This is a genomic window from Streptomyces sp. NPDC040718 (genome assembly GCF_055593565.1).
In genome coordinates this window covers 115,037-227,403 of sequence record NZ_JBVIXO010000007.1, presented here as the reverse complement: position 1 = coordinate 227,403, position 112,367 = coordinate 115,037, and the positions used below count along the sequence as shown (strand labels likewise).

The 112,367-nt window shown below is 72.5% G+C and carries 103 protein-coding genes, 1 tRNA gene, 3 pseudogenes and 1 riboswitch (2 of these 108 running past the window's edge); of the genes and pseudogenes, 75 read left to right on the top strand and 32 right to left on the bottom strand.

Annotated elements, in window-relative coordinates; genetic code table 11:
* Window positions 1–679 carry the 3' portion of a citrate synthase/methylcitrate synthase gene (locus ACZ597_RS20250; RefSeq protein ID WP_471331842.1) on the top strand. Its footprint begins 488 nt before the window's first position, so the window shows 679 of its 1,167 coding nt (coding positions 489–1,167); the start codon falls outside the window, past its left edge; the stop codon is at window positions 677–679.
* Between the two features lie 14 nt (window positions 680–693).
* A complete protein-coding gene (locus ACZ597_RS20245) occupies window positions 694–1,821 on the top strand; it encodes a CobW family GTP-binding protein (RefSeq protein ID WP_471331839.1) in 1,128 nt (375 codons plus the stop codon).
* Between the two features lie 33 nt (window positions 1,822–1,854).
* Here the strand turns inward: ACZ597_RS20245 and ACZ597_RS20240 are convergent, their stop codons facing one another.
* Window positions 1,855–3,969 (bottom strand): restriction endonuclease, encoded by a 2,115-nt coding sequence (locus tag ACZ597_RS20240; RefSeq protein WP_471331836.1) that lies wholly within the window; start codon window positions 3,967–3,969, stop codon window positions 1,855–1,857.
* 121 nt (window positions 3,970–4,090) lie between these two features.
* A complete protein-coding gene (locus ACZ597_RS20235; protein WP_471331834.1) occupies window positions 4,091–6,547 on the bottom strand; it encodes a DNA gyrase/topoisomerase IV subunit A in 2,457 nt (818 codons plus the stop codon).
* 228 nt (window positions 6,548–6,775) lie between these two features.
* Between ACZ597_RS20235 and ACZ597_RS20230 the strand changes: the two genes are divergently transcribed.
* The 4 genes from ACZ597_RS20230 (at window position 6,776) to ACZ597_RS20215 (ending at window position 11,543) form a co-directional block, all read left to right on the top strand.
* Window positions 6,776–8,128 (top strand): M16 family metallopeptidase, encoded by a 1,353-nt coding sequence (locus tag ACZ597_RS20230; RefSeq protein ID WP_471331831.1) that lies wholly within the window; start codon window positions 6,776–6,778, stop codon window positions 8,126–8,128.
* Between the two features lie 20 nt (window positions 8,129–8,148).
* On the top strand, window positions 8,149–9,516 hold the full coding sequence (locus ACZ597_RS20225; RefSeq protein ID WP_471332038.1) for a M16 family metallopeptidase: 1,368 nt from the start codon (window positions 8,149–8,151) through the stop codon (window positions 9,514–9,516).
* A gap of 217 nt (window positions 9,517–9,733) precedes the next feature.
* Window positions 9,734–9,893: riboswitch (cyclic di-AMP (ydaO/yuaA leader) on the top strand.
* Window positions 9,894–9,905: 12 nt separating this feature from the next.
* Window positions 9,906–10,709 (top strand): M23 family metallopeptidase, encoded by an 804-nt coding sequence (locus ACZ597_RS20220; RefSeq protein WP_471331828.1) that lies wholly within the window; start codon window positions 9,906–9,908, stop codon window positions 10,707–10,709.
* Between the two features lie 168 nt (window positions 10,710–10,877).
* Entirely contained in the window at window positions 10,878–11,543 is a 666-nt protein-coding gene (locus ACZ597_RS20215; protein ID WP_471331825.1) for a GntR family transcriptional regulator, read from the top strand.
* Between the two features lie 228 nt (window positions 11,544–11,771).
* Here the strand turns inward: ACZ597_RS20215 and ACZ597_RS20210 are convergent, their stop codons facing one another.
* Window positions 11,772–12,053 (bottom strand): HPr family phosphocarrier protein, encoded by a 282-nt coding sequence (locus ACZ597_RS20210; protein ID WP_007267025.1) that lies wholly within the window; start codon window positions 12,051–12,053, stop codon window positions 11,772–11,774.
* A 210-nt stretch (window positions 12,054–12,263) separates the two neighbouring features.
* Here ACZ597_RS20210 and ACZ597_RS20205 point away from each other — a divergent pair, with 210 nt between their 5' ends.
* Genes ACZ597_RS20205 through ACZ597_RS20190 form a run of 4 tightly spaced genes read left to right on the top strand, consistent with a single transcriptional unit; the run spans window position 12,264 to window position 17,669 of the window.
* Complete coding sequence (locus ACZ597_RS20205; RefSeq protein ID WP_471331821.1) at window positions 12,264–15,113, top strand: bifunctional acetate--CoA ligase family protein/GNAT family N-acetyltransferase; 2,850 nt, start codon at window positions 12,264–12,266, stop codon at window positions 15,111–15,113.
* Between the two features lie 47 nt (window positions 15,114–15,160).
* Entirely contained in the window at window positions 15,161–15,757 is a 597-nt protein-coding gene (locus tag ACZ597_RS20200) for a DUF5998 family protein (protein WP_471331818.1), read from the top strand.
* The gene (locus ACZ597_RS20195; RefSeq protein WP_471331815.1) at window positions 15,757–16,962 is read left to right on the top strand and encodes an alkaline phosphatase family protein; all 1,206 of its coding nucleotides are present in this window, start codon (window positions 15,757–15,759) and stop codon (window positions 16,960–16,962) included. The genes ACZ597_RS20200 and ACZ597_RS20195 overlap by 1 nt, the downstream gene beginning before the upstream one ends.
* A 56-nt stretch (window positions 16,963–17,018) precedes the next feature.
* Complete coding sequence (locus ACZ597_RS20190; protein ID WP_471331813.1) at window positions 17,019–17,669, top strand: thymidine kinase; 651 nt, start codon at window positions 17,019–17,021, stop codon at window positions 17,667–17,669.
* 4 nt (window positions 17,670–17,673) lie between these two features.
* Here the strand turns inward: ACZ597_RS20190 and ACZ597_RS20185 are convergent, their stop codons facing one another.
* The 4 genes from ACZ597_RS20185 to ACZ597_RS20170 all read right to left on the bottom strand — a co-directional run bounded on the left by ACZ597_RS20185 (window position 17,674) and on the right by ACZ597_RS20170 (window position 19,974).
* Window positions 17,674–18,420: a VOC family protein gene (locus ACZ597_RS20185; RefSeq protein ID WP_471332035.1), complete on the bottom strand. Its 747-nt coding sequence runs from the start codon at window positions 18,418–18,420 to the stop codon at window positions 17,674–17,676.
* A gap of 214 nt (window positions 18,421–18,634) precedes the next feature.
* The gene (locus ACZ597_RS20180; RefSeq protein WP_471331811.1) at window positions 18,635–18,967 is read right to left on the bottom strand and encodes a winged helix-turn-helix domain-containing protein; all 333 of its coding nucleotides are present in this window, start codon (window positions 18,965–18,967) and stop codon (window positions 18,635–18,637) included.
* Entirely contained in the window at window positions 18,964–19,380 is a 417-nt protein-coding gene (locus ACZ597_RS20175; RefSeq protein WP_471331808.1) for a hypothetical protein, read from the bottom strand. Before ACZ597_RS20175 ends, ACZ597_RS20180 begins: the two co-directional genes overlap by 4 nt.
* A 126-nt stretch (window positions 19,381–19,506) precedes the next feature.
* Window positions 19,507–19,974 carry a nuclear transport factor 2 family protein gene (locus tag ACZ597_RS20170; RefSeq protein ID WP_471331805.1) on the bottom strand — a complete coding sequence of 156 codons (468 nt, stop codon included), beginning with the start codon at window positions 19,972–19,974 and terminating at the stop codon, window positions 19,507–19,509.
* Between the two features lie 98 nt (window positions 19,975–20,072).
* Between ACZ597_RS20170 and ACZ597_RS20165 the strand changes: the two genes are divergently transcribed.
* The gene (locus ACZ597_RS20165) at window positions 20,073–20,645 is read left to right on the top strand and encodes a PadR family transcriptional regulator (protein ID WP_471331803.1); all 573 of its coding nucleotides are present in this window, start codon (window positions 20,073–20,075) and stop codon (window positions 20,643–20,645) included.
* Window positions 20,632–21,402 (top strand): SGNH/GDSL hydrolase family protein, encoded by a 771-nt coding sequence (locus ACZ597_RS20160; RefSeq protein WP_471331800.1) that lies wholly within the window; start codon window positions 20,632–20,634, stop codon window positions 21,400–21,402. Before ACZ597_RS20165 ends, ACZ597_RS20160 begins: the two co-directional genes overlap by 14 nt.
* Here ACZ597_RS20160 and ACZ597_RS20155 read toward each other — a convergent pair.
* The gene (locus ACZ597_RS20155) at window positions 21,399–22,199 is read right to left on the bottom strand and encodes a VOC family protein (protein WP_471331798.1); all 801 of its coding nucleotides are present in this window, start codon (window positions 22,197–22,199) and stop codon (window positions 21,399–21,401) included. The two genes, ACZ597_RS20160 and ACZ597_RS20155, sit on opposite strands and share 4 nt — an antisense overlap.
* 177 nt (window positions 22,200–22,376) lie before the next feature.
* Between ACZ597_RS20155 and ACZ597_RS20150 the strand changes: the two genes are divergently transcribed.
* Entirely contained in the window at window positions 22,377–23,210 is an 834-nt protein-coding gene (locus ACZ597_RS20150; RefSeq protein WP_471331795.1) for a sulfurtransferase, read from the top strand.
* Window positions 23,211–23,254: 44 nt separating this feature from the next.
* Here the strand turns inward: ACZ597_RS20150 and sepH are convergent, their stop codons facing one another.
* Window positions 23,255–24,283 (bottom strand): septation protein SepH, encoded by a 1,029-nt coding sequence (gene sepH, locus ACZ597_RS20145; RefSeq protein ID WP_471331793.1) that lies wholly within the window; start codon window positions 24,281–24,283, stop codon window positions 23,255–23,257.
* A 538-nt stretch (window positions 24,284–24,821) separates the two neighbouring features.
* On the opposite strand from sepH, the gene ACZ597_RS20140 reads away from it, so the two are divergent.
* Window positions 24,822–25,703 (top strand): hypothetical protein, encoded by an 882-nt coding sequence (locus ACZ597_RS20140; RefSeq protein WP_471331790.1) that lies wholly within the window; start codon window positions 24,822–24,824, stop codon window positions 25,701–25,703.
* Between the two features lie 7 nt (window positions 25,704–25,710).
* On the opposite strand, the gene ACZ597_RS20135 is transcribed toward ACZ597_RS20140, so the two are convergent.
* Entirely contained in the window at window positions 25,711–27,045 is a 1,335-nt protein-coding gene (locus tag ACZ597_RS20135) for a D-arabinono-1,4-lactone oxidase (protein ID WP_471331787.1), read from the bottom strand.
* Window positions 26,990–28,252, bottom strand: a complete 1,263-nt coding sequence (locus tag ACZ597_RS20130) for an MFS transporter (protein WP_471331784.1) — start codon at window positions 28,250–28,252, stop codon at window positions 26,990–26,992. The genes ACZ597_RS20135 and ACZ597_RS20130 overlap by 56 nt, the downstream gene beginning before the upstream one ends.
* A gap of 168 nt (window positions 28,253–28,420) precedes the next feature.
* On the opposite strand from ACZ597_RS20130, the gene ACZ597_RS20125 reads away from it, so the two are divergent.
* Both ACZ597_RS20125 and ACZ597_RS20120 read left to right on the top strand, forming a co-directional pair.
* Window positions 28,421–29,587 carry a ferrochelatase gene (locus ACZ597_RS20125; RefSeq protein WP_471331781.1) on the top strand — a complete coding sequence of 389 codons (1,167 nt, stop codon included), beginning with the start codon at window positions 28,421–28,423 and terminating at the stop codon, window positions 29,585–29,587.
* 8 nt (window positions 29,588–29,595) lie between these two features.
* Entirely contained in the window at window positions 29,596–30,399 is an 804-nt protein-coding gene (locus tag ACZ597_RS20120) for an inositol monophosphatase family protein (RefSeq protein WP_471331778.1), read from the top strand.
* Between the two features lie 107 nt (window positions 30,400–30,506).
* Here the strand turns inward: ACZ597_RS20120 and ACZ597_RS20115 are convergent, their stop codons facing one another.
* Window positions 30,507–30,674 (bottom strand): hypothetical protein, encoded by a 168-nt coding sequence (locus tag ACZ597_RS20115; protein ID WP_164720975.1) that lies wholly within the window; start codon window positions 30,672–30,674, stop codon window positions 30,507–30,509.
* Between the two features lie 284 nt (window positions 30,675–30,958).
* Between ACZ597_RS20115 and ACZ597_RS20110 the strand changes: the two genes are divergently transcribed.
* From ACZ597_RS20110 to ACZ597_RS20095, 4 genes are all read left to right on the top strand, one after another.
* The gene (locus ACZ597_RS20110; protein WP_007267046.1) at window positions 30,959–31,612 is read left to right on the top strand and encodes a response regulator transcription factor; all 654 of its coding nucleotides are present in this window, start codon (window positions 30,959–30,961) and stop codon (window positions 31,610–31,612) included.
* Between the two features lie 4 nt (window positions 31,613–31,616).
* Window positions 31,617–32,861: a sensor histidine kinase gene (locus tag ACZ597_RS20105; protein WP_471331775.1), complete on the top strand. Its 1,245-nt coding sequence runs from the start codon at window positions 31,617–31,619 to the stop codon at window positions 32,859–32,861.
* A gap of 384 nt (window positions 32,862–33,245) precedes the next feature.
* Window positions 33,246–33,542: a DUF4193 domain-containing protein gene (locus ACZ597_RS20100; protein ID WP_007267048.1), complete on the top strand. Its 297-nt coding sequence runs from the start codon at window positions 33,246–33,248 to the stop codon at window positions 33,540–33,542.
* An 8-nt stretch (window positions 33,543–33,550) separates the two neighbouring features.
* Window positions 33,551–34,486 carry a hypothetical protein gene (locus tag ACZ597_RS20095; RefSeq protein ID WP_471331773.1) on the top strand — a complete coding sequence of 312 codons (936 nt, stop codon included), beginning with the start codon at window positions 33,551–33,553 and terminating at the stop codon, window positions 34,484–34,486.
* Between the two features lie 19 nt (window positions 34,487–34,505).
* Here the strand turns inward: ACZ597_RS20095 and ACZ597_RS20090 are convergent, their stop codons facing one another.
* Entirely contained in the window at window positions 34,506–34,976 is a 471-nt protein-coding gene (locus ACZ597_RS20090) for a DUF3093 domain-containing protein (protein ID WP_471331770.1), read from the bottom strand.
* 58 nt (window positions 34,977–35,034) lie between these two features.
* On the opposite strand from ACZ597_RS20090, the gene ACZ597_RS20085 reads away from it, so the two are divergent.
* The 7 genes from ACZ597_RS20085 to ACZ597_RS20055 all read left to right on the top strand — a co-directional run bounded on the left by ACZ597_RS20085 (window position 35,035) and on the right by ACZ597_RS20055 (window position 41,596).
* Window positions 35,035–35,619, top strand: a complete 585-nt coding sequence (locus tag ACZ597_RS20085; RefSeq protein WP_285343141.1) for a PaaI family thioesterase — start codon at window positions 35,035–35,037, stop codon at window positions 35,617–35,619.
* Window positions 35,619–36,158: a dUTP diphosphatase gene (gene dut, locus ACZ597_RS20080; RefSeq protein ID WP_469114681.1), complete on the top strand. Its 540-nt coding sequence runs from the start codon at window positions 35,619–35,621 to the stop codon at window positions 36,156–36,158. The genes ACZ597_RS20085 and dut overlap by 1 nt, the downstream gene beginning before the upstream one ends.
* A gap of 1 nt (window position 36,159) precedes the next feature.
* A complete protein-coding gene (locus ACZ597_RS20075) occupies window positions 36,160–36,936 on the top strand; it encodes a DUF3710 domain-containing protein (RefSeq protein ID WP_471331766.1) in 777 nt (258 codons plus the stop codon).
* Between the two features lie 175 nt (window positions 36,937–37,111).
* Complete coding sequence (locus ACZ597_RS20070; protein ID WP_471331764.1) at window positions 37,112–39,694, top strand: DUF4118 domain-containing protein; 2,583 nt, start codon at window positions 37,112–37,114, stop codon at window positions 39,692–39,694.
* Window positions 39,691–40,377, top strand: a complete 687-nt coding sequence (locus ACZ597_RS20065; RefSeq protein WP_007267056.1) for a response regulator — start codon at window positions 39,691–39,693, stop codon at window positions 40,375–40,377. Before ACZ597_RS20070 ends, ACZ597_RS20065 begins: the two co-directional genes overlap by 4 nt.
* A gap of 43 nt (window positions 40,378–40,420) precedes the next feature.
* Complete coding sequence (locus ACZ597_RS20060; RefSeq protein WP_125816976.1) at window positions 40,421–40,840, top strand: OB-fold nucleic acid binding domain-containing protein; 420 nt, start codon at window positions 40,421–40,423, stop codon at window positions 40,838–40,840.
* 3 nt (window positions 40,841–40,843) lie between these two features.
* Window positions 40,844–41,596, top strand: a complete 753-nt coding sequence (locus ACZ597_RS20055; protein ID WP_471331761.1) for a DUF3159 domain-containing protein — start codon at window positions 40,844–40,846, stop codon at window positions 41,594–41,596.
* Between the two features lie 58 nt (window positions 41,597–41,654).
* Here the strand turns inward: ACZ597_RS20055 and ACZ597_RS20050 are convergent, their stop codons facing one another.
* Window positions 41,655–42,317: a potassium channel family protein gene (locus ACZ597_RS20050; protein ID WP_471331758.1), complete on the bottom strand. Its 663-nt coding sequence runs from the start codon at window positions 42,315–42,317 to the stop codon at window positions 41,655–41,657.
* Window positions 42,314–42,982, bottom strand: a complete 669-nt coding sequence (locus ACZ597_RS20045) for a potassium channel family protein (RefSeq protein WP_471331756.1) — start codon at window positions 42,980–42,982, stop codon at window positions 42,314–42,316. The genes ACZ597_RS20050 and ACZ597_RS20045 overlap by 4 nt, the downstream gene beginning before the upstream one ends.
* Before the next feature lie 210 nt (window positions 42,983–43,192).
* Between ACZ597_RS20045 and ACZ597_RS20040 the strand changes: the two genes are divergently transcribed.
* The 3 genes and pseudogenes from ACZ597_RS20040 to trpD all read left to right on the top strand — a co-directional run.
* On the top strand, window positions 43,193–45,247 hold the full coding sequence (locus ACZ597_RS20040; protein WP_471331754.1) for an APC family permease: 2,055 nt from the start codon (window positions 43,193–43,195) through the stop codon (window positions 45,245–45,247).
* 107 nt (window positions 45,248–45,354) lie between these two features.
* The gene (locus ACZ597_RS20035) at window positions 45,355–46,686 is read left to right on the top strand and encodes a class I SAM-dependent RNA methyltransferase (RefSeq protein ID WP_471331752.1); all 1,332 of its coding nucleotides are present in this window, start codon (window positions 45,355–45,357) and stop codon (window positions 46,684–46,686) included.
* 813 nt (window positions 46,687–47,499) lie between these two features.
* Window positions 47,500–47,994, top strand: a pseudogene (gene trpD / locus ACZ597_RS20030) (anthranilate phosphoribosyltransferase); the annotation flags it as partial.
* Between the two features lie 89 nt (window positions 47,995–48,083).
* On the opposite strand, the gene ACZ597_RS20025 reads toward trpD, so the two are convergent.
* Both ACZ597_RS20025 and ACZ597_RS20020 read right to left on the bottom strand, forming a co-directional pair.
* Window positions 48,084–48,239: a DUF6875 domain-containing protein gene (locus ACZ597_RS20025; RefSeq protein WP_471332033.1), complete on the bottom strand. Its 156-nt coding sequence runs from the start codon at window positions 48,237–48,239 to the stop codon at window positions 48,084–48,086.
* A 111-nt stretch (window positions 48,240–48,350) separates the two neighbouring features.
* The gene (locus ACZ597_RS20020) at window positions 48,351–48,800 is read right to left on the bottom strand and encodes an Lrp/AsnC family transcriptional regulator (RefSeq protein WP_467894350.1); all 450 of its coding nucleotides are present in this window, start codon (window positions 48,798–48,800) and stop codon (window positions 48,351–48,353) included.
* A gap of 114 nt (window positions 48,801–48,914) precedes the next feature.
* Between ACZ597_RS20020 and ACZ597_RS20015 the strand changes: the two genes are divergently transcribed.
* Entirely contained in the window at window positions 48,915–49,916 is a 1,002-nt protein-coding gene (locus tag ACZ597_RS20015) for an asparaginase (RefSeq protein WP_471331748.1), read from the top strand.
* Window positions 49,917–50,025: 109 nt separating this feature from the next.
* Here ACZ597_RS20015 and meaB read toward each other — a convergent pair whose 3' ends face one another.
* The 3 genes from meaB to ACZ597_RS20000 are packed head-to-tail and all read right to left on the bottom strand — an operon-like array spanning window position 50,026 to window position 55,105.
* The gene (meaB, locus tag ACZ597_RS20010; RefSeq protein WP_471331745.1) at window positions 50,026–51,012 is read right to left on the bottom strand and encodes a methylmalonyl Co-A mutase-associated GTPase MeaB; all 987 of its coding nucleotides are present in this window, start codon (window positions 51,010–51,012) and stop codon (window positions 50,026–50,028) included.
* A gap of 12 nt (window positions 51,013–51,024) precedes the next feature.
* The gene (scpA, locus tag ACZ597_RS20005; protein ID WP_471331743.1) at window positions 51,025–53,244 is read right to left on the bottom strand and encodes a methylmalonyl-CoA mutase; all 2,220 of its coding nucleotides are present in this window, start codon (window positions 53,242–53,244) and stop codon (window positions 51,025–51,027) included.
* Entirely contained in the window at window positions 53,234–55,105 is a 1,872-nt protein-coding gene (locus tag ACZ597_RS20000; RefSeq protein ID WP_471331740.1) for a methylmalonyl-CoA mutase family protein, read from the bottom strand. Before ACZ597_RS20000 ends, scpA begins: the two co-directional genes overlap by 11 nt.
* 1,698 nt (window positions 55,106–56,803) lie before the next feature.
* Between ACZ597_RS20000 and ACZ597_RS19995 the strand changes: the two genes are divergently transcribed.
* The 6 genes from ACZ597_RS19995 to ACZ597_RS19970 are packed head-to-tail and all read left to right on the top strand — an operon-like array spanning window position 56,804 to window position 62,531.
* A complete protein-coding gene (locus tag ACZ597_RS19995; RefSeq protein ID WP_471331737.1) occupies window positions 56,804–57,757 on the top strand; it encodes a TauD/TfdA dioxygenase family protein in 954 nt (317 codons plus the stop codon).
* A gap of 26 nt (window positions 57,758–57,783) precedes the next feature.
* On the top strand, window positions 57,784–58,326 hold the full coding sequence (ssuE, locus tag ACZ597_RS19990; RefSeq protein WP_471331734.1) for an NADPH-dependent FMN reductase: 543 nt from the start codon (window positions 57,784–57,786) through the stop codon (window positions 58,324–58,326).
* 14 nt (window positions 58,327–58,340) lie between these two features.
* A complete protein-coding gene (locus ACZ597_RS19985) occupies window positions 58,341–59,387 on the top strand; it encodes an ABC transporter substrate-binding protein (RefSeq protein ID WP_471331733.1) in 1,047 nt (348 codons plus the stop codon).
* Between the two features lie 6 nt (window positions 59,388–59,393).
* The gene (locus ACZ597_RS19980; RefSeq protein ID WP_471331731.1) at window positions 59,394–60,215 is read left to right on the top strand and encodes an ABC transporter ATP-binding protein; all 822 of its coding nucleotides are present in this window, start codon (window positions 59,394–59,396) and stop codon (window positions 60,213–60,215) included.
* Window positions 60,212–61,156, top strand: a complete 945-nt coding sequence (locus ACZ597_RS19975; protein ID WP_471331728.1) for an ABC transporter permease — start codon at window positions 60,212–60,214, stop codon at window positions 61,154–61,156. The genes ACZ597_RS19980 and ACZ597_RS19975 overlap by 4 nt, the downstream gene beginning before the upstream one ends.
* Window positions 61,157–61,208: 52 nt before the next feature.
* Window positions 61,209–62,531, top strand: coding sequence for an LLM class flavin-dependent oxidoreductase (locus ACZ597_RS19970; RefSeq protein ID WP_471331725.1), 1,323 nt, complete (start codon window positions 61,209–61,211; stop codon window positions 62,529–62,531).
* 115 nt (window positions 62,532–62,646) lie between these two features.
* Here ACZ597_RS19970 and ACZ597_RS19965 read toward each other — a convergent pair whose 3' ends face one another.
* Genes ACZ597_RS19965 through ACZ597_RS19955 form a run of 3 tightly spaced genes read right to left on the bottom strand, consistent with a single transcriptional unit; the run spans window position 62,647 to window position 65,056 of the window.
* Window positions 62,647–63,567, bottom strand: a complete 921-nt coding sequence (locus tag ACZ597_RS19965) for an NADP-dependent oxidoreductase (protein WP_471331722.1) — start codon at window positions 63,565–63,567, stop codon at window positions 62,647–62,649.
* Window positions 63,568–63,609: 42 nt separating this feature from the next.
* Window positions 63,610–64,347, bottom strand: a complete 738-nt coding sequence (locus tag ACZ597_RS19960) for a DUF2470 domain-containing protein (protein ID WP_471331719.1) — start codon at window positions 64,345–64,347, stop codon at window positions 63,610–63,612.
* Window positions 64,348–64,390: 43 nt separating this feature from the next.
* On the bottom strand, window positions 64,391–65,056 hold the full coding sequence (locus tag ACZ597_RS19955) for a TetR/AcrR family transcriptional regulator (RefSeq protein WP_471331717.1): 666 nt from the start codon (window positions 65,054–65,056) through the stop codon (window positions 64,391–64,393).
* A 98-nt stretch (window positions 65,057–65,154) separates the two neighbouring features.
* Here ACZ597_RS19955 and ACZ597_RS19950 point away from each other — a divergent pair, with 98 nt between their 5' ends.
* The 4 genes from ACZ597_RS19950 (at window position 65,155) to ACZ597_RS19935 (ending at window position 67,837) form a co-directional block, all read left to right on the top strand.
* On the top strand, window positions 65,155–65,550 hold the full coding sequence (locus ACZ597_RS19950) for a cell division protein SepF (protein ID WP_125606022.1): 396 nt from the start codon (window positions 65,155–65,157) through the stop codon (window positions 65,548–65,550).
* A gap of 66 nt (window positions 65,551–65,616) precedes the next feature.
* Window positions 65,617–66,834, top strand: a complete 1,218-nt coding sequence (locus ACZ597_RS19945) for an AAA family ATPase (protein ID WP_471331714.1) — start codon at window positions 65,617–65,619, stop codon at window positions 66,832–66,834.
* The gene (locus ACZ597_RS19940) at window positions 66,831–67,226 is read left to right on the top strand and encodes a nucleotide pyrophosphohydrolase (protein ID WP_471331712.1); all 396 of its coding nucleotides are present in this window, start codon (window positions 66,831–66,833) and stop codon (window positions 67,224–67,226) included. Before ACZ597_RS19945 ends, ACZ597_RS19940 begins: the two co-directional genes overlap by 4 nt.
* A 122-nt stretch (window positions 67,227–67,348) precedes the next feature.
* Window positions 67,349–67,837 (top strand): DUF6099 family protein, encoded by a 489-nt coding sequence (locus ACZ597_RS19935; protein WP_471331710.1) that lies wholly within the window; start codon window positions 67,349–67,351, stop codon window positions 67,835–67,837.
* 136 nt (window positions 67,838–67,973) lie between these two features.
* Here ACZ597_RS19935 and ACZ597_RS19930 read toward each other — a convergent pair whose 3' ends face one another.
* Window positions 67,974–68,255, bottom strand: a complete 282-nt coding sequence (locus tag ACZ597_RS19930) for a hypothetical protein (protein WP_471331707.1) — start codon at window positions 68,253–68,255, stop codon at window positions 67,974–67,976.
* Window positions 68,256–68,714: 459 nt separating this feature from the next.
* On the opposite strand from ACZ597_RS19930, the gene ACZ597_RS19925 reads away from it, so the two are divergent.
* The gene (locus ACZ597_RS19925; RefSeq protein WP_471331705.1) at window positions 68,715–69,326 is read left to right on the top strand and encodes a hypothetical protein; all 612 of its coding nucleotides are present in this window, start codon (window positions 68,715–68,717) and stop codon (window positions 69,324–69,326) included.
* Between the two features lie 442 nt (window positions 69,327–69,768).
* On the opposite strand, the gene ACZ597_RS19920 is transcribed toward ACZ597_RS19925, so the two are convergent.
* Window positions 69,769–69,924: a hypothetical protein gene (locus ACZ597_RS19920; RefSeq protein ID WP_471331703.1), complete on the bottom strand. Its 156-nt coding sequence runs from the start codon at window positions 69,922–69,924 to the stop codon at window positions 69,769–69,771.
* 666 nt (window positions 69,925–70,590) lie between these two features.
* Between ACZ597_RS19920 and ACZ597_RS19915 the strand changes: the two genes are divergently transcribed.
* A tRNA-Pro gene (locus ACZ597_RS19915) sits at window positions 70,591–70,662 on the top strand.
* A 239-nt stretch (window positions 70,663–70,901) separates the two neighbouring features.
* Here ACZ597_RS19915 and ACZ597_RS19910 read toward each other — a convergent pair.
* Window positions 70,902–71,150, bottom strand: a complete 249-nt coding sequence (locus tag ACZ597_RS19910) for a hypothetical protein (protein ID WP_471331701.1) — start codon at window positions 71,148–71,150, stop codon at window positions 70,902–70,904.
* An 867-nt stretch (window positions 71,151–72,017) separates the two neighbouring features.
* Between ACZ597_RS19910 and ACZ597_RS19905 the strand changes: the two are divergent.
* From ACZ597_RS19905 to ACZ597_RS19865, 9 genes and pseudogenes are all read left to right on the top strand, one after another.
* Window positions 72,018–72,815, top strand: a pseudogene (locus ACZ597_RS19905) (TIGR03560 family F420-dependent LLM class oxidoreductase); the annotation flags it as partial.
* Window positions 72,816–72,826: 11 nt separating this feature from the next.
* Window positions 72,827–73,693, top strand: coding sequence for a homocysteine S-methyltransferase (gene mmuM / locus ACZ597_RS19900; RefSeq protein WP_471331698.1), 867 nt, complete (start codon window positions 72,827–72,829; stop codon window positions 73,691–73,693).
* A gap of 90 nt (window positions 73,694–73,783) precedes the next feature.
* Window positions 73,784–74,014, top strand: coding sequence for a hypothetical protein (locus tag ACZ597_RS19895; RefSeq protein WP_401241913.1), 231 nt, complete (start codon window positions 73,784–73,786; stop codon window positions 74,012–74,014).
* Window positions 74,015–74,093: 79 nt separating this feature from the next.
* Window positions 74,094–75,608 carry a 3' terminal RNA ribose 2'-O-methyltransferase Hen1 gene (locus ACZ597_RS19890; RefSeq protein ID WP_471332030.1) on the top strand — a complete coding sequence of 505 codons (1,515 nt, stop codon included), beginning with the start codon at window positions 74,094–74,096 and terminating at the stop codon, window positions 75,606–75,608.
* Window positions 75,605–75,958 (top strand): annotated as a pseudogene (locus ACZ597_RS19885) (AAA family ATPase); the annotation flags it as partial. The gene ACZ597_RS19890 and the pseudogene ACZ597_RS19885, both read left to right, overlap by 4 nt.
* Complete coding sequence (locus ACZ597_RS19880; protein WP_471331695.1) at window positions 75,942–77,474, top strand: site-specific integrase; 1,533 nt, start codon at window positions 75,942–75,944, stop codon at window positions 77,472–77,474. The pseudogene ACZ597_RS19885 and the gene ACZ597_RS19880, both read left to right, overlap by 17 nt.
* A complete protein-coding gene (locus ACZ597_RS19875; protein ID WP_471331692.1) occupies window positions 77,471–79,204 on the top strand; it encodes a hypothetical protein in 1,734 nt (577 codons plus the stop codon). Before ACZ597_RS19880 ends, ACZ597_RS19875 begins: the two co-directional genes overlap by 4 nt.
* Entirely contained in the window at window positions 79,201–81,348 is a 2,148-nt protein-coding gene (locus tag ACZ597_RS19870) for an integrase (protein WP_471331689.1), read from the top strand. The genes ACZ597_RS19875 and ACZ597_RS19870 overlap by 4 nt, the downstream gene beginning before the upstream one ends.
* Window positions 81,345–81,755 (top strand): hypothetical protein, encoded by a 411-nt coding sequence (locus ACZ597_RS19865; RefSeq protein ID WP_471331687.1) that lies wholly within the window; start codon window positions 81,345–81,347, stop codon window positions 81,753–81,755. The genes ACZ597_RS19870 and ACZ597_RS19865 overlap by 4 nt, the downstream gene beginning before the upstream one ends.
* 148 nt (window positions 81,756–81,903) lie before the next feature.
* Here ACZ597_RS19865 and ACZ597_RS19860 read toward each other — a convergent pair whose 3' ends face one another.
* Window positions 81,904–82,314 carry an Imm10 family immunity protein gene (locus ACZ597_RS19860; protein WP_431516350.1) on the bottom strand — a complete coding sequence of 137 codons (411 nt, stop codon included), beginning with the start codon at window positions 82,312–82,314 and terminating at the stop codon, window positions 81,904–81,906.
* Window positions 82,315–82,524: 210 nt separating this feature from the next.
* Here ACZ597_RS19860 and ACZ597_RS19855 point away from each other — a divergent pair, with 210 nt between their 5' ends.
* The 6 genes from ACZ597_RS19855 (at window position 82,525) to argF (ending at window position 88,796) form a co-directional block, all read left to right on the top strand.
* Window positions 82,525–82,869, top strand: a complete 345-nt coding sequence (locus tag ACZ597_RS19855) for a hypothetical protein (RefSeq protein WP_471331684.1) — start codon at window positions 82,525–82,527, stop codon at window positions 82,867–82,869.
* A complete protein-coding gene (locus tag ACZ597_RS19850) occupies window positions 82,869–83,192 on the top strand; it encodes a hypothetical protein (protein ID WP_471331681.1) in 324 nt (107 codons plus the stop codon). Before ACZ597_RS19855 ends, ACZ597_RS19850 begins: the two co-directional genes overlap by 1 nt.
* A gap of 151 nt (window positions 83,193–83,343) precedes the next feature.
* Window positions 83,344–85,653 (top strand): polynucleotide kinase-phosphatase, encoded by a 2,310-nt coding sequence (locus ACZ597_RS19845; protein WP_471331678.1) that lies wholly within the window; start codon window positions 83,344–83,346, stop codon window positions 85,651–85,653.
* A 246-nt stretch (window positions 85,654–85,899) separates the two neighbouring features.
* Window positions 85,900–86,367, top strand: a complete 468-nt coding sequence (locus ACZ597_RS19840) for a hypothetical protein (RefSeq protein WP_471331676.1) — start codon at window positions 85,900–85,902, stop codon at window positions 86,365–86,367.
* A gap of 55 nt (window positions 86,368–86,422) precedes the next feature.
* Window positions 86,423–87,649, top strand: coding sequence for an arginine deiminase (locus ACZ597_RS19835; protein ID WP_471331673.1), 1,227 nt, complete (start codon window positions 86,423–86,425; stop codon window positions 87,647–87,649).
* A 136-nt stretch (window positions 87,650–87,785) separates the two neighbouring features.
* Window positions 87,786–88,796 carry an ornithine carbamoyltransferase gene (gene argF / locus ACZ597_RS19830; RefSeq protein WP_471331670.1) on the top strand — a complete coding sequence of 337 codons (1,011 nt, stop codon included), beginning with the start codon at window positions 87,786–87,788 and terminating at the stop codon, window positions 88,794–88,796.
* Between the two features lie 57 nt (window positions 88,797–88,853).
* On the opposite strand, the gene ACZ597_RS19825 is transcribed toward argF, so the two are convergent.
* Window positions 88,854–89,324, bottom strand: a complete 471-nt coding sequence (locus ACZ597_RS19825) for an ATP-binding protein (protein ID WP_471331668.1) — start codon at window positions 89,322–89,324, stop codon at window positions 88,854–88,856.
* A 194-nt stretch (window positions 89,325–89,518) separates the two neighbouring features.
* Here ACZ597_RS19825 and ACZ597_RS19820 point away from each other — a divergent pair, with 194 nt between their 5' ends.
* On the top strand, window positions 89,519–90,346 hold the full coding sequence (locus tag ACZ597_RS19820) for an enoyl-CoA hydratase family protein (protein WP_471331665.1): 828 nt from the start codon (window positions 89,519–89,521) through the stop codon (window positions 90,344–90,346).
* Window positions 90,347–90,350: 4 nt separating this feature from the next.
* On the top strand, window positions 90,351–92,612 hold the full coding sequence (locus ACZ597_RS19815) for a bifunctional salicylyl-CoA 5-hydroxylase/oxidoreductase (RefSeq protein WP_471331662.1): 2,262 nt from the start codon (window positions 90,351–90,353) through the stop codon (window positions 92,610–92,612).
* A gap of 86 nt (window positions 92,613–92,698) precedes the next feature.
* Here the strand turns inward: ACZ597_RS19815 and ACZ597_RS19810 are convergent, their stop codons facing one another.
* On the bottom strand, window positions 92,699–93,505 hold the full coding sequence (locus tag ACZ597_RS19810; protein ID WP_471331659.1) for a PaaX family transcriptional regulator: 807 nt from the start codon (window positions 93,503–93,505) through the stop codon (window positions 92,699–92,701).
* Window positions 93,506–93,509: 4 nt separating this feature from the next.
* Complete coding sequence (locus tag ACZ597_RS19805) at window positions 93,510–95,129, bottom strand: AMP-binding protein (protein WP_471331657.1); 1,620 nt, start codon at window positions 95,127–95,129, stop codon at window positions 93,510–93,512.
* Between the two features lie 134 nt (window positions 95,130–95,263).
* Here ACZ597_RS19805 and ACZ597_RS19800 point away from each other — a divergent pair, with 134 nt between their 5' ends.
* Both ACZ597_RS19800 and ACZ597_RS19795 read left to right on the top strand, forming a co-directional pair.
* The gene (locus ACZ597_RS19800) at window positions 95,264–96,388 is read left to right on the top strand and encodes an acyl-CoA dehydrogenase family protein (RefSeq protein WP_471331654.1); all 1,125 of its coding nucleotides are present in this window, start codon (window positions 95,264–95,266) and stop codon (window positions 96,386–96,388) included.
* Entirely contained in the window at window positions 96,385–96,783 is a 399-nt protein-coding gene (locus ACZ597_RS19795; RefSeq protein ID WP_471331651.1) for a RidA family protein, read from the top strand. Before ACZ597_RS19800 ends, ACZ597_RS19795 begins: the two co-directional genes overlap by 4 nt.
* 6 nt (window positions 96,784–96,789) lie before the next feature.
* Here the strand turns inward: ACZ597_RS19795 and ACZ597_RS19790 are convergent, their stop codons facing one another.
* Together ACZ597_RS19790 and ACZ597_RS19785 are read right to left on the bottom strand one after the other, a co-directional pair.
* Complete coding sequence (locus ACZ597_RS19790) at window positions 96,790–96,999, bottom strand: tautomerase family protein (RefSeq protein WP_386270637.1); 210 nt, start codon at window positions 96,997–96,999, stop codon at window positions 96,790–96,792.
* A 32-nt stretch (window positions 97,000–97,031) separates the two neighbouring features.
* Entirely contained in the window at window positions 97,032–97,778 is a 747-nt protein-coding gene (locus tag ACZ597_RS19785) for an SDR family NAD(P)-dependent oxidoreductase (protein ID WP_471331648.1), read from the bottom strand.
* A 102-nt stretch (window positions 97,779–97,880) separates the two neighbouring features.
* Here ACZ597_RS19785 and ACZ597_RS19780 point away from each other — a divergent pair, with 102 nt between their 5' ends.
* The 13 genes from ACZ597_RS19780 to ACZ597_RS19720 form a co-directional block, all read left to right on the top strand.
* Complete coding sequence (locus tag ACZ597_RS19780; protein ID WP_471331645.1) at window positions 97,881–98,783, top strand: LysR family transcriptional regulator; 903 nt, start codon at window positions 97,881–97,883, stop codon at window positions 98,781–98,783.
* A 176-nt stretch (window positions 98,784–98,959) separates the two neighbouring features.
* Window positions 98,960–101,350 (top strand): collagenase, encoded by a 2,391-nt coding sequence (locus ACZ597_RS19775; protein ID WP_471331642.1) that lies wholly within the window; start codon window positions 98,960–98,962, stop codon window positions 101,348–101,350.
* A gap of 92 nt (window positions 101,351–101,442) precedes the next feature.
* Window positions 101,443–102,597, top strand: coding sequence for an NAD(P)/FAD-dependent oxidoreductase (locus tag ACZ597_RS19770; RefSeq protein ID WP_471331639.1), 1,155 nt, complete (start codon window positions 101,443–101,445; stop codon window positions 102,595–102,597).
* A 202-nt stretch (window positions 102,598–102,799) separates the two neighbouring features.
* Entirely contained in the window at window positions 102,800–103,111 is a 312-nt protein-coding gene (locus ACZ597_RS19765) for a (2Fe-2S)-binding protein (RefSeq protein WP_471331636.1), read from the top strand.
* Window positions 103,092–104,618 (top strand): FAD/NAD(P)-dependent oxidoreductase, encoded by a 1,527-nt coding sequence (locus tag ACZ597_RS19760; RefSeq protein ID WP_471331634.1) that lies wholly within the window; start codon window positions 103,092–103,094, stop codon window positions 104,616–104,618. Before ACZ597_RS19765 ends, ACZ597_RS19760 begins: the two co-directional genes overlap by 20 nt.
* 76 nt (window positions 104,619–104,694) lie before the next feature.
* The gene (locus tag ACZ597_RS19755; protein ID WP_471331631.1) at window positions 104,695–105,621 is read left to right on the top strand and encodes a dihydrodipicolinate synthase family protein; all 927 of its coding nucleotides are present in this window, start codon (window positions 104,695–104,697) and stop codon (window positions 105,619–105,621) included.
* Between the two features lie 18 nt (window positions 105,622–105,639).
* Entirely contained in the window at window positions 105,640–106,644 is a 1,005-nt protein-coding gene (locus tag ACZ597_RS19750; RefSeq protein WP_471331628.1) for a proline racemase family protein, read from the top strand.
* Window positions 106,641–107,660, top strand: a complete 1,020-nt coding sequence (locus ACZ597_RS19745; protein ID WP_471331625.1) for a proline racemase family protein — start codon at window positions 106,641–106,643, stop codon at window positions 107,658–107,660. Before ACZ597_RS19750 ends, ACZ597_RS19745 begins: the two co-directional genes overlap by 4 nt.
* The gene (locus ACZ597_RS19740) at window positions 107,657–108,622 is read left to right on the top strand and encodes an ornithine cyclodeaminase family protein (protein ID WP_471331624.1); all 966 of its coding nucleotides are present in this window, start codon (window positions 107,657–107,659) and stop codon (window positions 108,620–108,622) included. The genes ACZ597_RS19745 and ACZ597_RS19740 overlap by 4 nt, the downstream gene beginning before the upstream one ends.
* Before the next feature lie 56 nt (window positions 108,623–108,678).
* Window positions 108,679–109,389, top strand: coding sequence for a GntR family transcriptional regulator (locus tag ACZ597_RS19735; protein WP_470970975.1), 711 nt, complete (start codon window positions 108,679–108,681; stop codon window positions 109,387–109,389).
* A gap of 215 nt (window positions 109,390–109,604) precedes the next feature.
* Entirely contained in the window at window positions 109,605–111,347 is a 1,743-nt protein-coding gene (locus tag ACZ597_RS19730; protein ID WP_471331621.1) for an ABC transporter substrate-binding protein, read from the top strand.
* A gap of 22 nt (window positions 111,348–111,369) precedes the next feature.
* Complete coding sequence (locus ACZ597_RS19725; protein WP_471331618.1) at window positions 111,370–112,335, top strand: ABC transporter permease; 966 nt, start codon at window positions 111,370–111,372, stop codon at window positions 112,333–112,335.
* Window positions 112,332–112,367 carry the beginning of an ABC transporter permease gene (locus tag ACZ597_RS19720; RefSeq protein ID WP_471331616.1) on the top strand. Its footprint extends 951 nt past the window's final position, so only the first 36 of its 987 coding nucleotides appear in the window; it begins with the start codon at window positions 112,332–112,334; its stop codon lies beyond the right edge, outside the window. Before ACZ597_RS19725 ends, ACZ597_RS19720 begins: the two co-directional genes overlap by 4 nt.

Below are 112,367 nucleotides of genomic sequence, written 5' to 3'. Positions count from 1 at the left end.
CGACGACCTGCCGTACGCCGCCAACTACCTGTGGATGCTGACCGGCGAGGAGCCCGACCCCGTCAAGGCCCGCGCCGTCGAGCGGTACCTGATCTCCACCGTCGACCACGGCTTCAACGCCTCCACCTTCACCGCCCGTGTCATCGCCTCCACCGGCGCCGACGTCGCGGCCTGCCTCACCGGGGCGATCGGCGCGCTCTCCGGCCCCCTGCACGGCGGGGCACCCAGCCGGGCCCTGGACACCCTGGACGCCATCGGCACGGTGGAGCGGATCGGGCCGTGGATCCGGGAGCGGGTCCTGGCCGGGGACCGGATCATGGGCTTCGGGCACCCCGTCTACCGCACCGAGGACCCGCGTTCGAGGATGCTGCGGGACATCGCCCGGCAGTTCGGCGGGCCGCTCGTGGACTTCGCCGTCGAGGTCGAACGGCAGGTGGAGGAGATCCTCGCCGAGCTGAAGCCGGGCCGCGAGCTGCACACGAACGTGGAGTTCTACGCGGGCGTGGTCATGGAGCTGTGCGGGCTGCCGCGCGAGATGTTCACCCCGACCTTCTGTGCGGCCAGGGTGGTGGGCTGGAGCGCGAACGTCCTGGAGCAGGCCGCCGACTCGAAGATCATCCGCCCGGCCGCGCGCTACAGCGGCCCCACCCCGCCGCAGGCGGTGCCCGTCGCGGGCTGACTACGATCGTCCGGGTGAACAGCGTCCAGTCCATTCCCGTCGTGGTCCTCGCCGGATTCCTCGGCTCCGGCAAGACCACGCTCCTGAACCATCTCCTCGGCAACCGGGGCGGCACCCGGATCGGCGTCGTCGTCAACGACTTCGGCTCGATCGAGATCGACGCGATGTCGGTGGCCGGACAGGTCGGCGACTCGATGGTCTCCCTCGGCGGGGGCTGCCTGTGCTGCGCCGTCGACGGCAGCGAGCTGGACGCGTACCTGGACAGGCTCGCCGCCCCCGTCCACCGGATCGACGTGATCGTCATCGAGGCCAGCGGGCTCGCCGAGCCCCAGGAGATGGTCCGGATGCTGGTGGCCAACGAGAATCCCGCGATCCGCTACGGCGGTCTGGTACAGGTCGTCGACGCGGCGGAGTTCGACCGGACGCGGGCCGCGCACCCGGAGACCGACCGCCACCTGGCCGTCGCCGACCTGGTGGTGCTCAACAAGACCGACCGGGTCGACCCCGCCGAACGCGCCCGGATCGAGGGGGAGATCGCGGCGCTCTGCGCCCCGGGGACGCCTCTGGTGGGCGCGGACCACGGTCGGATCGACCCGGAACTGCTCTTCGACCGCCGGCCGTGGACCGAGACGCGGGGGCAGCTGTCGTTCGAGGACCTGATCGCGGAGGCCGCCGGCCACGACGGGCCCGCGGACCACGACGCACACGCGGACCACGCCCACGCCCGCTACGAGAGCGTCGAGTTCACCTCCGACCAGGCCCTGTCCCCGCGCCGCTTCATCGACTTCCTCGACCGGCGCCCGGCCGGCCTCTACCGGATCAAGGGGTTCGTCTGGTTCGGCGTGCCCGGCCACCAGGAACGGTACGAGGTCCACGCGGTCGGCCGCTTCCTGAGGTTCGGCCCCGGCCCCTGGGGGCGGGGCGAGCCCCGCCGCACGCAGCTCGTCCTGATCGGCTCCGGCACGGACGGGCCGGCCCTGCTGCGCGAGCTGGACGCCTGCCGCGAGGAGTTCCCCGAACGGACCCCGCCGGAGGGCATGTGGGGCGTCCTGCGGTACGTCGCGCCGGCGGACCGCGGGGACGACCCCTCGGCGGAGGGCGACGACACCCCGCCCGGGGAAGGGCCGCAGGGCCCGGCCTAGGCCGGGCCCTCCGGATCAGGCCGGAGCCCCGGCCTAGGCCACCTCGACGCCGAAGTCGCCCAGCAGGGCCTCCAGGCCGCCGCGGTAGCCCTTGCCGCCGACCACGAAGTCCCAGTCCCCGTTCGCCCGCCGCCGGAACGAGCCCAGCACCAGGGCCGTTTCGCCGGCGCGGCCGTCGGAGACCTCCAGACGGCCCAGCTCCCCGCCCGCCGCGTCCAGCAGCCGGATGCCGGCGTCGGTGAAGCCCGACAGGTCCGCGTCCGGGTTGACCTCCGGGTCCACGGCGGCCACCAGCACCAGCCGGTCGGCTTCCGGCGGCAGGGCGTCGAACGCCACCTCGACCGCCGCCTTGTCCGGGGCGGAGTGCGGGCGGGAGCGGACCGAGCCGTCGGGGGTGCGCGGGTTGTTGAAGAAGACGAAGTGGTCCTCGCTCAGCACCCGGCCGCCCGTGCAGACCAGCGCGCACACGTCGAGGGCCACCGACCCCGACCAGTACATGCCCAGCACGTTGTGGTCGGCGGGGGCGGGAGACGGATCGGCCAGGGTGGGTGTGGCGGCCGCAGCCGCCTCCCCGGAGGTCCGCTGGGCCGGCACGGGGCCGCCGCCCAGACGGCCCCGAAGCCCGTACCGGTGCAGCAGCTCGACCAGCTCGGCCCCGGGAACCAACTCCAGCGGCTTGCCGTTGGCAAAGGTGTACGACCCGGGCCCGAAGGACGACGTGGTGACCAGCACCCCCTTGTTCGCCCCCGCGTCCTGGACCGTGCCGTACAGGTCCCGTACCGCCGTCGGCGGCACGGTGTTGCGATAGCGCTTGACCTGCACGACGATCCGCCCGCCCCGGATCGGAGCCGGGTCCAGCGCCTCGACGTCCACGCCGCCGTCGCCCGACCGCTGCGTGGTCACCGCCTCCATGCCCATCGCCCGGAAGAGCTCCGCGACCAGGTTCTCGAAGGCGATCGGGTCCATCTGGAAGAGGTCGGGCTCGTCCTCGCCGCCAGCGGCGTGCCCGCCGTGGCTGACGACGTCCCCGCCGACCTCGTCCGGCCGGCGGCCCGCCCGAACCGCCGTCAGCTGGTCCGGGCGCGCCGACAACTGCCCCCGGAGCCCCTCGACCAGGCAGTCCACCGCGCTCACCTGCTCCAGCCGCAGCCCGGAGAAGGCTCCGCGCGCCGCCTGCACGGTCGCCAGCACGAGCTGCGCCTCACGGCCCGTCACCGGATCGTGGTCGTCCACGAACCCGTTGACGACCACCGAGTCCAGGGCGCCGAACTCGTCCGACGCGAACAGCTCGCGCAGCACCAGCAGCAGGCACTGGGCGAGCAGGTCCCGGTACAGCGCCCGGCGCTGCGTGGCCGGCCGCGCCGTCTCCCTGTCCTGGTCCGTGCTCGGCATGTACCGCACGGCCTTCACCTCCGGCACCACCTCGTACCGGGGCAGCTCCCAGTCCAGTACGAGCTGGCGCGCCGCGGGGTCGTACGCCGCCGACACCTGCCGGGGCAGCTCCCCGGGCCAGGCCGTGGAGGCGTACAGCGCCGCCGAGAAGTACTCGACCACCGCGTCCGGCTCGCCGGCGCGCAGGGAGTCGGCCAGATCGGTGAGGCCGCTGTTGTGCCGACGGATCCCGGCGAGCTGCTCCACCGCCCACTGGTCGTACTGCTGCCGGTACGCCGCCAGCTGTCGCAGCCGCTCCTGCTCGGCGGTGTGCGCGGCCTGCCAGGCCTGGGTGTACCGGTCGTGGGCCTCCCGCTCCGCCCGGCCGCGCGAGCCGAGGGCCCAGCCGCCGCCCTGCTGATGGAACTGCGCCAGCTGCGGCATGGGAACGGGATGCCCGAGGCCGCCGGGGTCGAACGGCTGGAGCTGCTCGGACCGCACCAGGGCGGCCATCCGGAACGCCGGCGCCCGGCAGCCCGAGGCCAGCAGTCCCTGGAGGGCCGCCACCTGCGCGTCGAGCTGCTCCGTAAGGCGCCGCGCCTCGGCCTCGCGGTGCTGTTTGTACGCCGCCTGCTGCTCGCGCCGGTCCCGGGCGGCCTCGCGCTCGTACGCCCGCTCCCGGCGCTCCGCCTCGCGCATCTGGATCACCTGCGTCTGCTGCTGCTGTCGCTGGGCCTCCGCCCAGACGCCGATCAAACCGCTGGACCGACGAGTCATCAGCTCTGTTCTCCCCCCACCCGCGTGTACCGGGAAAACAGTAGTGGGCGGGCGGGGCGGGCTGCCCGGAGAACGCATCCGTCCACCCGGCCCACCCGCTCCGCCCGCCCCTGTCAGACGGCTACAGCGCGGCTCCCGCCAGCGCCTCGACGGCGGCCGGCAGCGCGGCGCCCGAGCCGTCGCGGCGCGGGTCCGGGGCCGGCAGGGCGGCCGGGGAGCCGTTCTTCGCAGCCGCGCGGACCGGGGCGTTCCCCGCCCAGGCCAGCGTCAGCGTGTCCTCGCCCTTCAGGAACCGCTGGCAGCGCACGCCGCCGGTGGCCCGGCCCTTGCGCGGGTACTGGTCGAACGGGGTCAGCTTGCCGGAGCGCACCGAATCGTCCAGCGTGCCGTGGGAGCCGGCCACCGTGAACACCACGGCGTCCCGGGCCGGGTCCACCGCCGAGAAGTGGATCACCTTGGCGTTCTCGGCGAGCTTGATGCCCGCCATACCGCCCGCCGGGCGGCCCTGGGGGCGCACCTGGCCGGCCGGGTAGCGCAGCAGCTGGGCGTCGTCGGTGATGAAGACCAGGTCCTCCTCGCCCGTGCGGAGCTCGACCGCGCCGACGATCCGGTCGCCCTCCTTGAGGGTGATGACCTCCAGCTCGTCCTTGTTGGCCGGGTAGTCCGGCACGACCCGCTTGACCACGCCCTGCTCGGTGCCCAGGGCCAGGCCCTGCGAGGACTCGTCGAGCGAGAGCAGGCAGACCACCGTCTCGTCGGCCTCCAGGCCGGAGAGGAACTCCGAGACCGGGGCGCCGCCCGCCAGGTTCGGCGCGGCGGCCGTGTCCGGCAGCTGCGGCAGGTCGATCACCGCGAGCCGCAGCAGGCGGCCGTACGAGGTGACCGCGCCGACGTCGGCCCGGGCGGTCGCCGCGACCTGCGAGACGATCACGTCGTGCTTCGCGCGGCCGCCGCCCTCCTCCACGGGGAGCGGTTCGGCGTTCGCCGTACGGGCCAGCAGACCGGTGGAGGACAGCAGCACCCGGCACGGGTCGTCGGCGACCTCCAGCGGAACGGCCGCCACCGAGGTGCCCGCCGACTCCAGCAGGACGGTGCGGCGCGGGGTGGAGAACTTCTTGGCGACCGCGGCCAGTTCCGAGGAGACCAGCTTGCGCAGCTCCGAGTCGGACTCCAGGATCCCGGTCAGCTCGTCGATCTCGCCGGTGAGCCGGTCGCGCTCGGACTCCAGCTCGATCCGGTCGAAGCGGGTGAGGCGGCGCAGCGGGGTGTCCAGGATGTACTGGGTCTGGACCTCGCTCAGCGAGAAGCGCTCCATCAGGCGCTCCTTGGCCTGCGCGGAGTTGTCGCTGTCGCGGATGATCCGGATGACCTCGTCGATGTCGAGCAGGGCCACGAGCAGGCCCTCGACCAGGTGCAGCCGGTCGCGGCGCTTGCCCCGGCGGAACTCGCTGCGCCGGCGCACGACCTCGAAGCGGTGGTCGAGGTAGACCTCCAGCAGCTCCTTGAGGCCCAGCGTCAGCGGCTGCCCGTCGACCAGCGCGACGTTGTTGATGCCGAAGGACTCCTCCATCGGCGTCAGCTTGTACAGCTGTTCCAGGACGGCCTCGGGGTGGAAGCCGTTCTTGATCTCGATGACCAGGCGAAGGCCGTGCGAGCGGTCGGTGAGGTCCTTGACGTCGGCGATGCCCTGGAGCTTCTTCGAGCCGACCAGGTCCTTGATCTTCGCGATGACCTTCTCGGGACCCACCGTGAAGGGCAGTTCGGTGACGACCAGGCCCTTGCGGCGCGCGGTGACGTCCTCCACGGAGACCGTCGCGCGGATCTTGAAGGTGCCGCGGCCGTTCTCGTACGCGTCCTTGATCCCGGACAGGCCGACGATCCGGCCGCCGGTCGGCAGGTCGGGGCCCGGCACGAAGCGCATCAGCGCCTCCAGGTCCGCCTCCGGGTAGCGGATCAGGTGGCGGGCGGCCGCGATGACCTCGCCCAGGTTGTGCGGGGCCATGTTGGTGGCCATGCCGACGGCGATGCCGGAGGCGCCGTTGACGAGGAGGTTGGGGTAGGCCGCCGGCAGGGCGACGGGCTCGCGCTCCTGGCCGTCGTAGTTGGCGGTGAAGTCGACGGTGTCCTCGTCGATCGACTCCGTCATCAGCGACGTGGCGTCGGCCATCCGGCACTCGGTGTAGCGCATCGCGGCCGGCGGGTCGTCGTTGCCGAGCGAGCCGAAGTTGCCGTGGCCGTCGACCAGCGGCAGCCGCATCGAGAAGGGCTGGGCCATGCGCACGAGGGCGTCGTAGATCGACGCGTCGCCGTGCGGGTGCAGCTTGCCCATGACCTCGCCGACGACACGGGCGCACTTGACGTACCCCCGGTCGGGCCGCAGGCCCATCTCGTTCATCTGGTAGACGATGCGCCGGTGCACCGGCTTCATGCCGTCGCGGGCGTCGGGCAGGGCGCGGGAGTAGATCACCGAGTACGCGTACTCGAGGAAGGAGCCCTGCATTTCGTCGACGACGTCGATGTCGAGGATCTTCTCCTCGAAATCCTCCGGCGGCGGGGTCTTCGTGCTGCGGCGGGCCATCGCTGCGCGGCTCCTTAACCAAGGTTCGGGATGTACTGGGGCGGATCTGGCGTGGTTGACGCGGACCATTGTGGCCCGAGGCACCGACAACGCGGACTCCGACCCCGGGGGTCCCCCGTACGGAGTCGGGGGGAGTGACCCGGGAACTTATCCGGCCGTCGGTGCGCTTGCATACAGTGGCAGGTCTGACAGAAATCTCTGCATCGCGATCGAAGGGACCACATGCCCATGGGTCACACGGCCACAGCTCAGGCCGGCTCCGGCGGCCTGACAGCGACCGAGCACCGGCTGGCCAACGGCCTGCGCGTGGTGCTGTCCGAGGACCACCTCACTCCGGTCGCCGCCGTCTGCCTCTGGTACGACGTCGGCTCGCGCCACGAAGTCAAGGGGCGGACCGGTCTGGCTCACCTCTTCGAGCACCTGATGTTCCAGGGTTCGGCGAGCGTACCGGGCAACGGGCACTTCGAGCTCGTCCAGGGCGCCGGCGGCTCGCTGAACGGCACCACCAGCTTCGAGCGCACCAACTACTTCGAGACGATGCCGGCGCACCAGCTGGAGCTCGCCCTGTGGCTGGAGGCGGACCGCATGGGCTCGCTGCTGGCCGCCCTGGACGACGAGTCCATGGAGAACCAGCGCGACGTCGTCAAGAACGAGCGCCGCCAGCGGTACGACAACGTCCCCTACGGCACCGCGTTCGAGAAGCTGACCGCCCTCGCCTACCCGGAGGGCCACCCGTACCACCACACCCCGATCGGCTCGATGGCCGACCTGGACGCCGCCTCCCTGGAGGACGCGCGCAACTTCTTCCGTACGTACTACGCGCCCAACAACGCCGTGCTGTCGGTCGTGGGCGACATCGACCCGGAGCGGACCCTCGCCTGGATCGAGAAGTACTTCGGCTCCATCCCGGCGCACGACGGCAAGCAGCCGCCGCGCGACGGCTCGCTCCCCGAGATCATGGGCGCGCAGCTGCGCGAGGAGATCGTCGAGGAGGTCCCGGCGCGCGCGCTGATGGCCGCCTACCGCCTGCCGCACGACGGCACCCGCGAGTGCGACGCCGCCGACGTGGCACTGACCGTGCTGGGCGGCGGCGAGTCCTCCCGCCTGCACAACCGCCTGGTCCGCCGTGACCAGACGGCCGTGGCGGCCGGGTTCGGCATGCTGCGCCTGGCGGGCGCGCCCTCGCTGGGCTGGCTGGACGTCAAGACCTCCAGCGGCGTCGAGGTGCCCGCCATCGAGGCGGCCGTCGACGAGGAGCTCGCGCGGTTCGCCGCGGAGGGTCCGACGGCCGAGGAGATGGAGCGCGCGCAGGCGCAGCTGGAGCGCGAGTGGCTGGACCGGCTCGGCACCGTGGCCGGCCGCGCCGACGAACTGTGCCGCTTCGCGGTGCTGTTCGGCGACCCGCAGCTCGCCCTGACCGCCGTCCAGCGGGTCCTGGACGTCACCGCCGAGGAGGTGCAGGCCGTGGCCGCCGCCCGGCTGCGCCCCGACAACCGCGCGGTACTGGTCTACGAGCCGCTGGCCGGCGCCGAGGCCCACGAGACCGAGCAGCACGACGAGAACGAGGGGGCGGAGCAGTGAGCGACACCGCAGCCGTCACGATGACCTTCCACCCGCGGCCGCAGGCCGGCGAGGCGAAGCCGTGGGCCTTCCCGGCCCCGGAGCGCTCCACGCTCCCCAACGGCCTGACCCTGCTGCGCTGCCACCGCCCCGGCCAGCAGGTGGTGGCGGTCGAGGTCAACCTCGCGGCCCCGCTGGACGCCGAGCCGGAGGGCCTCGACGGGGTGGCCACCATCATGGCCCGCGCCCTGTCGGAGGGCACCGACAAGCACTCCGCCGAGGAGTTCGCCGCCGAGCTGGAGCGCTGCGGTGCCACGCTCGACGCGCACGCCGACCACCCCGGCCTGCGGGTCTCCCTGGAGGTCCCGGCCTCCCGGCTGCCCAAGGCGCTCGCCCTGCTCGCCGAGGCCCTGAGCGCGCCCGCCTTCGCCGACAGCGAGGTCGACCGCCTGGTGCGCAACCGGCTCGACGAGATCCCGCACGAGCTGGCCAACCCGCAGCGCCGCGCCGCCAAGGAACTCTCCAAGGAGCTGTTCCCGGCGACGCTGCGCATGTCCCGCCCGCGCCAGGGCACCGAGGAGACGGTCGCGCGGATCGACTCCGGGGCCGTGCGCGCCTTCTACGAGGCCCACGTACGCCCCTCCACCGCCACCGCGGTGGTCGTCGGCGACCTGACCGGCATCGACCTGGACGCCCTGCTGGCGGACACCCTGGGCGCCTGGACCGGCAACACCGCCGCGCCCCGCCCCGTCCAGCCGGTGACGGCCGACGACACGGGCCGCGTGATCATCGTGGACCGGCCGGGAGCCGTCCAGACGCAGCTGCTGATCGGCCGGATCGGGCCGGACCGGCACGACATCGTCTGGGCCCCGCAGGTGCTCGGCACCTACTGCCTCGGCGGCACCCTCACCTCACGCCTGGACAAGGTGCTGCGCGAGGAGAAGGGCTACACCTACGGCGTGCGCGCCTTCGGGCAGGTGCTGCGCTCGACGGCCGACGGCAAGGGCGCCTCGATGCTCGCCATCAGCGGCTCGGTGGACACCCCCAACACGGGTCCGGCGCTGGAGGACCTGTGGAAGGTGCTGCGGACCCTCGCGGAGGGCGGACTGACCGACGCCGAGCGGGACGTGGCGGTGCAGAACCTGGTGGGCGTGGCCCCGCTGAAGTTCGAGACGGCCGCCTCGGTCGCAGGCACGCTCGCCGACCAGGTCGAGCAGGAGCTGCCGGACGACTACCAGGCGCGGCTGTACGCGCGGCTGGCCGAAACCGGTACGGCGGAGGCCACTTCGGCCGTCGTGAACGCCTTCCCGGTGGACCGACTGGTCACCGTCCTGGTGGGCGACGCGGCCCAGATCGAGGAGCCCGTACTGGCCCTCGGGATCGGTGAGGTCACCGTCGTCGCCAACTGAGCGGCGCGAGGCCCGAGACGGGCCGGAATCCGGCCCGTTTCCAGGGGGCTCCGGTGGAACATCCACCGGAGCCCCCTTTGTCCGTTTGGTGGCGTGGTTGCAGGTATGCGGTGTGGCGTACGCAACAAAAGCGCTCGTCTGTTTGGCGATTGACTGATGATCCGCCTAGCGTCGGCCGTGCTGTTCGTCAGTTCGTACCCGCCGCACCCGCGGCACCGGACAGCGATCGCCGAGTCCCCGTCAGGCGCGAGCCTGGGGAGCCGGGGACCCACATGCGTCCCTGGGGTGAATCGGACCCCCTCGCAAGAGGAGGCCCGTAGGAGACCTTCCTGCTCCGAACCCGTCAGCTAACCCGGTAGGCGAGAGGGAAGGAAAGGATCACCCCCTTCATGGCGTTTGGCAGTCGTGCCGCCGGTTCTGGTAAGCACCGTGGTTCCAGCCGTCTGAGCCGCAAGACCGCCGGCTACGCCGGCATCGCCGCCCTCGCCACCACGGGCGTGGTCGGCACCCTGGCCGCTCCGGCCTTCGCGGCGGACAACAGCAGCGCTCCGTCCATGGAGGACACCGGTCAGAACGCGATCGTCGTCGCCGACGGTCTGCAGGACGACATCGAGGTCCAGGCCGCGACCCAGCAGAGCGCCGCCGAGGCCGTCGCCGCGCAGGCGCAGGCCGAGTCCGAGGCGAAGACGCGGGCCGCCGAGGCCAAGCGCGCCGCCGAGGCCAAGGAGAAGGCCGAGCGCGAGGCCGCCGAGAAGGCCGCGAAGGAAGAGGCCCGCAAGCGCCTCAACACCTTCGTCGCCCCCATCGACGGCTCGTACGTCAGCACCTCGTACGGCGCGGGCGGCGGCATGTGGTCCTCCGGCAGCCACACGGGCATCGACTTCCACGCCGACTCCGGCACCTCCGTCCACGCCGTGGGCGCGGGCACCGTCGTCGAGGCCGGCTGGGGCGGCGCCTACGGCAACAACGTCGTCATCCGCCACAACGACGGCACCTACACCCAGTACGGGCACCTGGACTCGCTGAGCGTCTCCGCGGGCGAAACGGTTACCCCGGGCCAGCAGATCGGCCTGTCGGGCTCCACCGGCAACTCCAGCGGCCCGCACCTGCACTTCGAGGCCCGCACCGGCGCCACGTACGGCACGGACATCAACCCGCTGGCCTACCTGCGCAGCCACGGCGTGGGCATCTGACCCGCACCCGCACGGCGCTTCACCGAAGAAGGCCCCGGCTCTTTGAGCCGGGGCCTTCTTCGTATTTCTCATCGCATTTCCGCTCCCCGCTCGGAAATTTGTCGCGTGTTGCAATAGAGTCGCAGCACGGCCACGATAAACCGAACCGAAACCAGCGGAGGTCCGGCCTTGCGTATTCCGGCGCACGCGGTGTGCACAGCGATTCGCGACGACATCGTCTCCGGATTCTTCGGGCCGGGCGGCCGGCTGACCGAGGAGGTGCTCGCACGCCGCTACGGGGTCTCGCGCGTCCCGGTCCGCGAGGCGCTGCGGACCCTGGAGTCCGAGGGCTTCGTGACCACGCGGCGGCACGCGGGCGCCTGCGTGGCCGAGCCGACCGAGCAGGAGGCGGCCGACCTCCTGGAGCTGCGGATGCTGCTGGAGCCGCTCGCCGCCTCCCGCGCCGCCCGCCGGCGCACCGACGGCCACCTGAAGGTGCTGCGCGGACTGGTCAGGCTGGGCCGGGAGCGGGCCGGCCGGGCGCAGGGGGAGGACCTGCGCTCCCTGGGGGGCTGGTTCCACGAGACGCTGGCCCAGGCCTCGGGGAGCCCGGGGCTGATCGCCCTGCTGACCCAGACCCGGCACAAGATCGCCTGGATGTACGTGGTCGAGGCCCCCGCGCAGCCCGCGGAGTGCTGGGCCGAGCACGCCGCGATCGTGGACGCCGTCGCCCGCGGGGACGCGGAGCGGGCCAGGACCCTGACCGCGCAGCACGCGCAGCGGTCGGCGGCGGCGCACCGCCCGAGGGTGAGGAATCCGCAACCTGCCGTAAACACGGCGAGCGCTCCTGATTAACAAATCCCGTATACAACGGAGGGATATCCGGGTGCTCCCGTATGTCGGCGGAATTCGCGCGGCTTCCGGGTTCCCGCTTTTGTGCATCCACTTTTGTGCATCCGCTTTTGCGTGTCTGTGGCTCGATTCCGTCGCGCAGAATTCGCGGACTCCCCGAAGGGGAAACACGGAAGCCGCGGCCCCCGGGGTGGCGGGGACTGCGGCTTCCGGGCTACCGGACCCGAAGGGTCAGACGGTCTCGGGGAGCTCCTCGAGACCCTCGGCGACCAGCTTCGCGAGGCGGTCGAGCGCGGCGTCCGCGCCCTCGGCGTCGGAAGCCAGGACGATCTCCTCGCCGCCCTGGGCGCCGAGGCCCAGGACCGCCAGCATCGACGCGGCGTTGACGGGGTCGCCGCCGGCCTTCGCGATGGTCACCGGAACTCCGGAGGCGGTCGTCGCCCGGACGAAGATCGAGGCGGGACGAGCGTGCAGGCCCTCGGCCCAGCCGACGTTGACGCGGCGCTCTGCCATGGTGATGCCCTTCAGGTTCTACGGGTTGTCTAGACCAGTCTCTCACGCCGTCCGGAATGCTCGGACCGACCTTCGGCCCGCATCCACCGCCGTTCGACCCTCCCCAGCTTGCACCGGTTCGCCCCGGTCCGCCGTAATCGCCGCGCACTCGCCGAGCGGGCCGCCCACCGCACCCGCACACCTGGCCGGACCGCCCCTTAAGGTGGCCCCATGACCACCGCGTCGGACCCCTCGTACCCGGCCCACTGGGAAGCGGACGTCGTGCTGCGCGACGGCGGCACCGCCCGGATCCGCCCCATCACCACCGAGGACGCGGGCCGCCTGGTCAGCTTCTACGAACAGGTCTCGGACGAGTCGAAGTACTACCGCTTCTTCGCGCCCTACCCCCGCCTCTCGGACCGCGACGTCCGCCGCTTCACGCACCACGACTACGTCGACCGCGTCGGCCTCGCCGCGACCATCGGCGGGGAGTTCATCGGCACGGTGCGCTTCGACCGCATCGGCCCCGACGGACGGCCCGCCTCCGCCCCCGCCGACGAGGCCGAGGTCGCCTTCCTCGTCCAGGACGCCCACCAGGGCCGCGGAGTCGCCTCCGCCCTGCTGGAGCACATCGGCGCGGTGGCCCGGGAGCGCGGGATCCGCAGGTTCGCGGCCGAGGTGCTGCCCGCCAACACCAAGATGATCAAGGTGTTCACGGACGTCGGCTACCAGCAGAAGCGCAGCTTCGAGGACGGCTCCGTCCACCTCACCCTCGACCTCGAACCCACCGCCGAGTCCCTCGCCGTCCAGCGCGCCCGCGAACAGCGCGCGGAGGCCCGCTCCGTGCAGCGCCTCCTCGCCCCCGGCTCCGTCGCGGTGATCGGCGCCAGCCGCTCCGGCGCCGGCGTCGGCGCCACCGCCCTGCGCAACCTGCGCGACGGGGGATTCCGCGGACACCTCTACGCCGTCAACGAGGCCCGCGCCCCCGGCATGGAGGGCGACCTCCTCGAAGGCGTACGGGCCTACCGCGGCCTCGCCGACATCGGCGCCCCCGTCGACCTCGCCGTGATCGCCGTCCCCGCCGACCGCGTCCCGGACGCCGTGGCCGCCTGCGGCGAGCACGGGGTGCAGGGGCTGGTGGTCCTGTCCGCCGGATACGGCGAGAGCGGCCCGGCCGGACTCGCCCGCCAGCGCGAACTGGTACGGCAGGTCCGCTCGTACGGGATGCGCCTCATCGGGCCGAACGCCTTCGGGGTGATCAACACCGCGCCGGAGGTGGAGCTGAACGCCTGCCTCGCCCCGGCCCCCGCCTCCGCGCGCGGCCGGATCGGCCTGTTCACCCAGTCCGGTGCGATCGGCATCGCCCTGCTGTCCGCCCTGCTGCGCCGCGGCGAGGGACTGTCGTCCTTCGTGTCGGCCGGGAACCGGGCCGACGTCTCCGGCAACGACATCCTCCAGTACTGGTACGAGGACGAGGCCACCGACGTCGCCCTGATGTACCTGGAAACCCTCGGCAACCCGCGCAAGTTCACCCGCCTCGCCCGCCGCACGGCCGCCGCCAAGCCCGTGGTCGTCGCCCGGGGCGGCCGCCACACCCCGGCCGGACACGTCGTCCCCGGCACCCGGCTCCCCGAGGCCACCGTCTCCGAGCTGCTGCGCCAGGCCGGCGTCATCCGCGTCGACACCGTCACCGAGCTGGTCGACGTCGGCCTGCTGCTGGCCGGGCAGCCGCTGCCGGCCGGGCCCAGGGTGGCGATCCTCGGCAACTCGGAGTCCCTCGGCGTGCTCACCTACGACGCCTGCCTGACCGAGGGGCTGCGCCCGCTGCCCCCGCTGGACCTGACGACCGCCGCCGGCCCGGCCGACTTCCGCGCGGCCCTGACCGCCGCGCTCGCCTCCGACGACTGCGACGCCGTCGTCGTCACCGCCATCCCGTCCGTGAGCGACCGCGAGCTGGCCGACGACCTCGCGCAGGCGCTGCGGGAGGCCGTCGCCGGGGTCCCGGGCAAGCCCGTGGCCGTCGTGCACGTGGAACTCGGCGACCTCGTCGAAGCCCTGGCCGCCGCGGCCGGCGACACGCCCCCCACCGCGTCCCCGCCGCCCGCCGAGGCCCCTGCCGACGGCGCCGCGCCCGGCCTCGACGGCGCCGCGCCCGGCCTCGACGGCGCCGCGCCCGGCCTCGACGGCGCCGCGCCCGGCCTCGACGGCGCCGGCCGGATCCCCGCCTACCCGGCCGCCGAGCGCGCCGTGAAGGCCGTCGCCGAAGCCGTGCGGTACGCCCGGTGGCGCCGGGACAACACGGAGACCGGACAGGTCCCCGAGTACGAGGACATCGACGAGCCGGGCGCCGCCGCCCGGCTCGCCGCCCTGCTGGCCGGCGTCGAGGAGGACGCCGCGCTGACCCTGGACGAGGCCGACGCCCGCGAGCTGCTCGGCCGCTACGGGATCCGGGTGCTGCCCACCCTCCCCGCCCCCAGCCCCGACGCCGCCGTCCGCGCGGCCCGGGTGCTCGGCTACCCGGTCGCCCTCAAGACCACCGCTCCGCACCTGCGCCACCGCGCCGACCTGGGCGGCGTACGCCTCGACCTCACCACCGAGGCCGAGCTCAGGCGCTCGTACGAGGAGCTCACCGAGGCCCTCGGCAAGCCGGCCGAGCTGCAGCCGGTGGTGCAGACCATGGCCCCCCGCGGGGTCGACACCGTCGTCCGCGCCACCGTCGACCCCGCCGCCGGAGCCGTCCTCTCCTTCGGGCTCGCCGGGGTCCCTTCCGAACTGCTCGGCGACACCGCCCACGGCCTGGTCCCCGCCACCGACCGGGACACCGCCGCCCTGATCCGCTCCATCCGCGCCGCCCCGCTCCTCTTCGGCTGGCGCGGCAGCGACCCCGTCGACACCCCGGCCCTGGAGGAGCTGCTGCTGCGGCTGTCCCGGCTGGTGGACGACCACCCGGAAGTGACCGGGGTCTCGCTGGAGCCGGTCGTCGTCGCCACCGAAGGCCTCTCCGTGCTCAGCGCCACCGTCCGCGTGGCCCACCCGCCCGCCCGGACCGACGTCGGCCCCCGCACGCTGCCGAGCTACTGAGCGCACGGCAGGCAGGGGGAGGCCGTACGGGCCTTAGGATGGACCTCATGGCGAAATCCGGTACGACGACCCAGGGACTGCGCACGGCCATCGAGCGCAGCGGCTACTACCCGGCCCTCGTGGCCGAGGCGGTGGAGGCCGCGGTGGGCGGCGAGCCGATCTCGTCGTACCTGGTCCACCAGGAGACCACCTTCGACTCCAACGAGGTGCGCCGGCACGTCACCGTGCTGGTCCTGACCGGCAACCGGTTCATCGTCAGCCACACCGACGAGCAGGCCGCCGACGCCGGGTCGCCGTCCCCGTACGCGACCACCTCCACCGAGTCGGTCAAGCTCTCCAGCATCTCCTCCGTGGTGCTCAGCCGCGTCGTGGCCAACCCGGAGTCGTACACGCCCGGCCAGCTGCCCCGCGAGGTCGTCCTGACCATCGGCTGGGGCGCGGTCTCGCGCATCGACCTGGAGCCCGCCGCCTGCGGCGACCCCAACTGCGACTCCGACCACGGCTACACCGGCAACTCCACCGCGGACGACCTCAGCCTGCGCGTTAGCGAGGCCGGCGACGGCCCCGAGACGGTGCGCCAGGCGCTGGTCTTCGCGCAGGCACTCAGCGAGGCGACGGCGGCAACCTCCGGTCCCGCCCGCTGATGTCGTACTCCGTACCGTCGAACTGGCAGGACGAACCGGAGCTGCTGGACCTCGCGGGCGCCCCGGTCCCGCAGTACGGCTCCGGCTCGCTCGCCGACCTGCTGCCGACCCTCGCGGCCGGCCAGGGCGTACCCGGCCTCACCGCCGGGATCGCCGAGCTGGCCCCGGCCGACCGGAACTGCGTGTTCCTGGTCGACGGCATGGGCTGGGAGCAGATCAAGGCCCACCCGGACGAGGCCCCGTTCCTCACCTCCCTCCTCGCGAGCTCGCGCGGCGGCACCGGCCGGCCGATCACCTCCGGCTTCCCGGCGACCACCGCCACCTCCCTGGCCTCCGTCGGCACCGGCCTGCCGCCCGCCCGGCACGGCCTGCCCGGCTACGCCGTGCGCAACCCGGCCACCGGCGCGCTGATGAACCAGCTCCGCTGGCACCCGTGGACCCCGCCGAAGCCCTGGCAGCCGTACCCGACGGTCTTCCAGCTCGCGGACGCGGCCGGGGTGCACACCGCCCAGGTGTCCGCGCCGAACTTCCAGACCACCCCGCTCACCCAGATCGCGCTCAGCGGCGGCACCTTCCACGGCCGGATGACCGGCGAGGAGCGGATGGACCTCGCGGCGATCCAGCTCGCGGGCGGCGAGCGCTCGCTCGTGTACACGTACTTCAGCGAACTCGACGGAGCCGGACACCGGCACGGCGTGGACTCCGACGCCTGGCGCGGCCAGCTCATGTACGTCGACCGGCTCGTGCAGCGCCTCGCCGAACAGCTGCCGCCGCGCACAGCCCTGTACGTCACCTCCGACCACGGCATGGTCGACGTGCCCTTCGACGAGGACTCCCGGATCGACTTCGACGAGGACTGGGAGCTGGGCGCGGGCGTGGCCCTGCTGGGCGGCGAGGGCCGGGCCCGGCACGTCTACGCGGTGCCGGGGGCCGAGGCCGACGTACTGACCGTGTGGCGCGAGGTGCTCGGCGACCGGTTCTGGGTCGCGAGCCGCCAAGAGGCCCTGGAGCTGGGTTGGTTCGGGGCGCCGGGGGAGTGCGACGAGCGGGTCCTCGGGCGGATCGGCGACGTGATCGCCGCGGCCCAGGCCGACGTCGCGATCACCGCCTCCCGCAACGAGCCCAACGAGTCGGCGCTCACCGGGATGCACGGCTCCCTGACCGCGGCCGAGCAGCTGGTCCCGCTGCTCGAAATCCGCACCTGACCGCTCCCGCCCGCGTCCTCCCCTCCCACCCAGACCCGAAAGGTCCCGTACTTCCCATGCCCGAGCTGGTGTTCTTCTCCGGAACGATGGACTGCGGAAAGAGCACGCTGGCTCTGCAAATCACGCACAACCGCTCCGCGCGGGGCCTGGTCGGCGTGATCTTCACCCGCCAGGACCGGGCGGGCGAGGGGAAGCTGTCCTCGCGCCTGGGCCTGGTGACGGACGCCGTCGAGGTCACCGACGCCATGGACGTCTACGCGTACCTCGTGCGGGAGCTCTCGGCGGGCGGCAAGGCCGACTACGTGATCGTCGACGAGGCCCAGTTCCTCGCGCCCGAGCAGATCGACCAGCTGGCGCGCGTCGTGGACGACCTGCACATGGACGTCTTCGCCTTCGGCATCACCACCGACTTCCGCACCAAGCTCTTCCCGGGCTCGCAGCGGCTGATCGAGCTGGCCGACCGGATCGAGCAGCTCCAGGTCGAGGCCCTGTGCTGGTGCGGTGCCCGCGCCACGCACAACGCCCGTACGGTGGGCGGGCAGATGGTGGTCGAGGGCGCGCAGGTGGTGGTCGGCGACGTGAACCGCCCGGCGGAGGAGATCGGCTACGAGGTCCTGTGCCGCCGCCACCACCGCCGCCTGATGACCTCGGCCTCCGCCCACGCGGGCAGCCTCTCCCCGGACGTCCTCCCGGTCAACAACGCCTAGCGGCTCAGAAGCGGCCGGGCGCGGTCGGGCCGACGATGCTGAACACGGCGCCGTCGCGGTCCCGCAGGGTGCGCTCGTGGGGGAAGGCGCCGGAGTCCGCGGCGGGGACGGCGCTGCCGCCGAGGGCGGTGGCTGCCTCCACGGCCGTGTCGAGGTCGGGGACCCGGAAGTGGGCGCGCCAGCGCGGCCTCAGGTGCGGGTCGGGGGCCTCCGCGAGCGTCCCGCCGTGCAGGCGGGCCACGATCCGGCCCGCGCGGCGGAGCAGGATGCGGTCGTCCTCCTCCACGTAGGCGACCTCGCAGCAGCCGGTGTGGTCGCAGGCCCACTCCAGGACCTCGCCGTAGAAGATGGCCGCGTCGAAGGCGTTCCGGGTGTGCAGCTCCAGCCAGGCCGGCGCCGCGTCGCCGCCCATGCCCCAGTCCGGGATGGCCTCGCCCTGCCAGATCCCGAAGACCGCCCCGTCCCGGTCGGAGGCGAGCGCCGCCCGGCCGGTGCCGAAGGACAGGGGGCCGACGGCGACGGTCCCGCTGCGCTCCCTGATGCGCGCCGCCGTGACGTCGGCGTCGTCCACGGCGAAGTACGGGGTCCAGGCGACGGGGATGGAGAGCGTCGGGGGCAGCGCGCCGATCCCGGCCACCGGGACCCCGGAGGCGAAGCCGACGGCGAAGGCCTCGCCGAGGTGGGCGGGGCCGAATGCCCATCCGAGGACCGCGCTGTAGAACTCCTTCGCCGCGTCGAGGTCGCGGGCCATGAGGCTGACCCAGCAGGGCGCGCCGAACGTTTCGTGACTCGATGTCGACACGGTGAACCCCATCCGCCGGTGCGCCCCCGGGAGCCCTTCCACAGTACTCGTGGGCGACTCCCCGGGGCGGTGCGTAGCCGCGTGGGCGCGGTCCGTCAGGTGCGGAAACGCCGGCCACATCCTCGTACCGCGGCGGTGCCGGCCGGACGGCGACACGCCGGGGTCAGCGCGGCGGGCCCGCGATGGCGGTGAGGGCGGCGACGTGCCGCCGGTAGCCGGCCAGGCCCTCCCCGGTCAGGAGCAGCCAGGTCCGCGGCATGCGCCCGACCCGCCCCTTCTCGACCGTGATCCAGCCGGCCTCCTCCAGGCGCGCGACCTGCTTCGACAGCGCGGAGTCGGTGATCTCCACGAGGTCCCGTACGTAGCCGAACTCGGCCTTCTCCACGGGCGCGAGCGCCGCCACGACCGACAGGCGCACGGCCGAGGAGAGCAGCGGGGCGAGCGCGTGGCGCGGGTGCGGGGCCCGGTCGGCCGGGTTCCCGAGGGGCGGTGTCATGCCGCGCGGACCTCCCGCCAGGCCGCCGCGGCGGGCGGCAGCGCGCACAGCAGGGCGGCGGCGGCCGCGAAGGCGGTGCTGTCCGCGAAGACGGTGAGACCCAGCGCGAGGGACAGCACGTACGCGGCGGCCCACGCGCCGATCGCGCGGAGGTGGCGGCGGCCGTGGCCCCGGGGGACCACCGGCTGCCGCATGGTGAACGCGGACAGCCCCATCACCACGACCGCGTTGGCGAGCGAGCTGACGAGCGTGCCCGTCCGTCCGTGCCACAGCAGCACGGCGGGGACGAGGGCGAGCTGCCAGCAAGCGAAGACCCACAGGTAGCCGGTGAGCCACCGGCTCCGCTGCCGTGCGCCGGCCTCCATCCGTGCGATCCCCTTCAACGCCGCTGCGGCGGCGGCCTGTTCGCTCATGGCGGTTCCCCCCGTTCGGTGCCCGGGCGGCTCCGTGCGCGATCACCCGGCAAGTACTTGCCAATGTAGCAAGTACTTGTCGGGCGACGGCTACGGGCCCGCTGGAGCCGCGGTGTTGACCTGCCGTCAGGCCTCCGGGGCGAGGCCGTCGGCGATCAGGCCGGCCAGGACCGCCTGGCCCAGGGCCTGGACGGCGGACTGGGGGCGGACCATCACCGTGAACTCCTTCACCCGGCCCGCGTCGTCGAACTGGAGCTGGTCGATGCCGTGGATCTGCTTGCCCGCCACCAGCGCGCGGAAGGGCAGGATCACCGTAGGGGCCTCCCCGTCGCCCGAGGTGGTCTCGGCCTCGCCGTCCAGCCGGCCCAGGTAGCGGAGGTCCTCGAAGGTGCGCAGCAGGACGCCGAAGAGGCCCAGGACGGCGGCCTTGCCTTCGAACGGGTTGAACTTCACCGGGCTGTAGAGCCGGATGTCCTCCGCGAACAGGTCGTCCAGCGCGGCGAGATCGCGCTTCTCCACGGCGGCGCGGAAGCGTTCGGCGCCCTCTGTGGTCTTCCCGGTCTCTGTGGTCTTCCCGGTCTCCGCGGTCCCCATGTGGCCCCTCCTCCTGTCGGCGATTACTCAAGAATGCGAGTAGTCAGATTTTTGAGTATGGTGCCGCTGCGGACACGAAAAGGGAAGAGGGAGCGGCCATGGCCCTGCGGCACGCGGTACTGGCGGCGCTGCTCGACGGCGAGTACAGCGGCTACCAGCTGGCGAAGGCCTTCGACATCAGCGTCGCCAACTTCTGGCACGCCCTGCCGCAGCAGCTCTACGCCGAACTGGCGAGGCTGGAGGCGGACGGGCTGGTCGCGGGCCGGGAGGTGGTGCAGGAGTCCCGGCCGAACAAGCGGCTGTTCCGGGTCACCGACACCGGCCGGGCCGAACTGGAGCGGTTCGCGGCGACGCCCTCCAAGCCGTCCTCGATCCGCGACGACCTCCTCGTGAAGGTCCAGAGCGCCGACCGCATCGGTACGGCCCCGGTCATCGCGCAGCTCGCGGAGCGGGCCGCCGCCGCCGAGGCCAAGATCGAGCTGCTCCACAAGCTGCTGCGGAACATGCGCGGAGAGCTGGACGAGGACGAGTTCCTGCTCCGGGGCGAGCGGATCGGCGGCTACCTGACCTGTCTGCGCGGGGTGGCCTTCGAGGAGGGCCACCGGGACTGGTGCCTGCGCACCGCCGACGTGCTGGGGAAGAGGGAGGGGACCACCCGTGCGGAAGACTGAGTACCTGCGTTACGTCGCCCTGGGCGACAGCCAGACCGAAGGGCTGGGGGACGGTGACGACACGGTGGGCCTGCGGGGCTTCGCCGACCGCCTCGCCGGTCACCTCGCGGCCTCCGCCCCCGGGCTGCGGTACGCCAACCTCGCGGTCCGCGGCCGGCTCGCCGGCCAGGTCCGCGCCGAACAGCTCGGGCCCGCCCTGGAGCTGCGGCCGGACGTCGCGACCGTCGTCGCCGGGGTCAACGACGTGCTCCGGCCGCGCTTCGACGCCGCCGAGGTGGCCGGTGAGCTGGAGGCGATGTTCGCCGCGCTCACCGGCGCCGGGGCCAGGGTGGCCACCGTGACCTTCCCCGACGTGGCGCGCATCGCGCCCCTGGCCCGGCCGCTGAGCCCCCGCGTGCGCGAGCTCAACAGCCACATCCGGGCGGCGGCCGCACGCCACGGGGTCGTGGTCGCCGAGACCGGCCGGGAGGCCGTCGCCGCCGACCCCCGCCTGTGGAGCGCCGACCGGCTGCACGCAGGCCCCCTCGGCCACGCCCGGATCGCCGCGGCCCTGGCCGAGGCCCTGGAGCTGCCGGGCAGCTGCGGTGCCTGGAAGGAGCCGCTGCCTCCCCGGCCGCCCCGCCCGCTCGCCGGGGCCGTCGCCGCCGAGGCGGCCTGGCTGGCCGGGTTCCTCGGCCCCTGGCTCGGCCGCCGGCTGCGCGGCACCTCCTCCGGCGACGGCCGCACCGCCAAGCGCCCCCGGCTGCTGCCGCTCTAGGGGGCGTCCGCAGAGCCGGCCGTCCGGACCAGCGCGAAGACCGCCCCCTCCGGGTCCGCGACCACGGCCAGCCGGCCCGTGATCCGCTCCCGGGGCGGGGCGACGACCCGGCCGCCCAGCTCGGTGACCCGGGCGGCGGCCGCGTCGGGGTCCGCCACCTCGAAGTACGTCATCCAGTGCGGCCCCCGGTCGTGCGGCAGCGACCGGCCGACCCCGTGGACGGCGGCGACCGGACGGCCGTCCAGCCGCAGGGTCAGGTAGTCGAAGTCGGCCGAGAGGTCCGGGTGCCGCTCGGCCTCGTGGCCGAAGACGTGCTCGTAGAACTTGCCGACCGTCGAGGACTCCTGGGTGAGCAGCTCGTTCCACACCGGGGTGCCGGCCGCCCCCGCCCGGCGGGCACCGGGGTGCCCGTCGGTCTGCCAGACCCCGAAGATCGCGCCCAGCGGGTCGGCGCAGATCGCCATCCGCCCCGCCGCCCCCACGTCGAGCGGGCCCACCGCGACCGTGCCGCCGCAGGACCGGATGGACTCGGCGGTGCAGTCGGCGTCGTTCGTGGCGAAGTACGTGGTCCACGCCACCGGAAGATGGCGGTCCGGCGGCATCTCGCCGATCCCGGCGACCTCCTCGCCGTCGAGGAAGGCCCGGACGCTCGGGCCGAACTGGGTGGGGCCGGGCTCGTACTCCCAGCCGAAGAGGTCGGCGTAGAAGTCCTCCGTGCTCCCGAGGCCGTGCACCATCAGGCTCACCCAGCACGGTGTGCCGGGTGTGCGCCGCGAAGCCCCCGATGCCTCCGTCATGTCAGCCGTCTCCCGCCGTCGTGTCCCTGTTCCCCCGCAGATGCTTGCACTCCGCGGCACCCCGTGCCCCCCGACCGGCCGCGTGAACCGGGCGCGGAACAGAGATGTCCGAATCACTGCGGCCCGTCGATGTCGGGCTTGTTACACGGGTTCGAGGGCGGGGAGGAAGATGGGCCCATGACTGCGATTCTCTCGGCCTCCGAACTGCGGGGCGAGCTCGCCGGCTCACGCCCGCCGGTACTCCTGGACGTCCGCTGGCAGCTGGGCGGCCCCGACCAGCGTCCCGCCTACGAAGCCGGGCACCTCCCCGGCGCCGCGTACGTCGACCTCGACCGCGAACTGGCAGGTCCGCCGGGGGCGGGCGGTCGCCACCCGCTCCCGGATCCGGAGGACTTCGGCGCCGCGATGCGCCGGGCCGGGGTGCGCGCCGACGATCCGGTGGTCGTGTACGACGGCGGTCTCGGCTGGGCGGCCGCCCGCGCCTGGTGGCTGTTGCGCTGGACGGGTCACCGGAACGTGCGAGTCCTGGACGGGGGCCTGGCCGCGTGGACGGCGGCGGGCGGTGCACTGACGACCGACACGCCTACACCCGCCGTGGGCGATTTCAAGCCAAACCCGGGGGCGTTCGGACTGCTGGAGGCCGACGACGCGGCCGCGCTGGCCCGCACGGGCCTCCTGCTGGACGCCCGGGCGGGGGAGCGCTACCGCGGCGAGGTCGAGCCGATCGACCGGGTCGGCGGGCACATCCCGGGCGCGGTGTCGGCCCCGACCACCGAGAACGTCGGCCCGGACGGGCGGTTCCTGTCGGCCGGGGAGCTGCGCGCCCGGTTCGCGGCGCTCGGCGCCGCGGGGGACACCGCGGTGGGCGTGTACTGCGGTTCCGGCGTGTCGGGGGCGCACGAGGTCCTCGCGCTGGAGGTGGCGGGGATCCCGGCCAGTCTGTACGCGGGCAGCTGGTCGCAGTGGTCCTCGGACCCCGGGCGGCCCGTGGCCACCGGCCCCAACCCCTGATGCCCGCCGTCGGCGGCACCCCCTCGGGGGCGCCGCCGCGCGGGCTACTCCTGCTTCTTGCGCCGGGTCCCGAAGACGATCTCGTCCCAGCTGGGCACGGCCGCCCGGCGCCCCGGCCGGACCCCGTCGGCCTCGGCCTGCCGGTCGGTGGTTCCGGTCAGCCGCTCGCGGTGGCCGGCCACCGTACGCGGCATCAGTACGTCCGCGTACGCGGCTCCGGCGCCCGCCGACGCCGCGGCCGGGGGCTCCTCGGACTCCGGCTCCTCGGCGGGAGCCTCCGTACGGTCCGGCACCACCAGGTCGCCCCGGAAGCTCGGGACCGCCTCCAGCAGGCTGGTCAGCGTGTCCCGCTCCTCCTCCGGCTCCGGCGCGGGCGGCGGGGCGGGCCGGCTCTCGGGCCGTTCCAGCTGCCGGTCGAGCGCGCGGTCCAGCGGCCGGTCCCGGGGCAGCCGGGCGATCCTCGGCACGAACGGGAAGCTCGGCTCCGGGGTGGAGGGCAGGTCGTCGGCCTCGCCGATCAGCGACCGGGCCTCGTCGTCCACGGCGACGACCAGCCGGCGCGGCGGGTCGTAGGACCAGCTCGCCGAGTGCGGTTCGCCCGCCACCCGGTAGACCAGCAGCACCTCCCAGGTGCCGTCGTCGCGGCGCCAGGAGTCCCACAGCACGGAGTCCTTGTCGGCCCCGCGCAGCGTCAGGCGCTCCTGCACGGCCTCGCCGAGCTGCGGTCCGGTGTTCTCGCCGGGGCGGCGTACGGGGGTCTTGCGGGCCCGCTCGGCCATGAAGGCGCGCTCGGCCAGCACCGGACCCTCGAAGCGGCGTACCCGGTCGACGGGGATGCCGGCGAGCTGGGCGACCTCCTCAGCGGAGGCACCGGCCCGTATGCGGGCCTGGATGTCGCGGGGGCGGAGGTGGCTCTCCACCTCGATCTCGATCTGGTTCAGGCGCGCGCGGTCATTGCGCACGGCAGCCCGCAGCCGCTCGTCGATCGGAAGCGTGTACTCCGTGCTGTCCGCAGCCTTGAGCACCAGTCGTGTTCCGTCATTTGAGACGGCCACGACACGCAGTTCGGGCATGGGGACCTCCCGGGTGGTGCCTGCCGACGTCACGTGCGTCGCTGCTTCCGCTAGTCGAGTGTGGCCTGCCCGGGTGCAGCCTGCCACAACCTTGCCGAGTTAAACCGGCGTGTCGGGCATGCGCCCTTGATCGACGTTATGGCACGGTTACCTGTTGGGCACGCACAGTGACCAAGTGGTTACTGTGCGCAGCAGGAGCCCGTGCGATACCGCGGCATCACCGGTCTTGAGTGCCGCTTCTCCATCAGCCGGCCCCCTCTCCCGGGTCCGGACATCCGTAAGGAAGGACGGCCCCAGGGCTCGCCACAGTACTCCATTCGGGCCACCCGGGTGGACCGCCGCGCCGCCGAACTTGTCGCGGGCGGCGGGAGTTGGCCTGCCCGGAATCGGGTCCGCATCCGGGTCCACCTGCGGGCGCGGCCGTTTTCGGGTGTCCTGCTTCACAGAATCCGCAGAAACGGAACTTTCCGTTTCGCTCAGGGGTCGGTAACTGCAGGAAGAGGAGAGGCGCGAGAGGCGGGACACACAGGGGATGGCGATGGGTCGGAAGACGGAGCACCACACGTGGGCGGACCACCCGGCGGACCGGCGGGAACCACACGGCCCGGCCGACCTGGCGGGCGCGGCGGACCCGTCGGGCGCGGCGGAACAGGGGCGCAGGAAGCTCGATCTGAGCGTGGCCCAGGTCGCGGGCAGCTCCCTCGCCACCGTCGCCGCGGCCCTGCTCGCCTCGCAGATGGGCGTCTACGGGACCATCCTCGGCGCCGGCGTGGTCAGCGTGGTCGCCACCGCCGGCGGGCCCGTCATCCAGCACGTGTTCCGCCGCACCGGCGACCAGCTGCGCGGGAGCGCCCGCCCCAGGGCCCGTCAGGTCCCGCCGCCCGACGGGGAACCGGGCCCCGCGGCCCCGCCCCCGGGGGAGTTCGGGGAGGCCACCGTGCACGGCACCCGCGTACGGGGCTGGAAGCGCACGGCGGTGGCCTCCGGGGCCGCCTTCGCCCTCGCCCTCGGCGGCCTCGGGACGTACGAGGCCTTCGCGGGCACCTCGGTCAGCAGCGACGGCCGCACCCTCCTGTCGGGCGGCTCCCGCACCGCCCCCGACCACAAGCCCGCCCGGCCGGAGCGGGACCCGGAGGGGGACGGCAAGGGCGGGACGGGCCGCCGGGGCGGGCCCGGCGGCGAGGAGGGCAGGGCCGGGGAGGGGGCGGACGGGAAGACCCCGGGACCCGGGACCTCCCCGAGCCCCTCCCGCCCGCACGGCGGCCAGGGCCCGACCCCGGGCCCCACCCCCTCCGGGCCGACGGGGCCGACGCCGGACCCGTCCCCCTCGAACTCCTCGAAGCAGACCCCCGGGCCCGGACCGGTCCAGGGCTCCGGCGGCGCGGGAGGCGGCCCTGAGCCGTCACCCGGCGCCCCTTGAGCGGGGGTCAGTCCCCGAGGACCCGCCTCAGGTAGTCGTTGCCGAACAGCCGGTCCGGGTCCAGCCGGTCCCGCAGCGCGGTGAACTCGGCGAACCGCGGGTAGACCGCGGCGAGCTGCTCCGCGTCCCGGGTGTGCACCTTGCCCCAGTGCGGCCGGCCCCCGTGGGCGGTGAAGATCCGTTCGGCCGCCGTGAAGTAGGCCTGGTACGGGGTGCCCCGGTACATGTGGACCGCGATGTACGCCGTCTCCCGCCCCGAGGCGGTGGACAGGGTGATGTCGTCCGCCGGAGCCGTGCGCACCTCCACCGGGAAGCTGATCCGCAGGCCTGAGCGGTCCACCATGGTCTTGAGCTCCCGCAGCGCCTCGACCGCCCGCTCGCGCGGAAGGGCGTACTCCATCTCCACGAACCGCACCCGGCGCGGGCTGGTGAACACCTTGTAGGGGATGTCCGTGTAGGTGCGCGCCGACAGGGCGCGGCTGGCGACGCGGGCGATCGAGGGGATGGCCGCCGGGACGGCGCGGCCCAGGGAGTTGACGGCCTGGAAGAGGCCGTTGGAGAGCAGTTCGTCCTCGATCCAGGCGCTGACCGCCCCGGGCGGGGCGGCGGGGCCCTGGCTGCGGTTGTTGCGCTTGGTGTTGCAGTTGCCGGTGTGCGGGAACCAGTAGAACTCGAAGTGCTCGTTCTCCGCGACGTGCTGGTCGAACTCGGAGGCCACCCGGTCGAAGCGCATCGGCTCCTCACGGGCGGTCAGGAAGAAGAGCGGCTCCACCGCGAAGGTGATCGAGGTGATGACGCCCAGGGCACCGATGCCGATCCGGGCGGCAGCGAAGACCTCGGGGTTCTCCTTCTCCGAACAGGTCATCAGCCTGCCGTCGGCCGTGACCAGTTCCAGCGCGCGGATCTGGGCGGATATGGAGGCCGAGTCGCGGCCGGTGCCGTGGGTGCCGGTGCTGGTGGCGCCGGAGACCGTCTGCTCCATGATGTCGCCCATGTTGGCGAGCGAGAGGCCCTGCCGGGCCAGGTCCCGGTTGAGGTCCTTGAGGGCGGTGCCCGCCGCCACGGTGACGGTGCCGGCCGCCCGGTCGACCGACAGGATCCCGGTGAGCGCCTGCGGCCGTACGAGCACCCCGTCGGTCGCGGCCGCCGCGGTGAAGGAGTGGCCGGTGCCGACCGCCTTCACCCGCAGCCCTTCCTCGGCGGCCCGGCGGACCGCCTCCTGGAGCTCCCCGGCCGAGGCCGGAGTCACCACGCGCGCGGGCGTGGCGCGGACGTTGCCCGCCCAGTTACGCCACGCGGCCGGTGCGTTCTTCGCTGTTGCTGCTGTCCCCGACGTCGCCATCGCTGGCAGGCTCCTCCCCTTGCGCCGGCCTCGTCAGCCGGCGGTAACCCGCGAACGCCACCGCCGCCGCGGCCACTCCCGAGGAGATCGAGACCACGAACCCGCGCTGGGCCCCGGCCGCGTCGATGACCAGACCGGTCACCGAGGAGCCGACCGCGACCCCGACCGCCAGGCCGGTGCTGATCCAGGTCATGCCCTCGGTGAGCTTCGCGCGTGGTACGTGCGCTTCGATCAGGGCCATCGTGGTGATCATCGTGGGAGCGATGGCGAGGCCCGAGACGAAGAGCGCCACGGCCAGAAACGGAAGGTTCCCGGCCAGTAGGAGGGGGATCATACTCACGGCCATCGCACAGATGCCCAGTACCCAGCGGTGTTCGGCCTTGCCCTTGAGGTGGAGCAGGCCGAAGACGATTCCGGCGATACAGGACCCCGCCGCCCAGATGGCCAGGATGAAGCTGGCGGAGGACTTGCTGCCCTGCTCCTCGGCGAAGGCCAGCGTGGACACGTCGATGGAACCGAAGATCGCGCCGGTCGCCACGAAGGTGGCCGTCAGCACCTGGAGGCCGGGGGAGCGCAGGGCCGAGGCGCGGTCGGCGTCGGGGGTGCGCGGATGCGGGGCGGGCTCGGTGGAGCGCTGGGCGGTCAGGAGCCAGACCCCGACGAGCAGGCAGCCGGCCGCGATCACCGGTCCGGCCTCGGGGAACCAGGTGGTGGACAGGCCGATGGCGAGGATCGGGCCGAAGATGAAGCACACCTCGTCGATCACGGACTCGAAGGAGTACGCCGTGTGCAGCTCGCGCGGGGAGTCGCGGTAGAGCTCGGTCCAGCGGGCTCGGACCATCGAGCCGACGCTCGGCACGCATCCCGCGACGGCGGCGAACACGAAGAGCGTCCAGTCGGGCAGGCCGTTCGCGGCGGCCAGCACCAGGCCCGTGACGGAGGCGACCGAGATCACGGTCGCGGGGCGCAGCACCCGCCGCTGTCCGTACTGGTCCACCAGGCGGGAGACCAGGGGGCCGATGAACGCGGCGGCGAGGGCCAGGGTGCCGGTGAGGGCGCTGGCCATCGCGTAGCGGCCGGTCATCTCCGAGATCATCGTGAGGATGCCGACGCCGACCATGGATATCGGCAGCCGGCCTATGAGGCCGGCGGCGCTGAACCCCTTGGTGCCGGGGGCCGCGAAGATCGCGCGGTAGGGACTGGACAAGGGCGCTCCGTAAGGGACGTCAGGGGCCCATACAGGTTACGACTGCCGGCAAGGCGCCCGCATGGGGAAAAATCAACGCTTCAACTTAGGGTCACCTTACCTACGCCGCGTCCGGGATGCGGACCGGCCGGTTCTCCCGGGCGGAGCCCGGGTGGCAGGATTCGAGGCATGTCAGACCAGCTCCGTGCCCCCGACGCGCCCGCGGCCGAAGGCCTCGCCGCCCCCTACGACGCCCTGCTGCTGCTGTCCTTCGGCGGCCCCGAGGGGCCCGACGACGTCGTGCCGTTCCTGGAGAACGTCACGCGCGGCCGGGGCATCCCGCGCGAGCGGCTCAAGGAGGTCGGGCAGCACTACTTCGGCTTCGGCGGGGTCAGCCCGATCAACGCGCAGAACCGCGAGCTGCTGGACGCCCTGCGCAAGGACTTCGCCGAGCACGGGCTGGACCTGCCCGTCTACTGGGGCAACCGGAACTGGGCCCCGTACCTCACCGACGTGATGCGGGAGATGGTGCGCGACGGCCGCCGCCGCATCGCCGTCCTCGCCACCAGCGCGTACGCCTCGTACTCCGGCTGCCGCCAGTACCGCGAGAACCTCGCCGACGCGCTCGCCGCCCTGGCGGAAGAGGGCCTGGAGCTGCCGCGCGTGGACAAGCTGCGGCACTACTTCAACCACCCCGGCTTCGTGCAGCCCATGATCGACGGGGTGCTGGCCTCGCTCGCCGCACTGCCCGCCGACGTCCGGGAGGGGGCCCGCCTGGCCTTCACCACCCACTCCATCCCGGACTCCGCGGCCGACACCTCCGGACCGGTCGAGGACCACACCGAGGGCGGCGGGGGCGGGGCCTACGTCAAGCAGCACCTCGACGTGGCCCGCGTCATCGCGGACGCCGTGGCGGTGGAGACCGGTACCGAGCACCCCTGGCAGCTCGTCTACCAGTCCCGCAGCGGCGCCCCGCACATCCCGTGGCTGGAGCCGGACATCTGCGACCACCTGGAGGCCCTGCACGCCGACGGCGCGCCCGCCGTGGTCATGGTGCCGATCGGCTTCGTCTCCGACCACATGGAGGTCCTGTACGACCTCGACACCGAGGCCAGGGCCAAGGCGGCCGAGCTGGGCCTGCCGGCCGAGCGCTCCGCGACCGTCGGCGCCGACCCCCGCTTCGCCGGGGCGGTACGCGAACTCGTGCTGGAGCGCGCCGCCCGCGAGCGCGGGGAGCGGCCGCAGGAGTGCTGGGTGGGCACGCTCGGCCAGAGCCACGACCTGTGCGCGGTGGGCTGCTGCCCGGCCCGCGCGCCCCGGCCGGCGGCCGCCGGCACGGACAGCCCGTACGCGTAGGGGGAAGCGTGATCCCGGAAGACCTGAAGGCCGAGCTGCTGGACGTGGCCCTGGAGGCCGCCCGGCGGGCCGGGGCGCTGCTGCGCGACGGCCGGCCGGCCGACCTGTCGGTGGCGGCGACGAAGAGCAGCCCCATCGACGTGGTGACCGAGATGGACATCGCCGCCGAGAAGCTGATCACGGCCGTCCTCGCCGAGCGGCGGCCCGCGGACGGGCTGCTGGGCGAGGAGGGCGCGGACAGCCCCGGCACGAGCGGGGTGCGCTGGGTCGTCGACCCGCTGGACGGCACGGTGAACTACCTCTACGGGCTCCCGGGCTGGGGCGTGTCGATCGCGGCCGAGTACCGGGGCGAGACCGTGGTGGGCGTCGTGGCGGCGCCGATGCGCGGGGAGACGTACCACGCGGTGCTGGGCGGCGGGGCCTGGTCGGGCACCGCCCGGCTGGCCTGCCGGCCGGCCGCGCCCCTGGACCGGGCGCTGATCGCCACCGGCTTCGCGTACGTCCAGGCGCGGCGGGCCCACCAGGCCGAGGTCGCCGGGCGGATCATCCCGCTGGTGCGGGACATCCGGCGCGGCGGCTCGGCGGCGCTCGACCTGTGCGACGTCGCCGCCGGGCGCCTCGACGGGTACTGGGAGCGCGGGCTGAACCCCTGGGACCTCGCCGCGGGCGAGCTGATCGCCCGCGAGGCGGGAGCCCTGACCGGCGGGCGGCCCTCGGAGCCGGCCTCGGGGGAGCTGGCGCTGGCGGCCACCCCGGCGGTCTTCGCCTCGCTCCAGCCGCTGCTGGAGGAAGCCGGGGCCTGGCACGACTGAACGCGCACGGCCGCCCGCCCGGCGGCCCGCCCACGGCACCGGGCCCCGGCCGCCTCTCGGCGGCCGGGGCCCGGTGGGTGCGCTGTGAGCTCGGAGGTGCCGTCGGGTCAGGCGGCGGAAACCGGTACGCCGTGTTCTGCGGCGAGCCGCTGGAGGTCTTCCAGCTCGGCCTGTTCCACATCCGCGAGGTAGTCGTCGCCCGTCTCACGGGCCTTGCTGAGGTCCGACTGCGTGGCCTTGATGCGCTGCAGGAGACCCGCGGTGAATGCGTCCATGGTGGGTGCGCCCCCTCTGCGTGGGTCGGCGGCGGAGAGCACGGAGCAGTCCGCCGCGTCGGGGTGTGGTTGGGGTGTGCTCACGTCCTCCCCGGCACCCTGGGCCCAGAAACCTCGTAAGGCGAGGGAATCCTCACTTCCACCCCCTCCACACGCCGCTTCCACCCCGTCCACACGCCCCCCGGAGGCCTCCAGGGGCGCCTTACAGCCGGTTTACGGCCGAAACCGGCAGGATGGAGGCGCAATACACGTGTGCCCTGAAGGGCTCGAAGGAAGGAAACGACGTGCGCGTACTCGTCGTCGAGGACGAGCAGCTGCTCGCCGATGCGGTGGCCACGGGCCTGCGCCGGGAGGCCATGGCCGTGGACGTCGTGTACGACGGCGCCGCGGCGCTGGAGCGCGTCGGAGTCAACGACTACGACGTGGTCGTGCTCGACCGGGACCTTCCGCTGGTGCACGGCGACGACGTCTGCCGGAAGATCATCGAGCTGGGCATGCCCACCCGCGTGCTCATGCTCACCGCCTCCGGTGACGTCAGCGACCGCGTCGAGGGCCTGGAGCTGGGGGCCGACGACTACCTGCCCAAGCCGTTCGCCTTCACCGAGCTGACCGCCCGCGTGCGCGCTCTCGGACGGCGTACCACCGTCGCGCTCCCGCCCGTGCTGGAACGGGCCGGCATCAAGCTGGACCCGAACCGCCGCGAGGTGTTCCGGGAAGGCCGCGAGGTGCAGCTGGCGCCGAAGGAGTTCGCGGTGCTGGAGGTGCTCATGCGCAGCGAGGGGACCGTGGTCTCCGCCGAGCAGCTGCTGGAGAAGGCCTGGGACGAGAACACCGACCCGTTCACCAACGTGGTCCGGGTGACCGTCATGACCCTGCGCCGCAAGCTCGGGGAGCCGCCCGTCATCGTGACCGTGCCCGGCTCCGGCTACCGGATCTGACCCGGTGGCCCCGACCCCTGCGCCACCCGCGGCGCCGCCGAAACCGACCTGGGACCCCGGCCCGCCCGAGGGTCCCTTCCCTTGGCTGCGGCCGACCATCCGGATAAGGCTCACGCTGCTGTACGGCGGCATGTTCCTGATCGCCGGGATCCTGCTGCTGTCGATCATCTACCTGCTGGCCGCCCAGGCCCTGAGGGAGGGCAACGCGCTCCCCTTCAAGATCGTCGGCGGCCAGAAGGTCGAGGTCTCCAGCACCACCTGCTCCGGCGTGGGCATCGACCAGTCGATCGACCAGTTCAACGCCGCGATCGCGCAGTGCATCCTCGACCAGCGCAAGCACGCCCTGGACGACCTGCTCAGCCGGTCCCTGATGGCCCTCCTGGGCCTCAGCGTGATCGCCTTCGCCTTCGGCTACGCGATGGCCGGCCGGGTGCTCTCGCCGCTGGGCAAGATCACCCGTACCGCCCGCCGGGTGGTGGGCTCCGACCTGACCCGGCGGATCGAGCTGGACGGGCCGGACGACGAGCTGAAGGAGCTCGCCGACACCTTCGACGAGATGCTCGACCGCCTGGAGCGGGCCTTCACCGCCCAGCAGCGCTTCGTGGCCAACGCCTCGCACGAGCTGCGGACCCCGCTGGCGATCAACCGGACGCTTCTGGAGGTCCACCTCTCGGACCCCGGAGCACCGGTCGAGCTCCAGCAGCTGGGCAGGACGCTGCTGGCCACCAACGAGCGCAGCGAGCAGCTGGTCGAGGGCCTGCTGCTGCTGGCCCGCAGCGAGAACCAGATCGTCGAGCGCAAGCCGGTCGACCTGGCCGAGGTCGCCTCGCGCGCCATCGACCAGGCCCGCGGAGAGGCCCTCGCGAAGGGCGTGGAGATCCGCGGCGAGCGCGCGCTGGTCGTGATCCAGGGCAACGGCGTACTGCTGGAGCGGATCGCCCTCAACCTGGTGCAGAACGCCGTCCGGTACAACGTGCCGGAGGGCGGCTGGGTGGAGGTCACGACCGAGGCCCAGCACGGCCAGGCGGTGCTCGTCGTCTCGAACACGGGTCCAGTGGTTCCCGCGTACGAGGTGGACAGCCTCTTCGAGCCCTTCAGGCGGCTGCGTACGGAGCGAACGGGCAGTGACAAGGGTGTGGGGCTCGGTCTGTCGATCGCGCGCTCCGTGGCGCGCGCACACGGCGGCCGCATCCTCGCGACCCCCCGGGAGGGCGGTGGCCTCGTGATGCGTGTCACGTTGCCCCTTTGATCCACCCGGGTCCTGTTCGCCGTCAGCGGAACGGAACGGCGGCCTGCGCGCGCGGTTCCTGTGTGATCGATCACAGTGCCGAGTGTCGGGTCATGCGCGTTCTGTGACCCCAAGGGGGCCGGAAAGCCCGACAAGTCCGGGTTTCCGGCCCCCCGGATGGCGGGAAATACACGGGGTGGCGTTTGTGCAAGACGGCCCCCTGACCGTGTACGGTCCCGCTCGACATCCCGGCCACGGAGTCCTTCGGGTACGCGGCTGGGTGTCGATTGAGTAACAGACCTTGATGTGAGGCAAAATCTCCGCCTCAGGTCGGGCACAAGTCCGGCCTCTCGCGCGTTACGTGCGCTGAGACACCGCTAAATCCCAGAGGGGGAGAGCGACAAAATGGCAACGGACTACGACACCCCACGCAAGACCGACGACGACGTCGACAACGACAGCATCGAAGAACTCAAGGCCCGGCGCAGTGACAAGGTCACGTCGAGCGTCGACATCGAGGACTTCGACGGAGCCGAGAGCCTGGAGCTCCCGGGTGCCGACCTCTCCAACGAGGAGCTGGCCGTCCGGGTGCTGCCCAAGCAGGCCGACGAGTTCACCTGCATGAGCTGCTTCCTGGTGCACCACCGCAGCCAGCTGGCGCGCGAGAAGAACGGCCAGCCGATCTGCCGCGACTGCGACTGAGGACGGCCGTGACCGGCTCGACGCCCTTTCGGAAGCGACGCTTCCGGAAATCTGGCGATCCGGAGGCGCAGGTTCGCGCGGTGGCCACGGGCCCGGAAACGGGCCCCGCGGACGCCGGCGGCCAGGCCTTCGGGACGACTGCGGTGCCGTCCGACACCGCCGCGGCGGTGCCGTCGGCCGCAGTGGCGGACGAGGAGTCCCGGGGCAGGCCCGGGACGCGTCGGATGCAAGCCGTCAAGAACGGTGTGCGCAAGGGCGGCGAGAGCGCGAAAGCCGCCGCCCTGTACATCACCGACCTGATCATCGAGAACGCCCCGCGCGTTCCCGTACGGGACCTCGCGACCCTGCGGGCGCAGTTCCCGGACCTCGGTCCCGACCAGCTGGCCGACAAGCTGATCACCGGGGCCGCCAACGGCACCTCCACCGTGGGCGCGGGCATCGGCGCCGCGGCCATGCTGCCGGTCCCGCCCGCGATGCCGGCGGAACTGGCCGCGGAGATCACCGCGGTCGCCGCGATCGAGCTGAAGCTCATCGCCGAGCTGCACGAGGTCTACGGGCAGCGCCCGCCGGGCGGCCTGAAGGACCGCAGCCTCGCCTACCTCACCTCCTGGACGGAGGAGCGCGGGATCGACCTGACCAAGCCGACCACGCTCAACGTGGCGCTCGGCGGTCAGATGAAGCGCGAACTGCGCCAGCAGATCATGAAGCGGATGTTCCGCAACCTGCCGAACCTCATGCCCTTCATGGTCGGCGCGGCGGTGGGAGCGGTGATGAACCGCCGGGACACCAGAAAACTCGCCGAGAAGGTCCGTAAGGACCTGCGGAGCCGCGCCGTGCCCTGGAACGCCCTGCCGGCCCTGCCGCCCCTGGAACGCCCCTCCGGGGCCCTTCCGGAGGCCACCAGGGCCGCCCTCGAAGGCCGCCGCCCGGACGAACGGGGCTGACCCGGCCGCCGGAGCCGGATCAGGCCGGGGTCGCGGCCGTCTTCGCCGCGCGTACGGCCGCTGCGAGGGCCTGGGGCTCGCGCGTGGAAACGTACACGTACGGGGTCGGGTCCGACGGGTCGGTGACCTCGATCCGGACCGCCGTCGGGACGTAGCTGCGCATCAGCATGAACGCCCGGGTGTCGGCCTTGTACGTGCGCCAGGCGCGCGCCTCCTCCGCCTCCAGCACCTCGGGCTCGCCCAGGGCGGTCACCGGGATCCGGGCGTCGCCGGCCGCGAGCGCGCCGTTGACCACGCGCACGCGCGCGGAGCCGTACGAGCTCACCAGCATCCCCGTCAGCGCGGCGCCGCCGACCAGCCCCGCCAGCAGCGGCAGGGTGCCGAGCGGCAGCAGCATCAGCGCGCACGCCAGACCGGTCAGGGCTGCGATGCCCCACCAGGAACGGGGGGCGGAGAGGCGTTCGTCGTGGTGCGCGGGGGAGAGCTGCATGGCACCTAGCCTCCCACGGGGCGACCGGCGGGTAGCCGCGCGGGTAAGGTCAGCGGCTGTGAGTGGACGAAACACAGCGTTGACGCCCCCGGCCGATGCCTCCGCACCGGTCCGGCACCCCGATGCCCCGGCACCCGGGGAGCTCCTCGGCGCGCACTACGAACACTGTTTCGGCTGCGGCGGGGGTCAGCCGCACGGGCTCCATCTGGAGGCCCGCGCGGGCGAGGGCGTACGCGTCACCGCCGAGTTCACCGTCAAGCCCGCCCACCAGGGCGCACCCGGTCTCGCGCACGGCGGCGTCCTGGCCACCGCGCTCGACGAGACGCTGGGCTCCCTGAACTGGCTGCTGCGCGTCATCGCGGTGACCGGCCGGCTGGAGACCGACTTCGTGCGGCCCGTGCCCGTGGACACCGTGCTGCACCTGGAGGCCGAGGTCACCGCCGTCGCCGGCCGGAAGATCTACTCCACCGCCGTGGGCCGGATAGGCGGCCCGGACGGCCCCGTCGCCGTCCGCGCGGACGCGCTCTTCATCGAGGTGAAGGTCGACCACTTCATCGACAACGGTCGGCCCGAGGAGATCCGGGCGGCGATGTCCGACCCGGACCAGGTCAGGCGCGCACGCGCCTTCGAGGTGAACCCCTGATGTCCCAGAACAACCACGCTCCTGTCGACGTGCTGATCCGCCGCGTCGACCCCGAGGTGCCCATTCCCGCCTACGGCCACCCCGGCGACGCCGGCTGCGACCTGGTGACCACCGTGGCCGCGGAGCTGGAGCCCGGGGAGCGGGCCGTACTGCCCACCGGCGTCTCCATCGCCCTGCCCGACGGGTACGCGGCCTTCGTGCACCCGCGCTCGGGTCTGGCGGCCCGCTGCGGGCTCGCGCTCGTGAATGCCCCGGGGACGGTGGATGCCGGGTACCGTGGGGAGATCAAGGTGATCGTGGTCAATCTCGACCCGCGCGAGAGCGTCCGGTTCGAGCGCTTCGACCGCATTGCCCAGCTGGTTGTCCAGCGGGTCGAGAAGGTGCGCTTCCACGAGGTGGCGGAGCTTCCCGGCTCGGCCCGGGCCGACGGGGGGTTCGGCTCCACCGGCGGTCATGCGGCCGTGGCCGGATCCGGGGCTGGTCAGCAGCAGGGTGGGAATGGCTACGCTTCGGTCGTATCCGACCGGGAAGGACAGTGACGTGTTCGGACGTCGCAAGAAGAACGACTCCGCCAATGACGGCGGCGCGGCCGAGCAGGTCGTGAACGGCGTGGCTGCCGACGAGGAGGCCGGCGACGACTCCGCCGCGCCCCGCAGGCTCAACCTGCCCCCCGCCCCGCGGCCCGACGGCCCGTGGGACGTCTCCGAGGTGCTCGGCAACCCGGCCGACGGCCGGGTCGACCTGGGCGGCATCCTCGTGCCCGGCGTCGAGGGCATGGAGCTGCGCGTCGAGGTCGCGGGTGACGCGATCGTGGCCGCCACGGTCGTCCTGAACGACAGCGCCGTGCAGCTGCAGGCCTTCGCCGCCCCCAAGAAGGAGGGCATCTGGGGCGAGGTCCGCGACGAGATCGCCTCGGGCATCACCCAGCAGGGCGGCATCATCGACGAGGTCGACGGCCCGCTGGGCTGGGAGCTGCGCGCGCAGGTCCCCGTACCGCTGCCCGACGGCCAGACCGGCGCCCAGCTGGTGCGCTTCGTCGGCGTCGACGGCCCGCGCTGGTTCCTGCGCGGCGTCATCTCCGGTCAGGGCGCGGTGCGCCCCGAGTCGGCCGGCGTGCTGGAGCAGATCTTCCGGGAGACCGTCGTGGTCCGCGGCGACGGCCCGATGGCCCCCCGCGACCCGATCGTCCTGAAGCTGCCGAACGACGCCCAGATGGTGCCGGACGGCGTGCAGACGGCCGAGGAGCAGGAGGGCTCCCGCTTCTCCGGCGGCATGGGCCAGCTGGAGCGCGGCCCGGAGATCACCGAGGTCCGCTGACCCGGACCCGGCAAGGGCGTAGTCCGGCCCGCGGGCCCGTTCCCCCTGGCGGGGGCGGGGCCCGCGGGCCTTCGCGCGCCCGGGGCACGGGGGCGCGCGTCAGGGATGCGTCAGGGATGTCCGGGAGTGGCCCTTCCGGTACGTGAACAGCGGGAACGTCCCCGAGAATGAGCGCATGGGACGCGGCAGGCTAAGGATCCATCTCGGCGCGGCACCCGGTGTGGGCAAGACGTACGCGATGCTCTCGGAAGGCCACCGCCGGGTGGAGCGGGGCACCGACTGCGTCGTCGGCTTCGTCGAGCACCACGGGCGGCCGCGCACCGAGGTGATGCTGCACGGCCTCGAACAGGTGTCCAGGCGGGAGCTCTCGTACCGGGGGGCCGCCTTCACCGAGATGGACGTGGACGCGGTGCTCGCCCGCCGCCCCGCCGTGGCCCTGGTGGACGAGCTCGCGCACACGAACGTCCCCGGCTCGCGCAACGCGAAGCGCTGGCAGGACGTGGAGGAGCTGCTGCGGGCCGGGATCGACGTGGTGACCACCGTCAACATCCAGCACCTGGAGTCCCTCGGCGACGTGGTGGAGAAGATCACCGGGGTGCGCCAGCGAGAGACCGTGCCGGACGAGGTGGTGCGGCGGGCCGACCAGATCGAGCTCGTCGACATGTCCCCGCAGGCGCTGCGCCGGCGCATGGCGCACGGCAACATCTACCGGCCGGACAAGGTCGACGCAGCCCTCTCGAACTACTTCCGGCCGGGCAACCTGACCGCGCTGCGGGAGCTGGCGCTGCTGTGGGTCGCCGACCGGGCCGACGAGTACCTCCGGCAGTACCGGGGCGAGCACGGCATCCGCTCGGCCTGGCAGGCCCGTGAGCGGATCGTGGTGGGGCTCACCGGCGGCCCCGAGGGCCGCACCCTCATCCGCCGCGCCGCCCGGATGGCGGCCAAGGGATCCGGCAGCGAGGTCCTCGCCGTCTACATCGCCCGCAGCGACGGGCTGACCTCGGCCTCGCCCAAGGAGCTCGCGGTGCAGCGGACCCTGGTCGAGGACCTTGGTGGAACGTTTCACCATGTGATCGGCGACAACGTCCCCGAGGCCCTCCTCGCCTTCGCCCGCGGGGTCGACGCCACCCAGATCGTGCTGGGCTCCAGCCGCCGCAAGGCCTGGCAGTACGTGCTGGGGCCCGGGGTGGGCGCCACCGTCGCCCGCGACTCCGGGCCCGACCTCGACGTGCACATCGTCACCCACGAGGAGGTGGCCCGGGGGCGGGGGCTGCCCGTGGTCCGCTCGGCGGCCCGGCTCGGCCGAACCCGGATCCTGGCCGGCTGGGTGGTCGGCGTGGTCTTCCCCGTGCTGCTGTGCGCGCTGCTGACCAACATCGACGCCGATCCCGGCCTCGCCAACGACATGCTGCTCTTCCTGGCGCTGACGGTCGCGGCCGCGCTGCTGGGCGGCCTCTGGCCGGCGCTGGCCTCCGCGGCCTTCGGCTCGCTGCTGCTGAACTACTTCTTCGCGCCGCCGCTGCACCGGTTCACCATCTCCGACCCCAGGAACATCATGGCCATCGCCGTGTTCTTCGGGGTCGCGGTCTCGGTGGCCTCGGTGGTGGACCTCGCCGCCCGGCGCACCCACCAGGCCGCCCGGCTGCGGGCCGAGTCCGAGGTCCTGTCCACCCTGGCCGGGAGCGTGCTGCGCGGCGAGACCGCCCTGGACGCGCTGCTGGAGCGGGTGCGCGAGACCTTCGCGATGGAGTCGGTGGCCCTGCTGGAGCGGGCCGGCGAGGTCGAGCCCTGGACCCCCGCCGGCAGCGTCGGGCCCCGCCCGGCGGCCCGGCCCGAGGACGCCGACGTCGACATGCCGATCGGCGACCACATGGCCCTGGCCCTGTCCGGGCGGGTGCTGCCCGCCGAGGACCGCCGGGTGCTCGGCGCCTTCGCCGCCCAGGCCGCCGTGGTGCTGGACCGCCAGCGGCTCGTGGGGGAGGCCGGGGAGGCGCGCCGGCTGGCCGAGGGCAACCGGATCCGGACCGCCCTGCTGGCCGCCGTCAGCCATGACCTGCGTACGCCCCTGGCCTCCATCAAGGCCTCCGTCAGCTCCCTGCGCTCCGACGACGTGGACTGGTCCGAGGAGGACCGGGCCGAGCTGCTGGCCGGGATCGAGGAGGGCGCCGACCGGCTCGACCACCTGATCGGCAACCTGCTCGACATGTCCCGGCTCCAGACCGGCACCGTGACCCCGCTGATCCGGGAGATCGACCTCGACGAGGTGGTCCCGATGGCGCTGGGCGGCGTACCGGAGGACAGCGTCCTGCTCGACGTGCCGGAGACCCTGCCGATGGTGGCGGTGGACCCGGGGCTGCTGGAGCGGTCCGTGGCCAACGTGGTGGAGAACGCCGTCAAGTACAGCCCCGCCGGAGAGCGGGTGCTGGTCGCGGCCAGCTTCCTCGGAGACCGGGTCGAGCTGCGCGTCGTCGACCGCGGCCCCGGCGTCCCGGACGAGGCCAAGGACCGCATATTCGCCCCGTTCCAGCGGCACGGGGACGCCCCGCGCGGCGCGGGCGTGGGCCTGGGGCTCGCGGTGGCCAGGGGCTTCGCCGAGGCCATGGACGGCACCCTCGCCGCCGAGGACACCCCCGGGGGCGGGCTGACCATGGTGCTCACCCTGCGTGCCGCGCCCCGCGGCGGCCCGCCGGACCCCGCCGGAACCGAACCGACCGAAGCCGGGGCCCTCCCCGAACGACAGAAAGCAGGTCCCCGATGACCCGGGTGCTCGTGGTGGACGACGAGCCGCAGATCGTCCGAGCCCTCGTGATCAACCTCAAGGCGCGCAAGTACGAGGTCGACGCGGCCGCCGACGGGGCGGGAGCCCTGGAACTCGCGGCCGCCCGCCACCCCGACGTGGTCGTCCTCGACCTCGGCCTGCCCGACATGGACGGGGTCGAGGTCATCAGGGGGCTGCGCGGCTGGACGCGGGTGCCGATCCTGGTGCTCTCCGCCCGGCACAGCTCCGACGAGAAGGTCGAGGCCCTCGACGCGGGCGCCGACGACTACGTCACCAAGCCCTTCGGCATGGACGAGCTGCTGGCCCGGCTGCGCGCCGCCGTCCGCCGGGCCGAGCCGGCCGCCGGGACCGGCGAGGACGAGGTGGTCGTCTCGACCGAGGGCTTCACGGTGGACCTCGCCGCCAAGAAGGCGGTGCGCGAGGGGCGCGACGTACGCCTCACCCCCACCGAGTGGCACCTGCTGGAGGTGCTCGTGCGCAACGGCGGGAAGCTGGTCAGCCAGAAACAGCTGCTCCAGGAGGTCTGGGGGCCCTCCTACGGGACCGAGACCAACTACCTGAGGGTCTACATGGCCCAGCTGCGCCGCAAGCTGGAGGCGGACCCCTCGCACCCCCGGCACTTCATCACCGAACCGGGCATGGGGTACCGCTTCGAGAAGTAGCGGGGGCTTCGAGGGGCGGCGGGGGCGCCGGTACGCTTCCTGTATGAGTGCTGAACCGCGTCCCGAGAAGCCCGCGAAACCGGCCAGGCCGGCGGGCCGGTTCCGCCGGATGATAGAGCGGCTGTCCACCTCCCAGGAGGAGCTGCATTCGGCGGAGCTGCAGGAGGACGCAGAAGCCGCGGGGTGCACGCGGATCTGCGACTGCCACGACCGCCAGATAGTGAAGGTGACCGGCACGCTGCGCACCGTCACCCTCCGGCCGAGAGCGGGCGTGCCCGCCCTGGAGGCCGAGCTGTTCGACGGCTCGGCCGCGCTGGACGTGGTCTGGCTCGGGCGTCGCTCGATCGTGGGAATCGAACCCGGGCGGCGCATGATCGCTTCGGGACGCATCTCGATGAGCCACGGCCGCCGGGTGCTCTTCAACCCGAAGTACGAACTCCGCCCACTCGGACAGGAGCACTGACCGGTGACGTCACTCGACAAACCGAACACGCCGGAGCCGGGCGCCGCGCCCGCCGACGACCAGAGCGCGGTGACGCAGGCGGCGCTCTTCGACGCCTTCGGCGGCGTCCGGGGCACCGTGGAGACGATGCTCCCCGGCCTGCTCTTCGTGATGATCTACACGATCAACAAGGACGTGAAGATGTCCGCCATCGCGGCGGGCGTCGTCGCGGTGCTGCTGGTGATCGTCCGGCTGGCGCGCAAGGACACCGTGAAGCACGCCTTCAGCGGCGTCTTCGGCGTCGGCGTGGGCGTGGCCTTCGCCCTCTTCACGGGCAGCGCCAAGGGCTTCTACCTGCCGGGCATGATCTACGGGGTCTGCCTGGGCCTGGCGTTCACGCTCTCGGCGCTGGTGGGGTTCCCGCTGCTGGGGGTGATCCTGGGGCCGGTGTTCAAGGAGAACCTCTCCTGGCGCACCCGCAACCCGGGACGCAAGAAGGCGTACGTCAAGGCCAGCCTGGCCTGGGGGCTCATCTTCCTGGCCAAGTACGCGATCCTCTTCCCGCTGTACTGGTGGGGTGACGAGACCCAGCTGGGCTGGGTGCTGATCGCGCTCAAGCTCCCGCCGATGGTGCTGGCCGTGTACTTCACCTGGGTCTTCCTGGCGAAGGCGCCGCCGCCGATCGACGTGATCGCCGAGTACGAGGCCGAGGAGGCTGCGGCCGAGGCCGCGAAGTCGGCCCAGTCCGGGCAGTCGGGCCGCCACAAGCGGTCCTGAGCGCGCACGAAGGGGCGGGGCGGCCATCCGGCCGCTCCGCCCCTTCGTGCGTGCGCTGCTAGTGACGCGCCTGGAGGAGTTCCTCCAGCTGCTCCTCGCGGGCCTGGGCGGCCACGAAGAGGAGCTCGTCGCCCGGCTCCAGGGTCTCCTCGCCGTGCGGGGTGAGCACGCGGTTGCCGCGGATGATCGTGACCAGGGAGGTGTCCTCCGGCCAGGCGATCTCGCTGATCTGCGTGCCCGCGACCGAGGAGTCGGCCGGCAGGGTCAGCTCCACCAGGTTGGCGTCGCCGTGGCTGAAGCGCAGCAGCCGCACCAGGTCGCCGACGCTGACGGCCTCCTCGACCAGGGCCGACATCAGGCGCGGCGTGGACACCGCGACGTCGACGCCCCAGGACTCGTTGAAGAGCCACTCGTTCTTCGGGTTGTTCACGCGCGCCACCACGCGCGGGACCCCGTACTCGGTCTTCGCGAGCAGGGAGACGACCAGGTTGACCTTGTCGTCGCCCGTCGCGGCGATGACCACGTTGCAGCGCTGGAGCGCCGCCTCGTCGAGCGAGGTGATCTCGCAGGCGTCGGCAAGCAGCCACTCCGCCTGCGGCACCCGCTCCACCGAGATGGCGGTCGGCGCCTTGTCCACGAGGAGGACCTCGTGGCCGTTCTCCAGCAGTTCGCCCGCGATGGAGCGGCCCACGGCCCCGGCTCCGGCGATCGCGACCCTCATGCGTGTGCCTCCTCGGGGCCCTCGGCGAAGGCCGCCTCGACCTTGTCGATCTCGTCCGTGCGCATCATCACGTGGACGAGGTCGCCCTCCTGGAGGACGGTCTGCGAAGTCGGCAGCGTCGCCTCGCCCAGGCGGGTGAGGAACGCGACACGGACGCCGGTCTCTTCCTGCAGTTTGCTGACCTTGTGACCGATCCAGGCCGCGGAGGTGTGCACCTCGGCGAGCTGTACGCCGCCGCTGGGGTCGCGCCACAGCGGCTCCGCGCCCGAGGGGAGCAGCCGGCGCAGCATCTGGTCGGCGGTCCACCGCACGGTCGCGACGGTGGGGATGCCGAGGCGCTGGTACACCTCGGCGCGCTTGGGGTCGTAGATGCGGGCGGCGACGTTCTCCACGCCGAACATCTCGCGGGCCACGCGGGCCGCGATGATGTTGGAATTGTCACCACTGCTGACGGCGGCGAATGCACCCGCCTCCTCGATCCCGGCCTCCCGCAGCGTGTCCTGGTCGAAGCCGACACCGGTGACGCGGCGGCCGCCGAACGAGGCCCCGAGCCGGCGGAATGCGGTGGGGTCCTGGTCGACCACGGCGACCGTATGCCCCTGCTGTTCCAAGGTCTGCGCGAGGGCGGAGCCCACCCTTCCGCAGCCCATAATGACGATGTGCACGGCCGTCCTTCCGGCTGACAGCGGCTCGCTGGTTTCCAGCCTCATTGCATGCTCTGGCTAATCAGGGTCTCAGACCATGGCCCAAGCTACACACGGGTGGTCACCAGTGTGACCATTTGGGGTCCGGCCGGTGCTTCATTGGAGGCGCATTGGTGCGGATCGGGGGCGGGGGGTTCGTCAGCCACATTTCGAACGCTTACGATCCTCTGCGTGTCCAAACTGACCGACGTGCCCAAACGGATCCTGATCGGCCGGGCGCTGCGCAGCGACCGCCTCGGGGAAACGCTCCTCCCCAAGCGGATCGCCCTTCCTGTGTTCGCATCCGACCCGCTCTCCTCGGTGGCATATGCCCCGGGTGAGGTACTGCTGGTCCTTTCCATCGCGGGTGTGTCGGCGTACCACTTCAGCCCCTGGATCGCGCTCGCGGTCGTCGTGCTGATGTTCACCGTGGTCGCCTCCTACCGGCAGAACGTCCACGCCTACCCCAGCGGCGGCGGCGACTACGAGGTGGCCAACACCAACCTCGGCCCCAAGGCCGGCCTCACCGTGGCGAGCGCCCTGCTCGTCGACTACGTCCTCACCGTCGCCGTCTCCATTTCCTCCGGTGTCGAGAATCTCGGCTCCGCCGTCGATTTCGTCATCGAGCACAAGGTGCTCTCGGCGATCGTCATGATTCTGCTGCTCACGCTGATGAACCTGCGCGGAGTCAAGGAATCCGGGAAGCTGTTCGCCATCCCGACGTACGTGTTCGTCGGCGCCGTCTTCGTGATGATCGCCTGGGGTGCCTGGCGCGGGCTGGTGATGGGCGACACCATGGAGGCCCCGACCGCCAACCTGGAGATCAAGGCCGAACACCAGGGGCTGGCCGGCTTCGCGCTGGTCTTCCTGCTGCTGCGCGCCTTCTCCTCCGGCTGTGCGGCCCTGACCGGTGTCGAGGCGATCAGCAACGGCGTACCGGCCTTCCGCAAGCCCAAGAGCAAGAACGCCGCCACCACCCTCGCCCTCATGGGCGGCCTGGCCGTCACCATGTTCTGCGGGATCATCGGCCTGGCCATGGCCACCGACGTGAAGATGGCCGAGGCCCCCGCCACCAACCTGCTGGAGAACGGCGTACCCGTCGGCGACGGGTTCGTCCAGCACCCGGTGATCTCCCAGGTGGCCGAGGCCGTCTTCGGCAACGGCAGCTTCCTGTTCGTCGTGCTCGCCGCGGCCACCGCCCTCGTCCTCTTCCTGGCCGCGAACACCGCCTACAACGGCTTCCCGCTGCTCGGCTCGATCCTCGCCCAGGACCGCTACCTGCCGCGCCAGCTGCACACCCGCGGCGACCGGCTCGCCTTCTCCAACGGCATTGTGCTGCTCGCCGGCGCGGCCATACTGCTGGTGTGGATCTACGACGCCGACTCCACCAAGCTGATCCAGCTCTACATCGTCGGCGTGTTCGTCTCCTTCACGCTGAGCCAGATCGGCATGGTCCGGCACTGGAACCGCCACCTGAAGACCGAACGGGACCAGGCCGCCCGACGCCGGATGATCCGCTCGCGGGCGATCAACACCTTCGGCGCCTTCTTCACCGGCATGGTGCTGGTCGTCGTCCTCGCCACCAAGTTCACGCACGGCGCCTGGGTCGCCCTGCTGGGCATGCTGATCTTCTACGGCACCATGACCGCGATCCGTAAGCACTACGACCGCGTCGCCGCCGAGATCGCCGCCGACGAGGGCCCCAGCGACGACAGCGTGCGCCCCTCCCGGGTCCACTCGATCGTCCTGGTCTCCAAGGTCCACAAGCCGACCCTGCGCGCCCTGGCCTTCGCCAAGCTGACCCGCTCCGACACCCTGGAGGCGCTCAGCATCAGCGTCGACCAGGCCGAGACCAAGGCGCTGCGGGCCGAGTGGGAGCGGCGCGGGATCAACGTCCCGCTGAAGATCCTCGACTCGCCCTACCGCGAGATCACCCGGCCGGTGGTCGAGTACGTGAAGGGGCTGCGCAGCGAGAACCCGCGCGACGCGGTCAGCGTCTACATCCCCGAGTACGTCGTCGGACGCTGGTACGAGCACCTCCTGCACAACCAGAGCGCGCTGCGCCTCAAGGGCCGGCTGCTCTTCACTCCCGGCGTGATGGTCACCTCGGTGCCCTACCAGCTGGAGTCCTCGGAGCTCGCCAAGCGCCGGGCGAAGAAGCGCCAGGAGTGGAACGCTCCGGGCGCGGTGCGCCGGGGCCCCGTCGACACGCCGAGGCCCCGCCAGAAGGACCCGGCGGGCAAGTAGCCGCGGAGCCGGTGGCGAACGGCCGGAGGAGATCCACGTAAACTGGTGGGTCGGTCCTCCGGCCGTTCCCTTTTTTGCCCCTGATCTCTCCCTGGAGCCTCCTCACCATGACCGAGCAGAACGAGAAGCAGTCACTGGTCGGGGAGGAGTACGAGGTAGAGGTCGGCCCCGTCGCGCACGGCGGCCACTGCATCGCCCGCACCTCGGACGGCCGCGTCCTCTTCGTCCGCCACACCCTGCCCGGCGAGAAGGTCGTCGCGCGGGTGACGGAGGGCGAGGCGGACTCCCGCTTCCTGCGCGCCGACGCCGTCACCGTCCTGACCGCCTCCAAGGACCGCGTCGAGGCGCCCTGCCCGTACGCCGGCCCCGGCAAGTGCGGCGGCTGCGACTGGCAGCACGCCAAGCCGGGCGCACAGCGCCGGCTCAAGGGCGAGGTCGTCGCCGAGCAGCTGAAGCGGCTCGCCGGGCTCACCCCGGAGGAGGCTGGCTGGGACGGCACCGTCATGCCGGCCGAGGGCGACAAGCTGCCGGCCGGGCAGGTCCCGCAGTGGCGCACCCGCGTGCAGTTCGCGATCGACGAGACGGGCCGGGCGGGCCTGCGCAAGCACCGCTCGCACGACATCGAGCCCGTCGACCACTGCATGATCGCCGCCCCGGGCGTCTCGGAACTCGGCATCGAGAAGCAGGACTGGCCCCAGATGGAGACGGTCGAGGCGATCGCCGCCTCCGGCTCGAACGACCGGCAGGTCGTCCTCACCCCCCGCCCGGGCGGCCGCCTGCCCCTGGTGGAGCTCGACAAGCCGGTCTCGGTCCTCCGCGTCGAGGAGAAGGACGGCGGGGTGCACCGCGTCCACGGCCGCCCCTTCGTCCGCGAGCGCGCGGACGGCCGTACGTACCGCGTCGGCATGGGCGGCTTCTGGCAGGTCCACCCGCAGGCCGCCGACACCCTGATCAAGGCCGTCATGCAGGGCCTGATGCCGCGCAAGGGCGAGATGGCCCTCGACCTCTACTGCGGCGTCGGCATCTTCGCGGGCGCGCTCGCCGAACGCCTCGGCGAGACCGGCGCGGTCCTCGGCATCGAGTCGGGCAAGCGCGCGGTGGAGGACGCCCGCCACAACCTGGCGGACTTCCCCCGGGTCCGCATCGAACAGGGCAAGGTCGACACCGCCCTCCCGCGCACCGGCATCACCGAGTGCGACCTGGTCGTCCTGGACCCGCCCCGCGCGGGCGCCGGCAAGCAGACGGTCCGCCACATCGCGAGCCTCTCGGCCCGCCGCATCGCGTACGTCGCCTGCGACCCGGCGGCCCTGGCCCGCGACCTGGGCTACTTCAAGGACGCCGGCTACAAGGTCCGCACGCTGCGCGTCTTCGACCTCTTCCCGATGACGCACCACGTGGAGTGCGTGGCGATCCTGGAGCCGACTGCAAAGGGTGTCTGACCTGGTGTTTTCCCGTTTCGACGGTCAGCTTGATCTGCTCTCGAGCTAGCAACAGGTGGAAGCGGCTGGGCACGGCTATGAACGCCTGACCTGCATTTTTGGGGCGACGAAGGTAGGGGTTCGGCGGCAGTCCCGCCGGATCGCTCAGAATTTTGACGCTCAAATGACGCTCGCCCCGTTGCTCGAGACGGTCAAGATCAACCGTCCACCGGGAGGCTTTGGGTGAAGCCTGCGACTTCTCCGCGAGCGTGCACGCGTCGCCTGGCACCCTGCCGTGCATGACGTGGCCCGCATTCGTGGACGCCAGCTTCTACTGGGCCTACTGGACCCTGTTCGAGGCCATGTGGATCGGCATGCTGTGGATGACACGCAGCCGCGTGCCAGGCCGTGCGGTGTGCCGGATCCCTGGCCTTCGGGACGTGCGGCGCCGGGCTGGTGGGAGGCGTGTCGACGCCTTGCTAGCTGCTTCGGCGCAACACGGTGTACCAGTAGGAGACAGGCCAGACAGGAAGCAGTTCGTCGAACGGTGGCACGGGTTCGTCGCTGGTACCTGTGTTCTGGCACCGCATGCTGCGAGCAGGTGGATGGCTCGCGGCTGCCGGTGCCCTCTTTGCGGGGGCGGCGCTGCTCCCGAGCGGCGGAGTCGCCACGGAAGTGATGGCAGTCATGGGCTTGCTGAGCGTTGCGGCTGTCGTTCCACCCCTGCGAGCCGTGCTGGACAGGTCAACGGGTGGCTTCTTCAGCGCTCCCACGCTCGGCGTGGGACCAGCAGCGGAGCCGAGCCGGCCATCGCAGAACTCGGGTCCACCTCCAACGGCAACCGACGGATCCGACAGCGTCAACGTCTCCACGATGTCCGCGATCGTCGCTGCCGGTGCCGGTGCCGGTGCCGGGATCGTCAAGCACGGGAACCGGGCCTCCAGTTCACGCTCGGGCTCCGCCGACGTCCTCGAAGAACTCGGGGTCAGGCTGCGCCTGCCCGCGGACCGGGTCGCCGAACTCGCCGAGTCGGTCGGCATCACCTTCTGCTTCGCGCCGGACTTCCACCCCGCGATGCGGCACGCCGCGGCGCCCCGCCGGGAACTCGGCATCCCCACGATCTTCAACGCACTGGGCCCGCTCACCAATCCGGCGCGGCCCGGCACACTGGCCGTCGGCGTCGCGGACGTCCGGCTCGCGCCGCTGATCGCCGGGGTACTCGCCCGGCGCGGAGTGAACGCCCTGGTCTTCCGGGGCGACGACGGCCTGGACGAGCTGACGGTCGCCACTACCTCGCGCCTTCATCTCGTGGTCCGGGAGCCCGTACGGAACCACCATGTTCACCAGGTAGATCTTGTCGGACCCCAGCTCCTCGGACCGCTCGCGCAGCTGCCCGAACAGCTCCCGGGCCAGGGCCATCAGCGCCTCGTCGCCCTGGTTCGCGTCGAACTCGACCATGTGGACGTGATCGCGGCGCAGGGCTTCACCATGTTCGGACATACGACGCCGCTCCGTCCGAGGTCGGGATGGGGGCTGGGGGTGTACGCCGTGAGCCAGTCACGGGCCTCGGTCATCAGGTCGCGGGACATGTGCCGTCACTTCAGCGGTCGGCGTGATCGGATTCGCCTGCCACGCCAGGCACCGCCGATATCCCCCCGGCATCGGCCGCTTTTCACCCGGCCCGCTCACACGGGCAGGCCCGTGGGGTCCTTGACGCGCTTCATGATGATCTGGGAGTTGACCTCGGTGACCCCGGAGAGCGCGGTCAGCCGCTCGATCCACAGCCGCTCGTACGCGCGCAGGTCCGCGACGGCGATGCGCAGCAGGCAGCCGGGGCTGCCGAAGAGGCGGTAGGCCTCGACCACGTCGGGGATGTCCTGGAGCGCCGCCTCGAAGGCCTCGACGGCGTCCCGGTCCCGGCGGACCTCCACCGACACCAGCACCTCGAAACCGCGGCCCACCGCCTCGGGGTCGATCACCGCGCGGTACCCCTGGATCACCCCGTCCTGCTCCAGCTGCCGCACGCGGCGCATGCAGGGGGAGGGGGTGAGGCCCACGCGCTGGGCGAGCTCCTGGTTGCTGAGCCGGCCGTCGCGCTGGAGCTCGCGCAAGATCTCACGGTCAATCGCGTCCATCACGCAATTATCACCCAGCCTTTATTACGGTTCGGCTCAAACGCGCAATCGCATTGCGCGTAGATCTCACTATCATTGCCCCCTCCAGAAAATCTGTACGAAGGAAGGGTGGCCATGGGGCGCATCGTCGTCATCAGCACCGGCGGGACGATAGCCAGCCGGTGGATGGGCTCGGGCTTCGCCGCCGAGGCGGACGGCCGCGAGGTCATGGCCACCGCACCGCTGCCGGAGGGCGTCAGCGTCGAGGTCGTCGACCTGTTCAGCGTGAACAGCCCCCGCCTCACCACCGCCCACCAGCTGACCCTGCTGCGCACCGTCCACGAGGTCCTCGCCGACCCCGGCGTCGACGGCATCGTCGTCACCCACGGCACCGACACGCTGGAGGAGTCGGCCTTCCTGGTCGACCTGCACCACCACGACGCGCGCAGCGTCGTCTTCACCGGCTCGCAGCTGCCCATGGGCTCCGCCGACGGCGACGGCCCCGGCAACCTCTACGACGCCCTCCTCACCGCCGCGACCACGCGCGGGCTGGGCGTCCTGATCACCTTCGCCGGCCGGGTGCACGCCGCCCGCGGCACCGTGAAGACCCAGGCCGTGGCCCTGGACGCCTTCGCGGACCCCTCGAAGGAACTGCTCGGCAAGATCGGCTTCGGCAAGGTCGCCGTCCTGCGCCAGCCGGAGCGCCCGGCCCCCCTCGCCCTGCCCGCCATGCCGGAGCTGCCGCCGCGCGTGGACATGGTGATGCACCACGCCGACGCCGACCCGCTGCTGCTGGACGCCGCCGTCGAGGCGGGCGCCCAGGGCATCGTCCTCATCGGCACCGGGGCGGGCAACGCCACCCCCGAGATCGTCGAAGCCGTCCGGGCCGCCGTGGCCCGTGGCGTCCTCGTCGCCCTGACCACGCGCGTCGCGGCCGGCCCGGTCACCGAGATCTACACGCACGGCGGCGCGGTCGACCTCGTCGCCGCCGGAGCCGTCCCCACCGGCACGCTCCGCGCCGGCCAGGCCCGCATCGCCGTCCTCGCGGCGCTCCTGTCCGCCACCGACCCCGCCGCCCGCACCCGCACCCTGCGCGCGGCCCTCGGCACCCCGGACCCGGTACTGGTCGACGCGTAGCCTCCGCCACGCACGAATCCCGGGCCCCGTGGGACCCCCGCAACGGACACGACGTCACGGGGGTCACGGACACGGAGCCCGGGATCGGAGACACGCGGCTGCCGCCGGCTCAGGAAGCCCCGAACGCCCCCAGGATCCGGTCCGCCGCCGATGTCGCGGTGACCGTACCGGCCCGGACGGCCGCTTCCAGCGACGGGGCCAGCTCCCGTACGGCCGGGTCCGAGCGCAGCCGCTCCAGCAGCTCGTCGCGGACCATCGACCAGGTCCACTCCACCTGCTGCGCCGCCCGCTTCGCCGCCAGCCGGCCGCCCGTCTCCAGGACCGTCCGGTGCTGCTCCAGACGGTTCCAGACCTCGTCCAGCCCCGCCGACTCCCGCGCGCTGCACGTCAGCACCGGCGGGGTCCACGCCGCGTCCGCCGGGTGCATCAGGCGCAGCGCGCCCGACAGCTCCCGGGCGGCGGCCTTCGCGTCACGCTCGTGCGGGCCGTCCGCCTTGTTCACCGCGAGGACGTCCGCCAGTTCCAGGACGCCCTTCTTGATGCCCTGGAGCTGGTCGCCCGTACGGGCCAGGGAGAGGAGCAGGAAGGAGTCCACCATTCCCGCGACCGTGGTCTCCGACTGGCCCACGCCGACCGTCTCGACGAGGACCACGTCGTAGCCCGCCGCCTCCATCACGATCATCGACTCGCGCGTGGCCTTCGCGACCCCGCCCAGCGTCCCCGCCGACGGGGAGGGCCGGACGAAAGCCGCCGGGTCGACCGCGAGCCGCTCCATCCGGGTCTTGTCACCCAGGATGGAGCCGCCCGTACGGGTCGAGGACGGGTCGACCGCCAGGACGGCGACCCGGTGCCCGAGGCCCGTCAGCATCGAGCCGAACGCGTCGATGAAGGTGGACTTGCCCACCCCCGGCACCCCGCTGATGCCGATCCGGCGCGCTTTGCCCGTGTGCGGCAGGAGCTCCGTCAGCAGCCGCTGGGCCAGGGCGCGGTGATCCGCCCGGGTGGACTCGACGATGGTGATGGCGCGCGCGATGTGCGCGCGCTTCCCGTCGAGCACGCCCTTCACGTACACGTCGATGTCGATCTTCGGGGGCATCCGCTCGGCCGCCTACAGCTCGTGGCCCAGGTCCGCGGCCAGCCGCGTCACCAGGTCGTGGGCCGCGTCCGGGATGACCGTGCCGGGCGGGAAGACCGCCGTCGCACCCATCTCCAGCAGCGTCGGCACGTCGGCCGGCGGGATCACACCGCCCACCACGATCATGATGTCCTCGCGCCCCTCCTCCGCCAGCTGCTCGCGCAGCGCCGGTACGAGGGTCAGGTGGCCGGCCGCCAGCGACGAGACGCCCACCACGTGGACGTCCGCCTCGACGGCCTGGCGGGCCACCTCCGCGGGGGTCTGGAACAGCGGGCCGACGTCCACGTCGAAGCCCAGGTCGGCGAAGGCCGTCGCGATGACCTTCTGACCGCGGTCGTGGCCGTCCTGGCCCATCTTCGCGACCAGGATGCGCGGACGGCGGCCCTCCGCCTCCTCGAACCGGTCGACGAGCGCACGGGTGCGCTCCACGGACGGGGACTCGCCTGCTTCGGTGCGGTACACACCCGAGATCGTACGGATCTGGCTCGCGTGCCGTCCGTACACCTTCTCCAGTGCGTCGGAGATCTCACCGACGGTCGCCTTGGCCCGCGCCGCGTCCACCGCCAGTGCCAGGAGGTTGCCCTCCAGACCCTGGCCGGCCCCGCGCTCCGCGGCGTTCGTCAGCGCCCGCAGCGCGTCCTGCGTACGCGCCTCGTCGCGCTCCTCGCGCAGCCGCCGCAGCTTGGCGATCTGCTGGGCGCGCACCGAGGAGTTGTCCACGACGAGGACGTCGATCTGCTCGTCGTTCTCCACCCGGTACTTGTTCACGCCGATCACCGGTTGCCGGCCCGAGTCGATCCGCGCCTGCGTACGGGCGGCCGCCTCCTCCACGCGCAGCTTCGGGATGCCCGCGTCGATGGCCTGCGCCATGCCGCCGGCCGCCTCGACCTCCTGGATGTGCTGCCACGCCCGGCGCGCCAGGTCGTACGTCAGCTTCTCCACGTACGCGCTGCCGCCCCACGGGTCGATCGACCGGCAGGTCCCCGACTCCTGCTGGAGCAGCAGCTGGGTGTTGCGGGCGATGCGCGCCGAGAAGTCCGTCGGCAGCGCGAGGGCCTCGTCGAGGGCGTTGGTGTGCAGCGACTGGGTGTGGCCCTGGGTGGCCGCCATCGCCTCGATGCACGTGCGCGTGACGTTGTTGAAGACGTCCTGTGCCGTCAGCGACCAGCCCGACGTCTGCGAATGGGTGCGCAGGGAGAGGGACTTGGCGTTCTTCGGGTCGAACTCCTTCACCAGCTTCGCCCACAGCAGGCGTGCCGCGCGCAGCTTCGCGACCTCCATGAAGAAGTTCATGCCGATCGCCCAGAAGAACGACAGGCGCGGCGCGAACGCGTCCACGTCCAGCCCGGCACCCCGCCCGGCCCGCAGGTACTCCACACCGTCCGCGAGGGTGTACGCCAGCTCGAGGTCCGCCGTGGCCCCCGCCTCCTGGATGTGGTACCCGGAGATCGAGATGGAGTTGTAGCGCGGCATCTTCTGCGAGGTGAAGGAGAAGATGTCCGAGATGATCCGCATCGAGGGCTTCGGCGGATAGATGTAGGTGTTGCGGACCATGAACTCCTTGAGGATGTCGTTCTGGATGGTCCCCGCGAGCTTGTCGGGCGAGACGCCCTGCTCCTCCGCCGCCACGATGTACAGCGCGAGGACCGGCAGCACCGCGCCGTTCATCGTCATCGACACCGACATCTTGTCCAGCGGGATCCCGTCGAACAGCTGCCGCATGTCGTAGATCGAGTCGATCGCCACGCCCGCCATGCCGACGTCGCCCGTCACGCGCGGGTGGTCGCTGTCGTACCCGCGGTGCGTCGGCAGGTCGAAGGCCACCGACAGGCCCTTCTGACCCGACGCCAGGTTGCGCCGGTAGAAGGCGTTCGACTCCTCGGCCGTGGAGAAGCCGGCGTACTGCCGGATCGTCCAGGGCTGGTTCACGTACATCGTCGGGTACGGGCCGCGCAGGTACGGGGCCGCGCCCGGGTAGGTCTGCAGGAAGTCCAGCCCCTCCAGGTCCCGGCCCGTGTACAGCGGCTGCACGCCGATGCCCTCGGGCGTCTCCCACAGCAGGTCGGCGGGGGTGGTCCCGGTGGACTCCTTCACCGCCGCACGCCACTGGTCCTCGGTGGCACCGCGCGGGCCCGCCCCGAGGGCGAGCTCGGAGAAATCGGGGATGCTGCTCACACGGCGCTCACTGGCCATGGGGGACTCCCATCCGGTCGAGTACGGAGGACAGCACGGCGACCGCGTCGCAGCCGGCGAAGACGTACTCGTCCACGTCGTCGGCGCAGGTGCCGGGCTTGCCCGCGAGGAACACGGTCGTCGCGCCGGCCCCGCGCAGGGCGGCGGCCACGGCCGCGGCCTGCTCCTCGTACAGCGCGTCGCCGGAGCACAGCACCGCCACACCGTCCGCGCCGCTCGCCGCGTACGCCTCGGCGGCGTTCGCCGCGTCCACCGACACCGGGTCGTGCACGGGCTCGATGCCGCCCGCCTGGAAGAGGTTCGACGCGAAGGTCGCGCGCGCGGTGTGCGCGGAGGCCGGGCCGAGGGCGGCGAGGAAGACCCGCGGCCGGGCGCCGGTGGCCTCCAGGTGCGCGTCGCTGCGGGCGCGCAGCGCCTCGTACGCCTCGTCGCGCCGCACCCGCGGCAGACCGCCGGAGGGGGCGGCCGGGGCCGCCTCGCGGACGAGGGGCTTCTCCGACAGCAGCGGGAACTCGCTGACACCGGTGACCGGCTCGCGGCGGGTCGCCAGCTTCTTCGAACGCGCCGCCCAGGTCGCCGCGAGCCGCTCCGCGACCAGCCCGGAGCGCAGCGCGGCGGCCTGGCCGCCCGCACGCTCGACGGTCTGGAAGAACTCCCAGGCCGCGTGGGCCAGTTCGTCGGTGAGCTGCTCCACGTAGTACGAGCCGCCCGCCGGGTCGATCACCCGGGCCAGGTGCGACTCCTCCAGGAGGACGGTCGAGGTGTTGCGGGCGATCCGGCGCGCGAAGGCGTCCGGCAGGCCCAGCTCGCTGTCGAAGGGGAGCACGGTGACGGAGTCCGCGCCGCCCACGCCCGCCGCCATGCAGGCGACGGTGGTCCGCAGCATGTTCACCCACGGGTCGCGGCGGGTCATCATCACCGGCGAGGTGACGGCGTGCTGCCGCTGGGCGCCCGCCCCGGCCGCGCCGCAGGCCTCGGCGATCCGGGCCCACAGCCGGCGGGCGGCGCGCAGCTTGGCGATGGTAAGGAACTGGTCGGCGGTCGCGGAGTAGCGGAACTCCAGCTGCCCGAAGGCGGCTTCGGTGTCGACGCCGGCCTCCGTCAGGGCGCGCAGGTACGCGACGCCCGTGGCCAGGGAAAGGCCGAGCTCCTCGGCCGCGGAGCCGCCGGCCTCGTGGTACGGCAGGGCGTCCACGGTCAGGGCGCGCACGCCCGGCCAGGACGCGGCCGCCTCGCGGGCCAGCTCGACGGCGGGCGCGGTGTCCAGGGCCTCGCCGGTGCGGGCCTCGTGGCCCAGGGGGTCGATGCCCAGCGCGGCACGGGCGGCCTCGGGGGCCACCTCGCGCTCCGCGTACAGGGCGAGCAACGCGCGCGCGGCGCCGGCGTATTCGGCGCCGGCGTCGAGGGTGACCGGTGCGAGGTCGAGGTAGACGTCTGCCAGGGCGCGGCCCAGGCCCTCGGCGGGGATGCCGTGCCGGCCGACGGTCAGCCAGAGCGAGGTGGTCCCGTTCTCCAGGTCGGCGAGGGCCGCCTCGTTGACCCGTACCGGATCACTGCCCGCGATGCGCTGGCGCACGTCCCAGCCCGAGGCGCTGTTGCCCTCGGGGGTACCGCCCCGTACGAAGGGCGCGAACCCCGGGAAGCCGGTGTCGGGGCCGTCCGGGTCGGGGCGCGCCGTGTACAGCGGGCGGGTGATGAGCCCGTCCTCGAGCTTGGTGGACAGTGCTGCTTCCGCTGCCTCGCCGGTGACTTCCTTGCCCGACTTGCGCAGTACGCCCTCGACGAGGCGTTGCCACTGCTCATGTGTCGTGTCAGGAAATTCGGCGGCCAGGGAGAGCCCGTCGTCAGGCAGGACCGTCATGGCTCGAATGCTAGGGGTGGCTACTCGGCAGTTACCAGAACCATCGGATGTGATCTCGCACTCTCAGATGAGCCCACCAGCGGCGGCGGTGGCGGGCGCGGTGGCGGGCGCGGTGGTGGGCGCCGCCGGGTCGCGGAACGCGGGCCGGCAGGACCGTCGCGGGGGTCTGGGGGAGTACGGCCGGGCCGGCGTGGGGGCGGGTGCGGGTGTCGGTGGGCGGTGTCCTGCCCGGACCGTCTCAGGGAGGGTTTGGGGGTTTCCCGTCAGTCCCATCGTCCTTCCGTGTCGGGCCGGCCTGTCAAGGGCGCTCCCTTCGGTCGCGTCACTTCGTGATCGCCTTCGGCGACCCTTGACAGTCCGTCCCGCCCCGGAAAGCCGAAAGACTGCCGGGAAACCCCCAAAAGAACGGCACGGTCCAGGGGAGAGGGACGGGTCCGTCAGCGATGAGGCGAGGGGCCGGGCGTTGGCCGACCGGGCATCCGGGCCCTTGATCCCTGGTTCAGGGCCGGGGGCGCGACCACCCGCACGAGACGTCGACCAGATGGCCCTGCGGAGCACCCAGGCGCACCAGATCGCTACGCGCTCCTCATTTCTCAGCGTCCGCCGACCGTCCGGAGCCGCTGCTGTCACGAGACGTTGGATGAAAAGGACACCCGGAGACTCCGACGGGCCGCCAAGGCCCTGTGAGAGGGGCGATCCGCCCTTCGAAGTCGATCGACCGCCCTTTTCCTCTCCCATCCCGGCCCCAGACGGCCGTTCGACGCCGAGCCGGGAGGAGTGCGGAGCGATCTGACGCGCCCACCCGCTCCCTGGGCTGCCCTGTTCGTCCTCTGGTGCGGGTATCAGCCCGGGATGGTCGTCGGACGCCGAGACGACAGGAGCGCGTAGCGATCTGGTGCGCCCGGGGGCTTGCCGGGCCGCTCTGATCGACTTCTCGTGCGGGTAGTCGCGCCCCTGGTCCGGAATGGCGACTGTTGAGGGCCCGGATGCCCGGCAGGGCGAGCCCCGGCCCCTCGTCTCATCGCTGACGCGGCCGCTCCCCTCCTCCTGCCCGGTGACCGTTCTTTTGGGGGTTTCCCGGCAGTCTTTCGGCTTTCCGGGGCGGGTCGGTCGGTCAAGGGTGGCCGAAGGCCATCGCGAAGCGACGCGACGAAGGAGCGCCCTTGAGGGACCGGCACGACACGGAAGGACGATGGGACTGACGGGAAACCCCCAAACCGGCTGTGATCCCGCCCTGCCAGGACACCGCCCCCACCGACCCCGAGGCGACATGGCGAGGGCGTTGCGGGGCCGTGAAATCCGGCCAGGTGTTTTCGGCCGCGCAGCGGGGGGAAATAGCAGGTCAGCGGCCTTGTGGTGGGGCTTCGCGGGGGCGTGGGGCGGGGGTTGACCCCGTGTGGTGGCGCTGACAGGCTCCGGGCCATGACCGCGAACGCGTACCTCGCCCCGCGGCTCCACACCTCCGGCCCCTGTCGCGCGCCGGGCCAGTGTCCGGGCCGCTGTCCGGCCCTTCTCGGGGCCTGAGCCCCCGACCCGTCGGCCCCCGGCCGCCCCGCATCCCCGCCGCGTGATCGCCGCCGGGGTCCGGCGCGCAGCCCCCGCCGTTCCCGTCACACCGCCCCGTCCCGGCGTACCTCCGGGTCCGGGATCTTCCCGCGCCCATTTCTTCCGCTGCGGAAACACGTACGAGGAGTCCTCATGGCCACCGCCACTGCCACAGCCACCGACACCGACACCGACACGACCGTCACGAAGATCGGAGGCCGCATCGGCGCCGAGATCGGTGGCGTACGCCTGGGCGGCGAGCTCGCCGCCGAGACCGTCGCCGAGATCAGGGCCGCCCTGCTCGCTCACAAGGTCGTCTTCTTCGGCGGCCAGGACCACCTCGACGAAGACTCCCACGAGGCCTTCGCCCGGCTGCTCGGGACGCCCGTCGCGCACCCCACCGTCCCGTCCGCGGACGGCCGGTACGCCCTCGGCATCGACTCCCACCACGGCGCCCGCGCCAACCAGTGGCACACCGACGTGACCTTCGTCCCGGCCTATCCCGCCTTCTCGATCCTGCGGGCCGTCACCGTCCCCCCGTACGGCGGCAACACCCTGTGGGCCAACACCGCCACCGCCTACGCCCACCTGCCCGAGCCGCTGCGGGCGCTCGCCGACGGGCTGCGCGCCGTCCACTCCAACGAGTACGACTACGCCGCCCTCAAGCCGGACGCCCTGCCCGAGGCCCTCGCCCAGTACCGCGAGGTGTTCACCTCCACCAAGTTCCTCACCGAGCACCCGGTGGTCCGCGTCCACCCCGAGACCGGTGAGCGGACGCTGCTCCTCGGCAACTTCGTGCAGCGGATCGCCGGTCTGGCCGGGCGGGACTCGCGGGCCCTGGTCGACCTCTTCCAGGCGCACGTCGAGAGCCCCGAGAACACCGTGCGCTGGCAGTGGCGGGCCGGTGACGTCGCGATCTGGGACAACCGCGCCACCCAGCACTACGGCGTCGACGACTCCGGCGACCACGAGCGCACCCTGCGCCGCGTCACCGTCGACGGCGACGTCCCGGTCGGGCCCGACGGGGTGCCCTCCCGCCTGATCAGCCCCGAGGCCGTTCCGGAGCCGTCCTTCGGCATCGCGTCCGGAGCCTCGACCGCCGTCTGACCCACCACCCCAGAACGGAGTACGCCGTGCCCAAGCTGCTCGCCCTCACCGGCAGCCCCTCCGCCCACTCCCGCACCGAGGTCGTCGCCGGCCACGTGCTGCGGCGCCTGGCCCACGCCGGGTTCGAGAGCGGGCACCTGTCCGTACGCACCCTCCCCGCCGCCGACCTGCTGTCCGCGCGGCGCGGTGCGCCGGAGATCCGCCGCGCCCTGGAGGCCGTGGCCGAAGCCGACGGCCTGGTCATCGCGACCCCGGTCTACAAGGCCTCGTACACCGGGCTTCTCAAGGCCTTCCTCGACCTGCTCCCGCAGGACGGCCTGGCGGGGAAGACCGTACTGCCGCTCGCCACCGGTGGCAGCCTCGCCCACGTCCTGGCCATCGACTACGCCCTGCGCCCGGTGCTCGCGGCCCTCGGCGCCCGGCACGTCACCGCCGGGCGGTTCGTCCTGGACTCCTCCGTCGAGCGCGGAGCCGGCCCCGACCGGCTGCGCCCCGAGGCGGAACTTGACCTCTTCCAGGCCGTCGACGAGTTCGCCGACGCGCTCCCCGCCCTCACCACCGTCCCGTAACCCGAGGATCCGTCATGTCCGCAGCACCCACCACGGCCACCCGCTCCCGGCGCCAGTTCCTGACCCTGCTCGGCATCTCGGCGGCCGCGGTGAGCTGCGGGACGGCCACCGCCACCGGAGGCGGCCCCGGCCGCTCCGGCGGCGGCCAGGTCACCACGCTCAAGTACCAGGGCAACGTGGGCGCCGTCACCCTCCCCGAGCTGGCCGCCGACCTCGGCTACCTCGGGAACCTCAAGCTGGAATGGGTCGGCAACACCATCAGCGGCCCTCAGGACATCCAGTCCGCCGCCACCGGCCAGATCCACTTCGGCGGCGCCTTCAACGGCGCCATCGTCAAACTCGTCGCCGGCAAGGCCCCGATCACGTCCGTCATCTCCTACTACGGCGTCGACCAGGACGCGTACAGCGGCTACTACGTCCTGGAGGACAGCCCGATCCGCTCCGCCCGCGACCTGCTCGGCAAGAAGGTCGGCATGAACACCCTGGGCGCGCACGCCCAGGCCCTCCTGGACATCTACCTGAGCCGCAACGGGATCTCGAAGGCGGATGCCGCCAAGGTCGAGGCGCTCGTCGTGCCGCCCGTCAACACCGAGCAGGTGCTGCGGCAGAAGCAGATCGAGGTCGGTGTGCTGGGCGGCGTACTGCGCGACAAGGCGGTCGCGGCCGGCGGGATCAGGCCGCTGTTCAGCGACTACGACCTGCTCGGCAGGTTCAGCGCCGGCTCGTACGTGATGACGAAGCAGTTCGTGAAGGAGAACCCGGACACCGTCCGCACCTTCGTCACCGGGGTCGGCAAGGCCATCGAATGGTCGCGCACCACCCCGCGCGAGGAGGTCATCGCCCGCCAGACCGAGATCGTCAAGAAGCGCGGCCGCAACGAGGACACCGCCACCCTCCGGTACTGGCGCTCCTACGGGGTCGCCGGGCAGTACGGGCGGATCGAGGACAAGGAGTTCCAGCTGTGGCTGGACCGGCTCGGCGAGCAGGGCGAGATCAAGCCCGGCCGGCTCAAGGCCGCCGATCTGTACACCAACGAGTTCAACGGCCAGGGGAAGGGCTGAACCGGCATGGCCAAGATCGTGTTCGAGTCCGTGAGCAAGACGTTCCCGGTGAAGGGGGGAAGGGGCGCCGGTGAGTTCACCGCGCTCGACGGGATCGACCTGGAGGTCGGGGCGGGTGAGTTCCTGGTCGTCGTCGGCCCCAGCGGCTGCGGCAAGTCCACCCTCCTGGACCTCCTCGGCGGTCTCACCCGGCCCACCTCCGGCCGCATCCTGCTCGACGGCGAGCCCGTCACCGGGCCGGGACTGGACCGGGGCATCGTCTTCCAGCAGTACGCCCTCCTGCCCTGGCGCACCGCGCTCGGCAACGTCGAGTTCGGCCTGGAGGCCACCGGCGTCCCGCGCAGGCAACGAGCGGCGAGGGCCCGTGAGTTCCTGGAGCTGGTGGGACTCGGAGGATTCGAGGACCGGCATCCGCACGAGCTGTCCGGCGGCATGCGCCAGCGGGTCGCGATCGCCCGCTCGCTGGCGTACGACCCGGACGTGCTGCTGATGGACGAGCCCTTCGCCGCGCTGGACGCGCAGACCCGCGAGTCCCTCCAGGACGAGCTGCGGCGCATCTGGCAGCGGACCGGCAAGACGGTCGTCTTCATCACGCACGGCATCGAGGAGGCCGTGTACCTCGGGCAGCGGGTGGCCGTCATCACCTCCCGGCCGGGCCGCGTCAAGGAGGTGGTCCCGGTCTCGCTCGGCGACCGGCTCACCGGGGCCACCGGCGAGGACCTGCGCTCCAGCCCCGAGTTCGCCCGCTACCGCCACGAGATCTGGAGCCTGCTCCACGACGAGGTGGCCCGCGCCCAGCAACTGGAGAAGGAAGAGGCCGCCGTATGAGCACCGACGCACCCGCCACCGCCACCCTCGCCGGGCAGGCACCGTCCCCGCGCGGCCGGGCCCGCACGCCCGTCCCCGCCGGGCCGGTCCCCGCGGACCCGGGGCCCGTACGGGACGCGGCGCGGCCGGCGGCCCCCGCCGCCGCGCCGGCCGTCCGCCGGCCGGGCCGGGGGGTTCCCGTACTGCGGTGGCTGCGGGCCGGGCTGCTGCGGTCGGCTGCGGTCCTCGCCCTGCTCGTGCTGTGGGAGGCCGCGCCCCGGCTCGGCCTGGCCGACGCCACCTTCCTGCCCCCGGTCAGCGAGGTGGCCCGGGCCTGGTGGGAGCTGCTCGGCGACGGTCAGCTCGGCGAGCACGCCCGGGCCAGCCTCACCCGGTCCTTCGGCGGCTTCGCCATCGCCGTCGTGGTGGCGGTCCCGCTCGGGCTCCTGATCGGCTGGTACCGGCCCGTCGCGGCGTTCCTCGGCCCGCTGCTGGAGCTGTTCCGCAACACGGCGGCCCTCGCGCTGCTCCCCGTCTTCGTCCTGCTCCTCGGCATCGGGGAGACCTCGAAGGTGTCGATCGTCGTCTACGCCTGCGTCTGGCCGATCCTGCTGAACACCATCAGCGCCGTCGGAAACGCGGACCCCACCCTGGTCCGGCTGGCCCGGTCGATGGACCTCTCCACCCCCAGGCTCTTCCAGAAGGTGATCCTGCCGGCCTCCGTCCCGGCCGTCTTCACGGGCATCCGCCTGGCCGGGGCCGTGTCGATCCTGGTCCTGGTGGCCGCCGAGATGATCGGGGCCAAGGCGGGCCTCGGCTACCTGATCAACGCCTCGCAGTTCAACTTCGCCATTCCGCAGATGTACGCGGGGATCGTCACGATCTCGGCGATCGGCGTGGCCTTCAACCAGGTCCTGGTGGCGGTCGAACGCCGCCTCAGCCTCTGGCGCGTCCCCGCCTGACCCCCGGCCCCGCGTCCCGTCCCCGCCTGCCCGCCCGACCCAGGGAACAGACATGCCCGCACCCCGCACGCTCCACCTCAACGCCTTCCTGATGAACGCCGGCCACCACGACGCCGCCTGGCGGCACCCGGCGAGCAGTCCCGAGCGCGTCACCGACGTGCGCTACTTCCAGGAGCTGGCCCGCACCGCCGAACGCGGACGCTTGGACTCGATCTTCTTCGCGGACGGCGTGGCCCTGTGGGGCAAGGCCCGGTACAACGCCCTCGGCGGCTTCGAGCCGATCACCCTGCTCTCCGCGATCGCCGCCGTCACCGAGCACATCGGGCTGATCGCCACCGTCTCCACCACCTTCAACGAGCCCTACAACCTCGCCCGCAAGTTCGCCTCCCTGGACCACATCAGCGGCGGCCGCGCCGGCTGGAACATCGTCACCTCCGGCACCCTCGACGAGGCCCGCAACTTCAACCGCGAGGAGCACCTGGAGCACGGGCTGCGCTACGACCGGGCCCGCGAGTTCCTCGACGTCGCCACCAAGCTCTGGGACAGCTGGGAGGACGACGCGATCGTCCTCGACAAGGAGCGCGGCATCTACGCCGACATCGACAAGCTCCACCCCGCCGCGCACAAGGGCGAGTACTTCGGCGTCGCGGGACCCCTCAACGTGCCCCGCTCCCCGCAGGGCCACCCGCTGCTCGTGCAGGCCGGCTCGTCCGAGTCGGGCAAGGAGTTCGCGGCCCAGTACGCCGAGGCCGTCTTCACCGCGCAGCAGACCCTCGCCGACGGCCAGACGTTCTACAAGGACCTCAAGTCCCGCCTCGCCCGGTACGGCCGCAGCGAGGACGAGCTGCTCGTCCTGCCCGGCATCGCCCCCGTCATCGGTGCCACCGAGGCAGAGGCGAAGGCCCTGGAGCGGGAGCTCACCGAGCTCCAGGTCCCCGAGTACGGGCTCGCCCAGCTGTCCGGGATGCTGGGCACCGACCTCACCGGCGCCGACCTCGACGGGCCGCTGCCCGAACTCCCCGAGGAGCGGGAGATCAACGGCAACAAGAGCCGCTTCACGCTCGTCGCCGAGATCGCCCGCCGCGACGGGCTCACCCTGCGGGAGCTGATCGCCCGCCTCGGCGCCGGCCGCGGCCACCGCGTCTACGCGGGCACCCCCGAGCAGATCGCGGACCAGCTGGAGGAGTGGTTCACCCGGGGCGCCGCCGACGGCTTCAACATCATGGCGCCCGTCCTGCCCACCGGCCTCACCGACTTCGTCGACCAGGTCGTGCCGATCCTCCAGGACCGCGGTCTGTTCCGCACTGAGTACACGGGGCGCACCCTGCGCGAGAACTACGGCCTGCCGCGCCCCGTCAACCGCCACACCCGGTAGGCGGGGGAGGGGAACGGGCGGGCCCCCGGAGCGCGGGCTCCGGGGGCCCGCCCGTTCCCGGCCCGGACCGTGCGGGGGCCGACCGCACGCGGCCCCGACCGCGCCCGGCCGGCGCTCAGACCGTCAGGACGATCTTGCCGCGGGTGCGGCCCGCGGCGCTCAGCTCCCAGGCCTTGGCGGCCTCGGCGAGCGGCAGCGCGTGCTCCACGTTGACCGTGAGCTTCCCCGCGTCGGCCAGTTCCGCCAGGAAGGTCAGGTCGGCGGTGTCCGGGCGTACCCACAGCTGGTGGGCACCCTTGGCGGCCGCGTTGTAGTCGGCGATGGAGACCACCCGGTGGCGTTCCCGGACCAGGGACTGGAGCGTCTCGATGACGTCGTCGCCGTAGAAGTCCAGGCCCGCGTCGATGCCGTCGGGCGCGAGCTCGCGGATCCGGTCGGCCAGCCCCTCCCCGTACAGCACGGGCTCCGCACCGAGGGAGCGCAGGTAGTCGTGGTTGTGCGCGCCCGCCGTACCGATGACCCGCAGGCCGAGCGCGACCGCGATCTGCACGCCGAAGGATCCGGTGCCCCCGGCCGCGGAGTGGATGACCACGGTCTCCCCGGCCTTGAGGCCGGCGCGGGTGAGCGACTGGTACGCGGTGAGGCCGGCCAGCGGGATGCCCGCGGCCTGCTCGAAGCTGAGCTCGCGGGGCTTGCGGGCGAGCGTGCGGACGGGGGCGGAGACCAGCTCGGCGTACGTGCCGAGTTCGACCCACTCCTTGCGGACGTAGCCGTAGACCTCGTCGCCGACGGCGTAGTCGAAGGTGTCCTCACCCACCGCTTCGACGACTCCGGCCACGTCCCAGCCGGGTATGACCGGGTAGCGGACTTCGAGGATGGGGTCGAGGTATCCGGCGGCGAGCTTCCAGTCCACCGGGTTGACCCCGGCCGCCTTGACTCGGACGAGCACCTCGCCCGGGCCCACCTTGGGCTGCGGCAAGTCAACGAGCTGGAGTGTGGCGGGAGTTCCGTATGCGCTGTATGCGATGGCCTTCATGATCGCTCCCAACGCGGGTCCGCGGCCGGGTATTCCGGCCCGTCAGGCCGGCAGGGAGTTGCGGTGCGAGCGCCGCCGGGCCGCGCTGAGCAGCGCCTGGATCTGGGTGCCCGCCCGGTCGACGTCGTCGAGGACGGAGGGGAAGGGCAGCCGTACGTCGCGGTGGCCGGTGCGCTCTTCCAGGCGCAGGGTGATCCCGTACCGGTCCATGGCGAGCGGCAGTGCGCGGACGACGGCGGCCGAGGGCAGCGGCCGTACCAGCCGCAGGAGCAGGGTCACCAGCTCGGGGTGGTCGTCGAGGAGGTGGGTGAGCATGCCCGCCTCGTACGGGGCCAGCGGGTCGGGCCAGGCCTCGTCCAGCTCGTCCAGCCCGATGTACGAGGTCCCGTGCGCGGTCTCCAGGACCGCTTGGCCGTACTCCACGCAGGTGGTGGTCCCCGGGGTGGACGCCTCGTCGGCCCAGGGGGTCAGCAGGTGGCCCAGGACGGTGACGCGGGCGCGCACCCGGTCGCGTACGGGCGTCGGGGCGACGTCGGTGAACTCCAGCCGGATGGAGGGCAGTCCGTCGTCCGGCAGCGAGGCGTGGTGCCCGGCCAGGGGTGCGGAGGGGTGCAGGTGCAGCCGGCCGAGCACGTCCCCGCCGTCCAGGTTGCGGACCTCGTGGCGCACGCCGTCGATGACGACCGTCATGGAGTGGGCGGCTGCGAGGACGGAGCGGACCAGTTCCGCCTCGGTGGGCCGGGCGGGGGGCGTGGCGGCGGGGGCACCGGGCAGGCGCATGCGGATCTCTCCCTCATCCGAGATTGACTTAGGTATGCCTAACCTAACCTATCCGTGAGTCGGGGAGTACCCCGCGCGCCAGCCGGCCGAGCGTCTCGGCGATCCGCGCCGGCGCGAACCCCAGGGTGTGCCGCTGGAACTGGTAGACCTCCGGGGAGAGCGGGCTGAGCAGGACGTCCACGCTGACGTCGGGATCGTCGGCGCCGGCCTCCACGAGCAGGGCCCGGACGTGTTCGCGCCAGTGCCGGTACGTGCCGCCCGCGAACCGGGCCGGGCCCGGGCCGATGCCCAGGGCCAGCGGGAGGTGCCGTTCCAGGTGCTCCAGGGCCGCCGCGTAGAAGGCGGCCAGCCGCTGCGCCGGCGGAGCGCCGGGCCCCAGCGGCGGCGGCCCGAACGCGAGGCGCCCGCGCAGGATCCGCTCGTGCTCCTCCAGGAGGGCGGCGGCCACCGAAGCGGGATCGGGGAACCGGCGGTAGAGCGTGGCCCGGCCGACGCCCGCCGCCTTGGCTATGTGGTCCATCGTCACGCCGCGCGGGTCCCGCTCGGTGAACAGCTGCTCCGCGGCGGCGAGGATCTGCTCGCGGTTGCGGATGGCGTCCTCGCGCCGCAGCGGCCGCGCGGGCCGCCCGGCGCTCCCCGCCGCGCCGCGCCGGGCGGGGCCGGAGCCCGCGATGTCGCTCAACGTGCGGACCTCGTCGCCATTGGTCATGGCGGCGACCCTACGTGCTTCGTGTCGGTGTTGGGCTGAACGGGTGAAACACGAGAGGATGGGTGGATGCACATGAAGCGCACGGCCGAGGCGGCCCGGTGAGCAGGTACGACGTCACCGACGAGCAGTGGGAGGGACTCGCGCAGGTGGTACCCCTGCGCAGTCGCAACGAATGGCCCTCCCGGGTGGACCACCGCACCATCCCCAAGGCCCCCGGAGCGGCCGCGGCGGAACAGCGGCGCTTCGTGGTGATCCGGGTCCAGATCTTCGCGGACGCGCGGGAGGTGGCGGAGTACCTGATCGCGCAGATCCCCGTACTCCTGGACCTCACCGGCGCGGACAGCGAAGTGGCCAAGCGGATCCTCGACTTCAGCAGCGGTGTGGTCTTCGGTCTGGGCAGCGGCATGCACCGCGTCGACCGCAACGTCTTCCTGCTGGCCCCGGTGGGCACCGAGGTGGAGGGGATCGCGGCGGCCGCCGTCCCCCGATCGTAGGAAGGTCGCGGCGGCGGAACGGTTCGGCGGGCACCCCCGCACCCGGGCGGACCGTACCGTCCGGCCATGGACGCCATCCTGGACGCGGCGGGGCCCGGCGGGCCCGCCGCCGCCCCGACCGCCACACCGCCCCGCGACGAGCCCACGGCTGACAGCCCGTTACGCCCGACCGTCACCGAGCTGCGGCTCTCCGCCTTCGGGCCGCACCGGGCGGCCGTGTTCCCGCTGGGCCCCGTGACCCTCTTCACCGGCCGCAGCGGCAGCGGCAAGTCCCAGGCCCTGGACGCCTACCGGGCGCTCGCCGGACTCGCCTCCGGGGCCGCCCTGCGCGAGGTGTTCCCCGATCCCGGCTCCCGGGTGCCCGAGCGGGCCCTCCCCGACGGCGGCGGGCGGCGCGGCTTCCGCCTCGGCTGCACCGTCGACGGCCCCTCCGGCCCCGTCCGCCTCGACCTCGCGGTCCAGGCCGAGCCCGTGCTGCGCATCGCCGGCGAACGGCTCTCCCAGGACGGCCGGATCCTGCTCACCACCGCCCTGCGCGACCCGCGCCGGCGCACCGTCGAGGCCGCCTGGTTCACCGGCGGCACCGTCGGGGTGACCCGCGCGCCGATGCCCGACGACCGCCTCGGCACCGGACTGCTGCCGCTGCGCGTCGCCGGTTCCACGGCGGGACAGCGCCGGGTGCTGGCCGCCGCCGAGCAGGTGGTGGTGGCCCTGCGCGCGGTGTTCGCCTGCGACCCGGACCCCGGCCGGATGCGGGCGCCCGTCCCGGCCGGCGAGGGCCGGCTGCGGACCGACTGCGGCAACCTGGCCGACGTACTGCGCCGGACCCGCCACGAATGCGGCACCCGCCACGCGCTGCTGGCCGGGGCGGCGCGGGCCGGCTGCGCCGGGCCGGTGGCGGGGCTGGACGTACGGGCCGCCGCCGGCGGCCCCGGCCTCGTGGCCGCCGTACTGGACCGCGGCCCGGGCCGCCCCGCGACCGGCCTGGACCGGCTCGGCGCGGGCGAACTGCGCTTCCTGGCGCACGCCCTCGTCCTGCTCACCGGACCCGGGGTGCTGGAAGTGGACCCGGCCGCCGAACTGCTCTCCGCCCGCCAGGCCCTCACCGTGCTCGCCGACGGCCTCGACCGGGGGCTGGACCGCCCGCAGGCCGCCGAACTGCTGCGGCTGGCCCTGCTGTCCGGCGGCCGCGGGCACATCAGGCTGGTGGCGGCGGTCGGCGAGGACACCGCGGGAACCGGACGGGGGGTCCCCGGCGTCTCAGTGGTAGACCTGTCCCCATGAACGACGCAGCACCCACGGGTGACGGGCCCGCTCCTCCGCAAGGCGAACGCCTGTACCGACTCCAGCGACGGCTGGCCGATTTCGCGGCCGCCCGGGACTGGGCCCCGTACCACACGCCCAAGAACCTGGCCGTCGCCCTGAGCGTGGAAGCCGCCGAACTGGTCGAGATCTTCCAGTGGCTGACTCCGGAACAGTCGGCGGCGGTCATGGAAGAGCCCGAAAGCGCACACAGAGTGGCCGACGAGGTCGCCGACGTGATGGCGTACCTGCTGCAGTTCTGTGAGGTTCTCGGGGTTGATGTGCTGGATGCGCTGGCCGCGAAGATCGAGAGGAACGAGCGCCGCTTCCCGGTAACCGGTACTTCGACCCCAGATCGTCACTCTTCGGAGTGATGGCGTCGTCCACAACCATGTTTGTGTCCACAGATTTCCGAATACCCCTGGCTTTACTGGCTCGTTGCCTTCACTCTGGGTAGTGGAGAACGGCGGGATGTCGTGCGGACGGGGGACGGCATATGGATGCGGTACGGCTCATCGCGGCCTGCCGGCACGCGCTGGCGCGGAGCGGGGAGGCATGGGACATCGTGGGCGAGGCCTGGCAGGCGCAGGCGCTCGCGCAGGGCATGGGGAGCTGGCTGGCGGTCACCGGGCCGCCGGAGCTGAGAGCGGAGGCACGGGGGCTGGGAGAAGCCGGAGGCAGAGGGTGCGGGGTCATCGACCGGGCGGCCCTGAGGGGTGAGGGAAGACCGCCCGAACAGCCGCCGAGGGCGGCCCAGCTGACCGGGATGGCCGACATGCGGCAGGGGCTGCTCGGGCTCCAGGAACTGCTCGGCGAGGTCGGCATAGCCCTCGTCGGGGTGGCCTGCGCGACGGACGACGAGGGCCTGTACTGGCAGTGCATAGAGTCGATCGACGCGGCGGACGAGTCGAGCGACCGGGTGCGGGCACTGCTGCGTCGGATGGCGGCCGTACGCGAGCGGGGCTCGGCGTCGGGCGTGAGCTGAACCGGAAGCGGGCCCGGGCCGAGCCGGTGCGCGGCCGATCCGGTGCGCGGTCCGGCGGGTGCGCGGTCCGGCGGGTGCGCGGCCGATCCGGTGCGTGGCCGAGGGGTCCCGCCGCGCGCGACGGGACCCCGTGCGGTCAGAAGGGCCGGTCGGAGGGGCGGTCGGAGCGGAGCTCGCCCTCGTACGCGCGGCCGCCGGGGGCCGCCGGCGCGGCCGGGGGAGTGCGGTCCGCGGAGTGCTGGAGGTCGGCGTCGAGCTGGGAGAGGTCGGCGTTCAGCGCCGCCATCAGCTCCTCCATCTGCTGGAGCAGGCCCTTCGGCGCGCCTCCCTGGGCGGGTGCCGCGGACTCCTGGCGTGCGTGGTCGTGTGCTGCCTGTCCGGTCTGTCCGGGATGCTCTGGCGCGGACTCGTGGGACATGGCGGCCTCCTCGGCCCTGGCCCTTCCGGTGCGGAAGGGGGCGGTGGACGCATCGGCGGGAGGCCGCCGGCGCGCGGGCCGGGCGGTCCGGCTCCGTCCGAGCCAACGATCCCCATCGGCGCTGGTCACTGGCGGGGCGGGGGGTGGGCCTTCCGGTTGACGCAGATTCACCCGGCAGGGGTGGGAAGGGCAGGATGGGGAGCATGGATCTTCGCATTTTCACCGAACCGCAGCAGGGCGCGAGTTACGACACCCTCCTGACCGTCGCCAAGGCCACCGAGGACCTGGGCTTCGACGCGTGAGACGCTCAACGGACGCAAACGAGAGCGTCGTATGGACCGGACAGGGGAGATGACGCTCCTCGGGTCGTGGGGATGTCTCCGTTGTGGCCGATGCACGTCCGGGATGACGGTTTCTCGGACTGGCGCCGGAGCGTACGTGTGCAACCTGCGGCGTTCCGTGGGCGACGAAAAGAAGCATGTCCTCCGCATCGGCATGGACCATGCCGACCGGATCGTCGCAGAGCGCGTGTGGGCACGGCTGGGAGCTCTGGACGCCAGTGACCCGGACGACGTCGAATGGCTCTCAGTGGCTGCTGAGCGCTTTGCTGTGCAGGGCGCCGACCCGGAGGCCGCCGCGGAGCTTGCAGAGCAGGAGGCGCAGCTTCAACATGTCCAGCAGAGCATTGAGGAGCTGAGCGAAGACCGGGAAGCCTACGTCGGCCCGACGGCGCGTAAGGCGTTCCGCGACACCATGGCGAAGTACGCGGCGCACGAAGCCCGGTGTGCCCAGCGCATTGACGAACTGAGGGCGTCGGCCACGACGTCCGCCCGCCTCCCGATCGACGAATGGACGGAGGCCGGCGCCGGCAACCCATTCGACCCCGAGAGGGTATGGGCGCGTTGGAACGTCGCGGAACGGCGGTCGTTCCTCGCTCTCTTCGTCGACAGTGTGACTGTTGCCCCGGTCGCGTCGAAGCATGGATCCGCCGCGGAGAACGCCGAAAAGCGGCTAGAGATCGTGTGGGCCTCACGACCGGAGGCCGACGAGGAGGATCAGGTAACGGCTTGATAACGGAATTGATCGGCGCTGGGTGGCGGTATCAGGTGAATCTGCCTGGCGTCGCCGCTCTCGAACTGTCGACGAGACCCGTCGAGGAGCGGCTCCTTACCCAGAGGGGAAGTTTGCATGTCCAGCCCCGTCGAGGTGGACGAGGGCGCCTGACGCCAGTACCGGTCTCCCCCATAGCGCTAGCAGAGGGCAGAACGGCGACCGTCGCGACTGGCGGACGGTCCGCTCCCTCGACGGCCGGCGCCGCTCCTGCGCTCCCCGAACTCTCCTCCGGGTAGAGCGCGGTCGAGCGGCGTCGGCGGTCCCAAGACACGACGGCTCACCGCCCTCCGGGGCCACTGAGCCGCCCTATCAGCCCCGGGGAGACCGGCGGGGCCCGCGGCGCCCCGACGGATCTGCGCCCGTGGCCGCCACAGCTGACCGAGGCGCCCCCGGCCGTTACTCAGAGGGCGCCGATCGTCATCGTCACAGAGTGGGCGTTCATGGAGGGGCCGACGGTGACGATCACGATTGAGAAGACGATCGAGAAGACCACGCCGGTGGCGGCGAGTGCGGGCGGCAAGACCGAGTGGGTGGTCGCGGGCGCTGCAATGATCACCGCGCTATCGGGCGCAACCACCAGTGCGATCGGCGCACGCAAGGACCGTCGAGAGGGACGGTCCAGGCGTCACTAGGGGATCCAGGCGTCAGGAAACGTCGGGCGCCGCTGCCCGCGACGGCCAACACCCGGGCCTCACGGTCTGGATGACTTTGGGGCGGCTGGCGACACGCAGTCCACGAGGCCTGAGGGCAAGCTGAGGTCAATGGCTGCTTCGAGCGTCAAGGGCTGGAGCCCCGGCGGGCAATTGGTGAGGTCACCAATTGTTGAACGGTAGGAGTAGCGAACGCCGCCGTGGTGGCTGCACGCTCCGCGCTGACCGATGGACGGAGATGGCCAGCCATCAGCGCAGTGTGCTCCGTCCACCAGCCAACCGATCCGGGTGTCCGGGGTAGGCGACGGCGAAGGCGCGGCCGTCGCGGCTGAAGGCTGCTGCTCGGGCTCCGTGTCCCAGATGAAGGCACCCATGAAGAGGATCCAGGCCCACAGCACCACGAAGGCTCCTGCGCACGCCCAGAGCGCGCCCTTAACGGTGCGGACAGTTGCAAGGGCGACGTAGATGATTGCAAGGCGGGTGTAGATCCACGCGCGGGCCCACACGCTGACTCCTTGCGGTCTGCCCTACTGGGGCGGATAGGTCGGGTCATCGTATAGCCCGACGTGCAGCGGGACGTGGCGCAGAGGTAGCGCACCCGGTTTGGGGCCGGGTGGTCGCAAGTTCGATCCCTGCCGTCCCGACTCAACCCCTCCGGAGGTTCGGAGGACGTCCCACGCAGATGAGTGCCGATGCCGTGGCGTCCAAGTGGGAGCCACACGTCAGCGTCCATGCGTCTTCTTCACCCACGACTTGGGCGCGGTACTCCGCCGGGAAGTCTGTCTGGCAATGCGGGCAGGGGTCCGTAGTCGAAACCGCTTCGAGTAGGACCTGACGCCGACGCTCCATGCCCGCACGGTATCGCACCGGGCGGGGCGTGGGGCTAAGAGGACGACGGCCGGGTGAACACCAAGTTCGCGTGCCGCTGGAGGCCCTGCCCGTCGAACTGCGACGAGGCGAGCGTCCACCCGAGGGCCGTGACGTCGCGGATCGCCGTCGCAAGGTCGGTGTCCTGCTTGCCGGGTGCCGGGGAGAACTTGCGGATGAACACCGTGTCCCCGCGCTCCCACGCTTCGCTGGCCGCGACGTCGATCGGCGGGACGGCAAGCTTCCCCAGGACCTTCTTCAGCATGCGCTGAGCAGCGCCAACGAGGGCGGCACCGAGGCCGCCCGGACCCGGTCGTGGGCTGCTGCCGTCGTTCGCGACGCGGGCGCCACCTACCTAGAGGTGTCCCCGTTCGGTGACGGCTTGCACATCTGGGGCCGCGCGGACGTCCGGACGCCGCATCAGACGTCCCGACGGTACGGCCGTGGAGATCTACGGAACCGGCCGCTGCATCGCGATGACGGGGCGCCGGCATGGCAACGCCCCGTCGATCCTCTCGGATCTCTCCGCGGTGGTTGAGGAGCTTCGGCAGATCTAAGCCTCTCTCATTCTCCTTCGTGGTCGTGTGGTTTGGCTGGTGAAGTCTGTTGGCCGCGCTTGCAGGTATGCAAGATACGCCAAGACTGGGTACCAAACCATGGAGGTAGCCCACAAGCAAATGTAAGTTCTTCGCATCTTCTTGCGGCGAGCTACCAGCGCGTCTATTTCACCCTGAGTAGTGCTCGCGCCTTTTCCCACCCTGTCGAAGAGCGAGCGCACAGTGGCGTCATATCGTTTGACAGGGCGCTCTGTCCTCTTGCGAAGGGCGCGCACTTCCAGGATTCCCGCGAGACCAAGGGCAGGGATGACGACCGCGCATGTAGATGCATAGACTTCGGTCATCTCCATACCTCAAGTGTGTTCCCGGTGGTAGCCGCTCGCCATCTGGCCGTTGACTGTGCCCCGGAAGTTAGCGAAGTCCGATTTTGGGCAGGGGTCTGTTGATCTACACAAGGGAGGTTCCATGGCCGGACGAGGCCCCGCACCGAAGGACCCGGTGAAGCGCCGCCGGCGCAACGCCGCGGAGCCGGAGACCGTGATCACCCCTGACGACGAGCTTCGCGGACCGGAGCTTCCGTCGACGGCCTGCCGGGTCCCACGGACGCCTGGATCACCCTTGCGGGCCTGGCCCGCGAGACGAAGCGGATCCGGCTGGGCACGCTGATGACCGCCGGCACCTTCCGGCTGCCCGGCGTCCTCGCGATCCAGGTGGCGCAGGTCGACCAGATGTCCGGCGGCCGGGTGGAACTGGGCCTGGGCGCGGGCTGGTTCGAGGAGGAGCACAAGGCGTACGGGATCCCCTTCCCGGCGGAGCGGATGGCCCGGCTGGAGGAGCAGCTGGCCATCGTCACCGGGCTGTGGGCCACCGAGCCCGGCGCCTCCTTCGACTACCGGGGCGTCCACTACCAGGTGGAGAACTCCCCGGCGCTCCCCAAGCCGGCCCAGGCCAAGGTGCCCGTCCTCATCGGCGGGCACGGCGCGCGGCGCACCCCGCGCCTCGCCGCCCGGTACGCGGACGAGTTCAACATGCCGTTCGCCTCGGTGGAGGACAGCCGGCGGCAGTTCGCCCGGGTCCGGGAGGCCGCCGCCGAGGCCGGGCGCAAGGCGGACGAACTCGTCTACTCCAACGCCCTGGTGGTGTGCGTGGGCAAGGACGACGCCGAGGTCGCCCGCCGGGCCGCCGCCATCGGCCGCGAGGTCGACGAGCTGAAGGCCAACGGCCTGGCCGGCTCCCCGGACGAGGTCGTGGAGAAGCTCGGCACCTACTCCGCCATCGGCTCCTCGCGCGCCTACCTCCAGCTCCTCGACCTCGGCGACCTGGACCACCTGGAGCTGATCTCCGGCCGCGTGCTGTCCCAGCTCGGCCGGTAGGGCCGCCGACCGTGCCCCGCGCGACCGGCCCGCTCGCCGGAGCCCTGGCCCGCAGGGCCGTACTCCTGGACGGCGGGCTGAGCAACCGGCTCGCCGACCAGGGCTGCGACCTGTCCGGGGGGATGTGGACCGGCCGGGTGCTCTCCGAGAGCCCCGGCGAGGTGGAGGCCGCCCACACGGCGTACGTCCGGGCCGGCGCCGAGGTGCTGATCACCGCGAGCTACCAGGTCGGCCACGAGCCCGCCCTGCTGGAGCGGAGCGTGCGGGTGGCCGACCGGGCGGCGCGGGCCGCCGCGCGGGAGGTCTGGGTGGCCGCCTCGGTGGGCCCGTACGGGGCACTGCTGGCGGACGGCTCCGAGTACCGGGGCCGGTACGGTCTCACCGTGGCGGAACTGGCCGCCTTCCACCGGCCCCGGATCGGGGCGCTGCTGGCGGCCGGCCCCGACGTCCTGGCGCTGGAGACCGTCCCGGACGCCCTGGAGGCGGAGGCCCTGCTGCGGGTGCTGGCCGGTACGGGGGCCCGGGCCTGGCTCACGTACACCGTCGCCGGCGGCCGCACCCGGGCCGGCCAGCCGCTCGCCGAGGCGTTCGCCCTGGCGGCCGCCGCCCCCGAGGTGATCGCCGTCGGCGTCAACTGCTGTGATCCCGCCGACGTGCTGCCCGCCCTGGCGGCCGCCGCCTCCGTCACCGCCAAGCCGCTGGTGGCCTACCCGAACGACGGCTCCGTCTGGGACGCCGCCGCCGGGAGCTGGAACGCCCCCGCCGCTCCCGCCCCCTGGCCGGTGGCGGCCTGGCGTGCGGCCGGGGCCCGGCTCGTCGGGGGCTGCTGCCGCGTCGGCCCGGACCGGATCGCCGCCCTGGGGCCGCGCCTGGCCTGATCCGGGGCGACGGCAAGGGGGCGCGGCGGACTATCACTCGATCGGGTGAAGGCCCTTTCTGGTCGGCTCCTGCTGGGATAGGCAGGACGGATGAAGCGCACCAGCAGGACGGGCGCCGCCGCCAGGCGCCGCATCACCCGCTCCAGGGCGTGCGGGGAGAAGAAGCAGTTCGCGAACGAGGCCGCGGCGGAGCACGCCGCGAGCGAGATGAACCGGATCCAGCCGTGGCAGCACGAACGGATCGCCTACCTGTGCCCGTACAGCGGCACCGAACCCCACTGGCACATCGGCCGCCCGCTGAACATCCCCAAACAACGCTGACCCGGAGGAGTCCGCCGGACCGACCGACCACCGGAAATCCGTTCGCCCCGACGGTGGTGCCCGGGTCATGCTGGAACGCATGTTCCTGACGATCAGCACCACCGGCACGACGGAGAATCCGGCCACCGACCTGGGATTTCTGCTGCACAAGCATCCCGGTAGGGCGCAGGCGTTCTCCACCTCGCACGGCACCGCCCACGTGTTCTACCCCGAGGCCACGGCCGAACGGTGCACGGTGGCGCTGCTGCTCGAGGTGGACCCCGTCGCGCTCGTGCGGCGCGGCCAGGGCAAGGGGCGGGGCGGGGCGCCCGACGCGGCCCTCGCCCAGTACGTCAACGACCGTCCGTACGCGGCCTCCTCGCTGCTCGCCGTCGCGCTCAGCGGGGTGTTCCGCACCGCCCTCAAGGGCCAGTGCGCCCTGCGCCCCGAACTGCCGGGCCGACCGCGCCCGCTGCGGATCGAGATCCCGGTGCTGCCCGCCCGGGGCGGCCCGGAGCTGGTGCGCCGTCTGTTCGGCCCGCTGGGCTGGGACCGGGTGGAGAGCGAGCCCATCGCGCTGGACGAGCGGTTCCCGGAGTGGGGCGACAGCCGCTACGTGCGGCTCGTACTGGAGGGCGCGCTCAGGCTGGAGGACGCCCTGCGCCAGCTGTACGTACTGCTGCCGGTGCTCGACGACGCCAAGCACTACTGGATCGCCCCCGACGAGGTCGACAAGCTGCTGCGCGCCGGGGACGGCTGGCTGGCCGCGCACCCCGAGCACGCGCTGATCACCGCCCGCTACCTGGCCCGCCACAAGCGGCTCACCCAGAACGCCATGGAGCGCCTGGAGCTGGCCCGGCTGGCCGAGGCCGACGGGAGCGAGGCCGAGGAACTCGACGACGCCGTCGGGGGCGACGGTGCGGCGGACGGAACCGACGAGACCCCGGACACCCCGGACACCCCGGACACGCCGGAGCGGCCCGTTCCGCTCGCCGTGCGCCGCCGTGAGGCGATCCTCGGCGCACTGCGCGGGGCGGGCGCCCAGCGGGTGCTCGACCTCGGCTGCGGCGAGGGGCACCTCGTGCAGGCGCTGCTCAAGGACCCGGCGTACACCGAGATCCTCGGCGTCGACGTGTCCGTGCGGGCGCTGACCACGGCCGCCCGGCGGCTGCGGCTGGAGCGGATGGGGGAGCGCCAGAGCTCCCGCGTCCGGCTGCTCCAGGGCTCGCTCGCCTACACCGACAAGCGGCTCGCCGGCTACGACGCGGCCGTGCTCAGCGAGGTCATCGAGCACCTGGACCTGCCCCGGCTGCCCGCGCTGGAGTACGCCGTGTTCGCCGCGGCCCGCCCCCGCACGGTCCTCGTGACCACCCCGAACGTCGAGTACAACGTCCGCTGGGAGTCCCTGCCCGCCGGACGGGTCCGCCACCGCGACCACCGCTTCGAGTGGACCCGCGAGGAGTTCCGCGCCTGGGCGGCCCGCGTCGCCGCCCGGCACGGCTACACCGTCGCCCACGTCCCCGTGGGCGACGAGGACCCCGAGGTCGGAGCACCGACCCAGATGGCCGTCTTCACCGCCACCACCGAGAGTCCGAAGGAGGGCGAGGCAGCATGAGCACCCCCGTCACCACCCGCACCACCGACACCACCGGCCGCGCGGCCCACCGCGTGCTCCCCGTCACCGACCTGTCCCTCGTGGTCCTCATCGGCGCCACCGGCTCGGGCAAGTCCACCTTCGCGCGCAAGCACTTCAAGCCCACCGAGATCCTCTCCTCCGACTACTGCCGCGGCCTGGTCGCCGACGACGAGAACGACCAGAGCGCCAGCAAGGACGCCTTCGAGGTGCTCCACTACATCGCCGGCAAGCGGCTGGCCGCGGGACGCCTCACCGTCGTCGACGCGACTTCCCTGATGATTGGGCGTGTTCAAGCGTCAGGGGAGGCGTCAGTTGCACGACTGGTACGTGGTGTGGGTGCCCGATCCGGGGCAGTGGGGATCGCTGCCGCCTGAGGGTGTCCTTGGGATACGGGACCTGCCGGTCGAGGTCGCCCGGATCGGTCTGCGGCCTGGTGATCCGGTGTTCGTGACGCCGGACGGAACGGTGGACCGGGACCTGCTGTATTTCGTTCGGTCCGTCGAATTCCGGGATCTGGAGCGGGAAACCAAGCGGAATTACGCGACGGATATCCGGCCGTTGTTGACTTTCCTGTCCTCGCGCGGAGTTCTATGGAAGCAGGCGACCAGGCAGGACTTGGCGGACTACCGGCACTGGAGATGCCGGGCTCCGCAGAATCCGCGCCGGATCAGCGGGACGAAGTGGAACCGTGAGGCGGCCGCGTTCACCAAGCTGTTCCGGTGGGCGAAGGTGGCCCCGATGCCGGTGGACATCGTGCGGCGCGGGGACCGGGCGGCGGACTCGGTGAGCTCGCGGGTGCTGTGGCTGACGCCGCGGACCTGGGGTCTGTGGTCGGACATCGGGCTCCGCGGCCTCAGTCGTACAGGAATGCCGGTGCCAGGGTGGGAGTCGCGGACGGAGTTGCGCAACACCAGCTTCGTGCAGCTGCTGCTCAGCTCCGGCCTGCGTCGGCAGGAGGGTGGTTCGCTGCTCACCTTCGAACTGCCCAGCCAGCGCTTGCGGTTCGGCCGCTACTGCCATGGCCGCGTCGCCGCGGCGGTCACGCGGTCGAAGCAGAGCCGGGTCTTCTACGTGTCGGTGGACGCGGTCGGCCAGGCCGAGGCATACGTCGAGTCGGAGCGCGCGTGGGCGGTGCAGCGCGCCCAGGCGGAAGGCCGCTACGAGCGGCTGCCCATGATGCGGCTGGTCACGAAGGTGACGCGGGGCCTGAGACCGAAGATCGAGTGGGTCGACGCGAACGGCGTCGCCGGTGAGCAAGAACTCAGCCGTCTGGGATGGCGTGAGCGGCAGTGGCTGTTCCTGGATGGCCCGGACGGGCCGGAGCCGGCGTGGTTGTGGCTGACGGAGCAGGGCCTGCCGATGGCCCCGGACCGGTGGAACGGCGTGTTCAGGGCGGCGAACCTGCGCTGTGAGGAAGTCCTGCTCACCGTGGGAGAACGGGAGGTCGAGCGGGATTTCCGGCTGGCGGAGGTACGCGGCAAGAGCCCGTACGCCACGCCGCACGCCGCGCGTCATTCGATGGCCCTCTACATGCTGGTCTTGCTGAACCAGCTGGTGGAGACACGCTATGGGCTCTCGGCCGCGGACCGGCGGGACTTCGCGTTGCTGTTCGGCGATCCGTGGTGGCTGGTGAAGACCCTCCTCGGTCATGCGGACGTGGAGGTGACGAAACGGCACTACCTCGCGCCGGTCGCGCACCTGCAACTGGAGTCGATCCTGGCTGCGGCCGAACCTGTCGGTGAGGAGGAACAGCAGGTCGAGGACCTGGAGGGTGTGTTCACCCGGCTCGCCCGGGAGTCGCAGGGCATCCAGGACATCGACGCTGTCCTTGAGGCGGCCCGGTGACCGGGCGGGGACGGCGAGCCGCCTTGCCGCCGGCCGATCACCGCACCGAGCCGCCGCTGGCTCCCGACGGGCGCGTGGTGGCGGTCGTCAACAAGGCCGGATACGAGATGTCGTTCGACTTCGCCGAGTTGCCGGTTGCCGAGCTGATGCAGCGGTCACTCGCCAGGGTCTTCGCGGCCCGGTCTGCGGGCTGGAACAGCCATATGACCGCGCAGGCTTCCTGGATCACGGTGAAGGCGTTCGCGCGCTTCGTCTCCGAGCTGGAGCATCCCCCGGAAGACCTGGGGGATCTGACCACCGCCATGCTCAAGCGCTGGCGCGCGGCGCACATCGGCACCAACAGCGGGAAGAGCGTGCTGCGTCAGGTGAGGCCGTTGCTGCGGGCGGATCCGAGGCTGGCCGGCGGGCCGGTGGGTGAGGAACTGGCTCGCCGCATTCCTCAGCAGGTGCCGGTCAAGCAGTCGTACGGAGAGGATGAGCGGGAGCGGGTGCTGCTGGCGGCACAGCGGCAGTTCCGAACCGCTTTGCTGCGGATCCGTGAGAACACACGCCTGCTGGAGAGCTGGCGGGCCGGTGACCTGACTGACGGCAGCCGGGAGGGGCGCCTCGGTGACATTCTCGACCACCTTGCGCGGACCGGCTACGTCCCGCACACGGTCTCGCCGAGCGGAGCGGTGAACGTGAGAGAACGCCGACTTCTGGGCGGCACCGGCTCGGAGTGCACGTGGGGCAGGCTGTTTCTCTCCCGTTCCGAGCTCACGGCGCTGGCCGTGCTGTTGACCGCCCGGTTCGGCTGGAATCTGTCGGTCTATGACCGGTTGCCGGCCCCGACCACGGCCCCGTCGGCCGGAGGGACGGCCACGGTGACCTACCAGATTCAGGTGGAGAAGCGCCGGCAAGGCGGAGGCTGGTGGTTTTCCACGGAGAACGCCACCGACTCCGGAGCCGATTCGGCCGGCAGGCTGATCACTCTGGCGCTGGAGGCCACCGCACACGGACGGACTCTTGCCGCCCGACTGGAGCCCGGCACCGACTTTCTGATGGTCGCGCGCATGCACTACCCCAGCAAGCGACATCAGCACACGGAACGGCCCCGCCCAGTGGGCCCTCTGTCGTTCGGTATCGGAAACGGCGACGCACAGCACTGGGGGATCACGCATGGTCTGGGAGGGGCGCCGTTCCAGCGGACCCGCAGAACCGCGGTGACACGAGAGGGGCGTCCCCTTCAGCACGCGCAGGGCACTCACGAGAGCATCTACATGCTGCCAGATGAGCATGTCCAAAGGGCCTCGCGGAGCATCTTCGAGGCCGGCGCCAAAGAGGCCCTCGCCCAGGCCCAGGCCGTGATGTTCGCCGGCGACATCGCCGACACCCCGGACCCGGGGCACGGACAGACCGTGGCCGCGGACTGCGCGGACGAGACGTCCAGCCCCTGGCCCGACGCGCAAGGCGGCTGCGGAGCGGACTTCATGCTCTGCCTGGCCTGCCCCAACGCCCGTGTCCATCCCGGCCATCACCCACGGCTCGCCCATCTGCACCGAGAGCTGAACAGTCTCCGCTCCGTCCTGCCCGACCGCTCGTGGCACGAGCGGTGGAGCGAACACGTGCTCCGTCTTGAGGACCTGCGCGACAAGGTCGGCCCGGTGGCCTGGAACGCGGCGCTCGCCCGCGTGAACGACGAGGACCGCACCCTGGTCCACCTTCTACTGAAGGGAGAGCTCGCCCCATGACCGCCGTCGGCACTGCTGCCGAGACCGATACGTACGTGCTCGCCATGCCCCGCCCGGACAGTCCCGTGGTGCTGCCTGAGTGGATCAGCCCCGGCAACACGCACCCGAACTCGCGTTACCAGGACGAGGTGTGGTCCATGGCGCCGCTCATCGACAATCCTGGCACCGGTCTGGTCAACCTCCACTGGAAGAACTGCCCGGGCCCCCTTCGGGACCAGGTGAAACTAGCCACCTGGACAATGATCAACGGCCAGTTGAGGCCCACCTACCTCCAGACCCGAGGCGTCCAGGCGCGATCTCGTTCGGGCGGCACCGACATGCTCGCCACCTGCCAGGAGTGGATGCGCCTCGCCCGCTGGCTGCACGTACGCCAGATCACCAGCCTGCACGCCTGCACCGACACACAGTGGCGAGCCTATGCAAGCGAGCGCATGGTCCGAGTGTCCCGTGACACCGCAGCGATCATCGCTGTCCGTTTGGTGAACCTGTGGGCATTCGACCAGCTCAGCGCCCGCCCCACGGGCATCACCCGACCTCCATGGGAGACAGAGGGAGTCGACGACTTCCTGCCCCCAGCCATGACGGCCGCGGGCGGGGAGAACACGACGGAGCCGTTGGACCCGCTTGTTCTCGGGCCGCTGTTGATCTGGGCCATCCGCTTTGTCGACGACTTCGCCGACGACATCCTGGCGGCCTGGGCCGAGCGCCGCCGACTGATCGCCGTTGCCGCCGCCACGAAGGCCACGTCAGCCGGATGGGCTGGGCTTGAGGAGTGGTTGCTGCCCATGGCGCGGGCCGGTCACCCGCTGCCGACGAGCTCTGGCAAACGCGAGATCCAGGTGGCCGCCACCTACATCGCCGCACTCACCGGCTCCAACCGCGGTCAGGTTTGGAGGTTCGTCAAGCAGCACGGGCTCGCGGAGATCGCCGCGTCGCGGCCAGGGCCCTGTCCGCTGCGGGTGCCGGTCACCGGGCAGATCAACGGCAAGCCATGGCGCGAGCATGTGGACTTCAACGAGGCCGCCGAACTGATGCGGAACCTGGGTACGGCCGCGACGATCGTCCTGCTCTACCTGACCGGGATGCGTCCGCAGGAGGTGCAGGGACTGCGTTCCGGCTGCTGCCCCGACCCCGAACCAGGCGTTGACGGCGCCGAGGGACAGCACCTGATCCACAGCCATCACTACAAGACCGTCACAGACGACGACGGCAACCACATCTCCGCCGGTGAAGTACGCCAAGTGCCCTGGGTCGCGATCACGCCGGTGGTCCACGCCATCCGCGTGCTGGAGCGGATGGTTCCGGAAGGGGAACTCCTCCTCGGCACCGCCCACCACGAGTTCCACTCGCGCCACGGATATGGGGGCGCGCTGAAGAAGTCCACGCTGGCCTTGCGCATCGAAGCCTTCGTGACCTGGGTGAACCGCGAGGCCAGGGCGCAAGATTTGTCCGACCAGGCCATCCCGAACGATCCCCACGGCGCGATCGGTCTCGGGCGGTTCAGAAGATCTCTTGCCTGGCACATTGCCCGACGTCCCGGAGGGTTGATCGCGCTCGCCATTCAGTACGGGCACATGCGGACCGTCCTCGATGTTCGCACCTCAAGCGGCTACGGCGCCCGCGGCCGCCGCGGCATCCACGCCATCCTCGACGTCGAAACAGCCCTCGCCGCCGCAGACACCGCTGCTCGACTCCGTGACCTCGTCGCCGCCGGAGAGAAGGTCTCCGGGCCCGCAGCCCGCCGAGCCCTGACCGCCGCCGCCCACACCCCTCGCTTCGAGGGGCGTATCGTCCCCCGCACCTTCGCCAGGAAGGCCAGCACCTTTCTGGCCCGCGACGGCATTGTGCTCTACGACAACCCGGATGCGCTCCTGATCTGCGCCTTCAAACACGACAACGCGCTCTGCGAACCAGAACCCGGCGTGACCGCCCCACGGCAGTACGACTGCCGGCCCGGCTGCGGCAACGCGGTCCGCACGGACACCCACGCCCGCCTTCTTCGCGAACGCGCCGACGAACTCGACCAGTTCGCAGCCCACACCCCCGACCCGGTCAGCAAACGTCTGCGGGCCAACGCCGACCGTCTCCGCGAGACGGCCGACACCCACGACGCCACCGCTCACTCCGCCGAGGCCCTCACATGAACCACCAGCACCACGACGAACGCGCCCGCATCCGCGAGGCCATGGACCGACTCCTGGCCGGACAGGCCACCGCCTCCAACGGCAGCCTCACCGTCGTCGCCCTCGCCGCCGAGGCCGGCGTCCACCGCATGGCCATCCTGAAACGACACGTCGACCTGAAGAACGAGTTCTACGAGCGCGTCCGCACAGAAACCCGACAGGTCCCGCAGACCGAGAAACGACTCCGGGAAACCGTCACCAAGCTCAAGAAGACCATCGCCAACCAGAGAGCCGAGATCGAGGAACTCCGCCAGCAGGTGACCAGGCTCACGCTCGCCAGCGCCGTTCTCACTCAACAGAGAGGCGAGCAGGCGGGACGCGCGCCCGTTCCCGACAACGTCGTCCCGTTCCCTGGATCTACAACCTGACGGCTGGCAGACGGATACGCCATGTCACCGCTGCGGTGTTGCTGGAGTGCCGATGGTCAGCGCAGTTCCCCACGGATGACGCTTGCATCTTCACGGAGTTGCCCACCTGGTCGGGCCTCGCGCCAGTGCACGACGCCCGGCTGGCTGGTCAGATGCCTACACGGGTGGGCACAGCGTCCGCACGTCCGTAGCCGAGCACCTGGGCGAGGACTTCGCGGAACAGGACGATATCTTCGTCCGGTGCTTCGATGACGGCCTCGATCTCACTGTCGGTCAACCGCAGGTCTTCCAGTGCTTCAGGGTCGAGTGAGACGCGGAGGACGTTGCCCGTCAGGACCGCTTCCCGCACACAGCCATACGCGGTCCCTTGCCCGGCTGTGACCAGGCAGTGTGTGTCCATCCCCAGGGCGACCTCTTGATCATCGGGCTCCTCCTCTCCTGCCATGAACATCAAGATGAAGCCGCTTCCGTCCTCACCCTCGGCAAGGGCGGCTTCGGTGAAGTAGCCGTCAGGGTCGATCTCGGTTCTGGCGGCGCGGGCGGTGAATCGGTACGTCATGACGGGGTTCTATCAGCGAGTACAGCTGAGGCATGAGGCAGGGGTGGGCACGATGTTCCACCGTCACACTGAGGCGGTGACCGTCACACCCACACCGGGATTCCCCTGGGATGATCGTGAACTTCTGGCTGGGGAATGACGTGGGCGTCCACCTGGAGGGACGCCACGCCCCGCGCTTCGCCTGTCAGTGGTGATCGTCATCATGGGGCTATGGCCAACCCGAACCTGACCACCGGCAGCATCTGGCGGCTCCGCCACGGCGACCAGGAGATTGCCCGGCTGACTGTGACCGCCGCCGACATGCCATGGATCCACGCAGAAGTGGAGACACTTCCTGGCTTCGAAGAGTTCCGTCCTGCCTTCGCCGAGCAAGAGCGGGCCATTGATGAGGAGGACTGGGAGCGGGCGAACGCCTGCTACACCCAGATCCGAAGTGCACTCACTCTGACGTTCCCCGACGGCAGCCCGGTCGCGGAGTTCATGTTGCACATCCACGACGACGGCACCGCCGGCTGGCGCTGGCACGACGAGCCCTTCGACGTGGTGGACCAGTGATGCGCTGGGTGCGCTGCTTTTGGGACGAGGAAGCCATCTCGTTCTACTTTGAGCTCGACGCTGACGGATACGTGATCCGGCAAGTCGAGTTTCAAGAGCCCGGAGGCGAGGCTTTGGCCGCCGCATCGCTGGCCGAATGGCAAGAAGCTCAAAAGGGCGATCGGTTGGCTGAATACGAGAGCGTCTACGGGTTGACCGCAGAACCACCCATCTCTGAATGGGAGGGGCATGATCCGCGGTGGCTGTCGGCCAACGAGTTCGAGAGCGTTTGGTCGACCGCCCGCCAGCAGATCGAGAACCGGCATCGGCGACCTCCTTCCTGAACGCGTCCACCACGTTCCGCACGATGATCAGCCGCTTGCGGGCACCCATCACGGCCGTTGTCCTTTGTCTCCACCGGGAGGGCTCATGCGGCCAGGCGGGACCGGCAGAGACCGCCTCAGTGGCTTACATCAGGAGACTGAACAGAAGAACTTGACAGGGAACGCCACCAGCGTCCAGCAGGAGTCCCGCCGCGAGCTCGTCCGCCTGGCCCGCGAGCACGACGTCCTGCCCATCGCGATCGTCCTCGACATGCCCGAGTCGGTCTGCGCCGAACGCAACGCAGCCCGCCCCGACCGGTCCGGACTGCCCCGCCGGGTCATCCAGCGGCACCGCTCCGAGCTGCGCCGCTCCCTGCGCGGCCTCGAACGCGAGGGCTTCCGCAAGGTGCACGTCCTGCGCACGGTGGAGGAGGCCGACTCCGCCGAAGTGGTCCTGGAGAAGCGCTTCAACGACCTCACCCACCTCACCGGCCCCTTCGACGTCATCGGCGACATCCACGGCTGCTCCTCCGAGCTGGAGACCCTGCTCGCCAAGCTCGGCTACGAGGACGGGGTGCACCCCGCCGGCCGCACCGCCGTCTTCGTCGGCGACCTCGTCGACCGCGGCCCCGACAGCCCCGGCGTGCTGCGCCGGGTGATGGGCATGGTCAAGTCCGGCAACGCCCTGTGTGTGCCCGGGAACCACGAGAACAAGCTCGGCCGTTACCTCAAGGGATCCAAGGTCCAGCAGACCCACGGCCTCGCCGAGACCGTCGAGCAGCTCTCCCGGGAGAGCGAGGAGTTCGTCAAGGAGGTCAGGGAGTTCATCGCCGGCCTGGTCAGCCACTACGTCCTCGACGGCGGCAAGCTGGTCGTCTGTCACGCCGGACTGCCCGAGAAGTACCACGGCCGCACCTCCGGCCGGGTCCGCTCGCACGCCCTGTACGGCGAGACCACCGGCGAGACCGACGAGTTCGGCCTGCCCGTGCGCTACCCATGGGCGGAGGACTACCGGGGCAAGGCCGTCGTGGTCTACGGCCACACCCCCGTCCCGGACACCACCTGGATCAACAACACCATCTGCCTCGACACCGGCGCCGTCTTCGGCGGCCGGATGACCGCCCTGCGCTGGCCCGAGCGCGAACTGGTCGACGTACCGGCCGAGAAGGTCTGGTACGAGCCGGTCAAGCCGCTCGCCGCCGAGGTGCCGGGAGGTCACGAGGGGCGCCCGCTTGACCTGGCCGACGTCCACGGCCGCCGGGTCGTGGAGACCCGCCACCTGGGCAACGTCGGCGTCCGCGAGGAGAACGCGGCCGCCGCCCTGGAGGTCATGAGCCGCTTCGCGGTGGACCCCCGGCTGGTGCCGTACCTGCCGCCGACCATGGCGCCGACCGCCACCTCGGCGGAGCCGGGCTTCCTGGAGCACCCCGCCGAGGCCTTCGCCCAGTACCGGGCCGACGGCGTCGGCCGCGTGGTGTGCGAGGAGAAGCACATGGGCTCCCGCGCCACCGTCCTGCTGTGCCGGGACGCGGACGCGGCCCGCGAGCGGTTCGGGGTCGAGGGCGGCCCCACCGGCTCCCTCTACACCCGCACCGGCCGGCCCTTCTTCCCGGACCCGCAGGTGACCGAGGAGTTCCTCGCCCGGCTGCGCGCGGCGGTCGACGGCGCCGGCCTGTGGGAGGAACTCGGCACGGACTGGCTGCTGTTCGACGGAGAGCTGCTGCCCTGGTCCCTGAAGTCCACGGGCCTGCTGCGCAACCAGTACGCGGCCGTGGGGGCCGCCTCCCGCGCCGTCCTGCCGGACGCCGTCGCCGCCCTGGAGGCGGCCGCGGCCCGGGGCGTGGACACCGGCGCGCTGCTGGAGCGCCAGCGCGGGCGGGCCGCCGACGCCGACGCCTTCACCGAGGCGTACCGGCGCTACTGCTGGAGCACGGACGGGCTGGACGGCGTACGTTTCGCGCCGTTCCAGCTGCTCGCGGCGGCCGGCCGCTCCCTGGCGGCCGTACCGCACGACGAGCAGCTCGCCTGGCTGGACCGGCTCGCCGACGCCGACGGGGGCACGGACGCGCCCCTGCTGCGCCGGACCCGCCGCGTGTACGTGGACACCGGCGACGAGGAGTCCGTCCGCGCGGGCACCGAGTGGTGGCTGGAGCTGACCGGTGCCGGGGGCGAGGGCATGGTCGTCAAGCCGCTCCGGGCGTACGCCCGGGACGGCAAGGGACGGCTCGTCCAGCCCGGGGTGAAGGTCCGGGGGCGCGAGTACCTGAGGATCGTCTACGGGCCGGAGTACGCGCGTCCCGAGCAGCTGGAGCGGCTGCGCCAGAGGTTCCTGGGGCACAAGCGCTCGCTCGCCCTGCGCGAGTACGCGCTCGGCCTGGAGGCGCTGGACCGGCTGGCGGCGGGGGAGCCGCTGTGGCGGGTCCACGAGCCGGTGTTCGCCGTGCTCGCCCTGGAGTCGGAGCCGGTCGACCCGCGTCTGTGACCCCCGCACGGGGGCACGGCGCAAAGGGACGGCGCAAGGGACGGCGCAAAGGGGCGGCGTGAAGGGACGGCGTAAAGCGGCAGCCCCCGTACGGCCTCGAATTAGGTCGTATGGGGGAACTTTCCCGCGGAAGTCCCGGGAAAGCGGGGGCGGGATCGTTCATCCAGGGCAGCGGAGTGTCCGCGACCCAGGAAGGACGGAACGTCACCTATGAAGATGACCGCGCGCGGAAGCATTGCGGCGCTCATGACCTGTATGGCCGCGGCCGGCGCGGCCTCCCCGGCCGTGGCCGACTCGGTCCCGGTGGGTGTCCCGCTGGAGGCCGTGGAGACCACGCTGGGCGTGCCGGCCCCGAAGCTGGCCACCGGGGTCCCGGTGCCGCTCGTCGGCGCCCCGGAGGCGCCCCGGTTCCACCAGGGCGACCTGCTGCCGACCCCACTGCTCCCGGTGGTCCCCATCGCCGCCGACCTCGGGGCCACCCGCCTCACCTCCCCGGTGCCCAACCTGATGGGCGAGCCGGAGACGGACGGCGAGGGCTCCCTGGAGTCCCCGGCCACCACCCTGCTCGCCCGCACCCCCGGTGCGGTCGTCGGTGCCCCGCTGACGATGCCGGACGCGAGCAACTCGGGCGTCCCGAACCTGGCCGTCCCGAACCTGGGCCTGGCCGCCCCGGACGTCATCGGCACCCCGACGGCACTTCTCGGCCTGCGCTGACCGGAGACCGCCGACGCGAGGTCAGAAAGCAGCCCGGTCTGGGAATGTGTACGGCATGGGATTCCATGTCGACTCCGAGACCGGGCGGCTGCGCCGCGTCATCCTCCACCGGCCCGACCTGGAGCTGAAGCGGCTCACACCAAGCAACAAGGAGGCCCTGCTCTTCGACGACGTGCTGTGGGTGCGCCGGGCCCGCCAGGAGCACGACGGTTTCGCGGACGTGCTCCGCGACCGCGGTGTCGCCGTCCACCTTTTCGGCGACCTGCTCCGCGAGGTCCTCGACGTCCCCGAGGCGCGGCACCTCGTACTCGACCGGGTCTTCGACGAGAAGGAGTACGGCCCGCTCGCCACCGACCACCTGCGCGCGGTCTTCGACGGGCTGCCCTCCGCCGCTCTCGCGGAGGCGCTGGTCGGCGGCATGACCAAGCGGGAGTTCCTGGAGCGGCACGCCGAGCCGGTCTCGGTGCGCTTCCACGCCCTCGACACGGACGGCTTCCTGCTGGGGCCGCTGCCCAACCACCTCTTCACCCGCGACACCTCCGCCTGGATCTACGACGGGGTGTCCATCAACGCCATGCGCTGGCCCGCCCGGCAGCGCGAGACCGTGCACTTCGAGGCGATCTACCGGCACCACCCGCTGTTCACCGGCGCCGGCCCCTTCCACTTCTGGTCCCAGGGCCAGGCCGACTACCCCTCGACGATCGAGGGCGGGGACGTCCTGGTCATCGGCAACGGCGCCGTACTGATCGGGATGAGCGAGCGGACCACCCCGCAGGCGGTGGAGATGCTGGCCCGGGGCCTGTTCGCGGCTGGTTCGGCCTCCGTCATCGTGGCCCTGGACATGCCCAAGCGGCGGGCCTTCATGCACCTGGACACGGTGATGACGATGGTCGACGCAGATACGTTCACTCAGTACGCCGGGCTCGGCATGCTGCGCTCCTACACGATCCGGCCGGGCGAGGGGGCGAGCGAGCTGCGGGTCAGCGACCACCCGCCGGAGCACATGCATCGGGCCATCGCCGCGGCGCTCGGCCTGGACAAGGTGCGGGTGCTCACCGCCACGCAGGACGTGCACTCGGCGGAGCGCGAGCAGTGGGACGACGGGTGCAACGTGCTGGCCGTGGAGCCGGGGGTGGTCGTCGCCTACGAGCGGAACGTCACGACCAACACCCACCTGCGCAAGGAGGGCATCGAGGTGATCGAGATCCCCGGCAGCGAGCTGGGGCGCGGCCGCGGCGGTCCGCGCTGCATGAGCTGTCCCGTGGAGCGGGACGCGGTGTGACGGACGTCCTGACCGCGTGCCCTGACGGGACGCCGTGTCGGGATGCTGTGTGATGTGATCCACTGTTCCGCATATCAATGCAGAGTGTCGTATAGACTTCCAGCATCCCCTGTCATCGCCACTCTGGAGCGTCCCCATGGCAACCGACCTCTTCGGTCGCAGCTTCCTCAAGGAGCTCGACTTCACCGCCGCCGAGTTCCGCGGCCTGGTCGAGCTCGCCGCCGAACTCAAGGCTGCCAAGAAGGCCGGGACCGAGCGGCGCCTGCTCCAGGGGAAGAACCTCGCGCTGATCTTCGAGAAGACCTCCACGCGCACCCGCTGCGCCTTCGAGGTCGCCGCCGCCGACCAGGGCGCCCACACGGTCTACCTCGACCCGTCCGGCTCCCAGATCGGCCACAAGGAGTCCGTCCGGGACACCGCGCGGGTGCTCGGCCGGATGTTCGACGGCATCGAGTACCGGGGCGACAGCCAGCAGGCCGTGGAGGAGCTGGCCGCCCACTCCGGCGTGCCCGTCTTCAACGGCCTCACCGACGACTGGCACCCCACCCAGATGCTGGCCGACGTGCTCACCATGACCGAGCACAGCACCAAGCCGCTGGAGCGGATCTCCTTCGCCTACCTGGGCGACGCCCGCTTCAACATGGGCAACTCGTACCTGGTGACCGGCGCCCTGCTGGGCATGGACGTACGCATCGTCGCGCCGGAGGCGTACTGGCCGTCCGAGGCCGTCGTGGCACGGGCCCGCGAGCTCGCCGCGGCCAGCGGGGCCAGGATCACCCTGACCGAGGAGGTCGCGGAGGGCGTGGCGCAGGCCGACTTCGTGGCCACGGACGTCTGGGTCTCGATGGGCGAGCCCAAGGAGGTCTGGGACGAGCGGATCGGGGCCCTGGCCCCGTACGCCGTCACCATGGAAGTGCTGCGCGCCACCGGGAACCCGGACGTGAAGTTCATGCACTGCCTGCCCGCCTACCACGACCTGGGCACCAAGGTGGCCCAGGAGGTCCACGAGCGGCACGGCCTGGACTCGCTGGAGGTCACGGACGAGGTGTTCGAGTCGGCGCACTCCGTCGTGTTCGACGAGGCCGAGAACCGGCTGCACACCATCAAGGCCGTCCTCGTGGCGACGCTCGCCGAGCCCGCCGCGTAATCGGCTGCGTACGCGGCCGCATAGTCATGCGGGTTCCGGCGGCGGGCCGTCGGACGGTCAGGCCGTGGCCGTCGCCCCGCTCGGCAGGGTGAACCAGACGGCCTTGCCGCGCGCCGTGGGCCGGTGGCCGCAGGCCGAGCTGAGGGCCCGGATCAGCAGCAGCCCGCGGCCGCCTTCGTGCCAGGGGTCGGGCTGCGGTTCGGTGCGGCCGGCGGTGAGGTCGCCGGGCGGCTGCGGATCGCCGTCGTGCACCTCCACCTGGCAGCCGTTCGCCCGGAGCTCCACGACCAGCTCGATCGGGTCGCCCCCGGCGGTGTGCTCCACGGCGTTCGCCACCAGCTCGGCGGTCAGCAGCTCCGCCGTGTCGCTGTCGGGGCACCGGTCGGCGCCGGTGAGCGCGGTGCGGACCAGGGCGCGGGCCATGGGTACGGCGGCGGTCGTGTGCGGTAGGGCGATCCGCCAGGCGGAGGCGTAGTGCACGGCGGGTCTGTCCTTCCGTGAGGGTGGGGTGCGGGGGAAGTCCTGCATTCAACGATACGGACCGGGCCGCAGCCTCCGTAGGGCACCCCGCCGCAACGCCGGGGGGCCAGGGCGGGGACGGCCGGGGACCTTCGCCCCGTGTGCCGCGGTGCATCACCGTGCATCAGCCCCGTACCGCCGTCGGGGCGACCACTTGTCGCGTTTCTCTGACGGTGGTCACGATTCGGTGATAGTTTCGACGTGTGAGCCCCTTCACCGGTTCCACACCAGAGACCGAACGGTGGCGCCACCTGCGGGTGACCCGGCAGGACGGCGTGGCCACCGTCACCCTCGACCGCCCCGAAAAGCTGAACGCGCTCACCTTCGGCGCCTACGCCGACCTGCGCGATCTGCTCGCCGAACTGTCCCGCACCCGCTCCGTGCGCGCCCTCGTCCTCGCCGGCGAGGGCCGCGGCTTCTGCTCCGGCGGGGACGTGGACGAGATCATCGGCGCCACCCTCGCCATGGACACCGCCCAGCTCCTCGATTTCAACCGGATGACCGGCCAGGTCGTCCGCGCCATCCGCGAATGCCCCTTCCCGGTGATCGCCGCCGTGCACGGGGTGGCCGCCGGAGCCGGGGCCGTGCTCGCCCTCGCCGCCGACTTCCGGATCGCCGACCCCTCCGCCCGCTTCGCCTTCCTCTTCACCCGCGTCGGCCTCTCCGGCGGCGACATGGGCGCCGCGTACCTGCTGCCCCGGGTCGTCGGCCTCGGCCACGCCACCCGGCTGCTGATGCTCGGAGAGCCCGTACGCGCCGCCGAGGCCGAGCGGATCGGCCTGCTCAGCGAACTCGTCGACGAGGGCAAGGCCGACGTCCGCGCCGCCGAACTCGCCGCCCGCCTCGCCGCAGGACCGGCCCTCGCCCACGCCCAGACCAAGGCCCTGCTCACCGCCGAACTGGACATGCCCCTGGCCGCCTCGGTGGAACTGGACGCCAACACCCAGGCCCTGCTGATGAACGGCCAGGACTACGCGGAGTTCCACGCCGCGTTCACCGCGAAGCGGCCCCCGGAGTGGAAGGGCAGGTAGCCGCATGTCCGCGAGCGCCATGAGGGCCGCCGTCGTCGGCGGCGGACCGGGCGGCCTGTACACCGCCGCACTGCTGGCCCGCCAGGGGCACACGGTGGAGCTCTGGGAACGCAACGCCCCCGACGACACCTTCGGCTTCGGCGTGGTGCTCTCGGACGAGACCCTCGGCGGCATCGAACGCGCCGACACCGTCGTCCACGCCGCCCTCGCCGCCGAGTTCGTCCGCTGGGACGACGTCGACGTCGTGCACCGGGGCCGGCTGCTGACCTCCGGAGGCCACGGCTTCGCCGCCCTCGGCCGCCGCCGGCTCCTGGAGATCCTCCACGAACGCTGCGCCGGCCTCGGCGTACGCCTGCGCTTCCGCGCCGAAGCCCCCGACGCCTTCGCCCTGGCCGGCGCGTACGACCTGGTGGTCGCCGCGGACGGGGTGCGCAGCGCCACCCGCGCGCGCGGCGCCGCCCGCTTCCGGCCCACCGAGACCCCCGGACGCTGCCGGTACGTCTGGCTCGCCGCCGACTTCGCCTTCGACTCCTTCCGCTTCGAGATCGCCGAGACCGAGCACGGGGTCATGCAGCTGCACGGCTACCCGTACGCCCCCGACGCCTCCACCGTCATCGTGGAGATGCGGGAAGAAGTGTGGCGGGCGGCCGGCCTCGACCTGTGCGACGAGGCCGAATCGGCCTCCCGCTGCGCCAAGACCTTCGCCGAGGCCCTGCACGGCCGGCCACTGCGCGGCAACCGCTCCGCGTGGACCCGCTTCCACACCGTCGTCAACGACCACTGGTCGCACGGCAACGTGGTGCTGCTCGGCGACGCCGCGCACACCGCCCACTTCTCCATCGGCTCCGGCACCAAGCTCGCCGTCGAGGACGCCCTCGCCCTCGCCGAAGCCCTCGACCGGCTGCCCGACGTCCCCACCGCCCTCGCCGCCTACGAGGAGGAGCGGCGCCCGGCCGTGGCCAGCACCCAGCGCGCCGCCGCCGCCAGCATGCGCTGGTTCGAGGACCTCGCCGGGTACGTGGACCAGCCCGCCCGGCAGTTCGCCTTCAACCTGCTCACCCGCAGCCGCCGCGTCACCCACGACAACCTGCGGCTGCGCGACGAGCGGTTCACCCGCGCGGTGGAACGCGACTTCGGCTGCCCCGAGGACGCCGACGGCGCGGGAACCCCGCCCATGTTCACCCCGTTCACCCTCCGGGGACTCACCCTGCGCAACCGCGTCGTGGTCTCGCCGATGGACACGTACTCGGCCCGGGAGGGCGTGCCCGGCGACTTCCACCTCGTCCACCTGGGCGGGCGTGCCCTCGGCGGAGCCGGGCTGGTCATGACGGAGATGGTCTGCGTCAGCGCGGAAGGCCGCATCACCCCCGGCTGCGCCGGCCTGTGGACCGCGGAGCAGGCGGCCGCCTGGAAGCGGATCGCCGACTTCGTGCACGCCTCCGCCCCCGGCACGGCCCTCGGCGTCCAGCTCGGCCACTCCGGCCGCAAGGGCTCCACCCGGCTGATGTGGGAGGGCATGGACGAGCCGCTCCCGGACGGCAACTGGCCCCTGGTCGCCGCCTCCGCGCTGCCCTACAAGGCCGGGGTCTCCGCCGTCCCGCGCGCCCTGGAGGCCGCCGACCTCGCCGCGATCCGCTCCGACTTCGCGGCCGCCGCCGTCCGCGCCGCCGACTGCGGCTTCGACCTGCTGGAACTGCACTGCGCGCACGGCTACCTGCTGTCCGGGTTCCTCTCCCCGCTCACCAACCACCGCGACGACGCCTACGGCGGCCCCCTGGAGAACCGGCTCCGCTTCCCCCTGGAGGTCTTCGACGCCGTCCGCGAGGTCTGGCCCGAGGACCGGCCGATGACGGTCCGCCTCTCGGCCACCGACTGGGCCCCCGGCGGCACCACCCCCGAGGAGGCCGAACGGATCACGGCCGCCTTCGCCGCCCACGGCGCCGACGCCGTCGACGTCTCCACCGGACAGGTCGTCGCCGAAGAGGCCCCGGAGTACGGGCGCTCCTACCAGACCCCCTACGCCGACCGGATCCGCAACGCCCTCGGCGTCCCCGTCATCGCCGTCGGCGCGATCTCCTCCTGGGACGACGTCAACTCCCTGCTGCTGGCCGGCCGCGCCGACCTCTGCGCACTCGGCCGCCCGCACCTGTACGACCCGCACTGGACGCTGCACGCGGCCGCCGAACAGGGGTACGCGGGCCCCGGCGCCCCGTGGCCCGCCCCCTACCGGGCCGGCAGCCGCAGGCCCCCGACCGGCAAGGGCTAGGGGGATTGTGGATCAGACCGCACATCCGTCCTGACCCACACGACACCCCCTGGCGGGCGCGGCGCCGAGCATCAGCAATTTCCGTCCTACGGCCGCTCCCGCACGAAGCGCGCGCCCGCATCGCGCAGCCGGGCGTGGAGCTCCGTGAAGACGGCCGCGGCGCGGTCGCCCGGCCAGTCCGCCGGGAGCAGCTCGCGGGGCAGGCCCGGGTCGGCGTAGGGCAGCCGCCGCCAGGTGTCGAGGGCGGCCAGGTAGGCCCGGTAGGCGGCCTCGGGGGTGGGCTCGGGGCCCGACTGGAGGGCGCGCAGGACCGGTTCGTGCCGGTCGAGGAACTCCTCGTGCTGCTTGGCCAGCGCGGCCAGGTCCCACCAGCGGGCCACCGCCTCGGCGGTGGGGGCGAAACCGGTGTGGGCGCCGCGGAAGAGCTCCACGTACCCGGTCAGGTGCAGCCGCTCCAGGGTGTGCGCGGTCTCGTCGGCCAGCTGGGCCGGGGCGATCCACACGCCCGGTGCCACCGCGCCGAAGCCCAGCCGGGCCAGGCGCGAGCGCAGCAGGTGCCGCTTGTGCCGCTCCTGCTCCGGGACGGAGAAGACGACGACCAGCCATTCCGGGGACACCGGCACGGTTCCGTAGATCCGCCGGTCCCCGTCCTCCAGCAGCAGCCGGGCCTCCTCGGACGGCTCGTACCCGGCGGAGCCGTCGGCGGCCTTCGCGGGCACCAGGAAGCCGCGTCGCTTCAGCCGGGACACCGAGGAGCGGACGGAGGGCGCGTCGACCCCGGCCGCGCCCAGCAGGCGGACCAGCGCGGACACCGGGACGGCGCCCTCGAAGGACCGCCCGTAGGCGCCGTAGAAGGTGACGATCAGAGATCGCGGAGTGTGCAGCTCGACCACGGGTTCACTTTAGATCGCGCAGCCGGAACCGCTGGAGTTTGCCGGTGGGGGTGCGCGGCAGTGCGGGGAGGAAGACGAAGGAGCGCGGGCACTTGTGCGGGGCCAGCTCCCCCTTCATGAAGGTCCGCAGGGCCTCCTCCGTGAGCACCGCTCCGTCGCGCGGCACGGTGTACGCCACCACGATCTGCCCGCGCCGCTCGTCCGGGCGGCCGACGACGGCGGCCTCCGCCACGTCGGGGTGGCGCAGCAGGGCCTCCTCGACCTCGGGGCCCGCGATGTTGTAGCCCGAGGAGATGATCATGTCGTCGGCGCGGGCGACGTAGCGGAAGTAGCCGTCGGGGTCGCGGACGTAGGTGTCGCCGGTCAGGTTCCAGCCGTCCCGGACGTACTCGCCCTGCCGGGGGTCGGCGAGGTAGCGGCAGCCCACCGGCCCGCGTACCGCCAGCAGCCCCGGCTCGTTGTCGGCGACGGGCCGCCCGGAGGGGTCCACCACCCGCGCCTCCCAGCCGGGCACCACCCGGCCGGTGGTGCCCGGGCGGATGTCCTCGTCGGCGGCGGAGATGAAGATGTGCAGCAGCTCGGTGGCCCCGATGCCGTTGATGATCCGCAGTCCGGTGCGTTCGTGCCAGGCCCGCCAGGTCGCGGCGGGCAGGTTCTCGCCGGCCGAGACGCAGCGGCGCAGCGCCGCAAGGTCGTATGCCCCCGTGTCGTACGGGCCCAGGGTGTCCAGCATCGACCGGTACGCGGTGGGCGCCGTGAACAGCACCGTGACCCGGTGCTCGGCCAGGGCGGGCAGCAGCACCCGGGGCGTGGCCTGCTCCAGCAGCAGCGCGCAGGCGCCGGCGCGCAGCGGGAAGACGACCAGTCCGCCGAGGCCGAAGGTGAACCCGAGTGGCGGACTGCCCGCGAACACGTCGTCGGGGCGCGGCCGCAGGACGCGGCGGGAGAAGGTGTCGGCGACGGCGAGGAGGTCGCGGTGGAAGTGCATGCAGCCTTTGGGCCGGCCCGTGGTCCCGGAGGTGAAGGCGATGAGCGCGACGTCGTCGGCGGAGGTCGCCACGGCCGGGTAGGGCGCGGTGTGCGCCTCGGCCAGCCGCAGCAGGTCGTCCCCGGCCGCGCCGCCGTAGGGCGTGATCCGCAGTCCGGGCACCTCGGCCTTGGCGAGGTCGTCGATGGCGTCGACGTGGCAGAGGGCGTGCCGCACCTCGGCCATGGCGCAGACCGTGGCCAGCTCCTGGGCGCGCTGCTGGGCCAGTACGGTGACGGCCACCGCGCCCGCCTTCATCACCGCCAGCCAGCAGGCCGCGAGCCAGGGGCCGGTGGGCCCGCGCAGCAGCACCCGGTTGCCGGGGACGACGCCGAGGTCGATGGTGAGGACGTGGGCGAGGGCGTCGACGCGTGCGCGGAGCTCCCCGTACGACCACACCCCGCCGGCGCCGTCGCGGAAGGCGGGCCGGTCCGGGCCGAAGCGCTCGATGGTGGCGTCGAGCAGTTCGGTGCCGCAGTTCAGCCGGTCCGGGTAGGCCAGTTCGGGCAGCTCGAAGAGGAGCTGCGGCCAGGCGTGGGCGGGCGGCAGGTGGTCGCGGGCAAAGGTGTCGGCGTGAGCGGATGGCTTGAGCTCCAAGGCGGGTTCGCCCCCTTGCAACGTCCGGATTTTGTGGTGGAGCCGGCCGTGCGAATGCATTCCGAGCGTATCGTGATGGTGACGGCAGTCAACAGGACGCGATAAGAGTGTCGACAGGACTTGGGGGCATTCGGATGGCCGGATTCGCGCTCGGGGCGGAACAAGAGGAATGGTGCGGCCGGTTGCGCGCCCTCGCGCGCGAGCGGCTGCGTCCGCTCGCCGAGAAGGGCGAGCCCGGACGGGTGAACCGGCCCCTGCTCGCCGAGCTGGGGGAACTGGGCCTGCTGGAGCGGGTCTTCGGCTCCGGCGCGCTGGAGCTGTGCCTGCTGCGGGAGTCCCTCGCCTACGGCTGTACCGAGGCGGAGACGGCCCTCGCCCTCCAGGGGCTCGGGGCGCATCCGGTGCTCCGGTCGGGCAGCGCGGCCCAGCGGGAGCGGTGGCTGCCGGGGGTCCTGGCCGGCCGCCACGTGGCGGCCTTCGCGCTGAGCGAGCCCGGCGCCGGCTCCGACGCCGCGGCCCTCGCCCTGACGGCGGAGGCGGACGGGCCGGGCTGGCGGCTGGCGGGCACCAAGTGCTGGATCTCCAACGCCCCCGAGGCCGACTTCTACACCGTCTTCGCCCGTACGGGTGAGGCCGCGGGCGCGAAGGGCATCACGGCCTTCCTGGTCCCGGCGGACCGCCCGGGGCTGACCGGCGAGGCCCTGGAGATGCTCTCCCCGCACCCGATCGGCTCGCTCGCCTTCGACGGGGTACCCGTCGGCCGCGACGACGTACTGGGCGAGCCCGGACAGGGGTTCCGCGTCGCGATGGAGACCCTGAACCTCTTCCGGCCCAGCGTGGGCGCCTTCGCGGTCGGCATGGCGCGTGCCGCGCTCGACGCGGCCCTGGCCCACACGGCCGGCCGGACCGCCTTCGGCGGGGTGCTCGCCGACCTCCAGGCGGTCGCGCACCGCGTGGCGGAGATGGCCACCCGCACCGAGGCCGCCCGGCTGCTGGTGTACGCCGCGGCCGGGGCGTACGACAGCGGCGCGTCCGACGTCCCGCGCCGCGCCGCCATGGCCAAGCTCCTCGCCACGGAGACGGCCCAGTACGTGGTGGACCACGCCGTCCAGCTGCACGGCGCGGCCGCCCTGCGCCGGGGCCACCTGCTGGAGCACCTCTACCGGGAGGTGCGGGCGCCCAGGATCTACGAGGGGGCGAGCGAGGTGCAGCGCACCATCATCGCCAAGGAGCTCTACCGGGGGGTGGCCGCGCGATGAGCCCCGAACGCCTCAACCCGCCCGAGCTGTCCCCCGCCACCGGCTTCTCCCACGCGGTGTCGGCGACCGGCTCGCGGATCGTCTTCCTGGCCGGCCAGACCGCGCTGGACGGCTCCGGGAAAGTCGTCGGCGAGAGCCTGCCGGAGCAGTTCGAGCGCGCCCTGTCCAACCTGCTGACCGCCCTCGCCGCGGCCGGCGGCCACCCGTCCGACCTGGCCCGGGTGACGGTGTACGCGGTGGACGTGGAGGCCTACCGCGCGCACGCCGCCGAACTGGGCCGCGTCTGGCACCGCCTCGCGGGCCGCGACTACCCGGCGATGGCGGTCGTCGGGGTGGTCCGCCTGTGGGACACCGAGGCCCAGCTCGAACTGGACGGAATCGCGGTGCTCCCGTAGGGGGTCCTAGCCCTTCACCGCCCGGCGGCGGTACTCGTCGGTCGTGACCCCGCCCACGCCCCAGTCCTCCAGGGCGACTTCGTCGATGAGGACGAAGGTGGTGGCGGGGTCCTTGTCCAGGACCCTGACCAGCAGGTCGGTGACACCGGCGATGATCTCGGCCTTCTGGGCGGCCGTGGCTCCCTCGCGGGTGATCCTGACGTTCACGTACGGCATGGCGGAAGTCCTTCCGTCGGGGGCGGGCGGGGTCAGGGGCGGCCGGTGACGTGGCCGCCGTCCACGCGCAGCGCGTGGCCGGTGACGAAGTCGGCTCCCGCCAGGTACAGCACCGCCTCGGAGACCTCCGAGACCTCGCCGACCCGGTCCAGCAGGGCGAGACCGCCGAAGGAGTCCACGTCGGCGCCGGAGTGCAGCGGTGTGCGGACGATCCCCGGCGCCACCAGGTTGACGCGGATGCCGTCCGCCGCGAGTTCGGCGGCCAGGCTCGTCGTCAGGGCGTGCACGCCTGCCTTGCTGACGACCGGGGCGGTGGCCGGGAAGCCGGCGATCGCGTGGTCCACCAGCGTGGTGCCGATGTTGACGATGCTGCCGCCCCGGCCCTGGGCGCGCAGGGCCCGCACGACGGCCTGCGTGGTGAGGTAGGTGCCCTTGAGGTTGCCGGTGAGGAAGCCGTCGAGCTCCTCCCCGGTCACCTCGGTGAACGGCTTGGAGGCGAACGTGCCGGCGTTGTTGACCAGCACGTCGATGCGGCCGAAGCGCTCCAGCGCGGTGCGCACGAGCAGTTCGCCGGTCTCCGGCGCCGCGGTGGACCCCGCGGCCCACGCGGTCCGCCCGGGGTGTCCGAGGCCGGCCGCGGCCTTGGCGAGGCGGTCGCCGTCGCGGCCGTTCAGGACCACGTTGGCGCCGTCGGCCAGGAAGGCCCGGGCGATGTCGAGGCCGATGCCGCTGGAGGATCCGGTGATCAGGGCGGTGCGGCGGGTCGTGGTGTCGGTCATGTCTCCGGTGCCTTTCGGGAGGTTCGAGGTGACACCGGAAACGTATGATCCCTCAACCGATAACACCACGACGGAAATTGGAGCATGGGATAATCCACGGTTATGGATGTGGATCTGCGTGACCTGGAACTCCTCGACGCCACCGCCGAGACGGGCTCCCTGACCGCCGCCGCCGAGCGGCTCTACGTCAGCCAGCCCGCCCTCAGCCAGCGGCTGACCCGGCTGGAGGACCGCCTGGGGATGCGGCTGTTCGACCGGCGGGGCCGCCGCCTGGTGCCCAACGCGGCCGGCCGCCGGATGCTCGTCGCCGCCCACCGCATCCTCGGCGAGCTGGAGTCGGCCACCCGGGACCTGCGCGACCTCCGCGACGGCCGCGACCGGAGGGTGCGCTTCGCCGCCCAGTGCAGCACCACCTTCCCGTGGCTGCCGCCCGTGCTGCGCGCCTACCGTGAGCGGCAGCCGGACATCGAGGTGCGGATCATGACCGTCCCCGACGACGCCCCGATCCCGGCGCTGCTCGCCGACAGGGTCGACGTCGCGCTCGTCACGAAGCCGGACGCGCAGATGGACCGGGTGACCCTGACCCGGCTCTTCGAGGACGAGATGGTGGCGGTGGTGCCCGCCGGCCATCCCTGGGCGGGGCTCCCGTACCTGACCGCCGGCGACTTCGACGGCGTCGACCTGGTCCTCTACGACTTCTACGACCAGCGGCGCATCCCCGCGGAGCCGCTGCCGATCCCCGCCGGCGCCCGGCCCGGCCGGATCACCACGATGCCGGTGGTGACCGACCTGGTGGTGGAGATGGTGGCGGGCGGCCAGGGGGTGGCGGTGCTGCCCAATTGGACGGCCGCCCCCTACACGGCCTCGCACGGCCTGGCGCTGGTCCGGATGGGCGAACAGCCGCTGACCCGGACCTGGTTCTGCGCCACCCGGACGGGCCCCCACCCGCCCCACCTGGAGGGTTTCGTCGAGGAGCTCCTGACCCACCTCAAGGCCGAGGCCTGAGTCTTCAGGGCGTCCCGCTCAAGAAGTTCTGAACTGGTGTGCACCTAGGTCTTGTCAGTGCAATTTCACATTACTATGTTACAGCTCACACCGCGGCACGTTAATCCCCGTCAAACGCCGCGTGACGCAGGGCAGTTCGCACCTTTCCCCCACCTCCCTCCCAACAGGAGTCATCGGTGTTCCAGCACAGAGCTGTGCGTACGTCTCTCCTCGCCACCGCCGTCACGGTCACCCTCCTCGCCACCGCGGGCCAGGCCTCGACCCAGGCCGCCGAGCGCGCCGGCACCCCGGCCACCGCCTTCTCCGCCGGAGCCCAGGGTGCCGCCGCCACGGCGCCCAACCCCTTCGACGAGGTCGACCGCCTGGCCGACGCCAAGCCGCTCGTCCCGGCTCCCGCCCCGGCCCCCGGCGGCGGGGCCGTCACCGACGGCCGGGTGCCCGGCGCCGCCCCGGCCGTGCAGGCCCCGGGTTCCGCCGCGAGCGCCGAACGCGCGGAGAAGAACCGCAAGTCCGCCCAGGCCGCGCCCACCGCGAAGAGCGTCGCCGCCGGCGTCCCCTGCACCCTCGACGGGATCAAGAACCTCACCCCGGAGCAGTTCGCCGACTTCCTCGGCGACCAGGCCGTCACCGCCGACGGCTGTCTGCGCGGACTCATCTGGACCTGGGACGCCCGCCTGGCGCCCGTCATGTCCGACGCCCACGTCCAGGCCGTCTCCCGCCGGATATCCAGCCTGGCCGCCGCCCACGACGGCCGTAACTCCTCCCACCTGGAGGAGATGTTCACCTACCTGCACGCCGTCGCGTACCACGACTTCTCGCGCGACGAGATCGACGTCACCGACGCCCCCACCACCGCCGCGATACGCCAGGCCATCGACGACTTCGGCAACGCCGCGCGGACCTTCGAGGTCACCCCGACCAACGCCCGCACCCTGCGCGAGGCCCTCTACGCCGCAGGCCCGGGCCTGCGCCACCACCAGCTCGGCCTGATCAAGAAGGTCCTGGCCACCATGGACCCGGCGCACCCGGCCACGAACCTCGACGCCGGCTGGGCGGGCGCCGTCCTCGCCGCCCTCTCCACCAACTACCTGGGCGTCTACCCGGGCAACCAGGACACGGCCTTCCACGCGGCGGTCGCGGGGGACGCCTCGTACCGCGCCGCCTTCAAGGCCTTCGCCGACTACACCTACCTCAAGGGCACCGGCAACGCCTGGGTGGTGCGCGACGCCCTCAGCGAGTACGCCCGCTTCGGCCAGGTGGAGGGTCTCAGGGACCAGGTCGTCGCCGACCTCGGCGGCATGCTGGACCGCGTCAAGTCCGGCCACGGCAGCGAGGTCTGGGCGAAGATCGTCTCCTGGCTCAACTTCTACGGGGCCTGCAAGCCGTACGGGGTCTGCAAGGAGGACATCGAGAAGCAGATCTTCCCGTACACCTACAGCTACGACAACGGCGCCATCAAGGTCCGCACCGCCCTCGACAAGGCCACCGTCGACCAGCTCTACTACGCCAGCAAGCAGGTCAAGACGCAGTTCCACCGCGTGATAGGCACCGACCAGCCGCTCGCCGGGGACCCCAACAGCACCCTCAACATCGTGCTCTACGCCTCCCGCGCCGACTACGAGAACTACCACCCGATCCTGACCGGCTACGGCACCAACAACGGCGGCATCTACATCGAGAACGGCGCCACCTTCTACACCTACCAGCGCCGCGTCCCGCAGGACTCCTCCCTCACCCTGGAAGAGCTCTTCCGCCACGAGTACACGCACTACCTCAACGGCCGCTTCGCCGTCCCCGGCTTCTTCGGCCAGGGCCCCTGGTACGAGGGCGACCGCACGACCGCCATGGACGAGGGCACCGCCGAGTTCTTCGACGGCGCCACCCGCGACAACGGCATCGCCGTCCGCAAGTCCCTGGTCAAGAGCATCATCAGCGACACCGCCGGCGGCGGCCCCCGCATGACCGTCGAGCAGCTGCTCAACGCCACCTACGACGGCGACGGCTTCCGCTTCTACAGCTACGCGGGCACCTTCTTCGAGTTCCTGTGGACCGAGAAGCCCTCGCTGCTGCGCGAGATGTACGGGTACCTGCGCGCCAACGACGTCGCCGGGTACGACGCGTGGCGCCACCGCACGGGCGCGGACACCTACCTCCAGCGCGACTACAACCGCTTCCTGGACGCCCAGATCGCCAAGGTGGACCAGCTCTACGTCCCGAACACCGTCTTCACGCCGAACGGGCAGCTGCGCGATGCGGCGCTCGCGTCGGTGAAGTCCTCCTTCGCGGCGGCCACGTACAACACCCCCGACTGCGTGGAGAACGGCGACCCCGGCAAGCGCCGCTTCACCTGCACCGGCCGGATCACCGCGAACCTGAAGAACTGGCGCAGCGACGACCAGAACTTCAAGGACATGTCGGAGACGGTGGACTACTTCATCCTCGACCGGGCGGGCGCCGCCTCCAACAACCTGGCCGACATGAACTGCTCCTTCGGCCCGGTGGAGATCTGGGACAACAAGGCGGCGGCCACCTCCTCCTACAGCTGCGAAGGCCCGCTCCGCAGCTGACCCCGCGCCCGGCCGGCCCCGTGTCCGCACGGGGGGCGGGGCCGGCCGGGCCACCCTAGGCACTCTCAAAAGAATGTGACATATTACTGACCATGGACGTCGTGATCATTGGCGCCGGCGTCGTCGGAGCCGCGTGCGCGTACTACGCGAGCCGCTCCGGCCTCTCCGTGGCGGTGGTGGACCGCGGCCCCGTCGCGGGCGGCACCACCGGCGCGGGCGAAGGGAACCTGCTCGTCTCCGACAAGGAGGCGGGGCCCGAACTCGAACTGGCCCTCCTCTCGACGGAACTCTGGCGGACCCTCTCCGCCGAACTCCCGCACGCCATCGAGTACGAACCCAAGGGCGGCCTGGTCGTCGCCCCGGACGAAACCACCCTCAAGGCCCTGCGCCACTTCGCCGAGGGCCAGCGCGCCGCAGGGGTCCTCTCCACCGAGGTGGGCCCGGACGCCCTGCACGACCTGGAACCCCACCTGGCCCCGGGCCTGGCGGGCGGCTTCCACTACCCCCAGGACGCCCAGATCCAGCCGGCCCAGGCGGCGGCCCAGCTCCTCAAGGCGTCGGGCGCCGAGCTGTATCCGAACGAGGAGGTCGCCGGGTTCATCCAGGAGTCGGGAACGATCCGCGGTGTCCGCACAACCCACCGCACCCTCCACGCACCCGCCGTCGTCAACGCGGCGGGCACGTGGGCCGGAGCGGTCGCCGCCCTGGCCGGCACGCACCTTCCCGTCCTTCCCCGCAGGGGCTTCGTCCTGGTGACGGAACCCCTGCCCCGAGTGGTCCGCCACAAGGTCTACGCGGCCGACTACATCGCCGACGTGGCCAGCGACTCCGCGGCCCTGCAGTCCTCGGGGGTGGTGGAGGGCACCCCCTCCGGGCCGGTCCTCATCGGCGCCACCCGCGAACGCGTCGGCTTCGACCGGACCCTCTCCACCGAAGCCGTCCGCCGCCTGGCCGCCCAGGCAGCGGCCCTCTTCCCCTTCCTGGCGGACGTCCGCGTCATGCGCACCTACCACGGCTTCCGCCCGTACCTCCCGGACCACCTCCCGGCGATCGGCCCCGACCCCCGGGTGCCGGGCCTCTTCCACGCCTGCGGCCACGAGGGTGCGGGCATCGGCCTGGCCCCCGCAACGGGATCCCTGATCGCGGCCTCGCTCACCGGAGCCGAACCCCCGGCGTCCCTGCACCCGTTCCGCCCGGACCGCTTCCCGGAGGGGGCGGGGACGGGGTGGGGTGTCGTCCGGGACTGAAACGAGATGAATTCGGCGCGAGGCACCTCGCACAACCGGATCCGGATCGGGCGCCGAACATCGACGCCCGTCCCGGACGACACCCCACCCCGGCCCCGACCCCGACCCCTGCACCCCGCCCGGCCAGGGCAGACGCACCCCGCCCGGCCAGGGCAGACGCACCCCGCCCGGCCAGGGCAGACGCACCCCCGAGGAGACCCTGATGCGCAGCCCCCGCGAGCTGGTGGGCGGCAGCCCGGCGGCCACGTTCCCCCTGGCCTTCGACGGCCGCGAACTCCCCGCCCAGGAGGGCCAGTCCATCGCCGCCGTCCTCTGGGCGGCCGGCATCCTCGCCTGGCGCACCACCCGCGAGGCCGGCACCCCCCGCGGGGCCTTCTGCGGCATCGGCGCCTGCTACGACTGCCTCGTCACCGTCAACGGGCGCCCCAACCAGCGGGCCTGCCTCGTCCCCGCCCGCCCCGGAGACTCCGTCACCACCCAGGAAGGCACCGGCCATGCCGACCTCGCCGTCTGACAGCACCGCCCCGGACCAGACCGCCCCGGACCACACCGCCCCGACCGCCGACCTGGCAGTCATCGGCGCCGGCCCCGCCGGCCTGGCCGCGGCCGTCACCGCCGCCCGCCTCGGCCTGCGCGTCACCCTCCTCGACGCCGCCGACCGCCCCGGCGGCCAGTTCTACCGCCACCCCGCCCCCGGCCTCGGCGCCACCCGCCCCCAGGCCCTGCACCACGGCTGGCGCGCCTTCGCCACCCGCGAAGCCGCCCTCCGCGCGCACCAGGCGGCGGGCCGCATCACGTACCTCCCGGCCCACCACGTCTGGACGGTCGTTCCGGCCGGCACGGAATGGACCCTCCACGCGATCGCAGGCCACGGCCCCGACGAGACCCCCGCCGCCCTCCGCGCCCGCCACGTCCTCCTCGCCACCGGCGCCTACGAGCGCCAGCTGCCCTTCCCCGGCTGGACCCTCCCCGGAGTCGTCGGTGCCGGCGGCGCCCAGGCCATGCTGAAGAACAACCTCGTCCTGCCCGGCCGCCGCGTCGTCGTCGCCGGCTCCGGCCCCCTCCTCCTCGCCGTGGCCGGCTCCCTCGCCGCCGCCGGGGCCATCGTCCCCGCGGTCGTCGAGGCCGCCTCGTACACCGCCTACGCTCCCCAGGCCCCCGCCCTGCTCCGCAACCCCGCCAAGCTCGCCGAAGGCGCCACGTACGGCGGCGCCCTGCTGCGCCACGGCATCCGCCTGCTCACCCGGCACGCCGTCACCGAGGCGCACGGCACCACCCGGGTCGAGGCCGTCACCATCGCCCGCCTCGACGGCGACTGGCGCCCGCTGCCCGGTACCGCCCGCCGGATCCCCTGCGACGCCCTCGCGGTGGGCCACGGGCTGGTGCCCCAGCTGGAGCTGGCCACCGGCCTCGGCTGCGCCACCCGCTCCGCCGCCGACGGCACGGCCGCCCTCGACGTGGACGCGGAGCAGCGGACCTCCGTCCCCGGCATCTGGTCCGCCGGCGAGACGGGCGGTATCGGCGGCGCCGAACTGGCCCTCGCCGAGGGGGAGATCGCCGCCCACGCGATCGCCGCCCGGGTGTTCGCCACCCGACCCCCCGCCGGACGTCCCGCGTCGGCCTCCGCCCCCGCCGCCCTCATCCGGCGACGCGCCCGGCTGCGCGCCTTCGCCGACGCGATGGCCGCCGCCCACCGGCCGGGCTCCGGCTGGACCGGCTGGCTGCGGGAGGAGACGGACGTGTGCCGCTGCGAGGAGGTCCCGGCGGGCCGCATCCGCGAGGCGGTGGAGGAACTCGGCGCGCGGGACGCCCGTACCGTCAAGCTGCTCACCCGGGCCGGAATGGGCTGGTGCCAGGGCCGGATGTGCGGTCCGGCCGTGGCGGCGCTGGCGGGTTCGGACCCGGCGGCGGACCGCCGCCCCCTGTCCTGCCCGGTCCCGCTGCGCCTCCTCGCCGCCCTGGAGCAGCCGGCTCCGCAGCAGCAGTCCCCGGACGCCGAACTTCCCGCCCACGGCCGCTGATCGGGTCCGCCCTGACCCTTGTGGCCACCTCACACCCACTAGTAAAATGTCACACACCACACTAGGGAGTCTCCTCATGAACCACGCGCCCATCCCCGCGACCGGCGTCGACACCCGCACCCGCCCCTGGCACGGCATCATGGTCGCCACCGCCCTGCCCCTGCGCGCGGACCTCACCGTCGACTACGACGCCTACGCCGAACACGTCGCCTGGCTCATCGCCAACGGCTGCGACGGCGTCGTCCCCAACGGCTCCCTCGGCGAGTACCAGACCCTCACCGACGAGGAGCGGGCCCGCGTCGTCCGCACCGCCGTCGAAGCCGCGGGCGACGGCGCCCGCGTGATGCCCGGCGTGGCCGCGTACGGCAGCGCCGAGGCGCGCCGCTGGGCCGACCAGGCCGCCGAGGCCGGCGCGGGCTCCGTCCTGCTCCTGCCCCCCAACGCCTTCCGGGCCGACGACGAGACCGTGCGCGCCCACTACGCGGAGGTCGCCCGGTCGGGCCTGCCGGTGGTCGCGTACAACAACCCGTACGACACCAAGGTGGACCTGACCCCCTCCCTCCTCGCCCGCCTGCACGCCGACGGCAGCATCGTCGCCGTCAAGGAGTTCAGCGGCGACGTCCGCCGGGCGTACGAGATCGCGGAACTCGCACCCGGCCTCGACCTGCTCATCGGCGCCGACGACGTCCTGCTCGAACTCGCCCTCGCCGGGGCCGTCGGCTGGATCGCCGGCTACCCGAACGCCCTGCCGCAGTCCTGCGCCACCCTGTACCGGGCCGCCGTGGCCGGCGACCTCGCCACCGCCCTGCCGCTCTACAAGTCCCTGCACTCCCTGCTGCGCTGGGACTCCAAGACCGAGTTCGTCCAGGCCATCAAGCTCTCGATGGACCTCGCCGGACGCCCCGGCGGCGGCACCCGCCCCCCGCGCTTCCCGCTCACCGGGGAGATCGAGGCCGCCGTGCGCGCCGCCACCGAGAAGGCCCTCGCCGAAGGCCTCAACTAGTCCCAGGGGGGACCGCACATGCGCACGCGCCACATCTACCACGCCGTGGACTCCCACACGGAGGGCATGCCCACCCGGGTGATCACCGGGGGTGTCGGGGTGATCCCCGGCGCCACCATGGCCGAGAAGCGGCTCCACTTCATGGAGCACATGGACCACGTCCGCACCCTGCTGATGTACGAGCCGCGCGGCCACGCGGCGATGAGCGGTGCGATCCTGCAGCCCCCCACCCGGCCCGACGCCGACTTCGGCGTGCTGTACATCGAGGTGTCGGGCCTGCTGCCGATGTGCGGGCACGGGACGATCGGGGTGGCCACGGTCCTGGTCGAGACCGGCATGGTCCCGGCCGTCGAGCCGGTCACGACGGTCCGGCTCGACACTCCGGCCGGACTGGTGAGCGTCGACGTACGCGTCGAGGACGGCGCGGCCACCGCCGTCACCTTCACCAACGTCCCGTCCTTCTGCGTGGGCCTCGACCTGAAGGCCGAGGTGCCGGGCTTCGGCACGGTCACCTACGACCTCGCCTACGGCGGCAACTTCTACGCCTTCGTCGAACTCGACGCCCTCGGGCTCCCCTTCGACCGGGCCCGCAAGGACGACCTGGTCGCCGCCGGACTCGCGGTCATGGACGCGGTCAACGCCTCCGCGGACCGCCCCGTCCACCCCGAGAACCCCTCCATCGCCGGGATCAAGCACGTCTACCTCGCCGCCCCCGGCTCCGACGCCCGCCGCTCCCGGCACGCCATGGCCATCCACCCCGGCTGGTTCGACCGCTCGCCCTGCGGTACGGGGACCAGTGCGCGCATGGCCCAGCTGCACGCCCGGGGGCTGCTGCCGCTCGGCACGGACTTCGTCAACGAGTCCTTCATCGGCACCGAGTTCACCGGCCGGCTCGTCGGGGAGACCACCGCCGGAGGCAGGCCGGCCGTGGTCCCCACCGTCACCGGGCGGGCCTGGATCACCGGCACCGCCCAGTACTTCCTCGACCCGACCGACCCCTTCCCCGGAGGGTTCCTGCTGTGACCACCGTCCGCACCACCGACTACCACACGGCGGGGGAGCCCTTCCGCATCGTCGACACCACCTCCGGCGGGCTGCCCCCCGTCCCCGGCGACACCGTCGCCGAGCGCTGTGCCACCGCCATCGGCCCCGGGGGCTCCGGCACCATGCCGCGCCGCAGCCCCCTGGACGAGGTACGGCGCCTGCTGGTGCAGGAGCCGCGCGGGCACGCCGGGATGTACGGCGGGTTCGTGGTGCCCCCGGACGACGACGGGGCCCACCTCGGGGTGCTGTTCTGGCACAAGGACGGTTACTCCACCGCCTGCGGCCACGGCACCATGGCGCTCGGCGCCTGGGCCGTGGACACGGGCCGCGTCGCGGCGCCCGACGACGGGGACGCCCAGGTGCGCATCGACGTGCCGTCGGGCCGGGTCGCCGCCACCGTCCACCGGTCCGGGGGCCGCACCACCGGGGTCACCTTCCGCAACGTCCCGGCCCGGGTGGCCGCCCGCAAGGTCCCGGTGGCCACCACCCTCGGCCTCGCGGAGGTGGACATCGCCCACGCCGGGGCCTGCTACGCGTCCGCCGCCGCGCGGGACCTCGGCCTGGAGGTGACCCGCGCCGCCCTGCCCGAACTCGTACGCGCCGGACGGGAGATCCGCGCCGCCCTCGCCACCCACCCGGCGACCTGGCACCCGGGCGGCCCGCTCCTCTCCGGGGTCTACGGGGTGGTGCTGTACGAGGAGCTGCCCGACACCCCCTTCGGGCCGCACCAGCGCAACGTCACCGTCTTCGCCGACGGGCAGGTCGACCGCTCGCCCTGCGGCTCCGGCAGCTCCGCCCGGCTCGCGCTGCTGGCGGAGGACGGCCGGCTCGCGGCGGGGGAGGACCTGCTGCACGAGTCGGTGACCGGCACGGTCTTCACCGGACGGATCCTCGCGGACGGGGTCACCGAGGTCACCGGGACCGCCTACCGCACCGGCGAGCACGCGTTCACCGCCGACCCGTACGACGCCCTCGGCGCGGGTTTCCTGCTGTGACGGGCCTCCCCGCGACGGGCCTGCTCCAGCTGGACGCCCGTGAGACGGCGGGCCTGCTCACCACCGCGCGGGCCGCCGACGCCCTGGAGGCCGCCCTGCGCGCCGGCCTGGACCCGGAGGCCTGCCCGCAGCGCACCAGCGTGCCCGCGCCCGGCGGCGAACTGCTGCTCATGCCGGCCGCGTCGGGCGCTTACGCCGGGGTGAAGGTCGCCGGGGTGGCCCCGGGCAATCCGGCGCGGGGACTGCCCCGGATCACCGGCAGCTACCTCCTGCTGGACGGGCCCACCCTGCGCCCGCTGGCCCTCCTGGAGGGCGCGGCCCTGACCGCCCTGCGCACCCCGGCGGTCTCCGCGCTCGCCCTGCGGTACCTGACCGCCCCCGGACGCCCGCTGCGGCTGGTGCTGTTCGGCTCGGGACCGCAGGCGTACGGGCACCTCGAAGCGGTGCTGGAACTGCGGGACCTGGCCGGGGCGGTGGTGGTGGCCCGCGACCCGGGCCGCGCGGAGAAGCTGGCCGCGCACGCCAGGGACCTGGGGGTCCCGGCCCGCACGGGCACGCCCGCCGACGTGGCCGGCGCCGATCTGGTCCTGTGCTGCACCACCGCCCGCGAGCCGCTCTTCGACGGGCGGCTGGTCGCCCCGGGAGCGGTGGTCGTCGCCGTCGGCTCGCACGAGCCGGACGCGCGGGAGACCGACACCGCCCTCGTGCGACGCGCGGCGGTGTACGTGGAGTCGCGGGCGGCGGCGCTGCGGGAGGCGGGGGACCTGCTGGTGCCGGAGGCCGAGGGGGCGATCGGGCCCGGTCATATCGCCGGCACCCTCGCCGACCTGGTCGCGGGACGCAGTTCCACGGGCGGGAGGCCGAGTTGTCCACAGCTCTTCAAGAGCGTGGGCATGGCCTGGGAAGATCTTGCCGTCGCGGTGGCGATCTACCACGCGACCGGAGCGAGCAGCGAAACGTGACATTGTACGCTGTTCCTCCGCACGTCGGTGGTGTGCGGGGTCTCGGAGGAAGAGCAATGGGTGACCTGAAGCAGCACAGTCTCATCAAGGCCCAGGAGCGGCTGCGCGACCAGGTCGGCCATGCCCTGCGCGCCGCGCTGATAGCGGGCGAGCTGCGCCCCGGCAGCGTCTACTCGGCCCCGGGCCTCGCCGCCGAGCTCGGGGTCTCGGCCACCCCGGTCCGCGAGGCCATGCTGGACCTCGCCCGCGAGGGCCTGGTGGAGCCGGTCCGCAACAAGGGCTTCCGGATCACCGAGGTCAGCGAGCGCGACCTCGACCAGTACACCGAGCTGCGCACGATGATCGAGGTCCCGACCGTCGGCCGGGTCACCAGGATGGCCACGGCGGAGCAGCTGGAGCAGCTGCGCCCCGTCGCCGAGGAGATCGTCAGCAGCGCCCGCGAGCACAACCTCATCGGCTACCTGGAGGCCGACCGCCGCTTCCACCTGGGACTGCTCGCCCTCGCGGGCAACGAGCGCCTGGTCGAGACCGTCGGCGACCTGCGCAAGCGCTCCCGGCTGTACGGCCTGACGGGCCTGGACGAGGCCGGCAAGCTGGTCTCCTCCGCCGAGGAGCACATCGAGCTGCTCGACCTGATGATCGCCGGTGACGCGGAGGCGGCCGAGGCCTGCATGCAGCGCCACCTGGGTCACGTCCGCTCCCTCTGGGCGCAGGGCCGCGACGAGCCCGTGGGCCGCCCCCAGGGCCGCCTCGGCTCGGGCCTCTGACCCCGGTCCGGCTCCCGAGCCCGCGCCGGCCGGGCTGATCCCCGTACCCCGTACGCCCTTTGGGCCCGGACCTTCTGGTCCGGGCCCAACTCGCGTTTCCCGCACCGGTTTTGGACACGGCTGGATAACGGCGGCGGCAACCTCTTGTCAGTACAATTTCACATTACTATGTTACCGGTCACACCCTAAAGCGCGGCCCTTCCCTGGAGTGACCCATGACCAAGCGCACCCAGCTCACCCTCGCCACCGCCTTGGTGGCGACGCTCGTACTCGGCGCCTCGGGCTGCTCCGACACCAAGAAGGGCCCCGCGGCCGCAGGCGCGTCCAACCCCGCCGCGGCCAACGACGGGAAGGTCCTCGGCGGCACCCCCGCCAAGGGCGGCACCCTCACCGTCCTGTCCAACCAGGACTTCTCCCACCTCGACCCGGCCCGCAACTGGACGCTGCCGACCATCGACTTCGGCACCCGGCTGCTCTACCGCACGCTCGTCACCTTCAAGGCCGAGCCCGGCAAGGCCGGCAGCGAACTGGTCCCCGACCTCGCCACCGACCTGGGCACCCCCTCCAACGGGGGCCGCACCTGGACCTTCACCCTCAAGGAGGGCCTGAAGTACGAGGACGGCAGCCCCATCAAGGCGCAGGACGTCAAGTACAACGTCGAGCGCTCCTTCGCCCCCGACCTCACCGGCGGCCCCGACTACGCCGCCCAGTACCTGGCCGGCGCCGACGGCTACAAGGGCCCCCTCCAGGGACAGCACCTCGACTCCGTCAAGACCCCCGACGACCGGACGATCGTCTTCGAGCTCAAGCGCCCCGTCGCCGAGTTCTCCGCGACCGCCACCCTGCCGACCTTCGCGCCCGTCCCCCAGTCCCAGGAGAAGGGCACCCAGTACGACGCCCGCCCCTTCTCCTCCGGCCCGTACAAGATCGAGACGTACGACCGCGACAAGAAGCTCGTCCTCGTCCGCAACGAGCACTGGGACCCCAAGACCGACACCGTCCGCAAGGCCTACCCGGACAAGTTCGTGGTCGTCATGGGCCTCAAGCCCGGCCAGGTCGACGACCGGATCATCGCCGGCGACGGCGCCGACGCCTCCGCCGTCGAGTACCAGGACATGAGGCCCGAGAGCGCCCCCAAGGTGCTGCCCAAGCCCGACATCAAGTCGCGGCTGCTCGCCGAGTCCCAGGGCTGTACCGAGATGCTCCACCTGAACAACTCCCGCGCCCCCTTCAACGACCCCAAGGTCCGCGAGGCCATGCAGTACGCCGTCGACAAGGAGGCCGTGGTCACGGCCGGCGGCGGGCCCGCCCTCAACGAGGTCGCCACCGCCTACCTGCCCCCGGCCCTGACCGGCGGCAAGCAGGCCGACACCCTCAAGATCGCCCCGTCCGGCGACCCCGCCAAGGCCAAGGAGCTCCTCAAGGCCGCCGGCAAGGAGAACCTGAAGGTCTCCCTGTCCGTCTCCACCGGCGACAAGGGCAAGGCCGAGGCCATCCAGCAGGGCCTGTCCCGCGCCGGGGTGCAGGTCGTCATCGACACCGTCGACCCCGGCGCCTACTACGACGTCATCGGCGACCTCTCCACCACGCCCGACATGACCCTCACCGGCTGGTGCCCCGACTACCCCTCCGGCTCCACCTGGATCCCCTTCGTCTTCGACGGACGCACCGTCAAGGACAAGGGCAACCAGGGCAACTACTCCCAGTTCCGCGACGAGGCCACCATGAAGCGGATCGACGAGATCAACGCCATGGCCGACGCCAAGCAGGCCAACCAGGCCTGGATCGACCTCGACGCCGAGATCATGAAGAAGTCCCCGTCCATCCCGGTCCTGCTGGAGCGCAAGCCGCTGCTCATCGGCACCAACATCGCCGGCGCCTACGGCCACCCCGTCTGGACCGGCACCATCGACTACGGGACCGTCGGCCTCAAGGACCCGTCGAAGAGCCAGGGCTGAGGAAGCCCGAGGCCCCGACACCATGACCACCACCGCACCCGGCGCCGCCCCCGCCCCCGACGCCGCGACCGCCCGTCCCGCGGCGGCGCCGGGCAGCAGCCCCTGGCAGCTCGCCCGGCGGGAACTGCGCCGCCGCCCCGCCGTCCGCGTCAGCGCCTGCGTCGTCCTCCTCTTCGTCCTGATGGCCGCCACCGCCCCCTGGCTCGGAGCGCTCGGCGGATGGTCCCCCGAGGAGTTCGACAAGAGCGCCGTCGACCCCTACCTCGGCGGCCTGCCGCTGGGCTCCCTCGGCGGGATCAGCCCCGAGCACTGGCTCGGCGTCGAACCCGTCACCGGCCGCGACCTGTTCGCCCGCGTCGTACACGGCGCCCAGGTCTCCCTGCTCATCGCCTTCACCGCCACCGCCATCGTCGTCCTCGCCGGAACCGCCGCGGGCATCGCCGCCGGCTACTTCGGCGGCCGCACGGACGCCGTCCTGTCCCGGCTGATGGACCTCACCATGTCCTTCCCCTCGCTGATCTTCATGATCGCGATGCTGTCGGTGGCCAAGGACGTCAACCGCATCGTCCTGATGACCGCCGTCATCGGCCTCTTCGGCTGGCCCGGCGTCGCCCGCGTCGTCCGGGGCCAGACCCTCTCCCTCAAACACCGCGAGTACGTCGACGCCGCCCGCGTCGGCGGCGCGAGCGCCTGGCGCATCCTGACCCGCGACATCCTCCCGGGCGTCTCCGGCCCGGTCATCGCCTACACCACCCTGCTCATCCCCGGCATGATCAGCACCGAGGCCGCGCTCAGCTACCTCGGCGTCGGGGTCCGCCCGCCCACCCCGTCCTGGGGCCAGATGATCGCCGAGTCCGTGGCCTTCTACGAGACCGACCCCATGTACTTCGTCATCCCGAGCGTCTTCCTCTTCCTCGCCGTCCTCGCCTTCACCCTCCTCGGCGACGCCCTGCGCGACATCCTCGACCCGAGGGGCGGCCGCAGTTGATCCTCTACCTGCTGCGCCGCCTGCTCGCCCTG

Excerpts from the sequence above, each read along its gene's own strand:
- ACZ597_RS20240 (WP_471331836.1), bottom strand. The coding sequence starts at position 3,969 with ATGACTCGTCGGTCCAGCGGTTTGATCGGCGTCTGGGCGGAGGCCCAG.
- ACZ597_RS20235 (WP_471331834.1), bottom strand. The coding sequence starts at position 6,547 with ATGGCCCGCCGCAGCACGAAGACCCCGCCGCCGGAGGATTTCGAGGAG.
- ACZ597_RS20230 (WP_471331831.1), top strand. The coding sequence starts at position 6,776 with ATGGGTCACACGGCCACAGCTCAGGCCGGCTCCGGCGGCCTGACAGCG.
- ACZ597_RS20225 (WP_471332038.1), top strand. The coding sequence starts at position 8,149 with ATGACCTTCCACCCGCGGCCGCAGGCCGGCGAGGCGAAGCCGTGGGCC.
- ACZ597_RS20220 (WP_471331828.1), top strand. The coding sequence starts at position 9,906 with ATGGCGTTTGGCAGTCGTGCCGCCGGTTCTGGTAAGCACCGTGGTTCC.
- ACZ597_RS20210 (WP_007267025.1), bottom strand. The coding sequence starts at position 12,053 with ATGGCAGAGCGCCGCGTCAACGTCGGCTGGGCCGAGGGCCTGCACGCT.
- ACZ597_RS20205 (WP_471331821.1), top strand. The coding sequence starts at position 12,264 with ATGACCACCGCGTCGGACCCCTCGTACCCGGCCCACTGGGAAGCGGAC.
- ACZ597_RS20200 (WP_471331818.1), top strand. The coding sequence starts at position 15,161 with ATGGCGAAATCCGGTACGACGACCCAGGGACTGCGCACGGCCATCGAG.
- ACZ597_RS20195 (WP_471331815.1), top strand. The coding sequence starts at position 15,757 with ATGTCGTACTCCGTACCGTCGAACTGGCAGGACGAACCGGAGCTGCTG.
- ACZ597_RS20190 (WP_471331813.1), top strand. The coding sequence starts at position 17,019 with ATGCCCGAGCTGGTGTTCTTCTCCGGAACGATGGACTGCGGAAAGAGC.
- ACZ597_RS20185 (WP_471332035.1), bottom strand. The coding sequence starts at position 18,420 with ATGGCCCGCGACCTCGACGCGGCGAAGGAGTTCTACAGCGCGGTCCTC.
- ACZ597_RS20180 (WP_471331811.1), bottom strand. The coding sequence starts at position 18,967 with ATGACACCGCCCCTCGGGAACCCGGCCGACCGGGCCCCGCACCCGCGC.
- ACZ597_RS20175 (WP_471331808.1), bottom strand. The coding sequence starts at position 19,380 with ATGAGCGAACAGGCCGCCGCCGCAGCGGCGTTGAAGGGGATCGCACGG.
- ACZ597_RS20170 (WP_471331805.1), bottom strand. The coding sequence starts at position 19,974 with ATGGGGACCGCGGAGACCGGGAAGACCACAGAGACCGGGAAGACCACA.
- ACZ597_RS20165 (WP_471331803.1), top strand. The coding sequence starts at position 20,073 with ATGGCCCTGCGGCACGCGGTACTGGCGGCGCTGCTCGACGGCGAGTAC.
- ACZ597_RS20155 (WP_471331798.1), bottom strand. The coding sequence starts at position 22,199 with ATGACGGAGGCATCGGGGGCTTCGCGGCGCACACCCGGCACACCGTGC.
- ACZ597_RS20150 (WP_471331795.1), top strand. The coding sequence starts at position 22,377 with ATGACTGCGATTCTCTCGGCCTCCGAACTGCGGGGCGAGCTCGCCGGC.
- sepH (WP_471331793.1), bottom strand. The coding sequence starts at position 24,283 with ATGCCCGAACTGCGTGTCGTGGCCGTCTCAAATGACGGAACACGACTG.
- ACZ597_RS20140 (WP_471331790.1), top strand. The coding sequence starts at position 24,822 with ATGGGTCGGAAGACGGAGCACCACACGTGGGCGGACCACCCGGCGGAC.
- ACZ597_RS20135 (WP_471331787.1), bottom strand. The coding sequence starts at position 27,045 with ATGGCGACGTCGGGGACAGCAGCAACAGCGAAGAACGCACCGGCCGCG.
- ACZ597_RS20125 (WP_471331781.1), top strand. The coding sequence starts at position 28,421 with ATGTCAGACCAGCTCCGTGCCCCCGACGCGCCCGCGGCCGAAGGCCTC.
- ACZ597_RS20115 (WP_164720975.1), bottom strand. The coding sequence starts at position 30,674 with ATGGACGCATTCACCGCGGGTCTCCTGCAGCGCATCAAGGCCACGCAG.
- ACZ597_RS20100 (WP_007267048.1), top strand. The coding sequence starts at position 33,246 with ATGGCAACGGACTACGACACCCCACGCAAGACCGACGACGACGTCGAC.
- ACZ597_RS20090 (WP_471331770.1), bottom strand. The coding sequence starts at position 34,976 with ATGCAGCTCTCCCCCGCGCACCACGACGAACGCCTCTCCGCCCCCCGT.
- dut (WP_469114681.1), top strand. The coding sequence starts at position 35,619 with ATGTCCCAGAACAACCACGCTCCTGTCGACGTGCTGATCCGCCGCGTC.
- ACZ597_RS20070 (WP_471331764.1), top strand. The coding sequence starts at position 37,112 with ATGGGACGCGGCAGGCTAAGGATCCATCTCGGCGCGGCACCCGGTGTG.
- ACZ597_RS20065 (WP_007267056.1), top strand. The coding sequence starts at position 39,691 with ATGACCCGGGTGCTCGTGGTGGACGACGAGCCGCAGATCGTCCGAGCC.
- ACZ597_RS20060 (WP_125816976.1), top strand. The coding sequence starts at position 40,421 with ATGAGTGCTGAACCGCGTCCCGAGAAGCCCGCGAAACCGGCCAGGCCG.
- ACZ597_RS20050 (WP_471331758.1), bottom strand. The coding sequence starts at position 42,317 with ATGAGGGTCGCGATCGCCGGAGCCGGGGCCGTGGGCCGCTCCATCGCG.
- ACZ597_RS20035 (WP_471331752.1), top strand. The coding sequence starts at position 45,355 with ATGACCGAGCAGAACGAGAAGCAGTCACTGGTCGGGGAGGAGTACGAG.
- ACZ597_RS20025 (WP_471332033.1), bottom strand. The coding sequence starts at position 48,239 with ATGACCGAGGCCCGTGACTGGCTCACGGCGTACACCCCCAGCCCCCAT.
- ACZ597_RS20020 (WP_467894350.1), bottom strand. The coding sequence starts at position 48,800 with ATGGACGCGATTGACCGTGAGATCTTGCGCGAGCTCCAGCGCGACGGC.
- ACZ597_RS20015 (WP_471331748.1), top strand. The coding sequence starts at position 48,915 with ATGGGGCGCATCGTCGTCATCAGCACCGGCGGGACGATAGCCAGCCGG.
- meaB (WP_471331745.1), bottom strand. The coding sequence starts at position 51,012 with ATGCCCCCGAAGATCGACATCGACGTGTACGTGAAGGGCGTGCTCGAC.
- scpA (WP_471331743.1), bottom strand. The coding sequence starts at position 53,244 with ATGGCCAGTGAGCGCCGTGTGAGCAGCATCCCCGATTTCTCCGAGCTC.
- ACZ597_RS20000 (WP_471331740.1), bottom strand. The coding sequence starts at position 55,105 with ATGACGGTCCTGCCTGACGACGGGCTCTCCCTGGCCGCCGAATTTCCT.
- ACZ597_RS19995 (WP_471331737.1), top strand. The coding sequence starts at position 56,804 with ATGGCCACCGCCACTGCCACAGCCACCGACACCGACACCGACACGACC.
- ACZ597_RS19985 (WP_471331733.1), top strand. The coding sequence starts at position 58,341 with ATGTCCGCAGCACCCACCACGGCCACCCGCTCCCGGCGCCAGTTCCTG.
- ACZ597_RS19980 (WP_471331731.1), top strand. The coding sequence starts at position 59,394 with ATGGCCAAGATCGTGTTCGAGTCCGTGAGCAAGACGTTCCCGGTGAAG.
- ACZ597_RS19975 (WP_471331728.1), top strand. The coding sequence starts at position 60,212 with ATGAGCACCGACGCACCCGCCACCGCCACCCTCGCCGGGCAGGCACCG.
- ACZ597_RS19970 (WP_471331725.1), top strand. The coding sequence starts at position 61,209 with ATGCCCGCACCCCGCACGCTCCACCTCAACGCCTTCCTGATGAACGCC.
- ACZ597_RS19965 (WP_471331722.1), bottom strand. The coding sequence starts at position 63,567 with ATGAAGGCCATCGCATACAGCGCATACGGAACTCCCGCCACACTCCAG.
- ACZ597_RS19960 (WP_471331719.1), bottom strand. The coding sequence starts at position 64,347 with ATGCGCCTGCCCGGTGCCCCCGCCGCCACGCCCCCCGCCCGGCCCACC.
- ACZ597_RS19955 (WP_471331717.1), bottom strand. The coding sequence starts at position 65,056 with ATGACCAATGGCGACGAGGTCCGCACGTTGAGCGACATCGCGGGCTCC.
- ACZ597_RS19945 (WP_471331714.1), top strand. The coding sequence starts at position 65,617 with ATGGACGCCATCCTGGACGCGGCGGGGCCCGGCGGGCCCGCCGCCGCC.
- ACZ597_RS19940 (WP_471331712.1), top strand. The coding sequence starts at position 66,831 with ATGAACGACGCAGCACCCACGGGTGACGGGCCCGCTCCTCCGCAAGGC.
- ACZ597_RS19935 (WP_471331710.1), top strand. The coding sequence starts at position 67,349 with ATGGATGCGGTACGGCTCATCGCGGCCTGCCGGCACGCGCTGGCGCGG.
- ACZ597_RS19930 (WP_471331707.1), bottom strand. The coding sequence starts at position 68,255 with ATGTCCCACGAGTCCGCGCCAGAGCATCCCGGACAGACCGGACAGGCA.
- ACZ597_RS19910 (WP_471331701.1), bottom strand. The coding sequence starts at position 71,150 with ATGCTGAAGAAGGTCCTGGGGAAGCTTGCCGTCCCGCCGATCGACGTC.
- ACZ597_RS19895 (WP_401241913.1), top strand. The coding sequence starts at position 73,784 with ATGAAGCGCACCAGCAGGACGGGCGCCGCCGCCAGGCGCCGCATCACC.
- ACZ597_RS19890 (WP_471332030.1), top strand. The coding sequence starts at position 74,094 with ATGTTCCTGACGATCAGCACCACCGGCACGACGGAGAATCCGGCCACC.
- ACZ597_RS19870 (WP_471331689.1), top strand. The coding sequence starts at position 79,201 with ATGACCGCCGTCGGCACTGCTGCCGAGACCGATACGTACGTGCTCGCC.
- ACZ597_RS19865 (WP_471331687.1), top strand. The coding sequence starts at position 81,345 with ATGAACCACCAGCACCACGACGAACGCGCCCGCATCCGCGAGGCCATG.
- ACZ597_RS19860 (WP_431516350.1), bottom strand. The coding sequence starts at position 82,314 with ATGACGTACCGATTCACCGCCCGCGCCGCCAGAACCGAGATCGACCCT.
- ACZ597_RS19855 (WP_471331684.1), top strand. The coding sequence starts at position 82,525 with ATGGCCAACCCGAACCTGACCACCGGCAGCATCTGGCGGCTCCGCCAC.
- ACZ597_RS19850 (WP_471331681.1), top strand. The coding sequence starts at position 82,869 with ATGCGCTGGGTGCGCTGCTTTTGGGACGAGGAAGCCATCTCGTTCTAC.
- ACZ597_RS19840 (WP_471331676.1), top strand. The coding sequence starts at position 85,900 with ATGACCTGTATGGCCGCGGCCGGCGCGGCCTCCCCGGCCGTGGCCGAC.
- ACZ597_RS19835 (WP_471331673.1), top strand. The coding sequence starts at position 86,423 with ATGGGATTCCATGTCGACTCCGAGACCGGGCGGCTGCGCCGCGTCATC.
- argF (WP_471331670.1), top strand. The coding sequence starts at position 87,786 with ATGGCAACCGACCTCTTCGGTCGCAGCTTCCTCAAGGAGCTCGACTTC.
- ACZ597_RS19825 (WP_471331668.1), bottom strand. The coding sequence starts at position 89,324 with ATGCAGGACTTCCCCCGCACCCCACCCTCACGGAAGGACAGACCCGCC.
- ACZ597_RS19815 (WP_471331662.1), top strand. The coding sequence starts at position 90,351 with ATGTCCGCGAGCGCCATGAGGGCCGCCGTCGTCGGCGGCGGACCGGGC.
- ACZ597_RS19800 (WP_471331654.1), top strand. The coding sequence starts at position 95,264 with ATGGCCGGATTCGCGCTCGGGGCGGAACAAGAGGAATGGTGCGGCCGG.
- ACZ597_RS19795 (WP_471331651.1), top strand. The coding sequence starts at position 96,385 with ATGAGCCCCGAACGCCTCAACCCGCCCGAGCTGTCCCCCGCCACCGGC.
- ACZ597_RS19790 (WP_386270637.1), bottom strand. The coding sequence starts at position 96,999 with ATGCCGTACGTGAACGTCAGGATCACCCGCGAGGGAGCCACGGCCGCC.
- ACZ597_RS19785 (WP_471331648.1), bottom strand. The coding sequence starts at position 97,778 with ATGACCGACACCACGACCCGCCGCACCGCCCTGATCACCGGATCCTCC.
- ACZ597_RS19780 (WP_471331645.1), top strand. The coding sequence starts at position 97,881 with ATGGATGTGGATCTGCGTGACCTGGAACTCCTCGACGCCACCGCCGAG.
- ACZ597_RS19770 (WP_471331639.1), top strand. The coding sequence starts at position 101,443 with ATGGACGTCGTGATCATTGGCGCCGGCGTCGTCGGAGCCGCGTGCGCG.
- ACZ597_RS19765 (WP_471331636.1), top strand. The coding sequence starts at position 102,800 with ATGCGCAGCCCCCGCGAGCTGGTGGGCGGCAGCCCGGCGGCCACGTTC.
- ACZ597_RS19760 (WP_471331634.1), top strand. The coding sequence starts at position 103,092 with ATGCCGACCTCGCCGTCTGACAGCACCGCCCCGGACCAGACCGCCCCG.
- ACZ597_RS19755 (WP_471331631.1), top strand. The coding sequence starts at position 104,695 with ATGAACCACGCGCCCATCCCCGCGACCGGCGTCGACACCCGCACCCGC.
- ACZ597_RS19750 (WP_471331628.1), top strand. The coding sequence starts at position 105,640 with ATGCGCACGCGCCACATCTACCACGCCGTGGACTCCCACACGGAGGGC.
- ACZ597_RS19735 (WP_470970975.1), top strand. The coding sequence starts at position 108,679 with ATGGGTGACCTGAAGCAGCACAGTCTCATCAAGGCCCAGGAGCGGCTG.
- ACZ597_RS19730 (WP_471331621.1), top strand. The coding sequence starts at position 109,605 with ATGACCAAGCGCACCCAGCTCACCCTCGCCACCGCCTTGGTGGCGACG.
- ACZ597_RS19725 (WP_471331618.1), top strand. The coding sequence starts at position 111,370 with ATGACCACCACCGCACCCGGCGCCGCCCCCGCCCCCGACGCCGCGACC.